The following is a 115,343-nucleotide window of genomic DNA, read 5'->3' as shown; positions in this document are numbered from 1 at the left end:
CTTTAAAAAATCGGAAAATCCGCACGCCATTATCGGCATTATGGGCCTGATCATTGCCCTGCTGGCGGCCAGCGTCCTGTTTGATGGCGACCCGTTTGCCCGCATGGCAAACCCGCCCCTTGACGGCCAGGGGTTTGACCCGCAATCCCAGGATATCCTTGATATCTTTTATTCGCCGATCCTGCATGCAGGGCTGGCCGGATTATCCATTATTTTTGCCGCCACCATTGCGGCCCTGCCGCGTGCCCGCCTGCACCGGTCCTGGGCCGAAATGCTGCGCCCGTGGGCATTATTGTCCTGGACGTTGCTGGGTGCAGCCATGATGATCAGCGCCTATCGCGCCTATGCTGAACAAAGCTGGGGCAACTGGTGGTACTGGGATGCATCGGAAAATGCCGTGCTGTTGCCGTGGTTGCTGGCAACTGCGTTTTTACATTGCCTGGCCGTGCTGGAAAAAACCGAAGCCTTAAAACCCTGGACCGCCCTGTTGGCCCTGTCGGCCTTTGGTGCGGGCTGGTTTGGTACTTTTCTCGCCCGCTCCGACCTGCTTGGCCCGCTTCCGGCCTCACTTCGCGCCAGTGGCGATAATGCGGTTTTACTGATCGGCTTTTGTCTGCTTTTTGCCGGGGCCTATTACCTGTTTTCGCGTGCTGCCGGTTATTTGCGCGAAAATGCCGATTTCACCCTGGTGTCGCGCGAAAGTGCGATGTTCATCAACAGCGTGCTGCTGGCCGTTGCCGCTGCCATTGTCATGATTGGCACCGTTTATCCGCTGTTTTTGCGCTGGCTGGGCGGTACCATCATTACCGTTGGCCCGCCGTTTTTTGTTCAGGCCCTGATGCCGGTTACCCTTGCCATGCTGCTGTTGATGGGCCTGTCGCCGACGCTGCGCTGGCGGGTTGACGGGGCGGCATCGGTTGGGCGGCGCATGAAACTGGCGCTGATTTTATCCATTATCGTTACCCTGTTTGTCTGGATGCGCCATATTGATGCGCCGCCTTTGCCTTTGCTGGGCATTGGTCTGGCCGCATGGGTGGTAACCGCAGCCCTGGGTGATTTATGGGAAAAACTGTGGCGTCACCGCGACCACGGCGAAAGCAAATACCGCAATGTTAAAATGCTGGGGCCGCGTTATCTGGGCATGTCACTGGCCCATATTGGCATGGCGCTGCTAATTGCCGGGGGTTCTGCCAGCAGTCTGTGGGAAGAACAGGCTGTTTTATCCGCCCGCACCGGGCAAAGCATCGAAATCGGCCCGTATAATTTGCAATATGAAGGCGTTTCGTTGCTGCCAGGCGAAAATTTTGCCACCCGCAAAGCCAAATTCATTGTTTATCGCAATGCACAGCCGGTTAGCGAGCTTTACCCTGAAGTCCGCTATTATCCGATCCGCGGTGTTGAAACCAAGGAATCGGCGATCTGGCATGGCCGCGATGGCGATTTGCATGTGTCGATCGGGGATCGTGCCGAAGATAGCGGCCGCATTGTCGATGTCCGCTTTTTACCCATGATGCCGTGGGTCTGGGCGGGCATGCTGCTTATCCTGTTAGGCGGGGTCATCAATATGCTTACCCGCATGATCCTGCTTTTTAAGAAGAACGGAGTACCCGCCCCATGAGGTTCTGGATCGCTGTCATACCGCTGGTGTTGTTTGCAGCATTGGCCGGGATATTTCTGACCAATATCGGCAAGGACCAGTCCGTCATTCCTTCCGCCCTGATCGGCAAGCCCGCCCCCGAATTTTCCCTGCCGCCCCTTCCGGGCCGTGACAAGGGCATTTCACGTGCCGATCTCACGCAGGGCCATGTTTCGGTGGTGAATGTGTTTGCATCCTGGTGCGTGCCGTGCCGGGCCGAACACCCCATGATCAAACGCCTTGCAGCCGAAGCCGGCGTTCCGGTCTATGGCCTTAATTACAAGGAAAAAGACCCCCAAGACGGTGTAAACTGGCTTGATGAACTGGGTGATCCCTATACCGCTGTCGGTATGGATATTTCCGGGCGTACCGGCATTGATTTTGGGGTTTACGGCGTTCCTGAAACCTTCATCATCGATGGCGATGGCAAAATTGCCTATAAACAGGTTGGTCCTATTGATGCCGAAACACTGGAAAAAGTGCTTCTGCCCAAAATCAGGGAGTTGAAAAAAGGATGATGCGCCTCTTTCGCCCAAACAGGTCGATCTGGCTGGCCATGCTGGCAGTTGTGGTGACCCTGTCCTTTTATGCCCGCCCGGCCTTTGCGGTAAACCCCGATGAAATGCTGTCGGACCCGGTGCTGGAACAGCGTGCGCGCACGATCAGCGAGGAATTGCGCTGTCTGGTGTGCCAAAACCAGTCGATTGACGATTCCGATGCCGACCTGGCCCATGATTTACGGGTATTGGTGCGCGAACGCCTTCTGGCGGGTGACAGCAACCAGCAAGCCATTGATTATATCGTCGCGCGCTATGGCGACTATGTGTTGCTAAACCCGCCACTTAAACCCGATACCTATATTCTGTGGGCCAGCCCGTTTATTTTGCTTATTCTGGCCGCCCTTGCTGTTGTCGGTTTTTACCGCCGCAAAAAACGCGATGGCCGCACAACACCTGCAAACCTGACCGATCAGGAACGCAAACGCCTTGACGAAATTCTAAGTCCTTCGGGGGAATAAGCCACTAATGACCGGCATAAAAGACAGCCCGGCCCGCCTGGCCAAATATAACAAGGTCACACCATGATCTGGTGGAGCATTGCCGGGCTTTCCTTCCTGTCCTTTGTAACCGTGTTTTTCACGGCCTTTTGGCGTGGGCAACAGGGCGACACAGCGTCCTTGCCCGCCGGGCAATCGCACAGGGCCCCTACCCCGGAAGCCATCGCCAAACCCAAATACCAGATTGGCGATGTCGTCGATGATGATGACGAAGACGACCTTGATGATGATTTTGACTATATCGAATATCGCAGTGCGCAAACGCGTCACAGTGATGGCACCGTCATTTCGCACACCGACACCGTGGCTATGGGTGAAGCCTCACCCCCACCCTTGTCGTCGTCAACGTCATCACCACAGGCATTAACGCCAGCGGTTCCGAACAGCGGCCAAAATGCCCAAAAAATCATGATATCGGCTGTCATGGCGGCAATTCCGGTGGTTGCGGCCTTTGGCATTTATATGTGGCAGGGACACCCCGATATGCCCGCCCGTCCCTATGCGGAGCGGGCCAGTGAACGCAATATCGCCGCCGCAGCAGCGGCATCCGCCGACCCGGACGACCCGGCGGCCCAAACCGACAAACAAATCCGCCGCCTGTTAGGGCAAATTGTGATTTCGCTGGAATCCAACCCGCGCAATTTGCAAGGGTGGCTGGTTTTGGCCCGTGGGTCCTTACGATTAGGTGACATCGAACGCGCGGTTGCGGCCTATCGCCGGGCCTATGCGCTGTCAGGGCAAAATCCGTTGCTGGCAATTGAATATGCCGATACCCGCATCACCGCCCAGGGCGGCCAGATCGACGAAATATCGCGCAATCTGGTCCTTCATGCGCTAGGCCAAATGCCCAATCACCGGCTTAGCCGTTATTATTACGGCATCATGCTGGAACAACAGGGGCATTTAACGCAATCGCTGCATGTCCTGCGCGACCTGATCCACGATCTGCCCGCGGACGCCCCGCTAAGCGCATCTACCGCCGCCGAAATTGCATCACTGGAAGCACAGCTTGAAGCCAGTGAAAACGCCAAGAACAGCGCTGCCAGCAACGACAATTAGACGCAACACGCCCAAACGGGTCATATTAAAGGAAAAGCGCTTTAGGCATTTAGCCAGTTCACGATGAACAATGCCAACAGAACAATCCCGACCATCAGGCCAAGCGTCCCAATGACCGAAACAACCCGCAAAAGCAGTGGCAATCTTGCCAGCTCGGCCAGATCGGCACGGTTTTGATCATTCGCAGCATGCCCTGACGTTTGTTGCGATGACGGCCTGGGCCCTGTAGATGGACCATTGGCACGCGCCCCTGTTGCAACGTCACTTTCGCCATTCCCCCCGGAATCCCCCCCGCCATCGACGTCTGCTGACGCACTCCGTTTGGCTTCGTTCTGGCGTACTTTTTCCGTTTGCATATGCCCGTCAAACCGGCGCAGGGCTTCCTCGCCGCTCATGGGGGGCATGGAAATACGATCAAGGATCGTTCCCTCTGCCAACGGTGACGCCGCGGGTTTAGACGGTGGCGATGGCTTTGAGGCAGGGTTTTTATCGGGATGCGCTGGCTTCAATTAAACGAACCTGACAGGCGTTAGGGTTTGATCCGGTTCACGACTATCTTGCGCCCGGTATCCAACATATGGCGCAAAAAGATCAAAACCGTCATCGGGCAGTTTATCGCCAATGACGGTTTTAAGGGATCGATATTTTTAAATGTCCTGTCGCCGGGCCAACCAACATTTGCCACGCCCCTATAAACTCGCGACAGTCATGTAAGCAGACCTGCTACTGAACAGCCGCCAGCCCGTCGGCATCCTGCGATTGATAAACAGGCCATTTACCTGCGGCCAGACGATCCAGTGACGGGCGATCCTGCCCTAAACGAGACCGGTACATCCACAGATTTGCCATCACCCGCTCAATGAACAGGCGGGTTTCACGCGACGGAATGCTTTCGATAAAGTATAGCGGGTCTTCGTTGTCTTTCAGTGCCTTTTGCCAGCGGCCCAAATTACCGATACCGCCATTATAAGCCGCCATCAGCTGTAAAAAGCCGTTATCAACACCGTTCTGATCCAGCAAATGCCCTACATATTTCTGACCCAGGCCAATATTGACTTCCGGTTCATACAGTTCTTTGCGTTTGGCCCCGCGATAACGGGTATTGCCAATATAACTGGCCGTTGCGGGCATTAACTGCATCAAACCACGTGCGCCAACATGGCTACGTGCTTCGGCGTTAAAGCCCGATTCCTGGCGCATCAACGCATAAATCAGGGCACGATCAACGTTATAGCCCCCTTCCGGCACCCATGACGGCACCGGATACAGGGCATTCACAATCACTTCGCCAGTTTTTTGTGCGATGTAATTGCCAAGGCGCATGGTCAGGGCAGCAAAGGATTCGGTATCGGCCAGCGCCAAAACCGCCCGGCGCAGGCTGGGGTCGCTGGAAATAGCAGCTTTGCGCATTTCACGTTCAGCATCATGGCGTTTGCCAATTTGCAACATGGCCAGGGCGCGGCGCCCATGCGGGTCAAGCCGCAATTTATTGGCGCGATCCTGCGTCAGGCTCAGGCTGTCCCAGTCAAAAACATCATCGCGGCCAAGGGCACGCAGGGCCAACAACCCGTAAAACGAACGCGGATATTTGGCCGCCCGGTTCAACAATTTATCAGCACGGTCAAACTTGCCTTCAGCCAGATCAATACGTGCAGCCCAGAAAGCACCGGCTGACCTGGTCCAGCTTGACGCATACTGGTTGGTTGAAACATCGTCAAACTGCTGATGGGCTTCGTCAAACTTGTTCAGGCGCCATGCCGTCAAACCAGCCACCCACAAGGCCTCGGGCAAATATTTGCCCGACCGTTTTGCCGCCTTCGCCGCATGTTTCAAGGCAAGATCAGGCTTGCCAAAATAATAATAACCCGATGCAATCGAGGCGCGCGCCTGGTCCTGCTCATAGGCATCAAACAGACTCCGGGCTTCGCCGCTATCAAGCACTTCCAGTGCGCCTGTGGGCCAGCCCGAGCGAATGCGCGAATGAATACGACGCTTTAAAACCGAAACCCGGCTGCGCTGGGCGGCAGACAATTTTTTGGTCGATTTGTGATAATAGGGGCGGATATCTTCGTAATCGTAACCAGCTCCCTTAAGATACGACCCGACAGGGCGCTTGGGCTTGGCAGCGGACCCGCGACGTGACATCGCCAGATCATAAATACGGTCCGCTTCGGGAAGATCGGCATATTTCGCCAGCCAGTCGCGCAGTTCGGAAAACCGCGAACGATATGCCGTCGGATGCAAATAGCGCTGGGCCATGACATGGCCCATCAGCACATCGTCAGACAGGCGCGATATCAGGTTGTCCGCATCTTTCCAGCGGCCATCCTTTTGCACCTTGAAAATCTGGCGATAAAGTTCTGCATCCCGGCTTGAAAGGACACTGGGAATTTTAACCGCGTCGGAATCAGTCGACTCGTCAAGGCCAGAACTGCCAAGCGCAGCCTGTTCCTGTGCGGCATGAACCACTTTTGGACCTGCCACACAAAGAGTAGCCAGTGCCAAAACGGTAATGCTGCGCCTGATCCGCGTGGTTAAACGCGAAATGAACAATGTACGTGCTTCGATCAAAACCTGTCTTTTCCCCAAACAGACCCCGGTGTAAACGCGGTTTTTCTAACCCGAAGCAGTTTGTCGTCGCAACCTGTGTAAGCGGATTCCCCGTCTTTGAGCTGGCATATATACCAGCAATTCGCCCCTCAACGAAGCATTTTTATCCTGTAATCAGGAAGTTGCCCACCGCCCGGCCCCAAATGCATATCTGCCCTGTCCACGCAGAAACTGGCGGAAATTCTGGTTATTTTCCAAAAATAATTTCAAATTTCCGCCTAACCATCCCCGTCACCATCACAAAACCCGCCGCACTTGCCCGCCAGAACCGGCAAAGGAAATGCGCGCTGTTTTAAGATGAACCGGCACAACAGCGCAGGCAAAAATCGTTAAACACCCCACCCGGTATTTGCAAAATAGTCACAAAATACCGCGGCAACAGCGCATAACCGCACGGGCATCAGCTAGAAGCCGAACGCCATTTTTTAACGATCCCGCGCAAATCCTGCCACGCGATCCTTTTTTGTTCGGGTGTTTTTAACAAATAGGATGGATGGAACATTGCTGTTACGTCCGCCTGAAGCGAATCGGAAAACGACATTTCATGCCAGTTTCCGCGCAACCGGGTAATGCCTTTATCCTGTTCCATCAAAATTTTGGCAGCACTGCCCCCCAGACATACGACAATACGAGGGCCAATGATTTCAATATGACGGCGCACAAAGGGTTCACAAACCATCAGTTCATCGGCGGTAGGCTGGCGGTTTCCCGGTGGTCGCCACGGTAAAATATTGGTCAGATATGCCGTTTCGCGCGACAGACCGATCGACCGCAACATGGCATCAAGCAACTTTCCCGCAGCCCCGGCAAAAGGAATGCCCTGCCGGTCTTCATCAGCATCAGGGGCCTCGCCCACCAGCATGATTTCAGCATCCGCCGCGCCGCTGCCAAAAACGGTATTGCTGGCCGATTTTTTAAGCGCACAGCCCTCGAATGCCAGTAAAGCCGCCTGTAATTCTTCCAGAGTGGTGGCGTCAGACGCGGCCTTTTGCGCCGAAATGCGCGCTTCCTGTGGCGCATCGGATAGAACAAAACCGCCAATGGCCGCAGGCGGCATCGCCCCTCCACCACCCGGAGTCGCACCGCCGCCGCCGGGCGCACCTGCCCGCGCGGCATTGCCCCCCTTCATACCAAAGGTGCCCCGCCCGCCTGGTGCGGTTTGCGGGGCCGTTGCCTGCCGCGACAGGCTTTCAGACGCCCGAAACCGGTCCAACGGCTCGTCGGCAATGGCTTCGTCTACGCCCATTTCATATTGCCAGATCAGGGCTTGCAGGGCATCCAGGCTATTTACATCAAAATTTGTTATTGGTTTGCTCATCTACACAAATAAGGCGTATGTTGCAGTGCAGCCTGTAAAACAGGTTGCGTCACTCGGAATGACTTTAACGATTTTACGCCACTTGTGCCATATACAAACAGGCGTCAAATCGGTATAGCTTTACCGATTAACACCAGGATGAAACTCGGGGCTTGGGCGAGACCCTGATCGTGACGAAAAAGCCGCAGCACAAAAGGCATTAAAGCCAACCTGCGACAAAGGAGAGAGACGAGATGGAACGGGAATCCATGGAATTTGACGTGGTGGTCGTTGGCGCAGGCGTATCTGGCCTCGCAGCTGCCATCCGCCTGATGCAACTCGCCCAGGAGCAGGAAAAGGAAATCACGGTTTGCGTGGTGGAAAAAGGCTCCGAAGTTGGCGCGCATACCTTGTCCGGCGCGGTGGTAGAACCACGCGCCCTGAATGAACTTTTCCCCGACTGGCAGGAACGCGGCGCACCCTTAAATGTGCCCGCCACCACAGACCAGTTCCTGATGTTAAGCGAAACCGGCGCCAGACAGTTGCCGACCCCGCCGCAAATGCACAATAAGGGCAACTATATTGTCAGCCTGGGCAATGTGTGCCGCTGGCTGGGTGAACAGGCCGAAGCCATGGGGATTGAAGTTTACCCCGGTTTTGCCGCCGCCGAAGTTCTGTTTGATGATGCCGGTTCTGTGCGCGGCATTGCCACGGGCGATATGGGCATTTTACGCGATGGCAGCCAGGGCCCGAATTACGAACCGGGCATGGAACTGCACGCCAAATACACCTTCTTTGCCGAAGGCTGCCGGGGGTCGTTGTCCGAACTGCTGATTAAAAAGTTCGATCTGCGCGAAAAATCCGATCCGCAAACCTATGGCATTGGCATCAAGGAATTGTGGGAAGTGGACCCGGCCGTTCATGAAGAAGGCAAAATCCAGCATACTGTCGGCTGGCCGCTGGATTCAAAAACCTATGGCGGATCGTTCCTGTACCATCTTGATAACAACCAGGTATCGGTCGGATTCGTAATTGGGCTGGATTACGAAAACCCGCATCTTAGCCCGTTCGAGGAATTTCAGCGGTTTAAAACCCATCCGGAAATTCGCAAGATTTTTGAAAATGGCCGTCGCATTTCATATGGCGCGCGCGCCCTTAACGAAGGCGGGTTTCAATCCCTGCCCGATCTGGTCTTTCCCGGTGGCTGCATCATCGGCTGTTCGGCAGGCTTTATGAATGTGCCCAAAATCAAAGGGTCACACACGGCAATGAAAACCGGCATGCTCGCCGCCGAAGCCGCCTTTGACCAACTGATCAGCGACGCACCTTCTCCGGTGCTTGATGCTTATCCGACCGCCGTTGAAAACAGCTGGATCTATCCCGAACTTTATAAAGTTCGCAACATTCGCCCCAGCTTTGCCAAATGGGGGTTTTGGGGCGGCATGGCGTATAGCGCGGTTGATACCTATATTTTTGGCGGCAAGGCCCCGTGGACCTTTAAAAACCATGCCGATCATACCTGCCTGAAACCGGCGGCCGACATGCCCAAAATCACCTACCCCAAACCCGATGGCAAAATCAGCTTTGACCGGCTTTCTTCGGTGTTTTTATCCAATACCAACCATGAAGAAGACCAGCCGGTGCATCTGACCTTAAAGGACGCCAGCGTGCCGGTGGACGTGAACCTTGCCAAATATGCCGGGCCGGAAGCCCGCTATTGCCCGGCAGGGGTTTATGAATTTGTTGCCGACGAGGAAAAAGGCGGCCAACGCCTGCAAATCAATGCGCAAAACTGCGTTCATTGCAAAACCTGCGACATCAAGGACCCGACACAAAACATTGTCTGGGTGGTGCCGCAGGGCGGCGGTGGCCCAAACTACCCCAATATGTAACCAGCCTGATATATAACGGCGTGTTATATGCTGGCCAGGACTGTTCAGGCCGCCATGATCCCCATCATGGCGGCCTGTTGCCTTGTCGGGGCTGATTTGCCCGGTAAAATTTCAAAATTCACACGGTTTTTTGTCTTTTTCCTTGTTTGAATGCCGTGCTGCGCGTTCAATAGCCGCCCTTTTGGTTGTGCGGTGGAATGTCAGATGAAAATTGCGATTGTGACACTGGATGGTTTCAACGAAATCGACAGCTTTGTCGCCCTGTCCATTCTGGGGCGGGTCAAGGCCGATGGCTGGTCGGTGCAAATCACATCGCCGGAAAAATCCGTTACCTCGATGAACGGGGTTACAGTCACGGCACAACAATCGCTTTCTTTTGCCAATGATGCCGATGTTGTTTTGTTTGGCAGTGGCACACGCACCCGCGACCATATTGATGATGCCGACCTGATCAGCCAGTTTGCGCTGGACCCGGCCCGGCAGTTAATTGGCGCGCAATGTTCCGGGGCCCTGTTTTTGCACCGCCTGGGTATTTTGCCCGCCACCGCCACCACCGATGCCAAAACCCGCCCGCTTCTGGCAAAAACCGGCTGCCTGGTTGAGGACAAACCCCTCATCGCCCAGGGCAATATCGTTACCAGCGGTGGCTGCCTGTCATCGCAATATCTGGCGGGCTGGGTTATTGCGCGCGCCCTTGGCCTTGAACAGGCCCTGACAATTCTGGAATATGTCGCCCCCAGCGGGCAGAAATCGACCTTCGTGAAGGCCGCGTCTGACATTATCAAACCACAGCTTAATGTTCCGACCCAACCGGCCCTTTATTGCTAGGCGTCCAATTCACCCTTATCGCACAAAATATTGCCCGGTTGCGCAGGCCTGATCGCGCAAGATCGCACGGGATCGCGGTGATGTGATGAAATGCCGCCCCCAAACCGGGCAAATGCTTTGCCTTATATTGGCCGAATAGGTAGGGTATCGAAATGCCCTCGAACGGATGAGACTTGCCGTTTGATCAATACGGTTTTACACCGCGACCAAAAACGAAACGCAGGAAAAATTCTTGAAGCGCAATCTGTTACATCTTCTGGTCCCGGTAACGGCCCTTGCCCTTTCTGCCTGTGGCACAGTCGGTCAAAATGCCCTTAACCAGCCGTTCGATTATCCGCAAAGCGACGGTTTCGCTGGCAATTATCTGGCAGGCAAAGTGGCGCAAAGCAACAATGCCACCGATCAGGCCGCGCAATATTTGCTCCGCGCCCAGCAACTTGAACCTGACAATGACGATCTGCGCCGCCGGGCTTTTTTAGCCCTGATATCGGATGGCCGCATTTCCGACACCGAAACCATCGCCCGCCAGCTGATCATTGATCAACCCCAGGACCTGTTTGCTGTTCTGGCCGTGGTGGATGCCGATATTCGCAACGAAAATTACGAAGCTGCCCTTAAAACCATAAATACCCTGCCCGATCGCGGTTTGAACTCGTTGATCCGGCCGCTTGCCCGGGCATGGCTGTTTACCGCGCTAGACCGCAAGGCCGATGCCCTTGCCGCCCTGGACCATTTGCAGGGCAACGGCACCCTTGCCCCGCTATCAGAATATCATCGTGGCCTGGTGCTGGATTATTTTGGTGATTTGAACGGGGCCGAACGCGCCCTTGCCAGCGCCTATGGCGACCCGGCCGACGCACCACTGCGTGCCGCCGAGGCATTGGGTGCGATTTACGAACGCAAGGGCCAAACCCAAAAGGCCGAACTGCTTTATCAAAGCTATATGGACCGCCATCCGCAATCGCTGGCGATGCCCTATCATCTTGAACGCTTAAAAAAGGGCGAACCGCCGATCAGCACCGCGTTAACACCGGCATCGGGGCTGGCCGAAGGATATCTCGATATCGCGACCTTGCTAAGCCAGGAAAACGCTGTGGATCCGGCATTGTTGATGGCGCGCTATTCGCTGTCGTTACGCCCGGGCGATGCGGTAACCAAATTGCTGGTTGGCGAGGTAATGGAAATTCAAAAACGCTGGCCCGAAGCGATTGCGATTTATAAATCCATCCCGCTGGATTCCCCGCATAGCTGGAACGCGCGTTTGCGCGAAGCCTCCAGCCTGACCGAAATTGACCAAAACGACGAAGCCATTGCGATTTTGCGCAAAATGGTTAACGAACGCCGGGATCGCGCCGATGCGCTGATTCAGCTGGGCGATGTTTTACGCGCAACCAAAAAATTCGGCCAATCTGCCGATGCCTATAGCGACGCGATTAACCGTTTGGGTGGCGCCCAAAATGTCGGCTGGCGGTTGCTGTATCGCCGCGGTATCGCCTACGAGCAAGACGGCCAGTGGCCCAAGGCCGAGCAGGACTTCCTTCTTGCCCTCGAAATGGAACCTGACCAGCCCTATGTCCTGAATTATCTGGGGTATAGCTGGGTTGATATGGGGATGCATTTTGACAAGGCGCAGGAAATGCTCAAACGCGCCATCGAACTTAAGCCCGATGACGGCTTTATTGTCGATAGTCTGGGCTGGGTCTATTACAAACTTGGCCAATATGATGCCGCCGTTGCCGAACTTGAACATGCGGTATCGCTGATCCCCGATGATCCGACGGTAAATGACCATTTAGGCGATGCCTATTATCAGATTGGCCGCCTCCACGAAGCCGAATTTCAATGGCGTCGGGCGTTATCGTTTGAGCCGACACCGGAACTGCGCAAAGACGTCATGGAAAAGCTGAACGGTAAAAAACCGGCAACCGGCACGTCGGCAACCAATTAATTAACCCGTAAAAATGGGCAGGGGCGATGGAAACCCAGTTGATCGAACCGGCACAGGCCAAGATTAACCTTTTCCTGCATGTAACCGGCAAACGCGAGGATGGCTATCATACCCTTGATAGCCTGGTTTGCTTTGCCGATTATGGTGATGTCCTGCGCGCACGTTTGCGCGATGACGCCACCCTGACACTGGCGATTACCGGCCCCATGGCCGACGCCCTGGAAGATCGCAGCCCCAAAGACAACCTTGTCATGCGGGCTGCGACATTGTTGCAGGAAAAATACGGCATTGCGCAGGGTGCCGAACTGATTTTGGAAAAAAACCTGCCCGTGGCATCAGGCATTGGCGGTGGCTCGGCGGATGCGGCGGCGGCCTTGCGGGTTTTGTGCAAGCTATGGGGCATTGATGCCCCCCCTGCCGATCTGGCCGATATCGCCCTGTCACTTGGCGCCGATGTGCCAGTGTGCTTAACCGGCGGCACGGTTTTGATGCAGGGCATTGGCGAGGAAATAACACCCCTGCCGCCCCTGCCCGGCTTTTCGCTGGTGCTGGTCAATCCTGGCAAGGCCGTATCGACCCCGGCCATTTTTGCCGCCCGCGATGGCGACTTTACCGATGCCGGGTCATGGGCCACCGACGCCAGCTTTGCCGATGTTACCTCGCTTGCCACCGCGCTTCGCGATTGCCGCAATGATTTAACCCTGCCTGCGGTCACGCTGCTGCCCGAAATTTGCGACGTGCTTGATGCCCTGGCGCGCGCCGATGGCTGCCTGCTCGCCCGCATGTCAGGCAGCGGGGCCACCTGTTTTGGCCTGTACCCCGATGCACAACTGGCCGACACGGCCGCCACCACCATCGCCGGGGCCAACCCCGATTGGTGGGTGCAGGCGTGCAAAATTGTCGGCACCACGGCAACATAAGGCCGACACACGCCATTGGCGCAGCCATAAATCGCTGAAAACGCCGCAAAAACAAAAAAATGCCGCTGTGACAAAAAAGGATCAAAATAGAGGGTTGCACTTGGCGGAATAGGACGCTATTTTCCGCGCCACACACGCTGATGGGGCGTGGCCAAGTGGTAAGGCATCGGTTTTTGGTATCGTGTACCGTAGGTTCGAATCCTACCGCCCCAGCCAAGACAAACCCCTTCGAGGTTCGCCCTCGAAGGGGTTTTCTTTTGCCTGAAATACGGCCTCCGGCCCCGCAGATCGCAAACAAGCCAGACAACCTGATAAATCCGACACGCCCGGCAAGCCCGGACCACCCGCGCCTTAACCAGGCCGAAAACAGGTATTTATGCGGCTGACAGATTGCCAAAAGATCGCTTTGCGTTATGGTGCTTTCTCAAACATTTAACGTGCCCAAGTTGCAGGGGAAATACCGGTTTCATGTCTCAGTTGACACTTCAAGAACTTGAATCACACCTGTGGGGGACAGCGAACATTCTTCGTGGGTCCATCGATTCAGGTGATTTCAAGCATTACATCTTTGGTCTTCTGTTCTATCGCCGTCTTTGCGATGTCTGGGAAGAAGAATACGAGCGTAAGCTGGAGCAATATGCCGACAAGGAACTGGCCGCCGACCCCGACGAACACCGCTTTCACATCCCCGAAGGTCATTTCTGGAAGGATGTCCGTCAACACACCACCAACATTGGTGAACACCTGAACGCGGCCTTCCATGCCATTGAAGACGCCAACCACCGCCTGCGTGGGGTTTTTCAGGATGTGGATTTTAACAACAAGCAACGCTTCCCCGACGCCACCCTTGAACGCCTGCTTCAGCACTTTGAAAAGCACCGCTTTCGCAATGCCGATGTCGAGGCCGATGTCCTTGGCAACGCCTATGAATATCTGATTGCCCAGTTTGCCGATGACGCAGGCAAAAAAGGCGGCGAGTTCTATACCCCCAAAATGGTCGTGCGGCTGATTGTCGAATGCCTCAAGCCCGATGAAGGCATGTCGGTTTATGACCCCACCTGTGGCTCTGGCGGGATGTTGCTGGAATGCTTCCACCATCTTGAACGCCAGGGCAAGAACCCGCGCTCCCTGTCGCTCTATGGTCAGGAAAAAAATCTCAATACATGGGCAATCTGCGCCATGAACCTGTTCCTGCACGACATTGACGACGCCTTTGTCGAACGCGGCGATACCCTGCTGGACCCCAAGCATCTGGTGGGTGATGGCACAAAAGCGATTCGCACCTTTGACCGCGTGCTGGCCAACCCGCCATTCTCGCTAAAGGAATGGGGCTATGATACTTGGTCCACCGGGGACAAATTCGGGCGCGATACCTATGGCTGCCCGCCAAAATCCTATGGCGACCTGGCCTTTGTCCAGCACATGCTCGCCAGCCTCAAGGAAGACGGCATGTTGGGTGTGGTCCTGCCGCACGGCATTCTGTTCCGGGGCGGGGCAGAGGGCAAAATCCGCAAAGGACTTCTGGAAGACGACCTGATTGACGCGGTGATCGGACTGGGACCGAACCTGTTTTATGGTGCGGGTATTCCGGCCTGTATCCTGATCATTCGCAAAAACAAACCCGCAGAGCGCAAGGGCAAGGTTCTGGTGATCAATGGATCTCAGGAACTCGTCGAAGGCAAGGCGCAGAACCACCTCTCAGATGCCAATGTGAAGCGTTTCGCCGATGCGTTCACTGATTTCAAGGACGAAGACAGGTTCGCCCGTGTGGTGGGTTTGGATGAAATCCGCGACAACGACCATAACCTCAACATCTCGCGCTATGTCAGCACGGATGAAGACGAGGACGAGATCGATGTGGCAGTAGAAGTCGTTAAACTGAATGCCCTGCGCCAGCAGCGCGATGAAGCCGAAGCCAGGATGATGGGTTTCCTGAAGGAGCTCGGCTATGACGCTTGAAGTTCCTGAAGGTTGGAAAAACGAATCAATCAAAAATTTATTTGCGGATGATTTCCCAGGGTTTTGGGGCGCCCCCCCAGAGAGACAAAGTAATGTTTTAGTGCTCAGAGCAACCAACTTTGCAAAAGATGGAACAATAGAATACGAAACCGCTGCTTCTAGAAGCTTTTCCGAAAAAAAACTTATTCAGAAAGGCCTCAAATATGATGACATATTGCTGGAGAGGTCAGGTGGCAGTGCAGCTCAGCCTGTCGGTAGAGTGCGGCTTTTTAGGAAAGGAAAAGGGTATTCTGCATCAAACTTCATGCAGATCATTCGCATTAATGTGGATGTTGCTTGCCCTGTATTTTCCCATTTCTTGTTGGATTGGCTATATCGCTCAGGTAAGACCGTTCCGCTACAAAAGGCCACAACAGGAATAAGAAACTTAGATTATACCGCATACAAAGAAATCTCGTTTCTCCTACCCCCACTGCCCGAACAGAAGAAAATCGCGGAAGTTCTGAGCAGCGTGGATGAGGCCATTGCCGCGACCAAAGCCGTCATTGACCAAACCAAACAGGTCAAAAAAGGACTGCTTCAAACCCTCCTCACCAAAGGCATCGGCCACACCAAGTTCAAACAAACCGAACTGGGGGAGATTCCTGAGATTTGGGAGGTCTGCTCTGTTGAAGGAGTAATCACTTCAATCGACTCTGGCTGGTCACCAAACTGCGAAAAAGTTCCTGCGCCATTAGGTGATTGGGGTGTGTTGAAAACCTCATCAGTGCATTGGGACGGCTTCTTTGAGGATGAGAATAAAAAACTGCCTAATTCACTGGAACCGCGCCCCAACATTCAAGTTCAAGCTGGTGACGTACTAATAACACGCGCAGGACCAGCAGAACGAACTGGCGTGGTAGCATATGTAAGGGCTGTTCGTGAGCGGCTGATGCTATCGGACAAGCTCATTAGGTTGAAAGCGAATCTCGATTTGATATCTGGTGAGTATCTCTCCCTGATTCTTTCTTCACCAATGGGGCAGCAACAATTGTTTAGAAAAAAGTCGGGTATGGCTTTGTCTCAAACAAATATTTCCCAAAAAATACTGAAGGAAACACTTGTCGCCGTTCCACCACTCTCAGAACAGAACGAAATTGTTGCCGCTTTAGACGCTTCCCTATCTGCACATGAAAAAAGCAATTTAAAGCTGAACCAGCTTCTGATCCTGAAATCTGGCCTCATGTCTGACCTTCTCACCGGGCGCAAACGGGTGGAGGTTTGATTGATGGGCAGTGAATGGCAACTGGCGGAAAAGCCAACGATCCAAGCCCTGAGAAATATGGGCTATCGCTTCGTAAAGAAGGCGGAACACGAAGCCCTGCGTGATGGCGAAAACCAGGTTCTGTTTCGCCCGCATCTGGTCGATGCCATTAAACGTTTGAATGGCTTGTCGGACGAAGATGCCCAAGCCGCCTATGTCGAACTGGTCAGCAAGAACGACAATGAAGAATGGCTGGGAATCTTGCGCGGGAACTATAGCCGCAAGGTGCAGGGTCAGGCGGAACACAAGACCATCAAACTGATTGATTTCCTGAACCCGGAAAACAACCATTTTGCCGTGACCAACCAGCTTTATGTGAAGGCGGAAAAGTCGCGTATTCCTGATATCGTGGTTTATATCAACGGCATCCCGGTGGTGGTGATCGAGGCCAAGTCACCGATCAACGCCAAAGACAAGACCGGCGAGGCATTTGATCAGATCAAACAGTATGAACGCGATATTCCAAGGCTGTTCTTTTCCAACTGTTTCAACATCCTGACCGATGGCACCAATTGCCTGTATGGCACCACTGGAAGCCCGTCCAAATTCTATGGCTCGTGGGGTGATCCGTGGCCGCGTTCGGAGAAAGACTTCTCCAATGAACTTGATAAGGGTCTTTGGAGCCTGTTGGAACCTGCGCGCCTGTTGGACCTGATCGCCCATTTCATCGTGTTTGAAAAAGCCGATGTCGGGAAGATCAAGAAGATGTGCCGTTATCAGCAGTTCCGCGCGGTCAACAAGATCGTCAACCGTGTTGTGGACGGCAAACACCGCAAGGGGCTGGTTTGGCATACGCAGGGGTCTGGCAAGTCGCTCACCATGGTCTTTGCCGCCTTGAAGCTGAAAACACATCTGACCGAAGCATCGCCGGAACTGGCAAATCCCAACCTGATGGTTCTAACAGATCGCATTGATCTGGATGATCAGATCAGCGGCACCTTCCAGGCCTGTGGATTGCCAAACCCGGTCCGTGTTGAATCCGTTGCCGACCTTCATAAACTTATTGGTAGCGGCATTGACGGCATCACGGCCTTGTCCACGATCTTCAAATTTCAAGGGTCCAAGTCGCCCGTTGCCAATTCCCGCAACTGGATTGTGATGGTGGATGAATGCCACCGCACACAGGAAAAGGACCTTGGCGCGTATCTTCGTGCAACCCTGCCTGAAGCGCGGTTCTTTGGCTTTACCGGCACGCCGATTAAAAAATCCGACAAGGACACCTATAAGAACTTTGGCGTTGTTGGCGAAGGTTATCTCGACAAATACGGCATTGATGATGCTGCGGCCGATGGGGCCACCATTCCGATCTATTACACCGGGCGCAAGACCGACTGGCACATTGATGACGCCAAGATCGACATTCTGTTTGACCAATGGTTTGCCGATCTGCCTGATGACAAGCTTGAAGAACTCAAGAAACGGGGTGTGACTTTTGCCGATCTGGTAAAGCATCCCAGACGCATTGATCTTATTGCCTATGACATCTGGACGCATTTTAAGGAATACGCAGCTCCGGACGGGTTCAAAGCCCAGATCGTGGCCATAGATCGCGAAGCGGTGATTCTTTACAAACGCGCCTTGGACAGGGTGATTGCTGAGGGTTTAATCAAGCAGGGCATGTCCGCCGAGGATGCCCACAAGGCAGCCGCCCTAAAATCCGCCTGTGTTTATTCACGCTCGCAAGAAGACGACAAGCCATCCGAAGATGACCATATTGCCGATCTGCGCAAAGGATTGATGGCGCATTACCTTGACCGCGATGCAGAGACATCCGTCAAACAGGCATTTGGCAAGAAGGGGGAAATCCCCGACTTCCTGATTGTATGTGACAAGCTGTTAACGGGCTTTGATGCACCGATTGAATCGGTGATGTACCTTGATAAACCGCTTAAGGAACATACCCTTCTTCAGGCGATTGCACGGACCAACCGTGTGGCGGATGCCAATAAGAAAAACGGTCTGATCGTGGATTATATCGGGGTGTCTCAGAACCTTGATGAGGCTCTTTCGTCCTATCGGTCCGATGATGTGCAGAATGCGATGGTAGACTTGGACAATCTTCGCTCTCAGCTCAAAGCAGCCCATGCCGCCGTCATGAAGATGATGAAGGGATTGAAGCGCGGTACGCCCGATTTAAAGACGGAATATGACGCCTTTGTCGCAATCCTGAAAACGGAAGATCAGTGGTTTGCCTATCGCACTGTGGGCCGTGAATTTATTTCCATCTACGCGGCACTCAGCCCCGACAAGTCCGTTCTGGACTACACCAAAGATCTGAAATGGGTCGCAAGCTTCCTTCGGTACGCCACACAGGTGTTTGAGAAGAAAGAAGCATTTGATCAGAAAGAATACAGCAAGAAAATCCGCGAAATGCTCGAAGAGCATCTTGATGCCACGGGATTGAGCGTAACCGTGAAACTTCGGTCGATCACGGACCCTGACTTCTGGCAGGATTTTGACATGGACGGCAAACCGGAAAGCGACCTTAAAACGGCGGCAATCCGCAAGGGGACGGAACTCCGTAAAACCGTCTACGAAAAGCTCGACGAAAATCCACATCAGTATGGTAAATTTTCCCAACGCCTGAAGGAGTTGCTGGAAAAAATGGACGGCGCACAGTTGTCTTGGGCAGATAAGCTTAGAATGGCCGAGGACCTTGCCAAGGACCTGGATGCGGAATCCAAGGCCCATGAAGGCACGGATATGTCGCCAGATGCATACGGCATCATGAAGGTGATCGAAACCTATCAGCCAGCGGGCATTTCATCTGATGACCTGGCTGAAATAGCTGTATTATTTGAAGGTATATACGCGGCAACGCCCCCCATGTGGCATGAAAAAAGCGAGCTTAGAAAGACCCTTCGTCAACAGGTTCGCCAGAAGCTTCACGAAATGGGCTTTGGAAGCCTGAAGCTTGTATCTGAGGAAGTCGAGGAATTTGCGCTGAAGGCCTTTGCGAAGTGACAACCATGTTAACCCTGACAATCGGCAACACCAAAATTCCTTATGAGTTAAAGCGCATTGGCACTTGCGAGAAAGCAAGGATCACCGTGACGCCGGAACGGGTGGAAGTGGTTGTTCCCCCCACGGCAACGGACGAGCAGATTAACAAGGCCGTTCATAGACGTCGGGAATGGATTTTTGACCAGACCCGCAAGATGCGGGAAACAACAAACAGATCGCCCTCAATTTCAAGGTTTGTCAGCGGGGCAAAGATACCGTTTCGGGGCCGCATGACGCGGCTGAAAGTTGGCTCAACAGACGACACGTTGGTCCATGTTTCGTACCGCAATGGTCTGTATATCGAATACCCGACGTCTGCCTCGCCGCACTCACAGGACATGCTGATTGAAGATGCTTTGCGGTTATGGCTCAAGAAACGGTTGCGACAGGATGTCAAAGACTTCATGCGTCGCTATGGGCCAAAAAATGACCTGAAGCCAAAATCATACCGCATCAAGGACCAAAAACACCTGTGGGGCAGTTGTGGCAATGACAGGATTATCAATATCAACTGGCATCTGATCTTCGCCCCCAAAACGGTGCTGGAATACGCAGTGGTTCATGAGCTTTGCCACCTTCGTCACCGCAACCACGACAAGCCTTTCTGGAACTTGGTCGGATCAATAATACCAGACTACCGGGCTCGAAAGGCTTGGCTTGATCAGAATGAACACTTGTTGGCGATTAACAGGGTTGAGACAAGCTGAACACGATTGGAACTTCATGGATACCCCAGGTTCCAAATCTCCGACTTAAGAAGTTACAGAATACAAAAGTGGCGCGTCACTGCGCCAACGATCGGCATTTGACGCTGTTGATAGATATCCAGATCCCAGCCAAATTCTGCCCAAAAAACCTGAGCGGATATCGTTATATTTACCCTGAGCAGAATCCCCCGGCCAGTGCCTCCGTCACTCACATCCGAGTTCCCTATCAAGATCACTGAGAAAAAGCTCAACGTCAGGGCTTGCATATAAGCGGATCGCCATTGCCCGCATTCGCGAGGCGTTTTTGGGCTTCCAGCGCCGCTTGTATGAATAAGCCATAGTGCAAGAATGGGGGACGACGCGATGAGCCGACCAATCTGGGGCATACATATAGCAAGCGAACACGGGACCGAGCCTGTTGATCGAATAGTTCTCCAAACCTTCCCTGGTTCGTCCAATACCTGTCGGTAGATGAACGTGCCTTAGGGATTAGGGAAGGCGCGTCCATCAAACAGCGACAATTTAATGATCCATCGCCCGGCGCAAATCGCGAACGGCTCTGGCGTCGGTGGCAACGCGGCCTTCTTCGCCCGGCAATGCCGCCCGCTTGCACGATGCATGTAATTGCGATGTGCCGGTTTTGGCACGCAGGGTGCTGGCATTGGCAGCCGTCACACCACTGCCCGGCAAAATGATAATCCGTTCGCCCGCACGCGCGATAAAATCGGCAATCAGGGTGCAGCCTTCCTCGGCGGTGTTTTTTTGGCCCGATGTCAAAATACGGTCAAACCCCAGTTCAACTGCCGTTTCAAGTGCTGCAAACGGGTCCGGTGTGATATCAAAGGCCCGGTGCAGTGTTTTTGCCATGCCCCCCGCCGCGTCACACAGCAAACGCAAGGCATCCCCGTCAAGACTGCCGTCATCCTTGCTGGCCCCGAAAACAACACCTTGCGCCCCGGCATCGCGGGCCAGGGCAATTTCGCGGGTCATGGTTTCAATTTCCCCGTCGCTATAAACAAAATTACCCGGACGCGGACGGATCATAACGAAACAGGGCACCGCAATATCACCGATGCGGGCCAGGGCGCCCGGCGTTGGCGTTAGCCCGCCCACCGCCAGGGCTGAGCAATATTCGATACGATCCGCGCCATTTTCGGCGGCGATCAACGCATCATCAAAACTTTCAACACAAACTTCCAGCGTCATATGGCTGATGCGGGTCATGGGTGGCCTCCTTTAGGTCAGACACGGCAAAATCAAAGATCATGTAACAAGGCAGCCCCGCGCAGGCCACCATCGGCAAAAAAGCGCCCCGGCACCACCAGCGCATGGTCGTAGCGCCCTAAAACACTGGCCCGCACAGCCGCATCAATGCGCGCAATCAGGCCATGTTCAGCAGCAAGGCCCCCACCCACCGGGATAATATCGGGGTCCAGCACATTAACCATCAGGCGCAATTGCCCGGCAACAAGGTCGACAAAGACATCAATGGTTTTAAGGGCAGCGCTGTTGCCCGCCCGCCATGCCGCTGTAATATCCTGGCTGGAAAGATCACGCCCGTGCAAGGCCGCATGAAGCCGTTCAAGCCCGCGCGCCGCCCCCCACGGGTCAAGGCAGGCCGCCCCGCCACAGCCGCACTGGCGGGCCTTTATGCCGTGGCGCATCAACGGGCCGGAAATATCATTGCCATGCCCCCATTCACCGCGAATGCCGCTGCGCCCGCCAATAAACTGCCCATCAACAACAATACCGCCGCCAACCCCGGTACCAAGAATAATGGCAAATACCGTGCGGTTGCTTTCACCCGCCCCTTGCCGGGCTTCAGCCAGGGCAAAACAGTCGGCATCGTTTTCCACCCGTACCGGGCGGTGCAAGGCATCGCTTAACCCTGCGGCAATCGGCCAACCCTTGATCGGGGGCACATTTGCCGAAATCACCGCCCCGCTTTCCGGGTCCAGCCCCCCGGCAAAACTGATGCCAACCGGGGCCAGGGCCGCAACCGCACCAGATGATGACGCATCGCCCGATCCACTGCCATGCCCGGCAAATTTCCGGTCTGCATCAACAACCAGATCGCGGATCGCGGCAATAAAACTGTCGCGGTCCTCCAGCGGGGTTGCAACCTTTTGCCGGTGCAAAATGGTGCCGTCATGATCAAAAACACCAAACTCTATTTTCGTGCCGCCAATATCGAATGCGTATTTCATTGAACCTTGCCTTGCGATCCCATAATTTCGCCCTTCACACTATGCCTTATCCGGGGGAGCAGACTCTGTCTGACCAAAATACCGCCCGCCTTCGCAAAAACCGCCTGCCCACCTTGCAGGATGTTGCCAACCGTGCCGGTGTGTCGCTGTCGGCGGCATCGCGTGCGCTGTCGCGTGATCAAAAGCCGGTGGCGGCCGAAAAACGCGAACGCGTGCTGGCGGCGGCCCGCGAACTGGGCTATAGCGCCAACCCGCTGGCTCAGGGCTTGTCCACCCGGCAAACCGGGCTGGTCAGTATTATTGTCAATCATATCGGCGATCTTAGTGACCTGGATTTGTTTGATATCCTGATTGGCCGATTGCAGGATGTCGGCAAGCAGGCATCAATTGTGAGGTTGGGATCGGTAAAGAGTGCGCGGGACTTTTTGCGGGGCAGCATCAGCTATCATGTTGACGCCGCCCTTATCTTTTCCGATTTTATTGGTCCAAGGCAAGCCCGGGATTTTTTTCGTACCAATCATGTCATCATGTTAAATGGTCGGCAAGACAGCCAAAGCCTTTCGGTCCAGCCCGATGACGCCCCGGGAATTCACCAGGCGGTTGAAAATGCCGCCCGCCATCAGGTTGAAACCGCAACGCTGATTACGGGGCGCGAAAGCTCTGAACTTGAAAAGCAGCGCATTGCTTTTTACCGCACTGCACTGGCCCGACACGGCATTCTCGTCAGCACCCAATTGCATGGCGATTATTCCTATGCATCTGGCGTTGCCGCCGCCCGCCAGATTGACCCGCGCCATTATACCGACGCCATTTTTTGCACATCCGATGCCATGGCAATGGGGGTTCTCGATGTTTTGCGCGACCGCGAAGAGGGTATTATTCCGGGCCGCATTCGCCTCTACGGGTTTGATAACCTGTCACTGACCGACCTTCACAGCTACCCAATATCGTCCATCGGCTTTGACAAGCGCGATTATGTCGAACAACTGGTATCGCTGCTGATTGATCCGGCCCGCGCGCGCAAGGGACCGCGCCATTTGGGCGTTCCCACCCGGTTTTATGGCCGCGAGACAGGGTAAAGTGATGACGCCGCCCGAACGCTAAAACGCCGCCCCGAAGGACGGCGTCATCGGCATGGCACACCTTACCAAAGCGGGTTCAGCGTTGGCGGGTTGGCATCTTCGCCCCACCATTTTTTATAGCTGGTTTCGTAGTCACCTGACGAAATATAGTCAGACACAAACATGTCCATCCAGCGCAGAAATTCCGGGTCGCCCTTGCGCACCCCAATCGCAATCGGATCGTTGGAGAACAACCCCTTCATGGTAACCAGATTATCTTCCTGTGCAGCCAGATAATCGACCAGCGAGCTATCCTCGATCCCGGCATCAACCCGGCGTTGCTTTAACAGCAACACGCCATCGGGCGCGAAATTATCGGTGTAAACCATTTCGGCATCCGGCACCCGGCGCTTGATAAAACTTTCACCGGTGGAGCCCCGACCGACGACAATTTTATGCCCCGCCAGATCATCAAGCGATTTGATGCCCGAGTCTTTTTGCACAACAACCCGCAAACCGGCCCGGTTATAGGGAATGGTAAAATCAATCGACTTGGCCCGTTCCAGCGTCGCCGACAGGTTGCCAATCACGGCGTCCAACTGGTCTGATAACAGCATCGACACACGGGCATCGCCGCTCACATCGGTATATTCAATTTTCACACCCAGCTTTTCCGCCAGCCGTTTGGCCAGATCAACATCATAGCCCGCCGGGTTGTTTTCAGCATCGCGAAAGCCAATCGGCTCGCCGCCCAGCGATACCCCCACCCGGATCACACCGCGATCCTTGATGTCTTCCAGCTTGCCCGCCATCGCATGGGACATGCTTCCGGCAATCGCTGCGAGCGCCATCACGCCTGCCAGCACAAATCCTTTTAACCGCATTTTGAAGCCTCCTGTTTTTTATAAAACTTAGACCCGGTTCCCATGAAATTGGCCTATGGGGACCGGGTTAGGCGCGACGGCGCCGCGCGGCCTGTGCCGCGAAAGGCAAGGGCTTTTGCAAAGCCCGCCCGCCGATTGAGGGGGGCTTTGATCGATTTCGATCAAAGCCCTTTGGTCTTAGTCCGCGAGCGTTTCCGCTTCTCGTTTTTCCGGTTTGGTCAGGGTTTCGTCCCAGTACCAGTATCGAATGGTTTCGCGGCAGCGAAAATTCACCACCTTGTGGCGACCTTGCGCATCCAGGGCATGAATAACCACCCCGTCAAGATAGCCGGTTTCAAGGTCACGCAATTCATCGACAGCAATTTTCAGGGCATCCTCCAGCGAATAGCCCAGCTTCATCGCCAGAACGATGGTGCGGCAGGTGCCGGCCCGCATCGTCATTTCGCCGGTATGGGTGCAAGCCGCCGCCCCATAGCGGCTATCGGCATAAAAACCGGCTCCGACAATCGGGCTGTCGCCCAACCGGCCGGGATATTTCCAGGCCCAGCCCGATGTGCTGGTGGCGGCATGAATGCCCTTATGGGAATCAATGGTTAAAAACACGCTGGTATCGCGCACTTTTTCCGGGTCGGTAATGGCACTGTTTAACGGGGCCAACGGCATATCGGGGAATTTGGCCTGTTCTTCAGGGCTTAACATCCGCGCCAGTTTATCCCACCATACCTTTTTGGAATCGGGGTATAGCGTGGGCTGCGCGGTGAAACCGCTTTCACTTGCGAACCTGCAAGCCCCCTCGCCGACCAGCATTTCATGGTTAAGGTCCGTCATCACCCGGCGCGCCACCGATACGGCATGCACCACCCCGCGCAACGCGCCAACTGCCCCGGTGCGGCGCGTGGTGCCATCCATCACCCCGGCGTCAAATTCCATTTCGCCAATCAGGTTGGGCCAGCCGCCATAACCAACACTGCGCACCTTGGGGTCTTCTTCCACCCGGTTCAGGGCTGTTTCCAGGGCATCCAGCCCGTGACGGCCGGATTTTAAAATATCCACCGCCTGCTCTATCCCGGCACTGGCTTCGGAATTGGCAACAATGATCATGGGTCGCTCGTCCTTCTTTATTATTGTTATTTACTTGTTATTTGTTGCGCATCTTGGCCAAAAAGCGCGCAATGCGTTCATCGCCATAACCGCCATCTTCGGCAAAAAAACGGTCTGTCGGCATGTCGGCGCGCACGACGCCATCATCGAGAAAAACGATGCGCGATGATATTTCACGGGCAAAGGCAATTTCATGGGTAACAAAAATCATGGTGGTGCCACTGCGCGCCAGGGCGGCCAGCACATCAAGCACTTCGCCCGTCATTTCCGGGTCCAGGGCTGATGTCACCTCGTCTAGCAGCAAATAACGCGGCTGCATGGCAAGTGCGCGGCAAATGCCAATCCGCTGTTTCTGCCCGCCCGAAAGCTGACCGGGATAGGCATCCGCGCGGTCTGCCAGCCCCACCTGTTTCAGCAGCGCATAGGCTTCGGCTTCCACCTCGGCCTTTTTGCGGCCCAGCACATCCATCGGCGCCAGTGTGATATTGTCCAGCACCGATAAATGCGGATAGAGGTTGAAATGCTGAAACACGGTGGCGCACCGCTTGCGGATTTCACGCAATTCGCGGGGCTTTGACACATCCAGCCCGTCAATTAAAAGCGACCCGCCATTCAGCCCGGCCAACCCGTTCATGCAGCGCATCAGCGTGCTTTTGCCCGACCCGCTAGCCCCCAGGATCGACACCACTTCGCCCGGCGCAATGCTCAGGCTAACGCCTTTCAGAACCTCGGTATCGCCGAATTTTTTGTGCAGATTGTCTATTTCAATCACGATAAACGCATTCCTTATAATCCGGCCCAGTCCATGTGGCGGCGCAAACGGGTTTCAAGGCGACCACCAGCAGCCGCCAGCAGGCGCGACAGGATGAAATAGGTCACGCCAATGATGGTCCAGACGATAAAGGGCTGCCAGGTACGCTGGTTCAAAATCTGGCCGACCTTGGTCAAATCGATCACGCCAATGGCGGAAATCAGCGATGTCACCTGCAACTGGTTTACCGCCAGCCCGATCAGGGCGGGCATCGCCACCACCAATGCCTGCGGGGCGATGATTTTGCGCAAAATGCTGCGTTCGGAATGACCAAAGCTGCGTGCAGCCTCCAGCTGTCCACGATCAATGGCATCGATGGCGGAAATGGCGATGACGGCGATAAAGGCCGCTGTATTGCCCGTCAGGGTAAAAATCGCGGCTTCGGCCGGGGTGATATTGACCTGCAATAAAACCGGCACGCCAAAAAACACCAAAAACAGTTGCACCAGCACCGGCGAATTTTTCAAAAACTCGCTGATCACCAGCAAAACCGGGGCCACCACCGGCACCTTGTAAACCCGGCACAACGCAATGAAGATGCCAATAACGGTGCCCAAAATCATCGAGGCGGCAAAAACACCAACCGAAACACCCAGCCCCTGCGCCCACAATATCGGGTCGTGCCAGTTAAAGCCCTGATTGCGCATTATTCAGCCCCCCGCATGAAACGGTTTAACCGCCGGTGCCACAGATTAATCAGCAGCGACAGCAGATAGGTCAGCACGCAATAAAACAGCAGCAGAAAGAAATAGACCTCGAACGGGCGGAAGGTATCGGACGCGACGATCTTGGCATTGCCGGTCAGCTCGTTGAGCGTGATGGTCGATAATATCGAGGTCGTCAGCACCAGATTGATGAAAACCGAGCCTAGCGGACGCAGTGACACCCGCAACGCGATGGGCAGAATGATCCGGCGATAGATTTTAAACCGCGACAGCCCGGAAACCTCGGCCGCCTCGATCACGCCGGTATCGACATTTTCAATACCCGACCGCAACACATCGGCGGCATAGGCCCCCACCGCAATCGACAGCGCCATGGTACCGGTGGTGAAGGCATCGATATAAACGCCAATTTCCGGCAGGCCGAAATAAAAGAAAAACACCTGCACGATGAAGGGAATATTGCGAAACAGCCCGATATAGCCCCGTGCCGCCTTGCGCAAAAAGGGCCGGCGCGACACCGCCCCAAAGGCGACAATCACCCCGATCAAAAAACTGCCGACAATGGACAAGGCACTGACCGACGCGGTCACCAAAAACCCGTCCCAAAACATGCCCAGATACCCTGATATCGCCGAAAAGTTCATTTTATAATTTGTAACCTTATGATTTTGCTCATTTTTATCATGAAAGCGCTTTCACTTTAGCACATTCAAAACCGTGAGCAAACAAAAAGGCGGCCCTTACCAAAGCCCCGCCGCCCATACCGTTCCCAATTTTGCGATGGCATCAACACCCCTGCCTTGTATAGTTGTCACACGCGGCAAAAAATGGGGGAGCACAAATGTCTGATCCGCAAACGGAAGAAAGCCCGAATAGCTCCCTGACTGCCGACGCGATCATCGACAAACTGGCACAGTCCGGATTTCTGTCTGACTTGCTGGCAGACCGCGAGGTAAAGGCAGCATTACTTGATGAAATACGTGAATTGGGGTTTCGCCCCCCTTTGCACTACATCGTTTTGCGCCTGATCACCGCCATTGTTTCAAAATCAGAATCATTCCTGGGTGATGCAATTTCATCCCGGCTGCAAGCCTTTATTGCCAAAGTCCCGGCTCTGACAGGGCTGCTAGACCGACTGACCACGATCCAGCATGGCAGGGAAACCAAAGACGCCCTAAGAACCAGTATCCTTGGTGCCATAAAAGATGGCAGACCAATTGATATTAGCGCCATCGAAATTAACGATACCACCCCCATCGAAACCATGCTGGCCCTGTATAATATCCAGGGATTCGAAAGAGTTCTGAGCGGTCTTGATGAACAGACAGACACCCTGATCCAGACCTTCCAGAAAGAAATTGATCAGCTTTTTCACAACATGTTTTCGCCGGAGCTTAGATGGCCCAAACCACGGCGAGAGCTCGGATCTTTTGATCGCATCAAATACAACTCAAACCTTAACGAGCTATATGGACGCGAAAAAGAAATTGAGCTTCTGACCAATTTCACAGGTGACATCTCGATTTGCGGACCTGAATTTAATTTCCGCTGGATGCTGCTCACCGGGGATGGCGGCACAGGAAAAACCCGGCTCGCCTTTGATTTTACCACAGAAGAGCTAGACCGAAATATCTGGAAGGCAGGCAAGCTCCATCTCCATGATCTCGAAAAGTTTCGCAATCCGGAAAAATGGCGTCCTCGTCAACCAACCTTCATTGTGATTGATTATGTCAGTGGACAGGCTGAAAAAACGGGCGACCTCTTACGCATATTTGCGAACAATGCTGCGCATTATGACTTTCCAGTCCGAGTTTTATTACTGGAACGCAAGGTCGACAAAAGCTGGCTAGCAAAAATGCTGCCCGAAAACGGCGATAAACCGATGGTGATGGACCATGTCTTCGGGCATGAAGATGAAAACGGATGCACCATCCCACCCGTAGACGAAACAGCCATTACCGACATGATGCGGGAACGCTTTATCAAAGCCGGGCAAACACCCCCAGACGACACCCTTCTTCTGGCAGCAGCGCAAAAGGTGGATACCAGACCACATGACGCCAACCTGCCCCGCCCGCTTTTTGCCCTTGCCACGGCAGAGGCAATGATCGCCGAAGCCGAAAAAGCACCAGAATCACAACCTGATTTTGCAAAAATCACTGCCCTGCTTAGTCAGGAAGACGTCCTTACCAAAATGCTGGATCGAGAAGAACAGACCCGCTGGCAACACGCCGCGCCCGATGATGGCGGCGGCACCCTAACCCGCTACAAACTCGCCTTGGCACTGGCAACACTTACACAAGGGTTCGACCTTAATGACCTCGACACAAAACAAGAGGATTATGGCCCCCTTGCCCGCCACCTGCCCGATCCGCCCCCTGATCACCATCAAGGGCTAATCAGCGCCTTTGGCGGCAGCGGAACATTCCTGCCGCCCCTTGAGCCCGATATTATGGGGGAGTTTTTTCTGGCCGAAACCCTGCTGAACGATATTCCCAATCACAGGCACCGTTTCCTGAACGCAGCCTTGGCAAAGGGATATACAGCATCGCTGATCATCCTTTTGCGTCTGCAACAAGATTTCCCGGCGAAAATCGCCGCTATTAATATACCGGCAGCAATGCGTGCCAGCCAAACCGAAACAGTTGCCTTCTCCTACGCGTGGATGGCACCAAATTGGGTCAACCAATGCTATGCATCGCATGATCCCGACGCGGCGGATACTTTCATGCAATCAATTAAACAGCTTGTCACGCAATTCAACGACAACCCGAAAATCGCACTGCACGAGACCATGGCCGCCGTCAACATCTGCTACCATGCTGGTGAAAAAGGCGACTGGGAACGGGTCGACGCGATGTTGGCCCGACTGGATGTACTCCGCAGACAATTCAGCGACAACCCGGAAATCGCCCTGCATGAGGCCATGGCCGTCGCCAATATCAGCAACCATGCCGGTCAAAAAGGTGACTGGGAACGGATCGACGCGGTGTTGTCCAGACTGAACGCACTCCGCAAACGATTCAACGACGATCCAGAAATCGCGCTGGTCGAGGCCAAGGCCGCCATCAATATCAGCAAGCATGCCGGTGAAAAAGACGAATGGGAACGGGTCGACGCAATGTTGGCGCAACTGGACGCACTCCGCAGCCAATTCAACAACAACCCCGAAATCGCGCTGGTCGAGGCCAATGCCGCCGTCAATATCAGCAGCGATGCCGGTAACAAAGGTGACTGGAAACGGGTCGATACGATGTTGGCGAGACTGGACATACTCCGCAGACAATTCAACAACAATCCGGAAATCGCACTGTGCAAAGCCAAGGCCGCCGTCAATATCAGCATCCATGCCAGTGAAAAAGACGACTGGCAACGGGTCGACGCAATGTTGGCGCGACTGGACGCACTCCGCAGCCAATTCAACAACAATCCAGAAATAGCTCTGGAAGAGGCCAAGGCCGCCTGCAATATTAGCACCTATGCTGATAAACAAGGCGACTGGCAACGGGTCGACGCAATGTTGGCGCGACTGGACGCACTCCGCAGCCAATTCAACGACAATACAGAAATCGCTCTGGAAGAGGCCAAGGCCGCCTGCAATATCAGCGACCATGCCGGTCAAAAAAGCGACTGGCAACGGGTCGACGCGATGGTGGCCCGACTGGACGTGCTCCGCAGACAATTCAACGACAATACAGAAATAGCGATGGCAGCGGCCAATGCCGCTTTCAATATCAGCCTCCATGCCGGTCAAAAAGACGACTGGCAACGGGTCGACACGATTTTGGCCCGACTGGATGCACTCCGCAGACAATTCCACGAAAATCCCGAAATCGCGCTGGCAGCGGCCAAGGCCGCCGTCAATATCAGCGACCATGCCGGTCAAAAAGGCGACTGGCAACGGGTCGACGCGATGGTGGCCCGACTGGACGCACTCCGTAGACAATTCAACGACAACCCGGAAATCGCGTTGCAAGAGGCCATGACCGCCGTCAATATCAGCATCCATGCCGGTAACAAAGGTGACTGGGAACGGGTCGACGTGATGTTACAGCGGTTGATCGCAATCGCGGATACTTTCAACGATAAGTTGGCGCTTGGCAAAATGAATGGCCAGCCCTTCACGCTGGGCGACGCCATCAATAATGTAACAGGGATGCTCGGCAACAAATCCTGACCATACCGCACCATAAAAAAAACGGCGCCTGCCATCAGACAGACGCCGTTTGAAAGTGTGGTATCGGATCACAGCGCCAACGCCGCGAGATCAGGCGCGCAGGTGATCCACCAGCGTATCGTATTCCGGCATTTTGCCGACCGGGCCAAGGGCGGTGACGGTCGGTTTGCCCGATATCAGGGCTTCGCCAGCTGCGCGAACCTTGTTCAAATCAACCGCTTCGATCTTTTCGATGATTTCGGGAATGGTTTGCGGGCCGCCATGCACCTGAATTTGCCGGGCGAGCGTTTCGCAGCGCGCCGAATTGCTTTCCATGCCCATCACGACCATGGCCTTAAGCTGGGCACGGGCGCGATTGACTTCTTCTTCGGTCAAATCGACGGTGGCGCGTTTTAGCTCGTCGCACATCACCGGCATCAGTTCGGGCAGGTCATCCGGCCCGGTGCCGGCATAGATCGAGAACAGGCCGCCATCGACATAATGCGACGAGAAGCTGTAAACCGAATAAACCAGCCCGCGTTTTTCGCGGATTTCCTGAAACAGGCGCGAGGACATGCCGCCGCCCAGAAGGGTGTTAAACACCTGCACGTCATAGAAACTGTCATCGGCATAAGGCACCGTGGGTAGGCCAAAAATGACGTGGGCCTGTTCAAGGTCGCGATGTTCGATGCGCTGGCCGCCTTCATAACGCAGCGTTTCCATATCGTGGTCTTCGTGGGTCGGAAGATCGGTGAATTTTGATGAAACCATATCGACGATTTCATTGTGGTTCACATTGCCCGAGGCCGAAAACACCATGCGTTTGGCACTATAGCGCCGCGACATGAAATCAAACAGGTCATCGCGCGTCAGGCTGGAAACATTTTCAGGGGTGCCAAGAATAGAGCGGCCCAGCGCCTGATTTGGCAGGGCGGTTTCCTGAAAATAATCAAACACGATATCGTCAGGCGTATCAATTGCCTGACCGATTTCCTGCAAGATCACCTGGCGTTCGCGTTCCAGCTCTTTTTCATCAAGGGTGGAATTTTGCAAAATATCGGCGATCACATCAATCGCCAGCGCCTGGTCTTCGTGAAGCACCTTGCAATAATAGGCGGTATTTTCGCGCGAGGTATAGGCATTCATCTGCCCGCCCACCGCTTCGATTTCTTCGGAAATTTGCAGCGCAGTGCGTTTGCGCGTGCCTTTAAATGCCATGTGTTCAAGCATATGGGAAATGCCGTTAATTTCGGGCGTCTCGTTACGCGCCCCGACATCGACCCATGCACCCAAAGCCACAGACTGCACATGTTCCAGGCGGTCCGTGGCGACAATCATGCCATTGTCAAGCTCCGTCAGCTCGACTGTCATTCAGATATTCTCCTGTTTCATATCAAGGTCCAACGATCCGATCACTGCCATCAATCAGGCCGCACGCCGGTTTTTACGAACATGCGCCATCAGGGCATCGGCATCGTTGGTCATGGGTTCAAGTTTCTCTGGTCGGTCATATAGGTCGGACAGGCGTTCGGGCAAGTCCGGGTAAATGCCCGATGCCTGTTTAACCGCATCGGGGAACTTGGCCGGGTGTGCGGTTGCCAGGGCAATCATCGGCACCGAAGCGTCACGGTTGCATGCCCGCCCGGCGGCAATGCCAATCACGGAATGCGGGTCTACCAGTTCACCGGTTTTTTGATACACATCGAGAATGGCAGCACGGGTCTGGTCATCATCCATGCGATAGCCATCAAAAAGTTCGCGGGCTTTGTCAAAGCGGCCCTGCGACATTTCCATAAGGCCGGTTTTGCGAAATTCGGTCATCAGTTGGGCAATTGCGGCACCGTCGCGGTCATACAAATCAAACAGCAACCGTTCAAAATTGCTGCTGACCTGAATATCCATCGACGGGCTGATGGTGGGGTTAACCCCGTCCATTTTCATCACGCCATTATTGAAAAACCGTGCGAGAATGTCGTTGGAATTGGACCCAACAACAAACTGTTTGATCGGCAGGCCCATTTGCAGGGCCGCATACCCGGCATAGACATTGCCAAAATTGCCCGAGGGTACGGAGAAAGAAACCTCGCGGTCCGGCGCACCCAACTGGACACCGGCCCAGAAATAATAGGCGATCTGGCACATGATGCGCGCCCAGTTGATGGAATTAACCGCAGAGAGGCCAATTTCATCGCGGAAGGCATGGTCGTTAAACAGGGCTTTGACAAGATCCTGACAATCATCAAACGAGCCATCCACCGCGAGGTTATGGACGTTATCGGCGATCACGGTGGTCATCTGGCGGCGTTGCACTTCGGACACGCGCCCGGCAGGATGCAGAATGAAAATATCCACATTATCGCGGTCGCGGCAGGCTTCAATCGCGGCAGAGCCGGTATCGCCCGAGGTTGCCCCGACAATGGTCACGCGCTCGCCACGCTGTGCGAGAACATGGTCAAACAAACGCCCCACCACCTGAAGCGCGTAATCCTTAAACGCCAAAGTCGGGCCGTGGAACAGTTCCATCACCCAGTCATTGGCACCAAGCTGTTTAAGCGGCGCAACGGCGGTGTGATTAAACCCGGCATAGGTTTCATCAAGGATGGTTTTCAGCGCAGTATCATCGACGGTTCCGGCAACAAACGGTTTGATCACCGCAAAGGCCACTTCGGCATATGTCATGCTGCGAAATGACCTGATATCCTCGGCAGTGAATTGCGGCCAGGTTTCGGGCACATAAAGGCCACCATCGCGGGCCAGACCGGCCAACAGAACGTCGTCGAATTGCAAAACGGGGGCGGTTCCCCGCGTGCTGATATAACGCACTTTAAAGCTCCTGATACAAACAAACAGTCATCAGGCAACGGGACGCGCCACAAACACCCGCGGCAGCATCACCATTTCCACAGAATATCGAGTTAGTGCGGACTTACCCCGCCATAGTCAAGGATGAATAGCGGGCAGGTGCCCTGCATTGGCAAAAACACGCCCGATCACCGCAAATAACCGCCCGGCACCGACATTACGCCCGTGAAACATACCGAAAACGGCTTAATCCTCGAACGGAATGCCATGTTTGCGCAAAAGCGCCTCAAGTTTGACCGAACGCCGGGTGATTTGCCGGTAGTTTGACAGCAGAATACGCAAAATGGCACGAATGAAACGGTCGGATTCGTTGAGTTTATATTCAAACTGACGCCGGGAAATGGCGATAACCACGGTACGGTCCCGCGCCCGGGCCGAGGCCATGCGCGGGGCATCGTCGATCAGCGATAGTTCGCCAAACAGGCCCCCGGGTTCGATATGCCCTAAAACCACATCTTCGCCACTGCCGGAGGTTTTATAAATCTCGACCGAGCCTTCCTGCACCACATAGGCGGCACCACCTGGTTTTCCCTCGCGGAAAATGATTTGTCCCGCCGCAAAGACCTGACGGTCCATTACCTTTGATGCCATTTGCCTGTCTGGTCCTGTGCGATTTAGTGTAAGTCAGTTTTTGATGTCAGATTTAGGCCTGCCCGCTGGAAACTCTATCGTTTATCCCGACAAAGGACCAGCGGGCAGACCCGGCGTTATAATAATTTAACCGCCGTAACGATTTTGCAAATGGGCCATGAACGCCTTTGTTTGCAAAGGCGCGCCGGTGGCAGCACCCAGAATTTCATCCGTTGTGGCGCTGGAGCCTTTTTCATGCACATTGGCGCGAAGCCATGTCATCAGCGGGGCAAAATTGCCAATGGCAAGCTGTTCCATGACATCGGGCACAGCGGTGCGAATTGCGGCAAACAACTGGGCCGCCGCCATCGCGCCCATAGTGTAGGTGGGGAAATACCCCCAGGCGCCTGACGGCCAGTGAATATCCTGCAGGCACCCATTACCGTCATTAGGCGGGGTAATGCCCAAAAGCGATTGCATCATATCGTTCCAGGCACCAGGCAAATCGGCCAGTTTCATGTTGCCTTCGATCAGGGCACGTTCCAGGCGATAGCGCAAAATCACATGCGACGGATAAGTAACCTCATCAGCATCGACCCGGATCAGGCCCGGCTCCACCCGTGTATAAAGACGATAAAGGTTTTCCGGCTCCCATGCCGGGCCATTGCCATTAAACGCCTTTTTAAACAGCGGGGCCGCATAGGTCAGAAATTCCTGCGAGCGGCTGGCCTGCATTTCAATCAACAAAGACTGGCTTTCATGCATGCTCATGCCGCGCGCCTTGCCCACCGGCTGCATCCGCCAGTTTTCGGGCAGGCCGCGTTCATACATGGCGTGGCCGGTTTCGTGCATCACGCCCATGATGGCGCTGGTAAAATCGGCTTCGTTATAACGCGTGGTCAGGCGCACATCATCGGCGGTGCCGCCACAAAACGGATGGTGGGAAATATCCAGTCGGCCATGGTCAAAATCAAACCCGACCGCCTTCATCAGGTCCAGCCCGATAGCGTTCTGGGTCGCAATCGGAAACGGACCTTCGGGCGTTAAGGCCGCAGGTTCGGCTTTCTGGCGTTCGATTACGCTGGCAGTAAAGTCGGGCAGGAAAGATTCAAGATCGGCAAACAGGCCATCAATCCGCTCGCAGCGCATGGATGGATCATATTGATCAAGCAGGGCATCATACACCGAACAGCCCAGGGCTTCGGCCTTGGCGGTGCCGGCTTCAATCGAGAGGTCCAGCACGGTTTGTAATTTGGGCAACAGGGCGGCGAAATCGTTTTCGGCGCGTGCGGTGCGCCATGCCACCTCGCACGCGGTGGAGGCGCGCGAAATCGCCTCGACCAGGTCGCCGGGCACGGCATTGCCATGCACCCATTCGCGTTTCATTTCATGAAGGTTGGCGCGTTGCCAGTCCGTCAGGGTTTCGCCTTCGGCCTCGGCCAGAAGGTCCGCCAGGGCGGCATCCTTGATCAGCTCGTTGGACATGACATCAAGGGTGGCCAACTGTTCGGAACGCGATTCTGCCGCACCATCGGGCATCATGGTGGCCATGTCCCAATGCAGCATCCCGCCAATATCCGCCAGAATGTTCATACGACGAAAACGGTTTTCAAGCGCAAGATAGGCTTTGGTCATAGGGGCTCCGCAGCGTTGGGGACATAAACAGAAATGATCCGGAAAATCATGAAATCACACCACGTTTCCCCCGCCCGCAGGCACCAAGGAACGCCGGTAATTCACAATTACCCTGAAAACTAGTCTGCCAATGGCCCCGGCTGCAAGTTCAATCCACTTTGGGCGGTTCCGGGCGGCGATGATAAACGATAAAAATAACAACCAGTGCAACCGCAAGGCAAAACCACGTAATGGCATATTGCAAATGGTTGTTAGGCAGGGTCACCCGCGCCTGTCCGCCCTTGGGCAATCCACCGGGGTTTGGCGTGGCGTCGGCTTCCAGGTAATAGGGGCTGGCAAGGTCGCCGCCTGCTTCTTCGGCCATATGTTGCGGATCAACATAAAACCACTGGTTTTTCACCGGGTCGTTTTCGGGCTGGGCCCAATGACGGGGCCGGGCGACCTGCAAGACGCCAGTCACATCAACCTGGCCTGAAACCTCGCCTTCCAGGCGGGTGGCGGGGTCGCGTTTGTCGTCGGGTACCCAGCCGCGATTAACCAGAATGATGCGGCCATCGGCCTGTTCAAGCGGTGTGATCACCTGATAACCCACACTGCCCTGCATGGTGCGCGCCATTAAATACATTTCCTGATCATGCAGAAAACGGCCATGGGCCTTTACGGCGCGAAACGACAGGGCGGGGTCGATTTTGGTAACATCAACAGGAAAATCGATGGGCGGCAGGCTGGCCTGGGCTTCGCGTTCGGCGATCAGGTTTTCTTTCCAGAATAACCGTTCCACCTGCCAGCCACATAATACCAGCAAAATCAGCAATGCCAGGCCGGCAGAAATCGATAGTGCGACGGTGGGCCGCGTTTTAAGAAGCGCCATAAAGGGCCTATTCCTGTTCTGTGGTCGACCGGTGACGGTATTGCAAGGCAACCATCACCCCTTTTAGCGGCCGCAACAGCAAAAGGGTAACCCCGATCACGGTGGGAAACCACATGACCACATGCAGCCACAAAGGCGGTTGGTACGTTAATTCCACCCATAAGGCAAGGGGCACCACCAAAAAGCCGAGGATGAAAATAATGAAAATCGCGGGGCCGTCACCGGCATCGTGACCGCGCAAATCAAGCCCGCAGACATCGCACTGTTCGCGCACCACAAGAAAGCCCGAAAACAGCTTTCCCCCACCGCAGCGCGGACACTTGCAGGCAAGGCCGGTACGAATGGGGGAAAGGGGTGGATAATAATCCAGGGTCATCAGGTTTTTAAAACCTTTGGGTTGGCATTGTCATTTTCGGACACAGAGTGAGGGGGGCGTTATGCCCCGCCCCAGATATAGACCGAGAAGAACAGGAACAGCCACACCACGTCAACGAAGTGCCAGTACCATGCAGCAGCTTCGAGGCCAAAGTGATGGTCCGGTTTGAAATCGCCGCGGTTGGCGCGATAAAGGCAAACCGCCAGAAACACCGTGCCGACAAAAACGTGGAAGCCGTGGAAACCTGTCGCCATATAGAAGGTTGACGGGTAAATGCCATCATCAAAGGCAAAGGCCGCATGATGGTATTCGTAGGCCTGGCAGGATAAAAACGCGATGCCCAGCAAAACGGTAATCGCCAGCCCCTGCACCATATGTTTTTTATTGCCTTCAAGGCAGGCATGGTGCGCCCAGGTCAGCGTGCAGCCCGACAACAGCAGGATCAGGGTATTGATAAAGGGCAGATCCCAGGGATCAAGCACTTCAATACCAGCAGGCGGCCACTGGGTTACAGACGGGTTAAAGTCCAGAAGGGCGCTTTGGAAAAAAGCCCAGAAAAACGCAACAAAGAACATGACCTCGGATGCGATGAACAGCGACATGCCATACCGCAGGCCGATTTGCACTACCGGGTTATGATAGATGCGCGATTCCTGAACAACATCGCTCCACCAGCGGAACATCACAAACAGGATACCGGCAATGCCAATGGCAGCCAGCCAGAAATCGGTCAGCATCCGATCCGAATGCATGAAATAAACCATGCCACCGGTAAACAAGCCTGCCGAAAGTGCGGCCACCATCGGCCACGGGCTTGGGTCTACCAGATGGAACGGATGTTTCTGAGCGTGATCACTCATTCCTCGCCCCCCTCAGTCCTTGAATAAATTAAGTGTCAAACTACGCATTCCCGAACGCTGTCCCATTTGGGTCAGCCTCCGTTCTCACCCGATCTGTCGGCTGCCTGGGCCGCCGTTTTCACGGCGTAAAAGGCAAACGACAGTTTAATTTCGCTCAAATCCTGTAATGCCGGATCATCCGCAATCGCCGGATCAACAAAAAAGCTGATCGGCATATCCACATTCTGGCCCGGCGACAGGCGCTGCTCATCAAAACAAAAACATGCCAGCTTGTTTACATAGCGGCCTGCTTCAACCGGGCTCACGCTATAGGCGGCTTCACCGGTTACAACCTTGTCCGACTTATTGCGGGCGGCATAAAATGCCATCCTGTTTTCTCCCAGCGGCACCGTCATCGACGCCTGCTCGGGGGCAAATTCCCAATCCATTGACGGATCCGACGTTCCGTCAAAGGACACTGTAATCGTTCGCGCCTGCACATCCGTGCCAGTTGTCGCACTTACCCGGGTTATTCCGCCAGGGCCGGCCAACGCGAGCCCGGCAGCACCGGCTGGACTTTCGTGCATCGCACCCGCGCCATCCGCAAACAGGCCGGGTGCCGATGCCACCTTGAAGCCGATAAACCCACCCACCAGAATAGCCGCGGCACAAAAGATCCATCCCCCGATCTTTCTGCGATTTTCCTGGTTTTTGCGTTTCCGGCGCGTCATTTTTCAGCCGCTCATCTTCAGGATGGTGATCACGAAAAACAAAACGGCCAGGCCGGTCAATATTCCCAGAAGAACCCAGTTTTTACGCCGGCGACTGGCATAAAAAGCAGCAAGTTCTTCGTCAGTCATTTTCGGTTGTTCGGTCATACGATGAAACTTTCAAGCCAGATATCGGCAACCATCGCGCCAAACAACACAAACAGGTACAAAATCGAATAGCCAAACATTTTTTGCGGTGCCTTTTCCTCGGCATTGCGCAAAACACGCCAGGCATGACGCAAAAACCACAGGCCGGTCAGGCCCGCCGTAACGGCATAAAACACGCCAAGCAAACCGGTAAAATAGGGCACCAAAGTCACAGGCAACAACAGGATGGTGTAAACCAGCATTTGCTTTTTGGTCGCAACATCACCCGCCACCACCGGCATCATCGGCACGCCAACCTTGGCATAATCGCCACAGCGAAACAGTGCCAAAGCCCAGAAATGCGGCGGCGTCCACATGAAGATGATCATGAACAGCGCGACCGAATTAAGGTCTATGCCACCCGTTACAGCAGCCCAGCCGATCATGGGCGGAAAAGCCCCGGCAGCACCACCAATAACAATGTTTTGCGGCGTGCGGCGTTTCAGCCACATGGTATAAACAAAGACATAAAACCCGATCGACACCGCCAGCAGAACCGCCGCCACCAGATTAATGGCAACGGCCATGACAGTGACCGATACAATCGACAGGAAAATTCCCAGCGACAGGGCTTCATCCGCCGGAACACGCCCGGCCGGAATGGGCCGGTTCATGGTCCGTTTCATGTGAATGTCAATGTCGCGATCATACCACATGTTAATCGAGGCAGCAGCGCCACTGGCAACAGCAATGCAGCCAATGGCAACCAGGGCCAGAAACGGGTGCAGATGGCCAGGCGCAATCAGCAGGCCAACGGCACCGGTAAATACAACAAGCGTCATGACACCGGGTTTAAGCAGCGTAAAATAATCACGCACGGTCGAAACCGGAATGCTTGGAACGGTATCAAGGGTCAGTGTCTGATCAAGTGCGGTCTTGCTCATGACAGGTGCGGTCTTCTTTCTGGCTTTGGTGGTTGTCTTTCGCCGGGAAATTCCGGCGAAAGACAAAAGATCGCATGGTTACTTGATGCGCGGCAGTTCATCAAAAGTATGGAACGGCGGCGGCGAGCTGACAGTCCATTCCAGAGTATCAGCATATTCGCCATACGGGTTTGCGGCGGCTTTCTTACCACGAATAAAGGCGTGTGCCACCACACCGAGGAAGAAAATAGTTGCTGCAAACGAGATATACGCACCATAGGACGAAACAAGGTTCCACCCAGCAAACGCATCAGGATAGTCGGCATACCGACGCGGCATACCGGCAAGCCCCAGGAAGTGTTGCGGGAAGAAGGTCAGGTTCACGCCGATGAAAAACAGCCAGAAGTGAATCTTGCCACCAAGATCGGAAATCTCGTACCCGGTCATTTTGCCGAACCAGTAATAGAAACCGGCAAAGATCGAGAACACAGCGCCCAGCGACAGCACATAGTGGAAATGCGCCACCACGAAATAGGTATCGTGCAACGGCAGATCCATGCCGGAGTTCGCCAGAATAACCCCTGTCACACCGCCGACGGTGAACAGGAAGATAAAGCCGATCGCCCACAGCATGGGCGCGCGCAAACTGATAGAACCGCCCCACATGGTGGCAATCCACGAGAAAATCTTAACCCCGGTTGGCACCGCAATCACCATCGTTGCCGCGGTGAAATAGGCACGGGTGTCAACATCCAGGCCAACGGTATACATGTGGTGCGCCCACACGATAAAGCCGACAACACCAATGGCAACCATCGCATAAGCCATGCCGAGATACCCGAAAATCGGCTTGCGCGAGAAGGTGGAAATGATGTGGCTGATGATGCCAAAGCCCGGCAAAATCATGATGTAAACTTCGGGATGACCAAAGAACCAGAACAGGTGCTGATACAGGATCGGATCCCCGCCCCCAGCCGGATCAAAGAACGAGGTGCCAAAGTTACGGTCGGTCAGCAGCATGGTGATGGCACCACCCAGAACCGGAACCGCCAGCAAAAGCAGGAAGGCAGTAACCAGCATCGACCAGGCAAAAAGCGGCATTTTATGCAGGGTCATGCCCGGCGCACGCATGTTGCAGATCGTGGTGATAAAGTTGACCGCGCCCAAAATCGAGCTGGCACCGGCAAGGTGAAGCGCGAAAATGGCCATGTCCACCGATGCCCCCGGATGCCCCAGCACACTTGAAAGCGGCGGATAAACCGTCCAGCCTGTACCGGCCCCCGTGCCGACAGCGGCCGAAAGCAGCAGCAAAAAGAATGCCGGAACCAGCAACCAGAACGAAATATTGTTCAGGCGCGGAAAGGCCATGTCAGGTGCGCCAATCATGATCGGCACGAACCAGTTGCCAAATCCGCCAATCATGGCGGGCATGACAACAAAGAACACCATGATCATGCCGTGTGCGGTCACAAGCACGTTAAAAAACTGGTGATCTTCGATAATCTGGGTTCCGGGATGTGCCAGTTCCATACGGAACCACACCGAAAACGCCCCGCCGATCAAACCGGCCACCAGCGAGAAAATCAGATATAACGATCCGATATCCTTGTGGTTGGTCGACAAGAACCAGCGGCTGAAAAAACCGGGCGTATGATCGTGGTCGTGATCATGCGCATGTGTATCAGCGTGAGCCATTAAACTCTCCCTCACTCGGCCGAGGCAACTGAAACAGCGTTCGGCAAGGTTGCCGATGCAAACTGTTCCTGAGCCGTCTTGACCCAATCTGCGTATTCTTCCTTGGTCACGGCTTTAACCGCAATCGGCATATAGGCGTGATTGACACCACACAGTTCCGAACACTGACCATAGAACATCGTTCCGGCATATTCGGCCGGAATGCGGGTCCAGGTTTCGTTAAGACGACCCGGAACAGCATCGAGTTTAATGAACAGTGACGGCATCGCCCAGCTATGAATCACATCTTCGGATGTCATGATCAGGCGAATATCGGTATCGACCGGCAGAACAACGGGATTATCCACATCCAGAAGGCGTTTTTTGCCTTCGGCAACGGCCGCATCCTCATCGAGCATCAGCGAATCAAAGGTGAAATCGCCGTTGTCGGGATATTCATAGGTCCAGTACCACTGCTTGCCGATGATTTTTAGCGTCATGTCGGCATCTTCGACATGATCTGCGTAATACAGCAAACGGAAAGACGGGATGGCAATGATCAGCAAAATCAGGACCGGCACCACCGTCCATGCCACTTCAAGCAAGGTATGATGGGTGGTCTTTGATGGCTTCGGATTGCGCTTGTGGCTGAAACGAAACAGCACATAAAGCAGCAACGCCAGCACGATAACAACTACCGCTGTCATCAGCCAAACCAGCAAGATGAAAAAATTATGGCCCTCAACCGCCACTGGCGAAACTGCGTCCTGAAGACCCAGTTGCCATGGCTCGGGCTGGCCCACTGCGGCAATCGCAGATGAATCCAGTCCTGTCAGAACTGCCAATCCCAGCAAAAAAATGGGAAACAGCATCTTGATCGACATGCGAATCTGCCCCCTCGCATTACAACTCAAGGCATTATGCCATTTTCGGCAAGGCCGAACAGCGCGACACATTCCGATCGGGAAGGCCCGATCGCTCCCCGAAAATGACCCGCCATGACATTGGACCGCGGATCGGTCCCGACATTAAAACGACAAACTAATTAGCTAACACTAATTCTATTATCCTGACATGCCAAGCATATCGGTATGCGTGGCAAATAGCTTATCTTTTTAACCTGTTCCACAAAAAACCTTGCTGCGCTGCACAAATTAATTTTGTGTTTCCTCATAGGGTTTTAGCTGATTTCAGTATTTTTCCAAAACTAAACCTATGGATCAAAAGGAATATTCCCCTTATAGCAACCCAACCACAACGCCCGCAACGCCATATCGCCCTGCGGTAGCCAAAGGCAACAAAGCTATGTGCGCGCGGCGTGCATCGCGATGCAACCTGAAAATTTTGCTGAAATATTTCAATTCACCCCAAGCGCGTTCGATCGCGTCGCAACCTGTGATCCACATAATTTGGTATGGTTTTGCCGGAATTGGTGCAAAAGCGTCGCGAATCGTCCGGCAACTTTTCAATCCTGTCGGCAAAACACAGTGTCATATCGGGCAAAACCCGCTTTCAACCGGTTTCAACCGACAGATTTTCTTGCACCGCATATCAAGTCGCCCGCCCCATCCATGCCCGCCCTATCCCAGGAAATGCCCGCCCCGGCCCCTATCTGGTTTCATCGATAATTCTGTTTTTATTGCCCCTATGGCCCCAAGGGTAAGGAAAGAACGGCATAAACCGGTATCTTGCCGGAAAATCGGGCCTTGATCGGGTAATTACAGCCGCTTTGCAAAGGTATACCCTCAACCGGCCGGATCATTTTGGCGGCAGGTGCAAGAACAGTATAAGGCTATATTCTTCTGTCTAAGCGGCCAAATCGGTATTTTTTGCAAAATTTACTCGCAGTGATCCCTTTACTTGTCGCCAGCTTTCCCCATTATCAAAGCATGGCAAGCGGTACGGAACGGTTGGCAACAGCCGGGGGCCGAAATTTGCAGGCGCGCTCGCAATGACATACCGGGAAACTTTAGCACCCGGCGCTCAGGTATAGTGTAGTATAATACAAGACAGATTTTCGTTATTGAGGTTTGCCTATGGCTCGTCAAAATCAAAAGAAGCTGTTCACTGCCGAAATGCGGTTGTTAAACAAGCTGGAACATATGAGCGACATCGTATCGCTGCCCGAACCGGCGAATTACGGTGAAGGACAGGCACAGGCACCTGATTTGTCGTCCCTGCATAATGCGATCGAAGATTTGAAGCTGGAGCTTCTGTCCGACATCAAAATCATGATTGACGAGCAGCGCAAGCTGGTTCAGACGCCCGAAGAACAGGGCGATGCCCGTAACGAATTGCGGATGCTGAAAACCGAAATTCGCGCGCTGGCCAATTCAATTCAGGAAACCAAAAAAGAAATCGCCGCCCTTTATTCGGCACCGGACGATTCCAGCGGCACGCGCCTGAACATTGTGAAGGGCGAGCTTGACTCGATTGTTGAAGCCACCGAGGAAGCCACGGCCAACATCCTGGAAAATGTCGAAAATATCGATACCGTTGCCCATAATATTCGCTCCTCCGCGACCGATGATTATGTACAGGGCCTGGCCGATGATATTGTTGAACTGGTTGTTAAGGTGTTTGAATCCTGTAACTTCCAGGACCTGACCGGGCAGCGCATTACCAAAGTCGTCAATACCATGAAATATATCGAGGAACGCGTGAACCGCGTGATCGAGATCTGGGGCGATGAAGACTTTGACGAATTTGACCTGCCGCCAGATCCCAAAGGCATGGATAACCTTGATAAAACCGTTACCCGTGCCCCGCAAAATCAGGAAAAGAACAACCAGAACGAAATCGACCAGATTTTCTCGCAAGACGAAATCGACGCTTTGTTCGACTAGGCCGTATCTCTTGCAAAACAAAACAAGGCAGCGATCCCGCTCGCGGGCGCTGCCTTTTTATTGCCCGCCTCCTCCCTGCTCTGCCCCGCGCCGTAAACCATGATTGTGCGTAACAAGGCAGGCAAGGCAACACGCCAACGGCAAACTGGCGAGATTTGCTGTCATGTCCTGCCCCGTCCCGTCCTCTCAATCCAAGCGTCCTTCCGCCCTCTCCCTCCTGCCTGTTGCGCCGTTTTTCACCCCTTCCGGCCACAAAAGGCACGAGAATCTGGATCAGCAAGGCCGCCAATATTAACAATACAAGGCAAATGGCTTAGGCTTTATCTGTATTGCAAAGGAGCCTGCACACATGTCGCCCCCGGCCCTGCCTGCCGCATTATCTGAAACATTTGAGCGTTATTCGACAGATGTGAGCCGGCGTCTGCTTCAGATACGCAGCCTGATTTTTAACACGGCAGCCAACACACCAGACGTTGGCGTATTGACGGAGACACTGAAATGGGGCGAAGCAGCCTATCTAACCGCGGCAAGCGGTAGCGGCACAACCATCCGCCTGGGCACCCCCAAATCCGCGCCCGATTGTTGTGCGGTCTTTGTAAATTGCCAAACCACCCTGATCAGCGATTTCCGCAGCCATTTTGCCGATGACTTCATATTTGAAGGCAACCGCGCGCTGATTATTCCGGCCAAGGCGCCCCTGCCCGAAGGGCCGCTTGTTTTATGCCTGCGTGCAGCCCTGACCTATCACCTGCACAAAAAACAAAAGGCAAAAGCAGCGATGATCAAGGCTTAAGGGCCAAGAAACACGGGCCCATTACCGTTACAGGCCCAATTGCGCGAATATTCGCTCTATGCCCGCTTGAACGACCAATCAGGTAACGTCAGGCTTTCGGGTCGGCGTCATTAGGCTCCTGCGCGGTTATGGGTGATGGCGGCAGTTTTTTCACCAAGGCATCAACCGACGCCGGATTGGTCAGGATCGCACCGGCAATAACACCAAAAAGATGTTCCGCCCGCGGGGCCAATGCCGGTTGATCGCCCAGCCAACCCAGCGCACTGATCAGGGCAAACAGATCCGTGCCATCCATATCAGTACGGGCCAGCTTAGCCGCCTGTGCACGAACAAGAAGCTGTGTTCCTGCCGCACGCAGAGCAACACAGGACGTATGCAAGGCTGAATCCGGCTCGGCAATTGCTGCAACCATCAGGGCGATAACTCCGCTGTAATTTTGCGTCACCGCCACGATTTCTTTTAACCAGATCACAAGAGCCTGTGCGCAATCATCTGCCGTTTCAAGATCACGTGCCCTTATGGTCAATTCATCAAACCGTGCACGAAGCAAGGCTTCAAACAAGGCTTCGCGGGTGGGAAAGTGCCGATACAGCGTACCAAGACCAACACCGGCCTTCCGGGCAATTTCGCGCAATGAAACCTCGGCGCCCTGCGCCATCACCACATCACGGGCAATGACAAGCAGGTGGTCATAATTCTTTTGAGCGTCCGCGCGCATCTATCCTCCTTGATAAACGGAACACTGATCCGTTTATATGGAGCAGCGCTCCGATTAGGAGTATCATAGATACAGGACAAGGAAAAGATATGACATCAACCATGATGAAGGCGGTTCGCCAACACGCGTTTGGCGGACCAGAGGTGCTGCAATACGAGGACGCACCGATGCCGGAATTAAACGCAGGCGAAGTGCTTGTGCGGGTTCACGCTGTGGGCCTTAACCCGCCGGACTGGTATCTGCGCGACGGTTATAAAATGCTCCCGGAGGAATGGCGCCCCGAGGTTACCTTTCCTGTCATTTTGGGAACCGATATATCGGGCGTGGTTACTGCAATTGCCAATGACGTGACGGATTTCGCAATTGGCGATGCCGTTTACGCGATGGTGCGCTTCCCTGACGGCCTGGCCGGGGGCAGCAAGGCCTATGCCGAATATGTCAGCGTGCCCACGTCGGAACTTGCAATCAAACCTGCCGGGATTGATCATGCCCACGCCGCTGGCGCGCCCATGTCATTGCTGACTGCATGGCAGTTCCTGATTGATTTGGGCCACACCGCGCCAAACCCGTTGCAGGCCACACCCCACCAGCCCGTACCACTTAAGGGCAAAACCGTGCTTGTAAACGGGGCGGCCGGAGGTGTGGGGCATTTTGCGGTGCAAATTGCAAAACTGAAAGGAGCGCATGTGATCGCCGTGGCGTCGGGCAGGCACGAAGCCCTTTTGCGCGACCTTGGGGCCGATGAATTTATCGACTACACCAAAACCCCGCCCGAAGAGGTTGCCCGTAACATGGACCTCGTTATTGATGCCCTTGGTGGCCCTACCACAGGCCGGTTTCTGGCAACACTAAAACGCGGCGGTGCCTTGTTTCCGATCTTCCCGTTAGGCTTTTCCGGCGAAAAAGAAGCCGAAAAGCTGGGCATTACCGTTTCGACCACCCAGGTCCGTTCAAGCGGGGCGCAGCTAGCCGAAGTCGCACATTTGCTAGATAGCGGGGAGATCCGGGTGGTTCTTGACAGCACCTTTGCACTTGCTGATGCCAGCAAGGCACATGAACGCGCCGCCAAAGACCACATTCAGGGCAAAATTGTCCTTACCGTCGATTAGAACCAAAACCCCAAACGGCGCAAACCAGCAGCGAGGACGATGATGATTATTGTTTCGGGGCATATCGACATTGCCCCAGCGGATGTGAGCGCGTTCCTGGCGGATATTGAAAAAATCAATCCCGGCAATAAGCCCGATAGTGGCTGCCTTTCCTATGCCGTTGCAATAATCGCCCCGGATATTGCGCGCCTGCTGATCGCCGAACGCTGGCAGGACCAGCCATCGTTAAGCGCACATTTGGCCCGCAAGGAAACATTGGCCTTTATTGGCAAATGGTCGGACAGGATGCAGGGGGACGTTTTGAAATATGATGCCACGAATGAACGCCCGTTAATGGCATAGACCCAAAGAGACCATTATGACAACGTAGCGTTTTCCGACTTTATCCCGCCAGTAAAACCCGCGAAAAACTGGGTACCTTAAACAAAAGACGGCCCTGTGATATGGCCGTCTTTTGTCGTAATCGTGTGATCGGCAAAGTATAGCGGAGCGGTTTGGATCACGCGGCCAAAGACGCCAGCTTTCCATCGGATGAACGATCCATTCGCCAGCTGATCAGGGCCAGAACCAGCCCGCCTGCCGTAATCGCGGCGGCCACCAAAGGCACCCCGGCGAGGCCCGGCCCGTGGTCAATGGCAACACCCCCAAGCCACGCACCGCCAGCATTGCCAAGGTTAAAGGCCGCAATGTTAATGGAAGATGCCAGGCTTGGCGCGCCTTCTGCCTTGGCAAGAACCCGCATTTGCAACGGGGGCACGGTTGAAAATGCCGCCGCCCCCAACACACCAACTGTGATAATGGTGAAAATCTGATTATCAAGTGCATAGGTCAGCACCACCAGAACGACCGATAAAAACACCAGCGACCCGATCAGGGTGACCATTAACCGGCGGTCTGCCAGCCGCCCGCCATACAGATTGCCAATAAACAGCCCCACCCCGAATAACAACAAAATCGGCGACACGGCCGCATCGGAAAAACCGGCAATTTCGGTTAATAACGGGGCGATATAGGTAAAGGCGGCAAATACCCCGCCAAAGCCCAGCACTGTAATCGCCAGCCCCAGCAATACCTGCGGGCGCAATAGGGCCGTCATTTCGGCGGTAACATTGATGGTGGTGTGTTTTTTATCGCGCGGCACCAGAAAGGCTGTTGCGATCAGGGCCAAAACCCCAATCACGGTGACGGCTTCGAACGTGGCGCGCCAGCCATATATTTGCCCCAGCCAGGTGCCAAACGGAACACCCAGCACATTGGCAACGGTTAGGCCGGTAAACATAATGGCAATGGCCGATGCCTTTTTTTCCCTGGCGACAAGGTCGGTTGCGACCACCGCACCAATGCCGAAAAACGCCCCGTGGGCAAAGGCAGCAATAATGCGCGCCATCATTAACGTGGCATAATCAGGCGCAATAGCGCACAGAAAATTACCGATGATAAAAACCGCCATCAAAAACAGCAGCACATTTTTTCGCCGCCATCTGCCGGTAAATATGGTCAGAACCGGGGCACCAACAACCACGCCAAGGGCATAGCCGGTAACAAGAAGCCCGCTACTGGACAGGGACACATCAAGATCGCGTGCCACATCAAGCAGCAGGCCCATAATGACGAATTCCGTCATGCCGATGCCAAAGGCACCGGCGGCAAGCGCATAGATTGCTAAGGGCATAACAAAGCCTTTTGGTTAATACTTTACATGGCCTGCACTATGGCTTTTCTGCTTTGATGTGACTATAATTCAACAATTATAATTAGTTTGGAATTTTATTCTCAAATGTTGCCAAACCGCTCGGGCGAAATGGAAGTGTTTTTACGGGTTGCCGATGCAGGCAGTTTTTCGGCCGCGGCGCGGCGATTGCAACTTACCCCGTCGGCGGTGGCAAAGCTGATTGCGCGGCTGGAAGAACGGCTGGGCGCACAGTTATTTGTGCGATCCACCCGTAATTTAAAATTAACCCGCGAAGGCCATGCCTATTATCACGACGCCAGCCGCATACTGGAAGATATCAGCACGCTTGAAGCCAGGCTGGCCCATGACAGCGCCACCCCGCGCGGCGCCATTCGCGTTAATGCCACAATTCCATTTGGCAACCATGTGCTGGTGCCGGTACTGGGTAGGTTTCTGGAAAAATACCCTGAAGTATCGATTGATTTAAGCCTGACCGATGATGTGATTGATATTCTAGATGAGCGCGCCGACATTGCCATTCGTAGCGGGGCCTTGCGCGATTCACGCCTGCTGGCACGCAAACTGGGGGTAAGCCGCCGGGTGGTTATTGCGGCACCATCCTATATTGAACGCCACGGTCGCCCGCAAACCCCGGCAGAGCTTGAAAAGCATAATTGCCTGAATTTCAATTTCCGCCGTGCGCAAGACCAATGGGCGTTACCCCAGACCGAAGGTGACGGTAACGGGGGCCAAAACGACGACCCCGGCGCGCGAACCGGCAATTTGCAGGTTAATAACGGTGAAACCATGCGCCAGCTTGCCCTGGCCGGCATTGGTATTGGTCGGCTGGCCCTGTTTCATGTTGGCAGGGATATCGCCGAAGGCCGACTGGAAATATTGCTGGACGCAGGCATCGAACCCGAATTTGAACAGATCCATGCTGTTTTTGTCGGCCAGCGGCAAATGCCATTGCGGATGCGGGTTTTTCTCGATTATCTGGCAAAAAACATCAACATCGAATAGGGCGCACCTGGCACATCGCAGCATCAAAGCCGTTAATTATTGCCGTCGCCCCGCCCGTTAAGGCCCGATACAACATCCTCAACAATTGCCTGCAAGTCTTCTTTCGCAACACCATCGCGCGCCTGAATAGAGATGCCTTGCAAAATGGCCGATACATAACGGGCAAGACGGTGCGCCTCATCACCATTTTTGGTAAAAGGCCGAAGCGCATTGGCGACAGACTCCCGCAATACCTCGCGCCGGGCTGCGGCATCCAGGGCAAGCGAATGAAGGTTGGGGTGGCACGCAACCATACCGCTTGAAATCATACATCCCCGCGGACGGGCCGGATCAGTCACAGCACGAACAGCCCCTTCAAGCAATTTTCGCACGGCTTCAGCCGTGGAACTCGCGTTTGCGACAGACGCAAAATCAAGCGAACCGTATTTTTCCTCGTAGCGCTTGACCGCCTCCTGATAAAGGCCGGCCTTGTTGCCAAAAGCCGCATACAGGCTTGGCGGTGCAACACCGATGACTTTGGTCAGATCCCCAACCGACACACCTTCATAGCCATGCTGCCAAAACAGCTGCATCGCCGTTTCGATGGCCTGTTCACGGTCAAAGCTCCAGGGGCGGCCGCCATGTGATTTTTCATCAGGTTTCATAGCGATCAATAAACAACACTTGACGCACAAAGTCAATCATGTTGATTAATGATCACTAAACAACATGAGAAAGATGATGCACAATTTACGAAAAACATTCATTTCAACAGCCGCTATTCTGTTTGCCATTGCCATTGGAACAGCCGCTTATGCGCCATCCGGCCATGCCGCGCCGACAGAAACGGCGAAAACCGACACCCGAAAAAATGAGGATGCCCGCGACCATTTCGAGGTGCGGTCCAGCGACGGAACAACATTGGCTGTCACAGCACAGGGAGCCGTTGATGCCCCGGAAATCCTGTTGATACACGGACTGCGACAAAGCCATCTTAGTTGGGCAAAACAACTAAGCGACCCAACATTAAAAGGCTTTCGAATCGTAACATTTGATTTGCGCGGACATGGCGATTCGGACAAACCCGCCGCACTTGCCGCATATTCAGATGCCGATAAATGGGCAGACGATGTGAATGCCGTCATCAGGAGCGCAAAACTGCGTCGCCCCGTTCTGGTCGGCTGGTCGCTTGGCGGGTATGTCGCAGGTGCCTATTTGCGTAAATATGGCGGCACGCATATTGCCGGGATTAATCTGGTGGACGCCGTAACGAATATGTCGCCCGACCTTTTCACCAGTGAAGCACTTGGTTTTGCCAAATCAACAACGTCGCACAACCTGGCAACACGGGCTGCTGCCACGGCCGATTTTCTTTTCACATGCTTTTATCAGGCACCAACACCATCAGCACTGCAGCAAATGATGGTCATTAACGGTATGACATCCCGCGCCGTCTATGAAGGGTTCCTTCAAACCAAAACCACGAACCTGGAACCCTTTTTTGCGGCTTATAACGGCCCGGTTTTGTTGTCGCACGGGATCCATGACCGGCTGGTAAAGGTTGCGATGTCCGAACGGATCAAATCCATACATGCCAATAGCCGCCTGTCCGTGTTTGACAATAGCGGCCATAGCCCGTTTTACGAAGAACCGGCACGTTTTAACGAAGAACTGGCGGATTTTGTAAAAGAAGCCACGGCAAAGTGACCTTGCGATAAAGGCGCGCCGCCATCACGCGGCGCCCTTTTTTTCATTGTACCGATTATTGGCGAATATTCAGGCGTGGCCGGCTTCGCCCGATAACAATTCGGGGGCAAAACCCAGCTTGGCAAAGGCGCGCTGCCATTTGTCTTCGCAATCGGTACCAAACAGCAATTCCGCATCGGCATCGACATGCAACCAGCCATTGGCGCGAATTTCGGTTTCAAGCTGCCCGCTGCGCCATCCGGCATAGCCAAGGGCAAGAATGCTGTTATGCGGGCCTTTGTTCAGGGCGATATTTTCAAGAATATCGACCGTGGCAGTTACCGAAACATCCCGGTCGACCTGCAAGGTGGCATCGTTGTGGAAATCGTTGGAATGCAGGACAAACCCCCGGCCCGATTCAACCGGCCCGCCAAAATGCACCTGAATATCGGCAATGGTTGAAGCCGGGCGGACGATGCCCAATTGTTCGAGCAATTCGGGAAAGGTGATGGAATCGATCAAGCGGTTCACGACAATGCCCATGGCCCCGTCTTCATTATGGGCGCACAGATAAACAACACTTTGGGCAAAGCGCGGATCACGCATGCCTGGCATCGCAACCAATAGCTTGCCCGATAGATATTCTCCGTCGCTGCCTGCATATGCCATTTGCGCACCATCCTCATTCACTGAAACTCAAGACTACCCTGTTCTCACGGGTCAAGCCAAGCATGGTCTTAAAATAATCACCCGGACCTGTTCTTAATCAATCCGTTGTTTTTTTCATATGGGTATAATTGGCAAAGCAAACCAGACCGTTTTTTTAAAGCCCCGATAGTGCTAACGCCGCAGTAACATGTTCGTGGCTTGCATTGAGCCATTCATCGTCGTACCCCTGCCTCGCTGACCAATTTTCCGGGAATCCGTGCCGTGACCAAGCGTATTTTTGCCCTGCTTATGTTGATAATGCTGCCGCATCTGGCGCAGGCTGCACCGGCAGAAAGCGCCTGGCAGGACGAGGATTTTGCCTCTGTTCGCATTATCAGTGCGCGCAACGGTGTCAAGGATGTTCACAGCCTGCGGCTGGGGCTGGAATTTGCCCTGCAACCACACTGGAAAGTATATTGGCGCAGCGCCGGGGATGCCGGGTTTCCGCCGAAAATTGACTGGACAGGGTCAGAAAATGTTAATGCTGGCGCAGAAAACATGCTGTGGCCCGCACCAATGCGATTTTCCATTTTCGGACTGGAAACCTTTGGTTATGAAAACCGGGTTATTTTCCCCGTCGACATTCCGGTTCTTGACCCGTCCCAGCCGGTAAAGCTGCATTTATCGGTTGATTATCTGGCATGTAGCGACATTTGCGTACCCGCCACTGCTGTGTTGAACCTCACCCTGCCAGCCAGTTCGGGCGACATTTCCAACCACGCCCACGAGATTGAAAAATTTGCTGCCAAAGTACCGCTAACGGGTGGCAACCTGCCGATGGGCGTTGCCAGCATTTGGGAAACAGGCGATAGCAAAGCCAGTTATCTTGATATCGCGCTGCGCGATGTTCCCGATGACAGCACCCCCGATATTCTGGTGGAAGGTAAACCAGCCGACAGTTTTGGCGCACCACAACCAACCGGAGAGATGCTTGATGGCGCACCGGTTTACCGCCTGGCGATCCATAACAATGCCAAAGCCGACAGCTTTGACGGACAAAACCTGACCGTAACCATTTTGGCCGGGGCGCTGGCGGTTGAACAACCTGTTCGGGTCGGCAGTGCGCCGGAAAGTGGCATGGTGGCCGCCAACGACCTTTCAGGCGGCAACACGCCGCCGAAACAGGCCATGACAACCAGCCCCCATGGCACCGCCTGGTGGATTATTGGCGGGCTGGCATTACTGGGCGGTTTGATTTTAAATGTGATGCCCTGTGTATTGCCGGTTTTATCACTTAAGGTGATGGGGGCTATTCAGCTGGGGGCGCAAAACCGGGCCAGCACCCGGCGTGGTTTTTTTGCCAGTGCGCTTGGCATTCTGGTGTCGTTCTGGATTATTGCCGGGGCGTTAGGCATTCTGAAACTGGCAGGTGGGTCCATTGGCTGGGGCATTCAGTTTCAGCAACCCCTGTTTTTAACGGTTATGACCATTGTTGTCGTACTGTTTGCCTGCAATATGTTTGGCTTGTTTGAAATCAGTGCGAACCGCTTAAACAACCTTGCCAATGACGCCATCGACCATCATCAGGCCCCGCAAGGTCAGGCGCCTGGTGCCAGGGAAGGTATGGGCGGGCATTTTCTGACCGGGATGTTTGCAACCCTGCTGGCAACCCCCTGTTCCGCCCCGTTTTTGGGAACGGCGGTTGGCTTTGCCCTTGCCGGGTCCATCTTTGATATTTTCTGGATTTTCACCCTGCTGGGCATCGGCTTTGCCCTGCCCTATCTGTTAATTGCGGCACGGCCCGAAATTGCCCGCCTGTTGCCCAAACCGGGCCGCTGGATGGTTGTGGTTAAATTTGTGCTGGGGCTGGCACTTCTGGGCACCGCGATCTGGCTGCTTGGCGTGCTGGCCGGGCAAATTGGTACCAACGGGGCCATTGCCGTTGGCCTTGGCCTGGCGCTTACCAGCGGGTTGATCTGGTGGCGCCATAAAACCACCCGTCTCAAACGCAAACCGTTACTGGCGGGCTTTGCCACCCTTGCCGTGCTTGTCGCCCTGTTTGCGCCGGGCTTTTCCAAACCACCCGCAAACAGCACACGTAACACGGCATCACACACAGGGGACGACGCGGCATTGCCATGGCAGCCCTTTGCCCCCGAAACCATCGCCCGTGATGTAGCCGATGGGAAAACAGTGCTGGTCGACATTACCGCCGACTGGTGTGTGACCTGTCAGGTCAATAAACGGCTGGTGATTGATACGGATGATGTGCGCGCAGTACTTGGCGGTGAAAATATTGTGTTAATGCAGGGCGACTGGACCCGCCCCGACCCGGCGATTGCCGCCTTTTTGGCGAAATATGACCGTTATGGCATTCCGTTTAACGCGGTATTTGGCCCCAATGCACCTGACGGTGTTTTACTGTCCGAATTGCTTAGCAAGGATCAGGTTATTTCTGGCATTGCCACCGCCAGCGGGGCAAACGGCCTTGCAAAAGACTGATCGCCACCACACCTGACGGGAAGCTGCTGGCACTGAATGATTTTTTAAGTCATTCTAGCAAGCTGTAATGCATAATCTGCCGGGCCACCTTACACCGGTAATCCATGCCCGCATCCAATGCGGCATATAAAACGGAGAAACGCCATGACCATCGCCGAAGGCGCAACATTGCCTGACGTCGTATTGCACCGTGCCACTGCGGATGGCCCCGAAGCCGTCCAGAGCAAGGATTTGTTTGCCGGTCGCAAGGTTGTTCTTTTTGCTGTTCCTGGTGCCTTCACCCCGACCTGCTCGATCAAACATCTGCCCGGTTTCATCAACAAGGCCGACGAGATCAAAGCCAAGGGTGTGGATGAAATTTTCTGTCTTGCCAGCAATGATGCCTTTGTCATGCAGGCCTGGGCCAAATCGGAAAATGTTGGCGAAGCCATTACCATGCTGGCCGATGGCGATTTGAATTTTACCAATGGCACCGGCCTGAAACTGGACTTGCGCGGCAAGGGTCTGGGCGAACGCGCCAACCGCTATGCCATGGTTATTGAGGACAACAAGGTTACCCACCTTGCTGTTGAAGAACCGGGCGCATTTGATGTTTCCAGCGCGGAATCGGTTTTGGCGGCACTTTAACCCCCCGTCCTAACGGGCAGCATGATCGATCTGAAATGTTTGTCCGTGTCATAAACAAAAACAGGCCGAACCGCATAAACGGGGTTCGGCCTGTTTTGTAATTACCCGGCACATGGTGCCATTTGCCCATGCCACGTGACCGTCGGCACATTCGCCTGCAAACCGGATGATCAATTTTAATATCCCGGATGGGGTGTTTATCGCGGTAACATTACCGGGATCGCATCCTGACGGCTGTCGAATTCGCATTCAAATACCGGTTTGATGCTACGTGCGAGAAAATGAACGACCCCGTCGCGATATTCATCCTTGATCGGCGACCAGCTGATATAAACACCGCCGCGCCCGTCATATTCGCGAATGTCGCGGTCTTCGCGCAATTCCCGAAAAACAAAACCAAGATCCCCGGCATTACCGGCTAAAAGCCAGCCCGGCTTAACGCCGCCATGCCACACCAGATAAACGCCGCCAACACCATCGACTTTCAATTCGCTAATGTCGTCAATCATATACAGGCGAAAATAATCGCCGCGCGGCCCTGCGCGCCATTTGATGTCCTGCGCTTTGGCCTGTGTTGCATTTGTTTTGGTTGTTGACCAAAATGCCATATTTCCAGTCCTCCAGAACCTCCGGGACGGGAAACGCCCTCCCGGATGCTCGCTTCAAATCCTTCGGCACGGTAAACCGCCGGTCCGGCGGTGAATACCCATAAAGACAGTTTTACAATGCGATTGCATTATATATCTACCCTTACGAAGGGTATGCCTTTTCGGGATGTTGGTATTCACGCGCGAAAATTAAAGGTTCAATCGAACAATTTATCAATATCGTCCTGACTAATCCCCTCGCCTTCCATTTGCGGACCATTCAAAAGATCGGCATCTTCGTGTTTGACCTCGTCTTCTTCCTCTTCGGACATTGGCAGGTCGGCAAAGGCATCCTCGCCCCAGATCAGAATCATGTTGTGAACGCGTTTTTCAACAAATTCCAGGGTGTTAACCACCTTGTTGATGCGCTGGCCGGTAATATCCTGAAAATTACAGGATTCAAAAATCTTGGTAACGATAAAGGCAATCTGTTCCACATGATCGGCGACAAAATCGCTGGTGGCAGAATTTTTTAATGTCATCGCCAGATCGTCGATCTGTTCGGCCGATTCGAGAATGGTGTGGGTCGCCATCTCGGTATCCTTGACGATAGCATCAAGTTCGCTGGCCGCTGTTACCAGCCGGTCATCCGGGGCTTTGGGGTGGCGCAGGGCGGCAATCTGGATTTTCGCCCTGTGAATATGTTCGTTCATTTCCTGAATCTGGCCACGGATCAGTTCCAGGTCGTCGCGGTCAGGTTCGCTGGCCCCTGGCCGATTGGAATGCGACGGGCGGCTTGAAACCGGCTCGGGCAAGATATCTAGCGGTTCGTCATTGGCCGCAACAGATTGCGGCGTAGTTTCGCCGCCTGCATCATCAGCCGCGGCAGTGGCAGCAACAGACGCGCCCTGGGCAATTGCATTGCGCAGCTGGGCCATTTCAGCCCGCATGGCGCGAATTTCATCCAGGATCAGCTGATTATCGCTACCAGCGGCCGCAGATGGTGCTGGTGAAACAGATGGCGAAGGTGCCGGCAGTTCACCGGCCCCCATGCCGGTTTCAAGTGTCGGATCAAAAAAGGAATCCGACCAGTCTTCGACCACAGCTCCCTGACGTTCTCGCAAACGTCGTTCAGCTGTAAAAATCTTCTGCACGGGACGCGTCATAACAGTCTCTTACCTCCGCCACGGGCTATATGCCCTGGTCTCCCAATCACGCATTTCCAGCCCCGCTTTCCCAAAACAGCGCGGCGATCGCAAATGCATTCAGATTATAAGGGGCCAGATTGCGACGAGTCCAACGGCTTTCAAGATCAAGCCCTTGAAAAAGAACACCCCGGCCATAGGACCGGGGTGCAAAAAATCGCAGCGCAGCATTGCAGATCAAGCGTTTGCCGGGCTCCAGCGCAATACTGGCTTACGTGCAGCGGCTGTTTCATCCAGTCGCCGACGCGGGGTTAAATAGGGTGCATTTTTGAAGAATTCCGAATCTCCGGCCTCTGCCTTGGCAACCAACGACAAAACTGCATCGCAGAACTGGTCAATCGATTCTTTGGTTTCGGTCTCGGTCGGTTCGATCAAAAGCGCCCCGTGAACGACCAGCGGGAAATACATGGTCATCGGGTGGAAGCCTTCATCAATGATCGCCTTGGCAAGATCCAGCGTCGAAACACCGGTGCCTTTGAGGAAATCATCATCAAACAGGGCTTCGTGCATGCAATAGCCGGGATAAGCGACGCTGAGTTTGGTTTTAAGGCGTGCCAGCAAATAGTTGGCATTCAAAACCGCATCGCCCGACGCCTGACGCAACCCGTCGGCCCCGTGGCTTTTCATATAGGACAATGCGCGCACGAACATCCCCATCTGGCCATGAAAACCCTTCAGGCGGCCAAACGGTTTTTTGCCGTCCTGTTCATCGGCGGTTTCCACCAGATGAAAGCCGTTTTCGGTTTTAACCACATAGGGGATCGGTGCGAACGGTGCCAATGCCTCGGAAAACACAACCGGCCCGGAACCCGGACCACCGCCGCCATGCGGGGTGGAAAAGGTTTTGTGCAGGTTGATATGCATGGCATCAACGCCCAGATCCGCCGGGCGCACCCGACCGACAATGGCGTTAAAGTTCGCGCCATCGCAGTAGAAATACCCCCCTGCGGCATGGACCAGATCGGCGATTTTGCGCACATCACGTTCGAACAACCCGCAGGTATTGGGGTTGGTCAGCATGATGCCAGCCACATCGTCGCCCAGCTTGGCTTCAAATGCCGCCAGATCAACCCGTCCGTCGGCAGTGGCGGGGATCGAATCCACCGTAAAGCCACAGGCAGCCGCCGTTGCCGGGTTGGTGCCATGGGCCGATTCGGGCACCAGCACCCGACGGCGGTTTTCACCGCGCGCATCCAGGGCGGCACGAATCGCCATCATGCCGCACAACTCGCCCTGCGCACCCGACGCGGGCGACATGGCAACAGCGGGCATCCCGGTTAGAACCAGCAACCAGTGCGCGCACTGATCCATCAGTTCTAACGCCCCCTGAACGGTGCTTTCGGGCTGCATCGGGTGCAAATCGGCAATGCCGGGCAACCGGGCAACCTTTTCGTTCAGGCGCGGGTTATGTTTCATGGTGCAGGACCCCAGCGGGAAGAAACCGGAATCAATACCGAAATTCTTCTGGCTCAGGCGGGTAAAGTGACGCACCACTTGCGGTTCGGACAGGCCGGGAAGGCCGATTTCGCTGTTTTCATCACGGGCGAGGCCGCCAAGGCGGCTTTTAACCGGTGCCGGGTCAGGCAGGTCAACCCCGGAACGTCCAGCTTCACCCTGTTCAAAAATCAGCTTTTCTTCAAGGACAAGGCCACGATTGCCGGTATGGGTCTGAAACGTCATGCCAGCACCTCCTTAAGGGCCGCCGCAAGGGCTGCGATGTCTTCGTCGGTATTGGTTTCGGTCGCTGCGACCAACATGAACGCGCCCAGATCATCGCGATTGGGATACAGACGCGACAACGGAACCCCGCCCATGATGCCACGGGCAACAAGGGCTTCGACCACCTCAGCTGCCGGTTTGCTCAGCTTGACGGTAAATTCGTTAAAGAAGCTGTCATTAACAACTTCAACACCAGCAACACCCTCAAGCGCGTCGGCGGTTTTAACCGCGCGTTCGTGGTTAATGGCAGCCAGCTTGCGATAGCCGTCTTCACCCAGCAAGCTCATATGCACCGTAAAGGCCAGCGAACACAGGCCCGAATTGGTACAAATGTTCGAGGTCGCCTTTTCCCGGCGAATATGCTGTTCGCGGGTCGAAAGGGTCAGCACGAAACCGCGCTTGCCATCCTGATCGACGGTTTCACCGCACAGGCGGCCCGGCATTTGGCGGACAAGTTTACTGGTGGTGGCAAACAAACCCACATATGGCCCGCCATAGCCCAGTGCATTACCAATCGACTGGCCTTCGCCGCAAACAATGTCGGCCCCAAAACTGCCCGGCGATTTGATCGCGCCAAAGGCAACGGCCTCGGTAAACACGACGACCAAAAGCGCACCCTTGGCGTGGCAGGCTTCGGCCAGTTTGGTGTGGTCATCAAGACGCCCGAAAACATCCGGGTACTGCACCACAACACAGGCGGTCTGATCGTCGATCAGATCGTCAAGTTCATCGGCAGTTGCCTGATGTTCCGGGTGGCCATCGCGACCGGCAACCTGGGTATCGCTATATTGGCAATAGGTTTCGGTCACTTCGCGGTAATGCGGATGCAAACCACCCGACAAAACCGCCTTTTTACGCCGGGTGGCGCGGCAAGCCATCAGCACCGCTTCGGCACAGGACGTTGCCCCGTCCCACATCGACGCATTGGCAACATCCATATTGGTGATGGAGGCGACCTGGGTTTGAAATTCAAACAGGTACTGCAAGGTGCCCTGGGCGATTTCGGGCTGATACGGGGTATAGGCCGTCAAGAACTCGCCGCGCTGAATGATATAATCCACCGTGGCAGGAACATGGTGCCGATAGGCCCCGGCACCCAGAAAACTGGGGGCCGATGCCGTACCCATGTTTTTTGCTGCCAGTTTGGCCATATCGCGTTCGACCTGCATTTCACCCAGATGGTGCGGCAGATCAACCGGTTCTTTAAGCAACGCACCTTCTGGTACATCGCAATACAGGTCATCGACCGAGCCGGCACCGATGGTTTCAAGCATCGAGGCCCGGTCTGCCTGGGTCAGCGGAAGATAGCGCATCAGTCCTCCAGACCTTCGACAAATGCCTTGTAACCGGCTTCGTCCATCAGATCGTCAAGCTGGGAGGCATCGGTGATCTTGATTTTAAAGAACCAGCCGTCATTTTCCGGCGATTCGTTAACCAAAGCCGGGTTGGCATCCAGCTCTTCGTTGGCTTCAACAATTTCGCCGTCAACCGGGGCATAAACGTCGCTGGCGGCCTTGACCGATTCAACAACAGCCGCATCGCCGTCCTTGGCCAGCTTTTTGCCAACTTCAGGCAGTTCAACATAAACGATATCGCCAAGGGCCTGCTGGGCATGGTCGGTAATGCCGACAGTTGCCACATCGCCGTCGATTTCAAGCCATTCATGTTCTTTGGAGAATTTTTTAGCCATTTTGATTTGTCCCTGCAAATTAGGTTGTCTGCTTAATTTTTGCTGCGTTTTAAACGCGATACGGCGCAATCAGCCGCGGAAATAACGATGCGGCGCAAAGGGTAACCCAACAATTTCCGCCGGGCGGGCCTTGCCACGAACCATCAGGTCCACCTTGGTGCCCGGCTCGGCAAATTCAATTGCGACATAGCCCATGGCAATCGGCGCATCGACGGTGGGGCCAAAGCCGCCACTGGTGATTTCGCCAATATCGTATCCATCCTTGTTAAGCACCATCGTATGTTCACGGGCGGGTGCCTTGCCTTCGGGTTTAATCCCGACGCGTTTACGGTCTGCCCCGTTGGCAAGCTGGTCGAGAATAATATCTGCGCCCAGAAAGCCACCTTCTTCGCGGCGACGCTTGTTGATAATCCAGTTCAAATCCCCTTCGACCGGGGTGGTCGTGGTATCGATATCGTTGCCATACAGGCACAGGCCGGCTTCCAGACGCAGCGAATCGCGTGCGCCAAGGCCAATGGCCTCGACCTCGTCTTCAGCCAGCAACAGACGGGCCAGCTTTTCGGCATCGGTATCAGGCACGGAAATTTCAAAGCCATCCTCGCCGGTATAACCCGAACGGGTGACAAAACAGGGAATACCGGCAATATCGATTTCAACAAAGGACATGAATTTAAGGCTGGCAACATCCGGGGCAAAACGCGCCAGAACGTTGGCGGCTTCCGGTCCCTGCAAGGCCATCAGGGCGCGGTCGCTCAGTTCCTGCAATTCCACGCCGTTATCAAGATTGGCGCGCATATGTACAATGTCGTCATCCTTGCAGGCAGCATTGATAACCAGAAACAGGCTATCGCCCGCATTGGTAATCATAAGGTCGTCAAGGATGGTGCCGTCATCATTGGTAAAGGCGGAATAACGGGTTCGGCCCGGTTTCAAAACGGCAATGTCGCCCGGCACCAGTTTTTCCAGTTCGGCAACGCGGTTTTCGCCCACCAGACGAACCTGGCCCATATGCGATACGTCAAACAACCCGGCCTTGGCACGGGTATGAAGATGTTCGCCCTTAACCCCTAACGGATATTGCACCGGCATGGCATAGCCTGCGAACGGCACCAGTTTGGCACCCAGTTCAACATGCAAATCATAAAGGGCTGTTTTATATAGATTTTCGGCTTGTTGGTCCGCCATCAGGCTCTCCGTGACAGTCATTGCGAAACATAGCCGACCACTGGCCAACCACATCCCCCTCTGTCTTGGAGCCTGAAAGAATCACCTTTTCCGGGGCAGGATTTGCACCGGATCGGGCTTACATCTTCGGCGAGGCGCACATGAAACACCCATGTCGCCTGCTTTCCAGAGTCCCATCTCCCCGCGGTCCATTATGCCTGAGAGTTTCCGGGGTGGTTGCTCCTTCGGCGTCCGCGTATCACTGTGAAACGATCGCGGAACTCTCCCACGGGGATCACTTGGGTATGGGCCCTTATACGGATAACAGTACGATTGCACCAGTCAAAACATTAGAAATGCGTCACCGGTCATCACAATTCACACACGTGCTGTCAGCCCTCAACCGCCGGTTACCTGGCGAAGCGGCGATTATAATCCAGCTGTTCATGGCTCAGCTGAAAACCCATGTAAATTTCATAATCCGGACCATAATTTACATCGGCCAGCGGCACATGCAGCGATACCTGTTCGTCGGTGTAACGCACACGATTGGCATCTTTGGGGAAGGTCAGATCAACATCGAAAACCGATTTCTGAACAAACTCCCCACCCGGATTTTTAAGGGCAACAAAATATTGTAAATGCTGCGAACGATCCGATGCGGCAGGCCCCATCCGGGCGGAAAATTCCGGGCTGATCAGAATATCAAGTTTCTTGTCTTCCAGATCATAGCTGCATTCGCCCTTATAACCTTCAAACCCGGCCTCAAAAATCACGTCGGTCAGATCGCGGCCTTTATCCTTGAACTGGGTCAGCTGGGCGGTATCCGTGGGCAGGAAGGTGCGCGGGCACGACGGAACAGGCGTTTCCCCGAACGGATCAGTGCCGCACGCAGCAAGGCCCGCAGCCATCAAAACCACACCAAGCGCACTTGCGCGCCGCAGATTGCATGCAATCGTCATCAAAGCCTCATTGATCAGACACGCCGAAGTGACCCGGCACCGGTTGTTGCGCGCAGTCTATGCTGTTGATCTGCCCGGCACAACCCGTTGCAGTGCACATTATGCAATGCACACCGGCCCGCCGCCCCGGGCAGATGGTAAAAACCTGACAAAGCCTGTGTAAAAAGCACAAACAGGTACCATAAACCGCGTCTTTGACGGCAATATATCAACGCGCCATCATTGCACCTTTGTCGCAGGCGCGTTATGTAACCGGAAATACCTGTTAACGTGATACCGGCACAAACCGGTATCCTTGCATTTTCGAGGCGGTGCCGATGCCCGACAAAGCGAACCTTCACATTCTGCTGGCCAACCCGCGCGGTTTTTGCGCCGGGGTGGACCGTGCCATTGAAATCGTTGAAAAGGCGCTGGTCAAATACGGTGCCCCGGTTTATGTGCGCCACGAAATTGTTCATAACAGATTTGTCGTGGATCGCCTGCGCGATATGGGCGCAGTATTTGTTGATGAACTTGATGCCGTGCCCGATGGTGTGCCGGTCATTTTTTCGGCCCATGGCGTGCCCAAATCGGTGCCGGAAAATGCCGATCAACGTGCCCTTCATTACCTCGATGCCACCTGCCCGCTGGTTTCCAAGGTTCACCGCGAGGCCGAACGCCACTTTGCCGAAGGCAAGCATATTTTGCTGATCGGCCATGCCGGGCACCCCGAGGTGGTAGGCACCATGGGCCAACTGCCCGAAGGCAGCATGACCCTGATTGAAACCGAAAACGATGCCCGAAATGTGCATGTTGCCGACCCGGAAAACATTGCCTTTGTCACCCAGACCACCCTGTCGCTGGATGACACAGCAAAAATGATCGCCATTTTGCAGGACCGTTTCCCGACCATTTCGGTGCCGAAAAAAGAAGATATCTGTTACGCCACCACCAACCGTCAGCACGCGGTAAAAATGATTGCCGAACGCGCAGATGCGATTTTGGTACTGGGGGCACCCAATTCGTCGAACTCCAACCGGCTGGTAGAAGTTGCCCGGCGCGAAGGCTGTGCCGTATCGGTTCTGGTTGAACGGGCGCACGATATTGATTGGGACAAACTGGAAAATATCAAAACCCTGGGCATTACCGCCGGCGCATCCGCCCCGGAAGTGCTGGTCGAGGAAGTGATTGATGCCTGCCGCGAACGTTATGAAGTCAGTGTTGAAACCATCACCCTGACCGACGAAAACGTCACCTTCAAACTTCCCCGCGAACTCGCAAGCTAAGGAAACGCCTGCCAATGGCCGTCTATACCGATGTGTCCGATGAAGATATCGCCCGTTTTGTGGCCGAATATGACATCGGCAAAGTCGTTTCGTTCAAAGGCATTGCCGAGGGCGTTGAAAACACCAATTTCCTGCTTCATACCGATCAGGCCCCGTTTATTTTAACCCTGTATGAAAAACGGGTTAACCCCGATGATCTGCCGTTTTTTCTGGGGCTGATGGACCATTTATCGTCCAAGGGGTTGAATTGCCCTACCCCGATCCATGGCACGGACGGGGTTGCCCTGCGCCGCCTGTGTGGCAGACCTGCTGCCATTACATCGTTTTTAAACGGTATGTCGGCACGCCGGGTGTTGCCCCATCACTGTGCCGGGCTGGGCGATGCGCTGGCAAAACTGCACCTTGCCGGGCAGGATTTTGACAATTACCGCCCCAATGCCCTGTCGGTAAAGGCGTGGCGCCCGCTATTTGGCAGTTGTGGTGCTGATGGTGCCGACGACGTAATGCCGGGCCTTTCCGAGCTGATCAGCAAGGAACTCGACTATCTTGAAGCCAACTGGCCTGCCAAACTGCCGGCCGGGGTTATTCATGCCGACCTGTTTACCGATAACGTGTTTTTCTTTTCCGGTCAGGGCGAGGTATCGGGACTGATTGATTTTTACTTCGCCTGCAACGATGTGCTGGCTTATGACGTGGCAATTTGCCTGAATGCCTGGTGTTTTGAACCCGACAACAGCTTTAATGTCACCAAGGCGCAAAACCTGTTGGCAAGTTACAACCGTACCCGCCCGCTTTCCGACGCCGAAATTGCCGCCCTGCCGGTTCTGGCGCGCGGATCGGCATTACGGTTTTTGCTTACCCGGTTATATGACTGGATCAACACACCGGCCGGGGCACTTGTGACCCCGAAAAACCCCCGCGAATATATAAACAAGCTGCGCTTTCATCAAAAGGTGGTCTCGGCCAGCGATTATGGCCTGGGAGACCGATAAAACCATGACGAAAGACGAAAAAGATACCGTCACCATTTTCACCGATGGTGCCTGCAGCGGTAACCCCGGTCCCGGTGGCTGGGGGGCGATTTTGCGGTTTCGCGGCGTGGAAAAGGAACTTTCAGGTGGCGACCCGGCCACCACCAATAACCGCATGGAAATGATGGCGGCCATTTCGGCGCTGGAAGCCATCAAACGCCCGTGTATCGTCGATATTTATACCGACAGTTCCTATGTGCGCGATGGCATTACCAAATGGGTCTTTGGCTGGCAAAAACGCGGCTGGAAAACGGCCGATAAAAAACCGGTTAAAAATGTGGAGTTGTGGCAGCGCCTGCTTGAAGCGGCCCGCCCGCACACGGTTGAATGGCACTGGGTCAAGGGGCATGCTGGCCACCCGGAAAATGAACGGTGCGATGAACTGGCCCGAATGGCCGTTCCCCGTTAAAGCCGCCACGAAATTTATTTGCGAAAATCAATTGTGAAAATCCGGCCGATTTCAACTATTTAAAATCGCACTTGGCATTTTTTTTGTTCGTATGATCAAATTATATGTCTAAAATCAATCTTGTGCTTCGCCGTATCGCCAGTATGCGATACAAGTTAAGTACGGGGATGAGTATAGGATACACATCCAGATGGGGGACAAAAACTGACCGAAAGATCAGGTCAGTCAGGAGGATGAATTGCCGCACGGGTCTCACGGCTTTTTGCAGCGAAAATCGCTTAGCAGCCGGCTGCTGTTTATTGCTCTGCCGCTGGTGGCCCTGTGTTGTCTTATCCTGTTCGTTATCTTTGGTTATGCCAGCTATATTGTGCTGCGTGACGATTTGAACGAAAAAATCGAACAAACCGCCGATATCAATGCCCGCGTTCTGGCGACACCCTTCTGGTATCTTGATGTTGATAACATCGAATCGGCGCTGAACGCCATGAGCCGCGACCGCGATATTGTTGCCGTGCGTGCCCTTGGCGCGGATGGCACCGAATTTGCCCGCACCGGGGCATCGCAGGGCGACCTTAACGATACATTACGTCTGTCGCGCCGGGTTTATTTTGAACGGAACAATGTCCGCCACGATGTGGGCGAGCTGGTTATTTACTTTACCGAAGAGCGCGTACGCGAACTTTTGTGGCGCCGAATTCTGATCGATCTGATCCTGTTTGGCCTGCTGATTGCCGTGGTGACCGCCAGCCTGCTGATCGCCAATCGCCGTTCGATCAAGGAACCCCTTTCACGGCTTTTGCATTCCATCCGCATGACCAAACATGGCCGCCTGCGGCGCCCGGTGGAATGGAACAGTGTTGATGAACTGGGCCTGCTGATTCGCGAATATAACGAAATGGTGGCCCTGCAAGGCCAGGCCCAGGAAGAAGCCCAGCGCAAACAGGCCCTGCTAGAAGCAACCCTTCATAATATCGGCCAGGGAATTTGCCTGTTTGATCAGGATTTGAACCTGATGGTGTGGAACGAACGCTATATCGAGCTTTTGAACCTGCCGCGCGATCTGGTGAAGGAAGGAACGCCCCTTTCCGATATTTTACGCTTTAACGGCGAACGCGGGGAATATGGCGAGGTCAGCATTCCCGCCCTGATTTCCGACCGGGTGGCGATTGCCCGGCGCCGCGAACCTTACCGCATGGAACGCACCCGCCCCAATGGCCGGGTTGTGCAGGTGGACCATAACCCGATGCCTGGTGGCGGTTACGTTGCCACCTATACCGACATTACCGAACGCAAACAAACCGAAGCCCGAATGCGCCACCTTGCCGTGCATGACGTGCTGACCAGCCTGCCCAACCGCACCCTGTTTTTGGACCGGTTGCGTCAGGCCCTGCTTTCAGCCCGGCGGTTTCAGCGTGGTCTGACGGTACTGTTTGTTGACCTGGACCGGTTCAAGGATATCAACGACCATTTCGGCCACGATGTGGGCGATTTGATGATACAGGAAATGGGGCAACGCCTGTCGCGCATCATTCGCGATTCAGATACCGCCGCGCGTTTGGGCGGGGATGAATTTGCCATCATCCAGACCGACGTTCAAAATATCGAAGACACCATTGTGCTGGCACAGCGCATTATTGACGAATTGGCCCAACCGTTTGACTGCCGGGGCATTCGCCTGCATTCAACCGCGTCAGTCGGCATTACCCTGTTCCCCGAAGATGGCGACAACCCCGAACAGCTGGTTAAAAACGCCGATATGGCGATGTATGCCGCCAAGGCCGAAGGCCGCAATAATTACCGGTTCTTCCTGCCCTCCATGCATGAGCGGGTCAAGGAACGTAAAACCATCGAGGAAGACCTGCGCAACGCGCTGGATTACAACCAGTTGGAACTGTTTTACCAGCCCAAGGTCGATTGCCAGACCGAACAGGTGGTTGGGGCCGAAGCCCTTGTGCGCTGGAACCACCCCGAACGCGGCCTGATTTTGCCCGGCGAGTTTATTTCAGTCGCCGAGGAATGCGGATTGATCAATCGCCTGGGGGCTTGGGTGCTACGCGAAGCTTGCAAACAAACGCAAATCTGGCGCGAAAACGGCATGCCCGATTTACGCATGGCAGTTAACCTGTCACCGGCACAGTTTCAGGATGCTGAACTGGTGCGCACCGTCACCCAGACGCTGCAAACAACCAAGTTGCCCCAAGGCACGCTGGAACTGGAAATTACCGAATCGATCCTGATGAACAACCCGGAAAAAGCCGTTTCCACCCTGAAGGAACTGAAAAAGCTGGGCGTTGGCATTTCGATTGACGATTTTGGCACAGGCTATTCATCGCTGAATTACCTCAAACGGTTCCCGGTTACCTCGATCAAAATTGATCGGTCCTTTGTTAACGACATCAATGTGGACCCTGACGACAAAGCTATTGTCGATGCCGTCATCGGCCTTGGGCACAGCCTGCATCTTGATGTGGTTGCCGAAGGTGTGGAAGAAATCGAACAGCTGAAATATTTGCAAGCCAAAGGCTGCGATTTTATTCAGGGCTTTTTGTTTTCCAAACCCCTGCCCGTCCCCGTTTTTGAAAAATGGGTTACGGAACGGGCCGCAAAATACAAAGCCGGTATCATTGATACCCAACCGGTTAACGGCGACGACTGATAAAGATGGTGTTTTGATAAACCGGCCTGTGTAAGCAGGGATGACATGGCAGCATCGCACTGCTTATCAGGCGTAAGACAAGCCAACCAACTGCCAAGTGCGGGACAGTGGCTGCCACCATTTCAAACATCAGGTTCCGGGTATAAAACATTCATGACCCCCGCACGGGCCAGATGAGGGTCGCAGATGCGCCTGTTCACCACACCAATGATCGTTCAGGTTCCGGGAAAAATTTCCCCGATCAGGCGTTCAAGCCGCTGTCGACCGTGAATTCGGCACCGGTAACCGTGCGCGCCTCGTCACTTGCCAACCAGGAAACCAAACCTGCGGTATCTTCGGAACGACTAAATTGCTTAATCGCCATGAAGCTGCGCATCGCGTCGCCGTTTTCACCATGTTCCGGGTTCATGTCGGTGTTGGTCGGCCCCGGATGCAACAAATTGACAGTAATGCCCCGCGCGCCCAAATCACGGGCGACCCCGCGGGTGAAACCGATCAGTGCTGATTTGGTCATGGAATAAAGACTGATACCAGGAAATGGAACCTTGTGTGCAAGGCTGCTGCCGGTGGTGATGATGCGCCCGCCATCGGGCATATGTTTCAGGGCAGCCTGAACCGCGACAAACACCCCGCGGATATTGACGTCAACAATACGATCAAACGATTCAAGTGTTTCATCCTCGATAGAGCCGCCACTTAGTATGCCAGCATTGTTAACCAGTATATCAATCTTTCCGAACGTTTTTGCCACTTCCTCGATCGCGGCGCGTACCGCCTCCGGGTCACGGTTGTCGGCCTTAATCGCAAGGGCCTCGCCCCCGGCTGCCTTGATTTCGGTAACAACTTCGGCGGCCTTGTCAGCTGCATTACCATAAGTGATGGCAACCGCAGCCCCGTCACGAGCCAGGCGTTTTGCGATGGCGGCACCGATGCCCCGGCTGCCGCCGGTTACCAATGCCATTTTACCGTTGAGTTGGGTCATTTCTGGAAACTCCAATAATTTTGTAATGCTCACTACAAAAACAAATGCGCCCCTTGCAATCATTCGTCAAGCCATTTATTTATCGGTCATTACATAATTCATGAAATGCGAGGTTTTTCTCAATGGCCGAACGTGGACGCCCCCGGAACTTTGACCGGGATACTGCGCTGGAGCAGGCAATGGTGATTTTCTGGGCCAAAGGATATGAAAGCACGTCTATCTCGGATTTAACGACGGCAATGAATATGAAGCCACCAAGCCTGTATGCTGCCTTTGGTGACAAGCAATCGCTGTTTGAAGAAGTGGTGGAGCGTTACAATAGCCAATATGGCGCAAGACTTTGGGGCGATATGGAACGCTTTCACCACCCAAAGGACGCGACACAGCATGTTCTGACCACAACGGCATGCCTTTACACCCAAGATGACACGCCACATGGATGCATGGTGGTACTCGCCGCACCACAGGCGGTTTCAAACCATGCAAATATCAATCAGGCCCTGCGTGATCTGCGCCGTCTCACTATCGGCAACCTGAAGAAACTATATGCCAAAGCGCAACATGACGGCCTTATCCCGCCCGATGCAAATATCGATAATATGGCAAACTATTATACGACGGTGCAGTATGGCATGTCGATCCAGGCACGTGACGGTGCGACGCGCCATGAACTGATCGCCGTTGCTAACGCGGCAATGGCGACGTGGCCTAGCCTGATCAGCCCTTCACCGGTCGCATCCTGAAACCGCAATCCACCGCAATCAATAGATGCTGGTTTGGCCCGCGTCAGGCGCGCCTTCAACATTACGCGGGGCCGGATACTCAGATAATTTGCGATCCACCAGATCGACAATTTCAGAAATCACCCGGACCAGTTGGTAATCCTTGGGCGTATAAACCGCCGATACGCCCATCTGACGCAAAACAAGTATATCTGAATTGGGAATGATACCGCCAACAACAACAGGGATATGCCCCGCCCCATGCGCCCGTAAACCATTTACAACTTCACGAACCAGCGCCACATGCGAGCCAGACAGAATCGAAAGGCCGATCACATGGGCACCTTCGTCAATGGCGTTACGCACCAGTTTATCAGGCGTCCAGCGAATGCCGTCATAAAGGACTTCGATTCCGGCATCCCCCGCCTTGACCGCGATTTGTTCAGCCCCGTTGGAATGCCCATCCAGCCCCGGCTTTCCGACCAGCATTTTCATCCGCTCGCCAAGCTTTTCGGAAATTTCAGCCACACGACTGCGCAGTTTTTTGATGTTGTCCTCCTCGCCTGTCACAATCATGGATGTGACCCCGGTTGGTGCACGATATTCGCCAAAGACTTGACGGAGGGTTTCGGACCATTCCCCGGTCGTAACCCCGGCGTGGGCACATGCGATGGAACTTTCCATGATGTTGCGATTTTCGCGTGCGGCAGCTTCAAGACCGGCAAGGCTTTTGGCAATGGCGGCCTGATCACGGCCGGAACGCCATCCTTTCAGTTTTTCAATCTGCTCGTGTTCGACCATGTCATCGACCATCATGATCGACTGAATACCATCTGCGGTTAACGGCGAGGGTTCGGTTTCAACAAAAGCATTTACCCCAATAATGCGGGTTACATCGTTTTCAATATCGGACAAACGCTGTGCATTGGACTTCACCAGTTCGCCCTTCATATAGCCGCTATCCACCGCCGCAATCGCCCCGCCCATGGCATCTATTTTCGCCAGTTCGGCCAATGCGCCCTGTTTTAACGTTGCCACCTTGCGCTCTATCGCCGGGTTGCCATCAAACAGGTCTTCATATTCCAGAAGGTCGGTTTCATAGGCCATGATCTGTTGCAGGCGCAACGACCATTGCTGATCCCACGGGCGCGGCAACCCCAGCGCCTCGTTCCAGGCCGGAAGCTGCACGGCGCGCGCCCGGGCGTTTTTCGACAACACCACCGACAGCATTTCAATCAAAATCCGGTATACATTGTTTTCAGGTTGCTGTTCGGTCAGCCCCAGTGAATTCACCTGTACGCCATAACGAAACCGGCGGAATTTTTCATCGCTAATGCCATAACGGGTTTGGGTAATTTCATCCCATAGCTCGCAAAACGCCCGCATTTTGCAAATTTCAGTGACAAAACGAATACCGGCATTCACAAAAAACGAAATTCGCCCTACCACCTGGCCAAATTCGTCCTCTGGCACCTGGCCCGAGCTGCGCACGGCATCCAGCACGGCAATGGCGGTTGCCAGGGCAAAGGCCAGTTCCTGTTCCGGCGTCGCCCCGGCTTCCTGCAAGTGATAGGAACACACATTCATCGGGTTCCATTTGGGCACCTCGCGATAGGTAAAGGCCGCCACATCGGTGATCAGTTTCAAACTGGGGGCGGGCGGGAAAATATAAGTCCCGCGCGAAAGATATTCCTTGATGATGTCGTTTTGCGTCGTGCCCTGCAAATCGGCGCGCTTTACGCCCTGCTTTTCCGCCACCGCGATATACAACGCCAGCAACCATGCCGCCGGGGCGTTGATGGTCATGGATGTATTCATTTTATCCAGCGGGATACCCTCAAACAGGGTTTCCATATCGCCCAGATGCGATACCGGAACCCCCACCTTGCCGACCTCGCCGCGCGCCAGCACATGGTCGGAATCATATCCGGTCTGGGTGGGCAAATCGAACGCCACCGACAGGCCGGTTTGCCCCTTGGCCAGGTTTTGCCGATACAGCGCATTTGATGCCTGAGCCGAACTGTGCCCGGCATAGGTGCGAATCAGCCACGGCCGGTCGCGTTCCGGCGATGTTGCAGTGCGTGTGCGATCTGATGACATGGCGACCTCGCGTACATTTGTTGCTTAAACGCTTTCCGATTATTTCGTCAAAACGTTCTTAAATTACCCACTAGACAAGTTATGGGTAATTATATAACAATTTGTGCAACGCGATAAAAGCGAAATTACGCAATGCAGTGAAACCAAAGCGTTAGATGCCATTACCATCGGGGAATCGGAAAACTTACGCCTTCCCCAAGCCGACAAGTCGTTATTCCGTGCCGCACGCGGCCCGAAAAAGGAGTGAAGGCCATGAACACCGCCGCTGAGATTATTTCGTACCGGGGCGGACCGGACGTCAAAGACCTTTATGACATTGGCGAAATTCCGCCGCTGGGCCATGTGCCAAAACAGATGTATGCCTGGGCCATTCGCCGCGAACGGCATGGCGAACCCGATACCGCAATGCAATGCGAAGTGGTTGATGTTCCGGTTCTCGACTCGCACGAGGTTCTGGTGCTGGTGATGGCGGCCGGGGTCAATTACAACGGCGTGTGGGCGGCCCTTGGCAAACCGATTTCGGTATTTGATGTCCATAGCGAACCGTTCCACATTGCCGGTTCCGACGCGTCGGGCATTGTCTGGGCGGTGGGGTCCAAGGTCACCCGCTGGAAAGTGGGTGATGAAGTGGTCATTCACTGTAATCAGGATGATGGCGACGACGAGGAATGCAATGGCGGCGACCCGATGTTATCGCCGACCCAGCGCATTTGGGGTTATGAAACGCCCGATGGCTCCTTTGCCCAGTTTACCAATGTGCAATCGCAACAATTAATGCCACGCCCCAAACACCTGACATGGGAAGAAAGTGCGTGTTATACGCTGACACTGGCAACGGCCTATCGCATGTTGTTTGGGCATCGCCCGCATATTTTGCGGCCCGGCCATAACGTGCTGGTATGGGGGGCATCGGGTGGTTTGGGGTCAATGGCGATCCAGCTGATTACCACCGCCGGGGCCAATGCCATTGGCGTTATTTCCGATGAAAGCAAACGCGAATTTGTGCTGGGTCTGGGGGCCAAAGCCGTCATCAACCGCAAGGATTTTGATTGCTGGGGCCAGCTTCCCACCGTGAATGGCCCGGAATTTGGTGCCTACATGAAAGAAGTGCGCAAATTTGGCAAGGCGATCTGGGATATTACCGGCAAGGGCGTGGATGTCGACATTGTGTTTGAACATCCGGGCGAGCAAACCTTCCCCGTATCGTGCAATGTGGTCAAACGCGGCGGCATGGTGGTGTTTTGCGCCGGCACCACCGGCTTTAACCTGACATTCGATGCCCGTTTTGTCTGGATGCGGCAAAAACGCATTCAGGGCAGCCACTTTGCCAACCTCAAACAGGCGGCACAGGCCAACAAACTGGTGATCGAACGCCGGATCGACCCTAGCATGTCAGATGTATTTTCGTGGGAAGATATACCGCGTGCCCACATGAAAATGATGCGCAACGAACACAAGCCCGGCAACATGGCGGTGCTGGTTCAGGCCAAACGACCGGGTATGCGCACCCTTGAAGACGCAGTCGAAGGATAAATCCCACATGGCAGGCGATGATGGTTTGGTTCCCTCGACACGCATCCCTTGCCACTTTCGACTGTGACCGGCGCGATCCTGCCCGAACCTCGCCCGTTACGGGCAGGATCACGTCCCGGTTTTCATTTATAAATATCTTTGCGCCTTAAAGCGGGCGTCGCATCATATTGGCCCCGATAATACCGAAATACCGCCACTTGCACGACCAACGCCTTACCATGATGTGTGCCGCAAGGTGCCGCCTGACAGGATAAAGCCATGAATGCCATGACAGAAAACACCCTGATCGCCAACCTGACATCCCTGTGTGACGGTGCCCTTTCCGCCCTGAACCCGCTTTATGATGCCACGCGTGATGCCATCAGTGCCACCATTTGCCCGGATGGCAAACTTGATGCCGACCAAATGGAAAAACACCAGTTTTCCGCCCACGGCTTTGCCTGGTTTGCCACCTATGTTAACGCGCTGCGCCAAATGCGCGCATGGGCAGGCAGGCTGGAACAACAGGACAAATTCGGGCGGTTGGAACAACTGATTTTGCAGGCGGCCTTTGGCGAATATCTGGCCCAGATTTCAGGTGGCATTGCCATGTCGCAAGGTGAAATCATTCGCCTTGGCGCATTGGGCACGCCCCCCGAAGCCATTGCCGGATTTAACGCCGACATATCGGTGCAAACACTGATCGCGCAGGGCAATGTTGATGCCACACGCCGCGCCATTGCCGACGAAATCGGCGACAGCCTGGCAAGCGGCCAGTTTGGCAATGGCGGGCTGGAAGACGACACCCTTGATATGGTGCGCGACCAGTTTCGTCGCTTTGTTGAGGAAAAAGTCAGCCCGTATGCGCACGGTTGGCACGAACGCGATGAATTAATTCCGATTGAAATTATCAATGAAATGGCCGAACTGGGCGTGTTTGGCCTGACCATTCCCGAAGAGTTTGGTGGCCTTGGCATGGGTAAAACCGCCATGTGCGTGGTGACCGAGGAGCTTTCGCGCGGCTATATCGGAGTGGGGTCGCTCGGTACACGGTCCGAAATTGCCGCCGAACTGATCCGCCTTGGCGGCACCGATGCGCAAAAGAACCATTACCTGCCCAAGCTGGCATCGGGCGAAATTTTGCCCACTGCTGTGTTTACCGAACCCAATAACGGGTCTGATCTGGCAAATTTGCGCACCCGTGCGATAAAAGAGGGCGACTGTTACAGCGTTTCGGGCAACAAAACATGGATCACCCACGCCGCCCGATCCGATTTGATGACATTGATGACACGTACCAACCCCGATCAGGCCGGGTATCGCGGCCTGTCGATGTTGCTGGCCGAAAAACCACGTGGCACCGATGAAAACCCGTTTCCCGCCGAGGGCATGAGTGGCGGCGAGATCGAGGTTTTGGGCTATCGCGGCATGAAGGAATATGAGCTGGGCTTTGACGGTTTTCGTGTGCCAGCCGAAAACCTGTTGGGCGGGGTGGAAGGCCAGGGTTTTAAACAATTAATGGCAACGTTTGAATCCGCCCGCATCCAAACCGCAGCCCGTGCGGTTGGCGTGGCACAAAATGCGCTGGAAATTGGCATGCGCTATGCCCAGGAACGCATCCAGTTTGGCAAACCGCTTTATGCCTTTCCGCGTGTGTACGGCAAAATCGCCTGGATGGTGGTGGAAACCATGATTGCCCGCCAGCTGACCTATTTTTCCGCCATTGAAAAAGACCAGGACATTCGCTGCGACATCGAAGCGGGCATGGCAAAATTGCTCGGCGCCCGCGTGGCATGGTCAAATGCGGATAATGCCCTGCAAATTCATGGCGGTAATGGCTATGCCACCGAATACCAAATCAGCCGGGTTTTGTGTGACGCACGCATATTAAACATTTTTGAAGGGGCGGCCGAAATACAGGCACAGGTCGTAACCCGAGGGCTTTTGGGGCGCTAAAATTCGCCCCGTACCGAACCGGGGCCAACTGGCCCAGCCTTGCGGGTGTCAGCGTGCTGGCACCCGTTTTTTTGCCCCTCAACCTAAAGTACAATATGACATCCCCCCCCATATAGAGATAGGCTTCATGACAACAAAATGAATTATCGGGAAAAACCTGATAAATCCAAAGGAGACGTCCCATGGATATTCGCCAGGCAGCCCCGGGTGCTGCATCCCTGACCCATGCCCGTGCCGCATTTGATGCCATATCCCCGCATCTTGGCGAAATCGCCAGGGATTTTATTGCGCGCCTTGCGCCCCCCTCGCCGCCCGATGCTGCGCAAAAAGCAACCGAAATGGCACAATACTGGCAGGAATTGCTAAGTGCGAGCGGCCCCGAAACCATTACCCGCGACCTTGGCAAAAACCCGATTTCGGGCATGGCCCCGTTACCGACCACAACCGCCATTGTCACGGCCTATGAAAATGCCGTTGCCAATGCCCTGCGCCATGTGACATCGCACCTTCGTGGCAGCAAGGCGCAAATGTGTGCCGATGCCATTCGCACCACATTTTATACCGATATGGGCGCGGTTTTAGGCCGTCAGATGCAACAGACAGGGTCTGGTAACACGGCGCGATCCGGCAGTGAAATACAGGCGATTTCGGAAATTATTGAACGCGAAACCGATAATATCATTTCCGAAGTCGGCTTTCAGGCCGGGCGCATGAATGATGTTTCCCAAGTCATGGAAACCGATTCACGGGAATTGTCAAAGCTGGTCGAACGCATTACCGAAACCACGGCCATTGCCAGCGGCAATGTAAATACTGTTGCATCGGCAACCGAGGAATTGCAGGCATCCAGCCAGGAAATTGCCCAGCGCATTCACCAAACCAGCGATATTGCCGGGCAGGCCGTGATCCGGGTTGAGGAAACCACCGGCACCATGGCAAGCCTGTCAAGCACGGCTGGTGAAATTGGCAAGGTGGTTGATATTGTCAAACGCATTTCCGACCAGACCAAAATGCTCGCACTCAATGCCACCATCGAGGCCGCACGGGCCGGTGACGCCGGCAAGGGGTTTGCCGTGGTTGCCAACGAGGTGAAAAACCTTGCCACCCAAACCGAAAAAGCCATTTCCGATATCAATGCACAAATTCAGGCCATTCAACAGGCAACATCAAGTGCGGTTGGTGCCATAGAAGGCATTGGCGGCGCGATTGATGAAGTCAGCCGTCTTTCCAGTGATATTTCCGTATCGGTGGAACAGCAAACCGCCGCCATTAATGAAATTTCGGGCAGCGCACAGGAAGTATCAACCCATATGGCCGGCATTGCCGAAGATATCGGCCTGGCACACAGCAAAGCGCAGAATGCACGGGATACATCGGAAAATCTGCGCGGGCTGGCCACCAACATTCGCCGTGATGTCAGCGAAATGGACCAGCGTTTCAGGGCTGTGCTGCGCACCACAAACACCGGTGATGGCACCGGCAATGGTACCAAAAACAAGGCAGGCCGGCGGGTGCCGATTGCCGTTGATATTATGGTGGATTTTGGCAAAGGCGACAGCCGCACCGGCGTTACCGCCGATATGTCAACCGCAGGCCTTCTTGCCCGGATCGAGGCCCGCGAATCCGATGCCGGAAAACCCGTTTCCATCACACTGGATGGCGACACCCGCCTGCACGGCACCTTAAAGGCGGTTTCAAGCCTGGGGTCGCATATCCAGTTTGACCAGCTTACGGCAGAAGCCCACAAGGTCATCGACGATATGCTGGTTAAAACCCGCGCCCATGACAAAAAAATTGCCGAACTGGGCAAACCGCTGGCACAGCAGCTTGGCAAACTGTTTGACGATGCAGTGCGCCGGGGTGAACTTAAAATCGATGATTTGATGAAACCGCGTTATCAACTGATCGAGGGCACGGACCCCAAACAGTTTACCACCGCATTCCTGAAATTCACCGACACCCATTTTGCCCCCTTGCAGGAAGGCACATTGGGCAAGGATTCGCATATTGTGTTTGTGGCATCGGTTGACCAGAACGGGTATTTGCCGACCCACAATAAAGTTTTCAGCCAACCCCAACGCCCCAACGACCCGGTATGGAACATGGGCAATGCCCGTAACCGCCGCATTTTTGATGATCGCGCCGGATTAATGGCCGCACGCAACACCAAACCGGTATTGCTGCAAACCTATTTCCGCGACATGGGCGACAAGGTTGTCTTTATGAAGGAATGCGATGTGCCGATTATGGTAAATGGCAAACATTGGGGCAATTTACGCATAGGTTATCGCGCCTGAACCAGGCAAAGGCGACATAAACCCCGCTGGCAGCAAAGCGATAAAACCTTGCTGCCAGCGAAAAATATAACAGTATCCCAAGGGTATTGCGGCCTTATCGGAATTCAAAAAGTTCCTGATGGAAACGGGTGGCAGGCAGGCCGTGCCCGGTAAGGTCCCGATACAGGGCAGTGCCAAAGTTGCGCGGCCCGCAAAACCAGAAACTGGCTGTTTTCCAATCTGTTACATCGTTGCGCAACCTGGCACCGGTTAACAGATCATCGCGGCCATCAAGGATAATATGCAGATTAACCCCCGCCTGCTGCGCCAGCATTTTTAACCGGAACGACAGTTCTTCATCCTCGACCGGAACAGAATGATAAAGATCGATGTTCTGGCGTTCAGAGGCGGGCAGGTCTGCCAGTTCCTTTAACCGGGCCAAAAAAGGTGTAATGCCAATGCCGCCACTAACCCAGACCTGCCGTGTTCCAGCGGCATCAAAGGTAAATGCCCCATAGGGGCCTTCGATGCGGGCGGCGCGGCCAACCTGCAAATGCCGGGGTAACTTGCGGGTATAATCACCCAGTGCCTTTACCAACATCTTAAGGTGGCGGTCACTGGCATCCCAGGACGATGCAATGGTAAAAGGATGCGCGCCTTCCTGTTCATCAAAGGTGACAAAGGCAAACTGGCCGGCCTTATGCCCGTGCCAGCCCTGATCGAGCTTTAACGTTATTTCCAGCGACTTAATGGCGGGAAATGATTCGGTTTTTTCCACTGTTGCCATCACAGTTGATTTGCGACCCACCCGATTGGTCAAAACCAGAACGGCACTGTATGCCCCGGCCCCCAGAAAAATTGCCAACAGCACCCCGACAGGGCCTGCCCAGTCATCAAAATTGAACAGAACCAGCGCATGAAACACCAGTGCCAGATAGGCAAAGGCAATAAATTTATGGGTTTTGGCAAACCAGCGATAGGGAACCAGTTTGACCAGGGCAATCACCATCAGGGCCGCCGCGATATAAAAGCTCCATTCGCCAATGCTTTCGGCCAGATGGCGTTGCGACATCAGGAATTTCTGCAACATGCCCCAACCTTCCTGTGAAGGGCGCGGCGGGCGATTGACATTTAACAGCCCCAGGCCCTTAAGCCATTTTGGCCCCTCTACCCACAACCAGTGGGTTACCGCCATAACCAGCGCGGCAATACCCAGCCATTTGTGCAAACGATATGTTTTATCAAGCCCGCCCAGCACGGGTTCAAGCCATTTGGGCCGGGTCGCCAAAATCATGATCAGGCTCATCAGGGAAATTGCCATCAGCCCGGTAAGTTGCAAAACCTGATTGCGCACCAGAATAACATTATCCTGCGCCCAGAAATCAGGATGTTCCACCACCCACAGGCCGGAAACTCCCAGCAGGAAGATACAGAAAATCCATTTTATGTTTCGCATGATATTGTCCTTTGCGCATCCATGGCCAAGCCATCGGGGCCTTTGCCCACAAGCCGGTTAAACCACACTGCGGTCGCAGAACTATGCCAAAACAACGGAAATTTGTACTAAAATGTAACAGCTAACCTTCTGATTTTGCGAATGTTATTCAGACACATCCCAGTCCAGGTATGTAAGTATCGGTTTCCCCTGGATATTCAAACGAAAACCGGAAAGGGCGGTTTTTCTGAACCATATGAAAAGGGCCGCTATAACCCCCTTAGCTATCGATCAATCTGGCTAACATCTATCAGGTCAACGTCACGTCGCAGGGTGCGCTTATAGGCAATCAGTTGCCGGCGCGCCATTAACGGAATCGTGCATCCTGCATAGATTCGCTGTTCGGCGGCAGCATAATCAATATCAAGGACACCCCAATCCCCGGTCATGCCATCCTGAATACGGGGATGGTCATCGCTGCCAATTTCAATTTTTACGCCATCATAAACAAATTGCGCATAGGTCAGATCCCAGCCTGCTTCACGCTGGCGAAGGGCGGGTTTGCGAATATAAGCACCTAGTGCATCAACCAGCGGCCAGAAATGCGCGTCGGGCACAAACAGGTCAATATCATTTAAGGGGCGCGACCCGCCATAAGCCCGCACAGCCAGCCCACCGCAATAAAGCCGCGGGGCCCTGGCATGGTGAAGTTTGCTTTCAATCCATTCCAGCGCTTTCATCGGGCCCCCGCGGCTTTTTAGGTGATCGTTATTTCTAATTGTGCGACGCCAGAATCCGCTGGGCAATTTCACTTTCAAGCTCGGCAGGGTAATCCCAAAAGCCGGGTTTGAATGGTGCCGCCCCGCCCGATGCCAGCCAGTCGATCCCGCGCAACAAAATAGCCGAAAACGGATCAAACAGATCCTTGCCCGACCCGCCCATGCCCGGCGCAAGGTTAAGCAGGCTGCCGCGGTTAAGCAGATAAACCTGTTTGTCATCGCTCAGATCAAAGCGTTCGATATGGCGACGCATCCGGGTTTTTGGCAGGGTATCAAGCCAGGCAACATCAATTTCGGTGTTGGAATGGCCAACATTGACCAAAACGGCCCCGCGCCGCACCTGTTTAAGCTGTATTTTGCCCAATATGCCCGACAGGCCGGTTGCCGTTACAATGATGGCATTGTTTTTAAGGCCGGTTTCCAGGTCCACCACGGCGCACCCGTGATGCTGGGCTTCGAGCGCGCGAACCGGGTCGCGTTCGGCAACCGAAACCACAGCCCCCAGGTTACGTGCCCGCTCGGCCACACCACGCCCGACCGGGCCAAAACCAATCACGAGAACCGTGCGGCCATACAAGGCCAACCCGGTAACATTGGAAAAAACCGGCCACATTTCCTGTGCAACATGGTGGCGGTTATGGAGGCGATCCTTGATGGCGATATCGTTCCAGTTAAAAACCGGAAAATTCAAATCCAGCTTTTCCACCCGGTGAACACCGGTTGTGGTGGCTTCAAGGGCACCATCCACCTTATGGCCTTTTTTAACAAATGCCTCGATCAATTCCCCACCCATATCGGCAATAATATCGGCTGGTTCGTTCGATAAAATATCAATGCTTTTGGCGTATTCATCGGGTGTCATGCCGGAAAAGGCATGAACCTCGACCCCGTTTTGCGCCAGATAGGCAGCGGCAGCATCGTCGGTGCTGTCAGGGTTACAGGCCCCGACCTTTACCCGTGCGCCCGCCTGGACAAACGGCAACAGGGTAGGAATGGTGTCTTCCAGAACATGCTGAAAACTGACGATGGTTTTGCCCTGCAAATCGCGCCGGGCAACATATTTGCCATAGGCGGCGGTCACCGGGCAAATCACCTGGCGCCAGGCCAGGGTTTCGTCGGTAATGTGTGCTGCCAGCGCGGCATCCTTGATACGACTATTCATGGTGTGGGGCCCATTTTGCAAAATGTGATCCGAAACTGGCCATCAGGACAGTGATCTGACTGCCTTGGTAATCGGTTCGATCCAAAATGAAAAGCACCCAGCACAATGCCATAAAAAATACCCCTGCCCCGGGGCTTAACAACCGCACAGAACAGGGGCACACAACCCGTTGCAACGACCACTGATTGCAGACTAGTTTCTATTTACACTGAAAATATTGGTCAGCGCCCGGCTCGACAGCCCATAGGTCTGGCGGATTTCCTCGCGGTTCATACCCTTGCTGTAGTCACCCATAATCAGCGCCCGACGAATGGATTCAGACACGCCCCACGGGGAAGGTATTTCCACATATCCACTGCTGCTTGACAGGTTTAAAATACGCTCATGCAACTTTTGCGAGATATTTAAATCCATTTTGCGGGCCAGATCAGCGCGATCATTACGCAGATAAATTTTACGTCCCCCGTGGCAATACACAAACTCAAGTGCCTCGCGAAAGCCAAAATCCTCGATCAGTTCAGCGACCAGCCATGGCAGTGAAGCCATTATTAATCCACGGTTTTCTTCAAACAAATGTTCCAGTGTCGCGAAGGCTTCGTGATCATAGATCGGGAACCCTTTAAAAATTTGACGTTCCATAGTTCTGCCCCTGGTTACAGTTTCCATCTGTCTTACCTTGTGGTGATTTAAGGTTTAATATCAGTGGAATCATACCCGTTATGCGCGTAATACTTTTAACGTACTCCTAACGGCGAGCAGAAAGCTCAGTCACAACAAAATTTCAGGAGAACAAAATGGATTATACCCTCACCCTTAATGTTGACCCCACGGACCTGAACATCATCAATGGTGCGCAGCAGAAAATCGCCCTGGCAAAACCGGTGGGCAATTCGTCCGTCAGCGTGATCTGGGTGGCTTTTGACCCGTTTGAAAGCAATTCCATTCAGTGGTCGGAAGAATACTGGCTTTATGCTTCGACCGCATCGACGGGCACCAACGGCGAAAAAATCACCAAGTTGTCCGAAGTTCAGCCTGGCCCGTCAATGACCGGCTCCATTTACACCTTTGGCGATAGTGCGACCTTTGGGCAGCCGGTTAAAAGTGCAGATGTGGCATCGGGCACCTTTGCCGCACAGAACGACATGTCCTATGGCAAATACCCCTGCCTGACCTTTGGTCTGTCGCAGACAGCACAGGTCAACCAGAAAATCGAAGAACGCAAGCCGATTTCGGCCAATTCGGTTCTGGCCACCCAGCAGATCCAGGTTACCCCTTACACCCACGTCTATATCTGGCTTGAAGGGCATTTCGAAAGCTCGACCATCATCACCGATGTTACCGGTAAACAGTCGGTGGCCAAATTCGGTGGCGGGGTCAACGAAATCGCCATGACCTATGACGGCAAAAGCGGCCTGTTCCATCAATAATCGTCGTCCCTAACCCGGCCCGGCCTTTGCGCCATACGGGGGCAGCCTCCCTTGCCCCCGTATGGCAGAAAAAAGGAAAACAGCCGTGCAAAACAAATTTTGCACCTTCAGGTGGCTCTCCCCGCCCATCATTTTCGCAATGGCAATGTTTTTAACCATGACAATGGCGTTTGCGCGCCCGGCATCGGCCCGCATTAACTGCACAACTTTAACGCGCCTTGCGACCGTCGATCACATCGACATTAATCAACGTCATGTTTTTTGTGGTGAAATTGGCCGTTACGGGGCTGTTGGTTTTCACTCGCAACCAGATGGCGAAACACCGGATACGGTTAAATTCGATGCCTATAGCAGTGCGCTGGTCATATCACACCCGGATCACGGACAATGGCACACCAACGGAATATACGAATTAAACAATTTTCTGGTCAGCGACGGTATCGATCAGCTTAACAAAGCCAGATCAACCATGTTTCCCGACCATTGCACGATGAACAATGTGCTTGATGCCATCGCGCACGCCGCCCGGCACAATAACATGTCTGGCCCCACCTGCCTGACAACCCAAAACCGGCAATTTGAAATCAGGCTGTTCTGGTTATATGCCAATCCCACCGGGTGGTATGTCAACACCGCCTATCCTCGCCTTTAAACCAGCCCGCCAAAACACTCAAACCCCGCCCGGACAAACACGAGCAAATAAAAACAACGGAAGTCTGCGCCATTTGCGCGGGCTTCCTTTTGCTGTTTGTGATGTTTTACCGCCGGATTTTATGATGGTTGACAGGGAAAAACGGATTTTTTTCAACTTCGTTACAGCAAAACTTGCCCTGACGGGCAGATTGACGCAGCATACCGGCCCCTGATCCTTGCCGATGCGATCAGGGCGGTTCACAATCGGGTTCTCAAATGCCTGTGAGCCAGTCTGGTGCCTTGCTGAAACCTGGTGCCAGATTACATATCGGGCGGGTTCTAACGGAGACGATAAATGGCTGCGTTTTTGCAAATCGGTGTTTTGCTGGCGATGGCGGCGGTAGGCATCATTCTGGTGCTGGGCATTATTACGATGGCCCGGGGCAAAAGTGCGCGGACATCCAACAAACTGATGCAATGGCGCATTATTGCGCAGGCAGGCGCGATTTTGTTGCTGTTGATTTTATCTGTCATGGCGATGGGTCACCACTAGATTAGCCCCCACAGCGAACGCCAGCCCGGATCAACGCCAATTCGGATAATACCGGGCCATTCGGTCATCAAACAGGAAACGAACACGCAAAACATGGTTCAGCTGACACGCATTTACACCAAATCAGGCGACAAGGGCAAAACCGCCCTTGGCAACGGCAAACGGGTTGCCAAAAGCGACATTCGCGTTGAAGCCTATGGCACGGTGGATGAAACAAATGCCGTCATCGGTGTTGCCCGGCTGCACAGCGCCGATGCGCCCGGGATTGATGCCATGCTGGCGCGTATTCAAAATGATCTGTTTGATCTGGGGGCAGATTTATGCACGCCGGGCGATGGCACCGATGACACAGGCGACTATCCGGCCTTGCGCATAGTCGAAAGCCAGGTAACCCGGCTGGAAAACGAAATTGACGCCATCAATGCCGATCTTAACCCGCTAAAATCCTTTATCCTGCCCGGTGGCACAGCGTTGGCCGCCCAGTTGCACGTTGCGCGCACCGTTTCGCGCCGCGCCGAACGGCAAATGGTTGAACTGGCCGCACAGGAAAACATCAACCCGCAGGCCATACGTTATATCAACCGCCTGTCGGACCATATGTTTGTGCTGTCGCGCCATGCCAATAATGGCGGCAAGGACGATATTTTATGGCAACCGGGCCTGACCCGCGATGCCGCCAAAGACGATACAAAATAGAATTAGGTTTCAGAAAGGCGTAATTCAGATTGCCAGCCTTCCTGAAAATATTGTTTTTGATCCCGGTTATTCCGGTTGCCGGGGTCAAATTTTCAGTAAAGAAGTTGTCGTTAACGTTAACCTCTTTACGTAAATTGACAAGCCTGCATGTGCCGATTATTGTGCATCGCAGGGAAAACAGTAACACCGGGTGTATCAAGCCGTTAAAAGGGTGATGCATCCATTGGTTAGACAACAAAAACGAACAGGTCTGTCATGAAGGTTCTTGTCGCCGTTAAGCGCGTTGTGGATTACAACGTCAAGATCCGAGTCAAACAGGACCAGTCCGGCGTTGAATTAAACAACGTCAAGATGTCCATGAACCCGTTTGACGAAATTGCCGTTGAAGAAGCCGTCCGCCTGAAGGAAGCCGGCAGTGCCACCGAAGTGGTCGCTGTATCCCTTGGGGTGAAACAATCGCAGGAAACCCTGCGCACGGCCCTTGCCATGGGTGCAGATCGCGCCATTCTGGTAGAAAGCGACGATGAATTGCAGCCGCTGGCGGTTGCCAAGCTGCTAAAGGAAGTGGTGGCAAAAGAAGCCCCCGATCTGGTTATTCTGGGTAAACAGGCGATTGACGATGACGCCAACCAGACCGGTCAGATGCTGGCGGCATTGCTGGGCTGGCCGCAGGGTACGTTTGCATCCAAGGTCGTAATTGCCGATGGCAAAATGGATGTCACCCGTGAAGTTGATGGCGGCCTTGAGACCATCAAGCTGGACCTTCCGGCGATTGTGACCACCGATTTGCGCCTGAACGAACCGCGCTATGCATCGCTTCCCAATATCATGAAGGCCAAGAAAAAGCCGCTTGATACCCTGTCGCCTGCCGACCTTGGGGTCGATACCGCACCGCGCCTGAAAACCCTGAAAGTGACCGAACCGGCATCACGCAAGGCGGGCATCAAGGTTGCGGATGTCGCCGAACTGGTCGACAAACTTCGTAACGAAGCCAAAGTAATTTAAGCAGGGGCAGGTCATATGAGCATTCTAGTTATTGCCGAACACGACAATACCGAATTAAAGGGCGCAACCCTTTGCACCATCGCCGCTGCCAAAAAGATTGGCGGTGACATTACCGTACTGGTTGCCGGTGAAAACTGTGCCGCCGTTGCCGATGCCGCCGCCAAAGCCGATGGCGTTGCCAGGGTTTTGCTGGCTGACAATGCCGTTTACGGCCATGCACTGGCTGAAAACCTGGCCGGTCTGGTGATTGAACTTGCGGGCGATTACAGCCACATCCTGGCTGCATCCTCGACCACGGGCAAAAACTTTATGCCCCGCGTTGCGGCCCTAAAGGATGTCGCGCAAATTTCCGACATCGTTGATGTTGAAAGTGCCGATACCTTTGTGCGCCCGATTTATGCCGGGAACGCCTTGGCAACTGTTCAGTCTTCCGACAACCTGAAAATAATTACAGTGCGGACCACGGGTTTTGACCCGGTTGCAGCTGAAGGTGGATCGGCCAGTGTTGAAACCGTTGCGACGGCATCGGATTTTGGTAAATCCAGCTTTGTCGGACAGGAATTGACCGAGTCGGAACGCCCGGAACTGGCGGCAGCGTCGGTTGTGATCTCTGGCGGGCGCGGCATGGGGTCGGGGGAAAACTTCCACCTGATCGAACCGATTGCCGACAAACTGGGTGCCGCCATTGGCGCATCACGCGCAGCAGTTGATGCAGGGTACGCCCCGAACGACTGGCAGGTGGGTCAGACTGGCAAAGTTGTTGCACCGCAGCTATACATTGCGGTAGGCATTTCAGGTGCTATTCAGCACCTTGCCGGCATGAAGGACAGTAAGGTCATTGTTGCGATCAACAAGGACGAAGACGCACCGATCTTTTCGGTTGCCGATTACGGACTTGTTGCGGACCTGTTCGAGGCCCTTCCCGCATTGGCGAGTGAACTCGACAAATAGTCAGATCCTTTTTGGATAGGGATTAAGTGGGGAAACATGGCTTCATTGGATGATATCAAAACAATCGGCGTCATTGGTGCCGGTCAGATGGGCAACGGAATTGCCCACGTGATCGCACTGGCCGGTTATGACGTCCGTCTTCTTGACGTATCGGAACAGGCACTTGAAAAGGCGCTGGTTCAGATTGGCAAGAACCTGGACCGCCAGCTTAAAAAAGAGATGATTTCGCAAGCAGAGAAAGACGAAGCGTTGTCCCGGATTACCACCGGGGTAGAATATACGTTTTTGTCTGACTGCAATCTTGTCATCGAAGCGGCGACGGAAAACGAAGAAGTCAAAAAGCAGATCTTCAAATCGTTGTGCCCGGTTCTGGGTGAAGAAGCCATTATTGCGACCAACACCTCGTCCATTTCGGTGACGCGCCTGGCATCCTACACCGACCGGCCGTCAAAGTTCATGGGCATGCATTTCATGAACCCGGTGCCGTTAATGAAACTGGTTGAACTGATCCGTGGCATCGCCACCGATGAGACAACCTATCGCACCATTCATGAATTGACGAAAAAACTGGGCAAGGACACGGCAAGCGCCGAAGATTTCCCGGCCTTTATCGTCAATCGCATCTTGCTGCCCATGATCAACGAAGCGGTCTATACCCTGTATGAGGGTGTGGGCAATGTGCAGTCGATCGATACCGCCCTGCGGTTAGGTGCCAATCACCCGATGGGCCCGCTGCAACTGGCCGACTTTATTGGTCTCGATACCTGCCTGTCGATCATGCATGTTCTGCATGATGGCCTGGCCGATACCAAATATCGTCCGTGCCCGCTTCTGGTCAAATATGTCGAAGCCGGCTGGCTTGGCCGCAAGGTTGGCCGCGGCTTTTACGACTATTCGGGCGATGAACCGGTACCAACCCGCTAAACCGGTTGCCAAATCAATTTTCAAGCCATCACCTTCGGGTGGTGGCTTTTTTTGTATTTCGGCAACCTTTCGTCGCAAACACAAAAAATTCGCAATCAAATCAGTTGATCTTATCGCCTGAATTTGTACTCCTGTAGGTAATAAAATTAACGGGAGGCGTTGCGATGTTTATGGGAATTGATGTTGGCACATCAGCGGTAAAAGCCCTGCTGATGGATGACACATCGGCAATTGTCGCCGAAGCCGACATTGCCCTGTCGCTTAGCAATCCTCACCCGTATTGGAGCGAACAAAACCCGGCCGACTGGTGGGAAGCCACCCTGCAGGCAATTGACCTGATCATGGCAAACAATGCCCGGGCATTATCGCAGGTCCGTGCCATTGGGCTTTCAGGGCAAATGCATGGCGCCGTGGTGCTGGGCGAGGACGACACCCCGCTACGCCCGGCCATTTTATGGAATGACGGCCGCGCCAAGGCCGAATGCGACGACCTCGAATCCGCGCTTCCCGGCCTTGCCCTGCGCGCCGGTGTGGTCGCCATGCCCGGTATGACGGCACCCAAAATCATGTGGCTGCGCAAACACGAACCCGATGTGTTTGAGGCGATTCGCACCATCATGCTGCCCAAGGATTATATCCGCCTGCATTTGTGCGGCGAAAAGGCGACTGAAATGTCTGATGCCGCCGGGACATTATGGTTAGACGAGGAAGCACGCGCCTGGAACCCCGATGCCATTGCCGCCACCGGCCTTAACGCCGATCAACTACCGCCGCTCTTTGAAGGAAGCGATGCCACAGGCACGCTGCGCCCCGATTTGGCCGCGCGCTGGGGCATGACTAAAAATGTTGTCATTGCGGGTGGCGGCGGCGATGCCGCCACCGGGGGCATGGGGGCCGGGGCCGTTACCCACGGGGCGGGTTTTATTTCGCTTGGCACGTCATCACAACTTTTTGTCGCATCTGATCGCTATCGCCCGAAACCGGAACTGCTGCTGCACAGCTTTGCCCATGCGGTGCCCGATCGCTGGTTTCAAATGGCCGTTTTGCTCAACGGGGCCAGTTGCCTGGCGTGGGTGGCAAAAATGCTGGGCGAAACCAACATTTCAGACCTGTTGGCACGAACCGAGGCACAACATAAAAAACCGTCTGATCTGATGTTTTTGCCCTATCTGAGTGGCGAACGTACACCGCATAACAACCCCTATGCACGCGGGGTGTTTTTTGGCCTGGGCACCAACACCACCCGCGAACATATGGTGCAGGCGGTGCTGGAGGGCGTAGCCTTTGCCCTGGCCGATGCGCAATCGTGCCTGCATGCCGCTGGAACACATTGCGAATTACCCGGCGTCATTGGCGGCGGCGCACGCAGCCTTTACTGGACACAAATGATAGCCGATATCATGGGCACCCCGCTGGCACGCTATCAGGGCGGGGCCAAAGGCCCGGCATTTGGCGCAGCAAGGCTGGCACGCCTGGCAGCGAAGGATGGCACCATCGAGGATGTTTGCACGCCCCCCGTCATCGAAAATGTTTTAAAACCCGATGCGCACCGACACGAACAATACCTGCCCCGCATGGCCAAGTTTCGCCGCCTGTATGATGCGCTGGCCAACGAATTTCAGGATCACTAGAAACTGAGGCTGATCAGTATCAAAGCATAAACATCCAGCCCCGGTCAGACAGACGACGGGGTGATCCCGGTTTTGGCATTATCAAGCGGTGCCAGGCCAAGCCGCTTGCGGCCAGCGGCCAGTATCTCGTCAGAAAATTGCGGATCATCGGCGATGCGGGCCATAATGACCGAGCCGATCAGGGTGGCAACATTGGCAATCGCCACCTCACGGTCATCGGCTGCATCAGCATCCACGTTACCATCAATTCCGGGCTGAATATTTTCCCCGCCGGATTTTGGCCGGGCCATTTGCCCAACAAAATGATGCAAATTGTGGGTTAAATCGCGCCGCAAACCTTCATTGCCGCGCACCAGTTCCGTACCAAGTGACGAGAACACGCAAGAGTGATCAACATGGTCGCGATGCCGGCGGCTGAGATACAAATCTGAAAAATCCTGTGCTGAAATGCCGTCATCGACCAACAGGTCATTTGGCACTCCCAGGGAGGCCTGCACCAGATCATCCTTTGATTTGAAATGGTTATAAAACCCGCCATGAGTCATTCCGGCGGCCTTCATCACATCATTTACCGAAACCCCGGAAATACCATGCTGTCGAAACAGGCAGGCTGCGGCGGCCAGAATACGGCGACGATTGGCGTCTACCTGGCTTTGCGACAGCTTCATGAAAACCTCCTGTTGACTCTAATAATGTTAGTCATCATCATAAGGAAATATACATGAACAGGCAAGGGCGATGCCCTGCAAAAATCCGGAGAATTTCCTATGTCGCAGTCAAATAAAAGTACGGTTGCCATTACCGGTGCGTCCACCGGCATCGGTGCCACCTATGCCGACCGTTTTGCCAACCGTGGCCATGATTTGCTGATTATTGCCCGCAACGAACAACGCCTTAATGCCCTGGCAGAACGCCTGCGGGTCGAAACCGGTGTAAAGGTCGATATTCTTGTTGCCGATTTGACCGATGCTGCGGACCTTGCAAAAGTTGAAGACCAGCTTGCCAGCCTGCCCAATCTTGGCATTCTGGTGAACAATGCCGGTATGGCGGCCCATGGCGGTTTCACGGATGCGACGTCTTTAGAAATCCGCAACCTGATTACGTTAAATGTAACAGCCTTAAGCCAGCTTAGTGCTGCCGTTATTCCGCGTTTTGTTGAAAACAAAGCCGGGGCAATTATCAATATCGCGTCCGTCGTCGGGCTGGCCCCGGAATTACCGCTGGGCTATTACGGGGCAACCAAATCCTTTGTTATCGCCCTGTCGCACGCAATGAATATTGAACTGGCTGCAACCGGTGTGCATGTTCAGGCCGTGTTGCCCGCCGCCACCCGTACCGAAATATGGGAACGTTCAGGCCGCAATGTTAACGACCTTGATGGCGTGATGGAGGTGAACGAACTGGTTGATGCCGCCCTTGCCGGTTTTGACAAAGGCGAAACCATCACCATTCCCCCCCTGCACGACGAAAATTTATGGCTGACCCTGGAAGATGCCCGCAAGGCAATGCTGCCGCATTTGCTTAACGGGCAAGCCGCACCACGTTATCAGGCGTAAACCCATCCCTGCCCTTTGATAAAAACCAGCACCGGTCCTGTATTGCCTGCCATTACACATGGCGGGCAACAAGGGGCCGGTGCTTGCAATTCACAGATAAACCAGATCCGGCCGGTTCATTGGCCCGCGCGCAACAGGCACGCGATACCGAGCGCCAATCAGTCGTTTGTCAGATCGGTGAAATACTTGATAATCGCCGGATCGGCCCACGGTGCCACCCCTTCGACATAGCCAATCACATTGCCATCTTTACCGATCAGAATGCTGGTTGGCAGGCCGCGCACCTTGAACGAGCGTGCAAGCGCGCCTTTGGGGTCAAGGGCAACATCAAGGTTATGAATATCGTTTTCGTCGAAAAACGCCTGCACATCCTTGGCACCGCCGCGATCCTGGCTAATCGCAATCACGCGAAACGGTTTATCGGCCATTTTATCGGCCAGATCGTTCAGATCAGGCATTTCGCGCACGCACGGCGCACACCATGTCGCCCATAAATTGACCAGCATCACCGTGCCCTTGAACCCTTTCAGGTCATGGATATTGCCGTTTTCGTCGCTAAATTCGGTTTTATCGGGCAGTGGCCCGGCATGTGTTGCGGTATCAAGTTTGGAAAGTTGATCAGGGACAGCCACATTGGCAAAGGCAGGGCTTGCATAAATGGCGGATATGGCGACAATCACGCCAAGTTTTATATATTGAAGCAGCGCCTTCACAACACACACCTTTCAGACCAAAGCGAAAACAACATGACCGACCAGACTTCTGCCAACCCGAAAAACGCCAACGCCTTGTGGGGCGGTCGCTTTGAAGCAGGCCCTTCCGCAATCATGGAAGAAATCAATGCCTCGATCGGGTTTGATAAACGCCTGTATGCCCAGGACATTCAGGGATCAAAGGCCCATTGTGCCATGTTGGTCAAACAAAACATTATTCCGGCTGAGGATGGCGAGAAAATCATCGAAGGTCTAGACCGCATTCTTCAAGAAATCGAGAGCGGCCATTTCGTGTTTTCGACCGCCCTTGAAGATATTCACATGAATGTCGAAAGCCGCCTGCGCGACCTGATCGGCCCGGCAGCAGGCCGCCTGCATACCGGCCGGTCGCGAAATGACCAGGTTGCCACCGATTTCAAACTGTGGGTGCGTGACGTTGCCTTGAATGACCTTGAAGCAGGCCTTGCCGGGTTGCAGGAAGCCCTGATTGGTCAGGCAGAAAAAAACATCGATACCGTGATGCCGGGCTTTACCCATTTGCAGGCGGCCCAGCCGGTAACATTTGGCCACCATATGCTGGCCTATGTTGAAATGTTTGGCCGCGACCGCTCTCGCGTTGCCGACTGCAAGGTTCGAATGAACGAAAACCCGCTGGGCTCTGCCGCCCTTGCCGGTACGCCCTACCCGATTGACCGGCACCTGACATCGGAAACGATGGGGTTTGACCGCCCGGCAGCCAATTCGCTCGATGCCGTGTCGGACCGTGATTTTGCGCTGGAATATCTCAATGTGGCCTCCATTACCGCCATGCATCTGTCGCGCCTGGCCGAGGAAATGGTGATCTGGTGTTCGGCCCAGTTCAAATTTGTTGGCATGTCCGATAAATTTTCGACCGGTTCATCGATCATGCCGCAAAAACGCAACCCCGATGCCGCCGAGCTGATCCGTTCGAAAATTGGCCGGATTGTGGGCTGCTATAATTCGCTGATGCTGTCGATGAAAGGCCTGCCGCTGGCCTATTCCAAGGACATGCAGGAAGACAAGGAACCGGTTTTCTTTGCCCATGACCATTTGGGCCTGTGCGTTGCGGCCATGACCGGCATGGTCGCCGATATGAAGGTCTTTGCCGATAACATGCGCAAGGCTGCCGGGGCCGGTTACATCACCGCAACCGACCTTGCCGACTGGCTGGTGACCGAACTGGGCATGCCGTTCCGCGATGCACACCATGTCGTTGGGGCAACTGTGAAACTGGCCGAAACCATGGGCTGCGACCTGGACCAGTTGCCGCTGGAAGAACTGCAGAAAATCGAGCCGAAAATCACCAGCGCGGTTTTTGATGTGTTGACCGTGGAAGCATCGGTTGCCGCCCGCAAAAGTTTTGGTGGCACGGCCCCGGAACGTGTTCGCGAATCCGTTGCCGCGGCAAAGGAAAGGTTTTTGAAATGAAAAATCACACGATAACCCGCCATGGCACGCGTGCGCTGATCTTGGCGCTGGCAGTGACCATGGGCCTGGCCGTTGCCGCCTGTGGCAAAAAAGGCCCGCCTGTACCGCCAACAGATGCTGGCAAAGATTACCCGCGGAGCTATCCCAGCCAATGAACCATTTTGAGTATGTTGATGGTGTTCTGAACGCCGAAGGCGTTTCGATACCGGAACTGGCCGACCAGGTCGGCACCCCGTTTTATTGCTATTCCACCGCAACCCTGGAACGCCATTACAAGGTGTATGCCAGCGCGTTTGACGGGCTGGATGCCACGGTTTGTTATGCACTGAAGGCCAATTCAAACCAGGCCGTGATCAGGACCCTTGCCAAATTGGGGGCCGGGGCCGACGTGGTTTCGGTGGGGGAAATGCGCCGTGCCCTTCGCGCGGGCGTCGCTCCGTCAAAGGTTATTTTTTCGGGCGTGGGCAAGGCCGATGCCGAAATGCGCGAAGCACTGGATGCCGACATTGCGCAAATCAATGTCGAATCGATCCCTGAACTGATCGAACTGAACCGCGTTGCCCTGGATATGGGCAAAAAGGCCCGCATTGCATTGCGCATCAACCCGCATGTCGATGCCAAAACCCACGAAAAAATCGCCACGGGCAAGGCCGAAAACAAATTCGGCATCGACTGGACCCGCGCGATTGAGGTTTACCGCGATGCCGCCAAAATGGATGGTATCGAAATTACCGGTATTGCCATGCATATCGGTTCGCAATTGACCGACCTGACCCCGTTCCGCGAGGCCTTCACCCGCCTGGCTGGCATGGTCGAGGAATTGCGGACATATGGTATCGATATTAAAAACCTCGACCTTGGCGGCGGGCTTGGCATTGCCTATCAGGGCGAAACACCGCCCCTGCCCGAGGCCTATGGCCAGATGGTGCGTGAAACGGTGGGGCACCTTGGTTGCCACATCACCCTGGAACCGGGCCGTTTGATTGTGGGCAATGCCGGTATCCTTGTTTCGCGCGTCATGTATATCAAAGACGGCGAAGCCAAACGCTTTGCCATACTTGATGCCGCCATGAACGATTTGATCCGTCCGACATTGTATAACGCCTATCACGAAATCATTGCCGTTAATGAAGCAGGCGATGATGACAAAATGGCGTTGATGGACGTGGTTGGCCCGATTTGCGAAACCGGCGATACCTTTGGCAAAGACCGCAAACTGCCCGATAACCTGCAACCGGGGGATCTTGTTGCGATCTGTTCGGCCGGGGCATATGGCGCGGTCATGTCGTCGACCTATAACACCCGTGCGCTGACCCCCGAAGTTCTGGTTAGCGGCGATAAATTCGCCGTTATCCGCGAACGCCAGTCCATTGATGAATTGATCGGACTGGACAAAATTCCGGGCTGGCTGGATTAATTTCACCGCATTGCGGGGAGTTGCCCCAAAACGGCCCTTGGGCCAATATCGAACAGGGTCGCGCGCGTCGCGGCCCTTTTTTTGTCCCTGATCACGCGGTCTTTGCTTGACCTTAAGCATTGCACGTCCAAACTGATAACAAGATCCACCACAGGGCCGTTTGCGTGAATATGTTGGTCACATCCGCCCGGCTGGAACGTCGGCTAAAAATCGCCAGTCTTGTTTTGACGTGGGAACGGGTGTGGCCACGCCTGATCCCCGTTTTGGCGATTATTGCCAGTTTCGTTGGCCTGGCCCTGACCGGCGTTATTAACCAGTTACCACCGATCGTTCATTTATGCCTGTTGGGGCTTGCGATTATCGGGCTGGGTGTTTTTGGTGTTTTTGCATGGCGCGCCCTTAAATCCCCCCCCGCCATTCAGGTCATGGCGCGGATAGAGGCCGAAAACAACCTGCACCACACCCCCCTGCAAAGCCAGACCGATGGCATTGCCGCATCGGACGACGCCCTGACAACCTATTTGTGGCAACGCCAGCTGCGCGCCAACGAAACCAAAACCGGCCATTTGCACCTGCCACGTCCCCGCCCGATACTGGCCAGGCACGACCCGTTCGGGCTGGCCGTGATACCGGTATTGCTGCTTTTCGTTGGTGTGATGGTGGCACATGGCAAATATGGCGACCGCCTTTCAACAGCACTGGCCCCGCTTAGCCGGTTAAGCGGGGCTGCTTTTTCCACCAGTTTGTGGGTAACACCCCCTGCCTATACCGGCAAAATCCCCCGTGTTATTAACCCTGGACATGAAGGTGCCATCACCTATTTTACCGCGTCAAATAATGGGCTGGGCGCCACAGCCCCAAACGAAGGTAACGGGCGAACCAGTGCCACATGGAATGGCAGCAACAGTGTTTTAACCCGACCTGATCTCGGATCAGAAACACCTGGCGCGGACAAATCAGGGCAAAATACAAACGAAACGGCAGGGCGTGATGACACCAGTAGCGACGCCAGCGATGAAAACCAGCCGGTGCAGTTACGTGTTCCGGCAGGCACCATTCTGGCAGGCAGCATCACCAGTGCATGGCAACCCACCCTGATCGCCCCTGATGGCCACAAACGGCCGCTTGGAAACAGCGAAAACAACAGTTATTCCGTTTCAACATTGCTGGACCAGCCCGGCGAATGGAACATTACGGTCTGGGGTACAAGCCGGTTGCGAATGCAGGTTGATATTGTTGCCGATATTCCGCCGGTTCTGGCTTTTGTTGCGCCCCCCACAACCACAAAACGCGATCATGTCCGCCTGGATTACATTGCAAATGACGATTACGGCATTCGCACGCTAAACCTAATGATCAGCCCGCGCCTTGAAGCCACTGCGGCTTCGGTCTATGGCAAAATCGAGCCTATTACCATCAACCTGACCGGTGGGACCGACGGATCATCTGCTAAAAATCAGCGCGATAGTTACGCAGAAAACGGTCCGGTTAACGGTGGCGATGATGGTAACACACCAGAAACAACACCGGATAGTGCAACCAACGATGCACCCGTATCCGTTAACAACCTGCATGGGCCTTATTTTTTGAATCTGGTTGCGCATGCCTGGGCCGGGTTGCCGGTAAACCTGCAACTTGTCGCCACCGATAATTTCGGCCAAACCGCCAAAAGCGAAATACAGTCGCTGGTATTGCCCGAACGGGAATTCACCCATCCGGTTGCTCGCAAGCTGATTGATATTCGTAAACTTTTACTGCGCTATCCCGACCAGGCACGCGACCTGCGCAACAGCCTGTACCCGGTGTTAAACGCGCCCCAGGCATATGGCGGCGATATCGGGGTCTTTCTGGGCCTTTCGGTGGCAACAGCACGGTTATCGGCCCACCTTGACGATATTGCCTATCACCAGAATGTCGGCGATCTTTTGTGGCACATTGCCGAGGAAATTGAACGTGGCCATTATGGCCTGGCCGAACGCAACCTGATCGAAGCCGAAGAAAAACTACTGGATGCCCTGTCAAACCCGGACATCGGCGAACAGGAAATTTCCGACCTGATCGAACGTTATCGTCAGGCCTTAAACGAATATATGGCCGCACTGGCGCAAAAAGATGCCCCGATGCGCCCGGAAAATGCGCCGCACGGCCAGATGATTGAACAACAGGACCTCTCACGCGTCATTGACCAGATCGGGGCGCTGATGCGGTCGGGGGCACGCAACGAAGCCCGCGACCTGATCGACCAGTTGCGCCAGCTGGTTGAAAACATGCAGGTCAGCAGCGACGGCAAAGGACAGGACATCACACAACCCCTTCGTCAGATGCTCGATGGTATGCGTGACCTTGCCCGACGCCAGCAGGAATTAATGGACCAGGCGAACCAGCGCAGCAATGACGCGCCCAGCAGCCAGGACCGTGCACAAACCCAACAGCAATTATCCGACGATGCCGGTTCCCTTACCAACAATAACGCCTTTGACCGTTTCGGGGATAGCAGCGGCCTGAAAAGTGCAATTGATGCCATGAAACGCGCCTCTGACGCCCTTGCCCATGGTCGCCAGCATGAAGCCCTGCAACAGCAACAAAACGCCCTGCAAAGCCTGCGTGAAGGTATTGGCGCCCTGGGCCAGGCGCTTGAAGGGCTAAGCAAAATGATGCCCATGTTTGATGAACTGGGCCAGCCGGGCCAGCGTGACCCGCTGGGACGGCCGGTGGACGGCGAAAATGGCACCCATATTCCCAATGCCGATACACTCAATAAAACCTGGCAAATATTACAGGAACTGCGCCGGCGCTCCAGCGAACCGGGCCGACCGGTACTTGAACATGACTATATCGACCGGTTGCTAAAACGGTTCTAACAACCATTGGCCAAGCACCTGGTAACATCCGCCTGCCCCACATATCGACAACCACGCATGCCAACGGGGCAGGAAACCTGCGCGTTACGGCACACTGCGACAAGATGCAATGCCTTCAATAGCTGATATGCCCGCGATACGGTGTAGCAGTGCCCGACATTCGCAACACCCCGCCCCTCTGCACCAGTGACCGATGCCATTACCGGCCAATTACCCGATAAATTTTTGCAAACCGCGATCCCGCCCGGGTAACCATTATACTCTGACGTTACAGCCCTAGATACGCCGCCAAACAAAACGGGCAGCACCCGCTGGTACTGCCCGTTTCACAATTCTTTCAGGCGGCATTATCACCCGGTGATAATGCCTTAAGGCTCAACGGCTTCACGCGGGTCAAGGAAGGTTACCTGAAGGCGCGTGGCTGTCGGGTTTGGTTTGCGGATTTTGGTTTCCACGTTCAATGTCTTACCTACCGGCAAAACCTGTTCCTGAATGGGCATCCCGGGTTCAACCTGTGCCGCCTGCTGATCATAAATCAACGGAACTTTTTTGCGCTGAACCACCCGGTCAAGCGGATCAAGAAGTTCGATCAGCAAATAGGGCAGCGAACGGTCAACCTTACTGATATTAACGATTTCAGCGCGCACCACCAAAACATCCACGCCGTCTTCTTCTTCACGGGTCGGCGGCATTTCCTTAATATCAAGACCTTCGCCAACATGGGGCACATCCAGGCCAACCATGTCATACATTTTGGCGATCGGCGGCCAGGCGTTGATCAAGGCATCCTTGGCAAAATAGGCGCCGGCACCAATCCCGATGATGATCAGCAAAAACAGGATCCAGCCGACAATGCCCTTTTTCGATTTGGGCGCCGGGTCGTCATTTCTATTGAGCTGACGCGGAAAGGGTGGCGGATCGGGAATACGGTCCGCACCTTCAAAACCGGCATCGACATCGCCGTCATACTGGCCCGCACCAAAATCCCCCCCAGCGGCCCCATCGCGGGCAAAGGGGGGTGGTGTCATTTCCTCGTCACCGGCAGATGAAACCGGCGCGGGCGCAGGCGCAGCCGGCGCAGCAGGTTTCGCCCCCGGAGGGTCCTGATGCCAACTGTTACCGCAACTTTTACAGCGTACAGTTCTGCCTTTCGGTCCGATAGACTCGGCCTTTACAGAATATTTTTTAGAGCAGTCTGGGCAAGTTATGATCATTGCAAACCTGGCATAAAGCTGTCAGCAGCTCGAATTCCGAACCTAGGGTCAGGACCCATTGAATACAGGAAAAACGGTCGACGGACACCCCCCGCTTTTCGCCGCTTCATACTATATGTAAATAGCGCCGATTTAACAGACTGTTAAGCAAAGATAACAGAAGCTGGATAAAGCAGCGTATAAACTGCGTTCAAGATCACATACCAATGCCATAAAACACACCCTTGATTGATAATTTTTTATGTTAAAACAGTGCCATGCCCGGTAACGCCATGCGCACATTTGCATATCCACGCATTTTTAAGGCATTTTCAGGTATAAGCCGGTCTGTGGCGTCGTTTGGCGGCAGATCATGCCCAAACGCACCACCGCCCACAACGCAGTCAGGAGGACGCAGGTGAACGATGTCGTCAGTTTTCGCAATGTCGGGGTCCGTTATGAATCGGGACCGGAAGTTCTGCGTGAACTGAACTTTTCCCTGACACGCGGCAGTTTTCACTTTTTAACCGGGGCATCCGGGGCTGGCAAATCCACCCTGATGCGTCTGCTTTATCTGGCATTACGACAGACACGCGGCGAAATCAGCATTTTTGGCCGCGACAACATTCGCATCCCGCGCGATGAATTACCGGCAATACGACGTAAAATTGGCGTCGTCTTTCAGGATTTCCGCCTGATCAACCATCTATCGACCTTTGAAAACGTAGCTTTACCCTTGCGCGTGGCCGGGGTTGAAGATTTGCAAATTCGCAAAAACGTGACCGAATTGCTTGAATGGGTCGGCCTCGGCGATCAGATCAACGCCATCCCGTCGCGGCTTTCGGGCGGGCAACAGCAACGTGTGGCCATTGCCCGTGCTGTCATCAGCCGCCCGGCCCTGTTGCTGGCCGACGAACCAACCGGCAATGTCGATGACCGTATTGCCATGCGCCTTTTATACCTGTTCGAGGAACTGAACAAACTGGGCACCACCGTGTTGATCGCCACCCATAACCGCCACCTGATAAGGCGGTTCGGACATAAACACTGGCTGCTCGAAGGTGGCACCATTCACGACCTTGACCACCGGCCCCAGGCGTAACAGCGACCACACCGCAAAACACCAAGACAAAAAGCAGGAAATACCCAGGCATTATGGCATTCCGTTCCCGTCCCTCGCATTTGCCGCTTGAAAACGACTCCTCAAGCAGGTTCCTGCCCAGCATCGTGGCGCTGATGGTGGCGTTGCTGACATTTTCGATTGTCGGCCTTGCTGTATTGCACGATACCGTTGGTCGCTGGGCCACCCAGATTGACGGCAGCCTGACCATTCAGGTGCCCCCAACGGGCCTGTCGCAACTCGAACCAAAACAACGCGAAGCGGCCCTGGAAGAACGGGTTCAAACAATTATTGCCGCTGTTTCAGGCCAACCCGGTGTTGCCCGCATAGCCGAACTTAGCCCCGATAAAATGGTTGAACTGCTTGAACCGTGGCTTGGCCCCAATGAAATGATCAGCGATCTTCCCATACCGCGCATCATTGAAATTACCCCGTCATCGGGCTTTGATTTTAATGTGCTTGAAGCAACAGTTTCCAGAACCGCGCCAGAAGCCGTCCTCGACGATCACCGGATCTGGCTGGAACGGATCAGCGATGTCGCCGTGTCGGTTGAAATGGCGCTGCTTGCGCTGATTGGTGTTTTGTTTGCCGCCACCACGTTATCGGTATTTTTCGCTACCCGCTCCGGCCTGTCCATTCATAAATCGATCATTGAATTACTGCATCTGATTGGCGCACCTGATGGTTATATTGCCGGTCAATTTGCCCGCCACACCATGCGACTGGCCTTTTTGGGCAGCCTGATCGGCATTGCCATTGCCTTGCCGGTATCGCTTTTGATTGGTTATCTGGGGTTACGTGCGGGCTGGCAAATTCCGGCCACCCTGCATTTGCCGCTGTTTTTTATTCTGGTGCTGATCGTTCCTGTTGCCATTTCGTCGGTGGCATGGTTAACGGCAAAGCGCACCGTCCTGAAGGTGTTACGGCGGATGTTATAACCACAACATTGATTTTATGTTGTTTTATCTCTTACACTTTGCCCGCTCACCCTGCCTGCACCGGTAGACAACCCCACCTTGAATGTGCGTAATGTATGCGTCATTTGCGAAATCGATATTGACGCGCTTTGCGATATGTAATGGGAGACCAACGATGCGCCTGCGCCCCGGCGCCACCAAAGGCATCCCGGAATGAAGAGAACCCGAACAGCCCCACGCTCGGTCCAGAACCGGCGGCGGTCGCGCCGTGTGCGTTTCCTCATTTCCACCTTGATCATGCTGGCACTGGTATGGGGTGCCGGTTTTTTCTGGTATGTGGGTCAAATCCCCGATCATGTTCCTGACCCCTATCAAAAAACCGATGCAATTGTTGTGTTAACCGGTGGCAGCGAACGGCTAAGCGAAGGCCGACGCCTGCTTAACCGCCACCTGGCTCAAAAACTGTTTATTTCGGGGGTTTATCGCGGCGTCGAGGTTGATGAACTTCTAAGTGCGGGCCACGCCGACCCCGACCTGGTTGCCTGCTGTATTGTTTTGGGGCATATCGCCGAGAACACACGGGGCAATGCCATTGAAACCGCCACATGGGTTTACAAACAAGGCTATCACAGCCTGCGCATCGTCACGGCCAACTACCATATGCCGCGCTCGCTGCTGGAATTTCACAACCTGATGCCTGATGTCGAAATTGTCGCGCATCCCGTGTTCCCAGAAAATGTCAAAGTAAACGACTGGTGGCGCTGGCCGGGCAGTGCGGCGCTTATTTCAAGCGAATATAACAAATATCTGTTTGCGGCCTTTCGCAACAAGGTGCTGGAATGGTTTCCATCCACACGGCAGAGCCTGCCGCCGGTTCCCGACGAAATACCCGACAATAACGAATTGTCGGCGGCGAACCCGTTAAATGCGGTTAGCGGCGAAACACAGCCTCAAAAGCAGTCCTATATGCAGCCGGGCAATCGCAATGCGAATACCGATGCCTCCGTCGTCATTGTCGGCCCGCAGGGATAAGAACGAAACGCACGGGGCAGGCAAAACCGCAGGTGGGCATTACATGTGAAGCATTTATTTCACATTGCCCCCAAAACCCCCTAAAAGACCAGAACGCAATGAATTTGGTTTGAAGGACGTAAAGATGAGCACAATTCGTGCCCTGATTTTCAACATCCTGTTTTTTGGCGGCACAGCTGTCGAATGCCTGGTGCTGTGGCCGTTTTTGTTTTTTGGCCCCAAATTTGCCCAAAAAACCGGTCGTTTCTGGTGTATGTGGGTGCAGTGGCTGTTGAAAATTACGGTCAAGCTGGAACCCCGCATTGTCGGCGGCCAGTATTTGCCCGACGGACCGTGCATTCTGGTATCCAAACACCAGTCCGCATGGGAAACACTGACCTTTCATACCCTGTTGCATGATCCGGCCTATATCCTGAAAAAGGAATTGATCGATATTCCGGTCTTTGGCCTGTTTTTAAAATATTCAGGGCAAATCCCGGTGGATCGCTCTGCCGGTGGATCGGCCCTTAAGGACATGATCAAGGGGGTTGATTCCGGGTTGAAACGCGGTGCGCGCGTGGTAATTTTCCCCGAAGGAACCCGCACCCCGCCCGGATCGGATCGCCCTTATCATCCCGGTGTTTATGCCCTTTACCGGGCCTTCCCCGATGTCCCCATGATCCCGGTTGCCCTTAATTCCGGCATGTTCTGGGGCCGGGCAAAATTTATGAAATATAGCGGCAAGGTGACGCTGGAATATTTGCCGCCGATGGAACCGGGGCTGGATCGCAAAACATTTATGCGTGAAATTAAATCCCGCATCGATGACCGTACGCGCGAACTGGAAAAAATCGCCCAAATCGAATTTGATCTGCCAGCACCGCCCCCCACACCGGGTATTACCGATACAGATGCCGACGCCAATGCTCCCCAAACCACGACATAGGCGGGTTTAGGCGGCACTGTCGCGCTTCGATCATTCCCGTTTGGGTGTCTTCATCAAGAACGGGGCTAAAACATAAAGGCCGGTCAGAATTTCTGACCGGCCTTTTGCATGGAATTTGATGGCTCTGCCAGCGTAAAAATCAGGCCGTTTTAGTCGGCGCCGGTTTGGGGACACGCCGGGTGGCCCGCCAAATCCCCACGGCAATCAGGGCGATACCACCCAAATGATATAAATGCAGTTCTTCACCGAGAAAAATAATGGCCAGCACACTGGCAAAGGCGGGCATCAAATACAGAAACACACCGGCATTGGCTGCCCCCACCATGCCGACCCCCCGGTTCCAGAACAAATAGCCCAAAAAGGCCGGTCCGGCACCGATATAGGCAATTTTGATCATGTCGGGCCAGGCCGGGTCCAACCGGGTAAAATACGGGTCACCATTGACCAGAATGCTCCACAGATAAATCGGCGTCAGATAAACCAGCCCGACCACGATGGAGGCGAAAATCAGACTAAACGGGTGAATGCCCCGTGGTGCATATTTCAGCAGCATCGAATAAACCGCCCAGATCATTGCCGAAATAAGGGCGAACAAATCGCCGGAAACAAAATTCATTTCCAGAAAAACATTAATGTCGCCCTTGGCAATGATCACCGCAGTTCCCAAACCGGCAATCAGAACGCCCACCCATTGGGTCATGCGAGGTTTGTCTGCCGTCAATAACGCTGCAAACAGCAACACCCAGATTGGCGTTGTCGCATTCAAAAGGCCTGTATTAACCGCCGTGGTGTTATATGCCGCCAGATAGATGGCAATGGTGAACATGAATGTCCCGGTGGTGCCGATCCAGAATATCGGCTTCCAACCCTGTCTGATCAGCGGCCAGTCACGGCGGAACTTGCCCATACAAACCGGCAGCAACAATAAAAGGGCGACAACCCAGCGCCAGAAAGCCAGTGCCGCCAGTGGCACCGATGCATTCACCCCGCGCGCCACCACATGGTTGGACCCCCACATCAACGCGCAGGCGATGAGGAGCATATAGGCAATCACGGGAACGGCCTGTGTTTTACCCGCCGTTGAATTTGCCTGAGACATCAAGTTCCCCCCGAACCTGCCCCAAACCCGCACAGATATATGCCGGGGCAAGGTTCATTATTTGTTGGGCCGGGTTAAATCCCTGCACCCATATTTAATTGTCCATATTCGCGACGCACCAGATCCATCAGATCATGCAAGGGCGGATCAACAATGCCCATCTGATCAAGGTGGCAAACCGTATTTTCAAGATATTCCAGATTAGGGCCGACATTACCATAGGCTGCGGTAATAATTTCAGCCGCCTCGCGCATCGGCAGGTTGCCCGCATATTGCGGGTGTGCCGGGTCGGCCACATAGGTATGGGCAATAACGTGGCGGCCATCGGCCAGTTCCACATCAACATCGGCCGGAATATAGGTATTGGTTACCAGTTCGCGTTCATCAAGATAGGCCTTCACCATCGGCCAGTTTTCCGGTTTGACACGAAAGGCCATGCCGTGGCATTGCCCCCCGGCCGACAGGCCCAGAACCAGACCCGGATTTTCCGGGGTGCCGCGATAATGATGCGAATAGATGCAAAAGGATCGATGATAATCGCGCAAAAGCGCCTGGGCACGTTCCTCACAGGTGAAACCGGGCCGCCACAACAGCGAACCATAGCCAAACACCCATTTATCATCGTGGCCCGACTCGCCCGTCATTCACATCCTCCTGATTTTGGCCTGTCTGTCTATTTTGCTGGCTTGGTCTGGCCCCGACCCTAACGTTTCGACATCACCATTGCCACCCCAAGGGCGGCAACACCAAACCCGACAAAGCCCAAAACACCAATCTGTTCATCAAACAGCACCCAGGCAAAAAAGGCGGCCGTGGGCGGCACCAGATAAAACATGCTGGCCACCCGGGTCGCTTCGCCCTGTTTGATCAGCACCATCAACAGCATGATCGCCCCGATTGAAAGCACCAGCACCAGCCACACCATCACCAGGACAAAATCCAGCGTCCAGTCAACATGTCGGGTTTCAAACGAAAAAGCCGCAATCGCAACAACGGCACTGGCGGCACTATATTGAATAACCGTACCGCTGCGCAAATCCATGCCGGTGCAAAACCGTTTTTGATACAGCGTCCCTGCCGTCATCCCCAACAACGCGCCCACGGCCAGCAACACACCCACAACGGTAATTCCGGAACCATTGCCGATTTTAGGGCCAAGCACCAGCCCCACACCAACCAGCCCCAAAGCCAGCCCCAGCCATTGCCGTGCTGTAACGCGTTCGCCCAGCAACGCCCCAACCACCGATGCGGTTAACACCGGCTGCATGCCGACAATCAGGGCCGACAGCCCCGCTGGCAAACCATGGTTAATAGCAGCAAAGACCCCACCCAGATAAATGCCATGTACCAGCATCCCGGCCACGGCAATATGCAGGGTTTCAGCCAGGGTTTTGGGCCAGCGCGCACGCAGCAGCCACACCACCGGCAACATAATGGCAATCACCACCAGAAACCGGATCAGCAGAAAGGTAAACGGCTCGGCATAAGGCAGGCCAAATTTGGCACCAACAAACCCCGTGCTCCACAAAAACACAAACACAAACGGCATGAACCGGGCAAAGGCCGGATGGCTCGATATGTTTTGTACGGGCATTTGCGGGGTTCCTTGCAGGCGAGACCGTTGCAAGCACGGCCTTTTTGCTGCCAAACGGCATTAATCGTGGAAAAAGACCCGCCGAAACAAGCGGCCCCGTTTAAGGTAAGCATCAACCTTCAAGGGCCGTTGACACCGGCCGGGTCTTTTCAATTCAGGTTACTCAGGCGTCCGTTGGCGGTTGGGGCTTTTTGCTTTTGCCACTTTCATCGGACTTGCGGTCTTCGCCCTCGGCCGAGAAATTGGTAAAATACTGGCCGGCATCGACAATGCCCCGACGAATTTCACGGGTACGCGAAAACAGATCAAACAGCTTGTCGCCCTCGCCCCAGCGAATGGCACGTTGCAGGGCCATCAGATCTTCCTGAAAACGGCCTAAAACTTCCAGCACGGCTTCCCGGTTGTTTAAAAACACATCGCGCCACATGGTCGGGTCGGACGCGGCAATACGGGTAAAGTCGCGAAACCCGGTGGCTGAAAACTTGATCACTTCCTGGCGCATTGCGTCTTCAAGGTCGGTTGCCGTGCCAACAATGGTATACGCGATCAAATGGGGCAAATGCGATGTAATGCCCAAAACACGGTCATGATGGTTGGCATCCATGCATTCCACCCGCATCCCGCAGGCTTCCCACAGCGCCTGAACCCTGGCATTGGCCTCATCGGGCACGCCGGGGATAGGGGTTAAAATGCACCAGCGCCCTTCAAACAGTTCGGGAAAGCCCGCATCGGGGCCGGAATGTTCGGTCCCGGCCAGCGGATGGCCGGGGACGAAATGCACCCCTTCGCCCAGATGCGGGGCAATATCGCGAATAACCGCCTGTTTAACCGAGCCAACATCGGAAACAATGCAGCCCGGTTTAAGGTGGCCTTCAAGCTGTTGGCCGATGGTTTCGTTAATGCCCACCGGCACGCACAGCATCACCAGGTCCGCGTCTTTGACCGCGCTTTCGATGTCGCAATAGGCGTAATTGGCAATGCCCAGTTCCAGAACCCGGTCACGGGTGGCTTCGGAACGCACGGCACAGCTAATGGAACCTGCCAGGCCGTCGCGGATCATGCGGCGCGCCATCGAGGAACCAATAAGGCCCATGCCAATGAATGCAACTTTGTCAAACAGCGGGGTCGTCGATACGGAACTGGTCATTTTAATTCGCTATAAAATCTTTGATTGTTTGCAGACATATCTGCATTTCTTCTTGTGTGCCGATGGAAATACGCAACATTTGCGGCAAACCATACGCGCCGATTTTGCGCGGGATCACCCCACGGGCCATCATGAATTCGTTGGCGGCATCGGCGTTTTTGCCTTCCTCTGCCGGGAATTCAACCATGACAAAATTGCCATAGGACGGATGGGCCTTAAGATCGGCCAGTTTGTTGATTTCCTCGCGGAACCATTCCCGCGTTTCCGAGTTATGGCGCACACAGGCATCGACGAAATCGTCATCCTCAAGGGCGGCAACACCGGCTTCCTGTGAGGGCAAACCGACATTGAACGGGTTGCGCAGGCGTTGCAGCACATCGGCGACGGCAGGCGGTGCATAACACCAGCCCAAACGAATACCGCCCAGACCGTAAATTTTGGAAAAGGTGCGTGTCATGACGGTATTGTCACCCTTTGCCACCAGTTCGGCCCCGGCGGTATAATCTTCCTGCCCGGTCATGAATTCGGCATAGGCGGCATCCACTACCAGCAAAATGTCTTCGCGCAGGCCCTCACGCAGGCGTGCAACCTCGGCCGAGGTAATATAAGTCCCGGTCGGGTTATTGGGGTTGGCAACAAAAACGATTTTGGTTTTATCGGTGACGGCGGCCAGGATCGAGTCAACGCTGGCTGTCATGTTGGTTTCAGCCGCGGTAACCGGGACCGCCCCCACACCCTTGGCGGCAATCGGATACATCAGGAAGCCATGCTGTGAATACAGCACTTCGTCGCCCGGCCCGGCATAAGCCCGGATCAAAAGCGTGATCAGTTCGTCTGATCCAGCACCGCATACGATCTGATCAAATTCCAGGTCGTATTTTTCAGCCAGTTTGGCGCGCAAAAGGTCACACCCGCCATCGGGATATCGATGCAGTTTGGTTGCCGATTTTTGCAGGGCTTCGATGGCCCTGGGGCTGGGGCCAAGCGCGCCTTCGTTTGACGAAAGCTTGATCACACGGGCAGCACCCGCACTGCTGGATTTACCACCAACATAGGGGGCAATATCAAGAATACCGGGACGGGGGGTGGGCGCAGTCATAACAGGAAACTCCCTGGGGGTATGTTCGTATGTTCGTTTACATTTCGTCAGCGGGGATCGGCACGCCATAAGCACCCAATACCCGCACGTCACCGCATTTCAAACCATGGTCCAAAAGGGTGCGTCGAAAATTTTCGCCCTGATTACAAAGGAATCCGGCAACATCAACAAGGACAAAACCATGATTTTCAGTTGTTGGCGTAAAAACGCCAAGGATTGCCGAACCGGGGCTGGCTTTGGCAAAATCTTTGCGCAAGGTGGCCTCGTCACCGGGCTGATCAACCTTTACGACAAACAGGGTGCGGTCATCCCCGCTTTCCTCAAGCTCGATTGCCGCAAGAACAAACCCTTCGGTATCTTCACCACGGCCCACCGGGCGCCCGCCAAAAGGCAGTTTTGACACCACCCTGACCGCACTGTCAGCTGAAATCAGCGGCCACCACGAATGGCCTTCCCCCGCAACCGGGGCCGGAAAGACACCCACGGCGGCCCGACCATCTTCCAGCGCATGAATGGCTTCAAGCTGGCTGTCAAATTCGACAATTTCGTTTAAGCAGCCAAAATTAAGCCTGGCCAGTTCCCAGCAATCTTGCCCGTCGGCATCCCGGCACAGCGCCACCGTATAGGGCGCTTCCAGGCGGGTGCCCGCCGCAATCAGTTCCCGCCATATCTGGATAAGGGCGGTTTTGGGAAAGGCCCCTTCGTGGCGGCGCACCAATGTGCGCATGATGCGGGCTTCGCGCGCCGGGCGATAGGGCACATGTACCTTGCTGCCCGCTGCAATTTGCCGGTCCTTAAACGCACCAACGGCCTGCACCACGCGGGTACGGCGAATGATCAGGGCCTGCATCGCCTGATCGATCTCGTCGATTTCAGCCCGCAGCCCGTTAAGGTCAAGATTTGCCAAATTTTCGTCGTTTTGCGCCATGATCCACTCTTTTGCCAAACGGCGCTCAGTTTTAGGGAACTACCCGGCATTTGCAAAGAAAAGATTGACTAAAAGCATGCCTGTTCCTAACTGGAACGAACAAAAAAGGCTGGCGCAGCGTTTGGCGCGCCTGACATTGCCCGTGCAAAGGAATAAAACGTCCATGTCCCATACCGCCCCGCTTTCGCGCCGCGCCCTGCCGGGCCATCAGATTGTACTGGGCGAGACCGACAAGCTGCGCCTTGATAGCGGTGTTGATTTTGGTCCGTTCACGCTGGCCTATCAAACCTATGGCGCGCTGAATGCCGATAAATCCAATGCGGTGCTGGTGTGTCACGCCCTGACCGGCGACCAATATGTCGCCGATGATGTTCACCCCATTACCGGCAAGGAAGGCTGGTGGCGCGCCATTGTTGGCCCCGGCAAAATCATTGATACCGAAAAATATTTTGTGATTTGCACCAACGTGATTGGCGGCTGCCTGGGCAGCACCGGCCCCAAGGAAACCAACCCGGAAACCGGCAAACCCTGGGGGCTGGATTTTCCCGTGATCACGGTTGGCGATATGGTGCGTGCCCAAACCATGCTGATCGACCATATGGGCATCGACAGCCTGTTTGCCGTTATCGGCGGGTCCATGGGTGGCATGCAGGTGCTGGAATGGTGCAAAAGCTATCCGGAGCGCGTCTTTGCCGCCGCACCGATTGCCACGTCCTATCGCCATTCCGCACAAAATATCGCCTTCCACGAAGTGGGCCGCCAGGCCGTGATGGCCGACCCCGACTGGTGCGGGGGAAATTACCTGCTGGAAGGCAAAAAACCTGCCCGTGGTTTGGCCGTGGCACGCATGACCGCGCATATCACCTATTTGTCCGAACCGGCACTGCATCGCAAATTTGGCCGCAAGCTGCAAAATCGTGGTGGCATTACCTATAGCTTTGATCACGATTTTCAGGTCGAAAGCTATTTACGCCATCAGGGTAAATCGTTTGTCGACCGGTTTGATGCCAACAGTTACCTTTATATCACCCGCGCGATGGATTATTTCGACCTGTCAGTGGAATTTGACGGGCGCCTGGCCGAGGCCTTTCGCGGGTCAAACACCCGGTTCTGCGTGATTTCGTTTTCATCGGACTGGTGCTTTACCACCGCCGAAAGCCGCCGTTTGGCACATGCCCTGAATGCGGCATCGTGCAATGTCAGTTGTGTGGAAATTGAAAGCGATAAGGGCCACGATGCCTTTTTGCTCGACGAACCCGATTTCCACATGGTTCTAAGCGGCTTTATCGAGGGGGCCGCCGAAGCGCGCGGATTGAATTAAGACCATGACACAAACCTTAAACCAGACAGCCACCACAAATGGCACCACCCCGTCCGACCGCATTCGTGTTGATTTGCAACTGATTGCCGACATGGTGGAACCTGGAACGCGTGTGCTTGATATTGGCTGTGGTGACGGCGAATTACTGGGCTATTTGAAGCGCACCAAAAAGGTTGATGGCCGCGGGCTGGAACTTTCAAACGAAGGGGTGCGCAATTGTGTGGCACAGGGCCTGCCCGTGATGCAGGGCGATGCCGACCGTGATTTGCACGATTACCCCAACGATGCCTTTGATTATGCGATTTTAAGCCAGACCCTTCAGGCCACTAACCGCCCGCGCGAAGTGCTGGCCGAATTGTTGCGCATTGGCCGCAAGGCGATTGTATCCTTCCCCAATTTCGGGCATTGGCGCGCCCGGTTTGATTTGATGTTTCATGGCCGGATGCCACAAAACCCCAACCTGCCAATCATGTGGTACGAAACACCCAACATCCATTTTTGCACCGTGCGCGACTTTGTTGCCATGTGTAAGGATATGGACCTGATCATTGAACGATCCATGGTGCTAAATGAAAGCGGATCAAAGGTCAGCCTGGGCAGCCATTCAAACCTGGCCAATTTTTTTGGCAATCAGGCTTTGTTCATGCTGAGCAAGAAGAAGGGATAATCCCCCGTCTTTTCGCAGGCCATTCGTCACAAAACCCCTGATGCACCGTCACCCCTGATCGCCGCGCAATCAGGGGACGCAGGATGAATTTTTACCGGGTTAAAAAAGAATGTTCGCGGGGGTGTATCCTTGCGATGCTGGCCTTGCTGGCGGGCTGTGCGCAAAAGGCCGATGCGCTTAAATTATCGGCCCATCAGTTTAGCGTTGAAGCCCAACAGGCCATTTCGGCCCTGGATGATGCCCGCACCGCGCAGTTCAGTGCGCCCGTGCGCAGCCTTGATGCCCAACAGGCCATTTTCAGTGCCAATCTGGCGCAATTTACCGGCACGCTAACCGCCGATAACCTGCCGATATTGATCAACCCTGACGCCATTACAATTGACCCGGCGGAAAACGCCCGCTGGCAGGGCGAAATGGCAAATCTGCGCAATCAATATCAGAGTTTCGCCGCCATTTTTACTGACATCGGTGCAGACGACATTTTTGGGGCAGGCACCATCAAGGCATCGGCACCGCTGTTGCAAAAACTGCGGACCCAGCTGGCATCTCTGGCGCAAACGCTGGGCACATCGCCGCCGGCATTTCTGGTGCGCCGCGACGCGCTGATTGCCCGCATCAACCAAATCCACAGTGACACATCAATTTCCGCGACGGACCGATCCAGCCAGGTCAAGGACTGGTGGCAGCAATGGCAAACCCTGGCCGGGGATGAAAAAACCACATGGCAAAATGCCATGCGTCATTTTATCACCGCAAGCCAACTGGGCAGCAAATTGCAAACCCAGATTGAAAATTATGATAAAATTACATCGCAAACCATGTTGACCGGCATTGACAAAGGTTTGCGCCTTGTTGCGCAGAACCGCAATTTAAGCGAAAGCCAGATCAAACAAAAAGCAGGCACCATGATTGATGATCTGGCCAAACAGGCCCGGCCCTGACCGTGTTTAGGGCCCCTTTAGATAAAGTCGTAAAGCAAATTAACGGAGACCCCGATGTCAGATGTATCTAACCTGATCAGTGCTGCGATGAAGACATTTATCGCCCTTGATACACAATACGAGACGGCAGATATTAATCAAAAGGTTGCCCTTGCCGCCAGCCGCAATCGGGCTGCCAATGCGCTTACCAAATTAAAGGACAACCAAATATCGCAAGACATAACGGTTAACCCCGCCGACATTGCACAGATGAATGCCCTTGCCGCCAAAGTACAAAATGGTGCGGCTTTGCAAACCGGATTGCTGGAATTTCTCGATATCGTCAAAAACTACGTGCAGGTTTAGAACCCGCCCCGGCAAAAAGCAGGGCAGCACAAGGCAGCACGGCAATTATTGGCCGCTTTCCCAGCGCCCAAGGTCATCTTCATCGCTGGATTTGGCGGCAACCCATTTTTCACCATCATCGGTTTCTTCGCGTTTCCAGAACGGGGCGCGGCTTTTTAAAAAATCCATGATGAAATCGCAGGCTTCAAATGCTGCGCGGCGATGGGCTGACAGGGTAATCACCAGCACAATGCGATCCCCCGCCAGCAGGCGGCCGAACCGGTGGATAATGCGCACACCATCCAGCGGCCAGCGTTCTGTTGCCTCATTGGCAATTTTTTCAAGCTGGCGTTCGGTCATGCCCGGGTAATGTTCCAGCGTCATGGCGCTGACATTCTCTGATCCGGCGATGTCACGCACCAAGCCAACAAAACTGACGGCAGCCCCAATATCGGTCCTGCCATCGGTCAGGGCCGCAAGCTCGGAACCGAGGTCGAAATCGTTTTGTTGAACCGTAATACGCGCCATAGTCGCCTCGCAAAAATCGATCAGTCGAGATGCTTAAGCCCGGTGCGCAGATAGATATATCCCGTCTGCACCGTCACAATACCGGCAATCCACAGCAAGATATCGCCAATCAGAACCGACGGGATCATATCGGGTGACGCATCACCAACCAGCAAAAAGCCAATCGCCAGGATTTGGGCTGTGGTTTTCCATTTGGCAAGAACCGTCACCGGCAGCGGCACCTTAAGCTCGGCAAGATGTTCGCGCAGGCCCGACACCATAATTTCGCGACACATAATAATCACGGCAGGCAAAACAGCCAGACCGGAAATACGGCCAAACGCCACCATCATCATCAGGGCGGCTGCGACCAGAAGCTTATCGGCAATCGGATCAAGGAAGCGGCCCAGCGGAGAAACCACATTCATGCTGCGCGCAAGATAGCCGTCAAAAAAGTCCGTTACCCCAGCAAAGGCAAACAGAGCAAACCCGAGCCAGTTCCCCACCGGTCCGTCGATATAAAACGATAACACCAATGCCGGGATCACAATGATGCGCGACAAAGTCAGCAGATTGGGAATCTGGTTTTTCATTTACGGGCCTGTATACGGGTATTTGGGGCATTTAATTTGGTGACATGCGTCGCCTGGCAGGGCCAAACGACCCCAAGACGCCCAATTAGTAAAGGCTTGCGCTTACAACCACAAGGGCCGTGTTGATTTGCCATAAAACGAAAACACGGCCCTTGTAGCGATAGGCAAATTTAGTCGTTATTTGCCGCCTGTTCTGCGGCGCGATCTGCCTTCCCACGCCCGATACTAAGGATCTGATACAGAATAATCGCAGCCAGCGTTGCAGTGCCGATTCCACCAATCGCAAAACCGCCGATGCTGACGGTGAAATTCCCGGCCCCGAAAATCAGGGTGATGCCAACCGTAAACAGATTGCGCGGATCGGAAAAATCAACCCGGTTATCCACCCACAAACGGACCATTGCCGCCGCAATCAGGCCAAACACCGCAACCCCAAGCCCGCCAAGTACCGGCCCTGGAATTGTGTGCAGCAACGCGCCAAATTTGGGCGAGAAACCCAGCAAAATGGCAATCACGGCTGCAATCACGAAGATCAGGGTCGAAAACACGCGGGTTACAGCCATAACCCCCATATTTTCAACATAGGTCGTCACACCCGTACCACCGCCGGAGCCAGCCAGCATCGTTGCCAGACCATCGCCAATAAAACCACGGCCAATATAACGGTCCATGTTTTGTTTGGTCATGCCGCCAATGGCCTTGATATGACCCAGATTTTCCGCGACCAGAATAAACGCCACCGGTGCAATCATCACCATGGCCGAGCTTTCAAAACGCGGCGCAACAAAATTGGGCATGCCAAACCACGGCGCTTGCGACAATGCGCTAAAATCAATGGCGGGCATCAGGCCAAAACCGTTACCAAGGATCAAAACCAGCACATAGCCCAAAAGAATACCGGCCAGAATCGACACACGGCGCACCGCAATCGGCGCATAAACCGACACCAAAGCCACCGATAACAGCGTCAGAAGCGCGACCAGCATATGGATGCCATCCCCGGAAATGCCGCTGATCCCAACCGGTGCCAGATTAAGACCAATGGCCGCCCCAACCGCCCCGGTCACCGCCGGCGGCATCAGTTTTTCGACCCAGCCGGTCCCCGTTGCCATCACGATCACGCCAATCAGCACATACAGCGCGCCAGCAGCAATAATACCGCCCAGCGCCCCGCCAATATCGGGATTGACGCCAGACCCGGCATAGCCGGTAGCAGCAATGACCACCGAGATAAAGGCAAAGGACGATCCCAGATAGCTTGGTACACGCCCGGCAGTGCAGATAAAGAAAATCAGCGTGCCGATACCGGAAAACAGGATTGCCAGATTGGGGTCAAACCCCATCAGCAACGGACCGAGAATGGTGGAACCTGACATCGCCACAAGATGTTGCAACCCCATCGGAAACATTGTTCCCCACGGCAGGCGTTCATCAGGCAGCACGGTAGAAGACCGGGTCAAAGACCAGGAAGGAAAATAGCGCATCTTTGGTAAGCCAATTTTTATGGACGTTTCGCGCGAAGGTGCCCTGCCATAACAGCAAGACGCACCGGGTATCGCGCCCCTTACCGGAAAAAGCAAGGTGATATAAGGTGATGCAGGGCGATAACGGGCGATCCCCGATGATGTTCGGTGATGCAGAAGGTATTTTTACCATTGCCGGGTCGTTGGCTGAACCAGCAGCCGCCTTTACTGGAATCGCAATCACATAAACGGTGTGATCCGATAAAATTGCGGGAAAAAAACCAAACAATTTGAATTTCCAAACCTGGGAAAGACCGTTCTGGCGTTACCCCGATTCCGAACCACAAGGCCAGGCAAGCTGGTAGCCTTGCCCGCAGAAAAGGCCGAAATAAGGGCCAAATGCCATTGTGCGCGCCGCGTTAAAAACGGGAATGGAATGCTGAATACTTTTGCCGATCTGTTTTATCGTTCTGTTTTGGGAACGCACAGTTGCCACATTACCGGCTATGCCCTGCCCGCTCCGATCGTTAAGTTAGCTTCATACAGCAAGCCAATGTAACGAAACGAAGGAGGCTGCCCTTGAAAATCCATAGGAATGCAATGTGATATCGCCGTGGCGGTGTGTGCCCATTATGCCGCCCTGGTAAAACTTCCCGACATTGCCTCTTCCCTAAACGTTTTCTCTTTTCCTTTTTGTCGTGGTCAACTTCCCCCCCCGACCCCGTGACCACGGCAGATTTAGCGGCCCCCTTTCCCCAAGGGGGCCGTTTTTCTTTGCGCGCAAACAACACAGTTTCTGTGTGCAGTGCGTTAAAGCGCAAAATGATCAAATTTTTTTTCCCGTTTTTCTTAATCCGCACTGCGCCTTTAGGCGAATTGGTTCCTTTCTGTGCAACGCAGAATTGGTAGGACCTATTGACTCACCATTTAATTTCAGCATTATTCATCCTACCAATAACAATTAAAATATCTGCGCTATTGCGCTGATATCATTAGGGCGGAAACTATCCCTGAACCATAACAGGGATAAGGAAATGCAATGAAAACAGCTGACCCCGCATGGCGTTCCGGCGCATCGGTTGCATGTGACAAAATTGGCCGCGCCATTGTTTCAGGCCGATTTGCCGAACATTCGCGTTTACCCAAAGAGGCCGAACTTGCCGCCGAATTTGCCGTTTCGCGCAACACCTTGCGCGAAGCAATGAAGGCCCTGGCCGCCAAGTCACTGATCGAAATTGCGCCGCGCCGTGGCACGCTGGTTTTACCGCGGTCACGCTGGAATATACTGGACCGCGATGTGGCCGAATGGGCGGCGCAAATTTTTATCAACGACCCCGGCTTCATGAATGAATTGCTGGCTTTTCGCCGCCTTCTCGAACCTGCCGCCGCCGAGGCCGCCGCCCTTCACGCCACCCCGGACGAGGCCGCTGACATCCAGGCTGCCTATGTTGAAATGGCCCGCGCGGTCGAAATAGACGACCTGGAAACCTGGGTAAATGTAGATATCGAATTTCACAAGGCTGTGTTTCGTGCTTCGCACAACCGGTTCATTCAGTCCGTGGCAGATTCCGTTATTCACGCCCTGCGCACCAGCTTTTTAGCCGTTAGCAACCAGCCCAGCAGTTATGCCCAGAATTTGCAAAACCACAAAATTCTGGCCGATGCCATTGAACATAAAGATTCCGAAGCGGCCAAACAAACCGCGGAAAAACTGATCGAAACAACCGCCAA

At 54.3% G+C, this 115,343-nt stretch carries 103 protein-coding genes, 1 tRNA gene and 2 riboswitches (2 of these 106 cut by a window edge); of the genes, 53 read left to right on the top strand and 51 right to left on the bottom strand.

What is annotated here, in order from left to right; all coding sequences use genetic code 11:
- The 4 genes from THS27_RS00790 to THS27_RS00775 form a co-directional block, all read left to right on the top strand.
- Positions 1–1,618: the 3' portion of a heme lyase CcmF/NrfE family subunit gene (locus THS27_RS00790; protein ID WP_085587104.1), read on the top strand. 476 nt of this gene lie to the left of the window's left edge; only the last 1,618 of its 2,094 coding nucleotides appear in the window; the start codon falls outside the window, past its left edge; it ends in the stop codon at positions 1,616–1,618.
- The gene (locus THS27_RS00785; RefSeq protein WP_085587103.1) at positions 1,615–2,154 is read left to right on the top strand and encodes a DsbE family thiol:disulfide interchange protein; all 540 of its coding nucleotides are present in this window, start codon (positions 1,615–1,617) and stop codon (positions 2,152–2,154) included. Before THS27_RS00790 ends, THS27_RS00785 begins: the two co-directional genes overlap by 4 nt.
- Positions 2,151–2,654: a cytochrome c-type biogenesis protein gene (locus tag THS27_RS00780; RefSeq protein WP_085587102.1), complete on the top strand. Its 504-nt coding sequence runs from the start codon at positions 2,151–2,153 to the stop codon at positions 2,652–2,654. Before THS27_RS00785 ends, THS27_RS00780 begins: the two co-directional genes overlap by 4 nt.
- Before the next feature lie 63 nt (positions 2,655–2,717).
- Positions 2,718–3,752 carry a tetratricopeptide repeat protein gene (locus tag THS27_RS00775; RefSeq protein WP_139835430.1) on the top strand — a complete coding sequence of 345 codons (1,035 nt, stop codon included), beginning with the start codon at positions 2,718–2,720 and terminating at the stop codon, positions 3,750–3,752.
- Positions 3,753–3,793: 41 nt separating this feature from the next.
- On the opposite strand, the gene THS27_RS00770 is transcribed toward THS27_RS00775, so the two are convergent.
- From THS27_RS00770 to THS27_RS00760, 3 genes are all read right to left on the bottom strand, one after another.
- Positions 3,794–4,189 carry a hypothetical protein gene (locus tag THS27_RS00770; protein ID WP_139835429.1) on the bottom strand — a complete coding sequence of 132 codons (396 nt, stop codon included), beginning with the start codon at positions 4,187–4,189 and terminating at the stop codon, positions 3,794–3,796.
- Positions 4,190–4,475: 286 nt separating this feature from the next.
- Positions 4,476–6,323, bottom strand: a complete 1,848-nt coding sequence (locus tag THS27_RS00765; RefSeq protein WP_085587255.1) for a lytic transglycosylase domain-containing protein — start codon at positions 6,321–6,323, stop codon at positions 4,476–4,478.
- A gap of 439 nt (positions 6,324–6,762) precedes the next feature.
- Positions 6,763–7,680, bottom strand: coding sequence for a uracil-DNA glycosylase family protein (locus THS27_RS00760; protein WP_085587100.1), 918 nt, complete (start codon positions 7,678–7,680; stop codon positions 6,763–6,765).
- Positions 7,681–7,913: 233 nt separating this feature from the next.
- On the opposite strand from THS27_RS00760, the gene THS27_RS00755 reads away from it, so the two are divergent.
- From THS27_RS00755 to THS27_RS00715, 9 genes are all read left to right on the top strand, one after another.
- Positions 7,914–9,551: an electron transfer flavoprotein-ubiquinone oxidoreductase gene (locus tag THS27_RS00755; RefSeq protein ID WP_085587099.1), complete on the top strand. Its 1,638-nt coding sequence runs from the start codon at positions 7,914–7,916 to the stop codon at positions 9,549–9,551.
- A gap of 204 nt (positions 9,552–9,755) precedes the next feature.
- Positions 9,756–10,379 carry a DJ-1/PfpI family protein gene (locus THS27_RS00750; RefSeq protein WP_085587098.1) on the top strand — a complete coding sequence of 208 codons (624 nt, stop codon included), beginning with the start codon at positions 9,756–9,758 and terminating at the stop codon, positions 10,377–10,379.
- Between the two features lie 232 nt (positions 10,380–10,611).
- The gene (locus tag THS27_RS00745) at positions 10,612–12,327 is read left to right on the top strand and encodes a tetratricopeptide repeat protein (RefSeq protein ID WP_085587097.1); all 1,716 of its coding nucleotides are present in this window, start codon (positions 10,612–10,614) and stop codon (positions 12,325–12,327) included.
- Between the two features lie 26 nt (positions 12,328–12,353).
- A complete protein-coding gene (locus THS27_RS00740) occupies positions 12,354–13,247 on the top strand; it encodes a 4-(cytidine 5'-diphospho)-2-C-methyl-D-erythritol kinase (RefSeq protein ID WP_085587096.1) in 894 nt (297 codons plus the stop codon).
- 141 nt (positions 13,248–13,388) lie between these two features.
- Positions 13,389–13,463: transfer RNA gene (locus THS27_RS00735), tRNA-Gln, on the top strand.
- A 252-nt stretch (positions 13,464–13,715) separates the two neighbouring features.
- Positions 13,716–15,206, top strand: coding sequence for a type I restriction-modification system subunit M (locus THS27_RS00730; protein WP_085587095.1), 1,491 nt, complete (start codon positions 13,716–13,718; stop codon positions 15,204–15,206).
- Positions 15,196–16,470: a restriction endonuclease subunit S gene (locus THS27_RS00725; protein ID WP_085587094.1), complete on the top strand. Its 1,275-nt coding sequence runs from the start codon at positions 15,196–15,198 to the stop codon at positions 16,468–16,470. Before THS27_RS00730 ends, THS27_RS00725 begins: the two co-directional genes overlap by 11 nt.
- Positions 16,471–16,473: 3 nt before the next feature.
- The gene (locus tag THS27_RS00720) at positions 16,474–19,473 is read left to right on the top strand and encodes a type I restriction endonuclease subunit R (RefSeq protein WP_085587093.1); all 3,000 of its coding nucleotides are present in this window, start codon (positions 16,474–16,476) and stop codon (positions 19,471–19,473) included.
- 5 nt (positions 19,474–19,478) lie between these two features.
- Positions 19,479–20,219: a M48 family metallopeptidase gene (locus THS27_RS00715; protein WP_085587092.1), complete on the top strand. Its 741-nt coding sequence runs from the start codon at positions 19,479–19,481 to the stop codon at positions 20,217–20,219.
- 522 nt (positions 20,220–20,741) lie between these two features.
- Here the strand turns inward: THS27_RS00715 and THS27_RS00705 are convergent.
- Positions 20,742–21,443 (bottom strand): copper homeostasis protein CutC, encoded by a 702-nt coding sequence (locus THS27_RS00705; RefSeq protein WP_085587090.1) that lies wholly within the window; start codon positions 21,441–21,443, stop codon positions 20,742–20,744.
- 32 nt (positions 21,444–21,475) lie between these two features.
- The gene (locus THS27_RS00700; RefSeq protein ID WP_085587089.1) at positions 21,476–22,426 is read right to left on the bottom strand and encodes an ROK family protein; all 951 of its coding nucleotides are present in this window, start codon (positions 22,424–22,426) and stop codon (positions 21,476–21,478) included.
- Here THS27_RS00700 and THS27_RS00695 point away from each other — a divergent pair.
- Entirely contained in the window at positions 22,414–23,505 is a 1,092-nt protein-coding gene (locus THS27_RS00695; RefSeq protein ID WP_139835428.1) for a LacI family DNA-binding transcriptional regulator, read from the top strand. The genes THS27_RS00700 and THS27_RS00695 overlap by 13 nt on opposite strands.
- 65 nt (positions 23,506–23,570) lie before the next feature.
- Here the strand turns inward: THS27_RS00695 and THS27_RS00690 are convergent, their stop codons facing one another.
- The 5 genes from THS27_RS00690 to THS27_RS00670 all read right to left on the bottom strand — a co-directional run bounded on the left by THS27_RS00690 (position 23,571) and on the right by THS27_RS00670 (position 27,592).
- Positions 23,571–24,371 (bottom strand): transporter substrate-binding domain-containing protein, encoded by an 801-nt coding sequence (locus tag THS27_RS00690; RefSeq protein WP_085587088.1) that lies wholly within the window; start codon positions 24,369–24,371, stop codon positions 23,571–23,573.
- Between the two features lie 177 nt (positions 24,372–24,548).
- Positions 24,549–25,472, bottom strand: a complete 924-nt coding sequence (locus tag THS27_RS00685) for a N(4)-(beta-N-acetylglucosaminyl)-L-asparaginase (RefSeq protein WP_085587087.1) — start codon at positions 25,470–25,472, stop codon at positions 24,549–24,551.
- 37 nt (positions 25,473–25,509) lie between these two features.
- Positions 25,510–26,244: an amino acid ABC transporter ATP-binding protein gene (locus THS27_RS00680; protein WP_085587086.1), complete on the bottom strand. Its 735-nt coding sequence runs from the start codon at positions 26,242–26,244 to the stop codon at positions 25,510–25,512.
- Positions 26,245–26,258: 14 nt separating this feature from the next.
- Positions 26,259–26,930 carry an amino acid ABC transporter permease gene (locus tag THS27_RS00675; RefSeq protein ID WP_085587085.1) on the bottom strand — a complete coding sequence of 224 codons (672 nt, stop codon included), beginning with the start codon at positions 26,928–26,930 and terminating at the stop codon, positions 26,259–26,261.
- Positions 26,930–27,592: an amino acid ABC transporter permease gene (locus THS27_RS00670; protein ID WP_085587084.1), complete on the bottom strand. Its 663-nt coding sequence runs from the start codon at positions 27,590–27,592 to the stop codon at positions 26,930–26,932. The genes THS27_RS00675 and THS27_RS00670 overlap by 1 nt, the downstream gene beginning before the upstream one ends.
- Positions 27,593–27,789: 197 nt before the next feature.
- Here THS27_RS00670 and THS27_RS00665 point away from each other — a divergent pair, with 197 nt between their 5' ends.
- Positions 27,790–31,125: an ATP-binding protein gene (locus tag THS27_RS00665; RefSeq protein WP_085587083.1), complete on the top strand. Its 3,336-nt coding sequence runs from the start codon at positions 27,790–27,792 to the stop codon at positions 31,123–31,125.
- A gap of 90 nt (positions 31,126–31,215) precedes the next feature.
- On the opposite strand, the gene THS27_RS00660 is transcribed toward THS27_RS00665, so the two are convergent.
- The 12 genes from THS27_RS00660 to coxB form a co-directional block, all read right to left on the bottom strand.
- Positions 31,216–32,475, bottom strand: a complete 1,260-nt coding sequence (locus THS27_RS00660) for a pitrilysin family protein (RefSeq protein WP_085587082.1) — start codon at positions 32,473–32,475, stop codon at positions 31,216–31,218.
- Between the two features lie 54 nt (positions 32,476–32,529).
- Positions 32,530–33,927: a threonine synthase gene (gene thrC / locus THS27_RS00655; protein ID WP_085587081.1), complete on the bottom strand. Its 1,398-nt coding sequence runs from the start codon at positions 33,925–33,927 to the stop codon at positions 32,530–32,532.
- Positions 33,928–34,152: 225 nt separating this feature from the next.
- A complete protein-coding gene (locus THS27_RS00650; protein ID WP_085587080.1) occupies positions 34,153–34,557 on the bottom strand; it encodes a cyclic nucleotide-binding domain-containing protein in 405 nt (134 codons plus the stop codon).
- Positions 34,558–34,683: 126 nt separating this feature from the next.
- Positions 34,684–36,171, bottom strand: coding sequence for a carboxypeptidase M32 (locus tag THS27_RS00645; protein ID WP_085587079.1), 1,488 nt, complete (start codon positions 36,169–36,171; stop codon positions 34,684–34,686).
- A 148-nt stretch (positions 36,172–36,319) separates the two neighbouring features.
- Positions 36,320–37,042: an SURF1 family protein gene (locus THS27_RS00640; protein ID WP_085587078.1), complete on the bottom strand. Its 723-nt coding sequence runs from the start codon at positions 37,040–37,042 to the stop codon at positions 36,320–36,322.
- A 7-nt stretch (positions 37,043–37,049) separates the two neighbouring features.
- A complete protein-coding gene (locus THS27_RS00635) occupies positions 37,050–37,418 on the bottom strand; it encodes a DUF983 domain-containing protein (protein WP_085587077.1) in 369 nt (122 codons plus the stop codon).
- Between the two features lie 59 nt (positions 37,419–37,477).
- The gene (locus tag THS27_RS00630; RefSeq protein WP_085587076.1) at positions 37,478–38,278 is read right to left on the bottom strand and encodes a cytochrome c oxidase subunit 3; all 801 of its coding nucleotides are present in this window, start codon (positions 38,276–38,278) and stop codon (positions 37,478–37,480) included.
- 71 nt (positions 38,279–38,349) lie between these two features.
- Complete coding sequence (locus THS27_RS00625; protein ID WP_085587075.1) at positions 38,350–38,988, bottom strand: cytochrome c oxidase assembly protein; 639 nt, start codon at positions 38,986–38,988, stop codon at positions 38,350–38,352.
- Between the two features lie 3 nt (positions 38,989–38,991).
- A complete protein-coding gene (locus THS27_RS26830) occupies positions 38,992–39,135 on the bottom strand; it encodes a hypothetical protein (RefSeq protein WP_168184787.1) in 144 nt (47 codons plus the stop codon).
- A complete protein-coding gene (locus tag THS27_RS00620; protein ID WP_085587074.1) occupies positions 39,132–40,058 on the bottom strand; it encodes a heme o synthase in 927 nt (308 codons plus the stop codon). The genes THS27_RS26830 and THS27_RS00620 overlap by 4 nt, the downstream gene beginning before the upstream one ends.
- A 78-nt stretch (positions 40,059–40,136) precedes the next feature.
- The gene (gene ctaD, locus THS27_RS00615; protein WP_085587073.1) at positions 40,137–41,732 is read right to left on the bottom strand and encodes a cytochrome c oxidase subunit I; all 1,596 of its coding nucleotides are present in this window, start codon (positions 41,730–41,732) and stop codon (positions 40,137–40,139) included.
- Positions 41,733–41,743: 11 nt separating this feature from the next.
- Positions 41,744–42,595, bottom strand: coding sequence for a cytochrome c oxidase subunit II (coxB, locus tag THS27_RS00610; protein ID WP_085587072.1), 852 nt, complete (start codon positions 42,593–42,595; stop codon positions 41,744–41,746).
- 1,152 nt (positions 42,596–43,747) lie between these two features.
- Here coxB and THS27_RS00600 point away from each other — a divergent pair.
- Together THS27_RS00600 and THS27_RS00595 are read left to right on the top strand one after the other, a co-directional pair.
- Positions 43,748–44,557: a protein phosphatase CheZ gene (locus THS27_RS00600; protein ID WP_085587070.1), complete on the top strand. Its 810-nt coding sequence runs from the start codon at positions 43,748–43,750 to the stop codon at positions 44,555–44,557.
- A gap of 349 nt (positions 44,558–44,906) precedes the next feature.
- The gene (locus tag THS27_RS00595) at positions 44,907–45,350 is read left to right on the top strand and encodes a DUF1801 domain-containing protein (RefSeq protein ID WP_139835427.1); all 444 of its coding nucleotides are present in this window, start codon (positions 44,907–44,909) and stop codon (positions 45,348–45,350) included.
- A gap of 88 nt (positions 45,351–45,438) precedes the next feature.
- Here THS27_RS00595 and THS27_RS00590 read toward each other — a convergent pair whose 3' ends face one another.
- Entirely contained in the window at positions 45,439–46,068 is a 630-nt protein-coding gene (locus tag THS27_RS00590; RefSeq protein ID WP_085587069.1) for a TetR/AcrR family transcriptional regulator, read from the bottom strand.
- An 89-nt stretch (positions 46,069–46,157) separates the two neighbouring features.
- Here THS27_RS00590 and THS27_RS00585 point away from each other — a divergent pair, with 89 nt between their 5' ends.
- Together THS27_RS00585 and THS27_RS00580 are read left to right on the top strand one after the other, a co-directional pair.
- On the top strand, positions 46,158–47,177 hold the full coding sequence (locus THS27_RS00585) for an NADP-dependent oxidoreductase (protein WP_085587068.1): 1,020 nt from the start codon (positions 46,158–46,160) through the stop codon (positions 47,175–47,177).
- A gap of 39 nt (positions 47,178–47,216) precedes the next feature.
- Positions 47,217–47,519, top strand: a complete 303-nt coding sequence (locus THS27_RS00580; RefSeq protein ID WP_210402790.1) for a putative quinol monooxygenase — start codon at positions 47,217–47,219, stop codon at positions 47,517–47,519.
- A 157-nt stretch (positions 47,520–47,676) separates the two neighbouring features.
- On the opposite strand, the gene THS27_RS00575 is transcribed toward THS27_RS00580, so the two are convergent.
- Positions 47,677–48,849: an MFS transporter gene (locus THS27_RS00575; protein WP_085587067.1), complete on the bottom strand. Its 1,173-nt coding sequence runs from the start codon at positions 48,847–48,849 to the stop codon at positions 47,677–47,679.
- Positions 48,850–48,954: 105 nt separating this feature from the next.
- Here THS27_RS00575 and THS27_RS00570 point away from each other — a divergent pair, with 105 nt between their 5' ends.
- Complete coding sequence (locus THS27_RS00570; protein WP_085587066.1) at positions 48,955–49,872, top strand: LysR family transcriptional regulator; 918 nt, start codon at positions 48,955–48,957, stop codon at positions 49,870–49,872.
- A 32-nt stretch (positions 49,873–49,904) separates the two neighbouring features.
- On the opposite strand, the gene THS27_RS00565 is transcribed toward THS27_RS00570, so the two are convergent.
- Positions 49,905–50,516 carry a TetR/AcrR family transcriptional regulator gene (locus THS27_RS00565; RefSeq protein WP_085587065.1) on the bottom strand — a complete coding sequence of 204 codons (612 nt, stop codon included), beginning with the start codon at positions 50,514–50,516 and terminating at the stop codon, positions 49,905–49,907.
- Between the two features lie 64 nt (positions 50,517–50,580).
- On the opposite strand from THS27_RS00565, the gene THS27_RS00560 reads away from it, so the two are divergent.
- Positions 50,581–51,558 carry an alpha/beta fold hydrolase gene (locus THS27_RS00560; RefSeq protein WP_210402788.1) on the top strand — a complete coding sequence of 326 codons (978 nt, stop codon included), beginning with the start codon at positions 50,581–50,583 and terminating at the stop codon, positions 51,556–51,558.
- Between the two features lie 69 nt (positions 51,559–51,627).
- On the opposite strand, the gene THS27_RS00555 is transcribed toward THS27_RS00560, so the two are convergent.
- On the bottom strand, positions 51,628–52,206 hold the full coding sequence (locus THS27_RS00555) for a YqgE/AlgH family protein (protein WP_085587063.1): 579 nt from the start codon (positions 52,204–52,206) through the stop codon (positions 51,628–51,630).
- 261 nt (positions 52,207–52,467) lie between these two features.
- Here THS27_RS00555 and THS27_RS00550 point away from each other — a divergent pair, with 261 nt between their 5' ends.
- Positions 52,468–54,687 carry a protein-disulfide reductase DsbD gene (locus THS27_RS00550; protein WP_246832782.1) on the top strand — a complete coding sequence of 740 codons (2,220 nt, stop codon included), beginning with the start codon at positions 52,468–52,470 and terminating at the stop codon, positions 54,685–54,687.
- A 144-nt stretch (positions 54,688–54,831) separates the two neighbouring features.
- Positions 54,832–55,314, top strand: coding sequence for a peroxiredoxin (locus tag THS27_RS00545; RefSeq protein WP_085587062.1), 483 nt, complete (start codon positions 54,832–54,834; stop codon positions 55,312–55,314).
- Positions 55,315–55,511: 197 nt separating this feature from the next.
- On the opposite strand, the gene THS27_RS00540 is transcribed toward THS27_RS00545, so the two are convergent.
- The 7 genes from THS27_RS00540 to THS27_RS00510 form a co-directional block, all read right to left on the bottom strand.
- On the bottom strand, positions 55,512–55,922 hold the full coding sequence (locus tag THS27_RS00540; RefSeq protein ID WP_246832781.1) for a DUF4089 domain-containing protein: 411 nt from the start codon (positions 55,920–55,922) through the stop codon (positions 55,512–55,514).
- Between the two features lie 197 nt (positions 55,923–56,119).
- A complete protein-coding gene (locus THS27_RS00535) occupies positions 56,120–57,067 on the bottom strand; it encodes a protein phosphatase CheZ (protein WP_085587061.1) in 948 nt (315 codons plus the stop codon).
- A gap of 216 nt (positions 57,068–57,283) precedes the next feature.
- A complete protein-coding gene (gcvPB, locus tag THS27_RS00530; RefSeq protein WP_085587060.1) occupies positions 57,284–58,786 on the bottom strand; it encodes an aminomethyl-transferring glycine dehydrogenase subunit GcvPB in 1,503 nt (500 codons plus the stop codon).
- Positions 58,783–60,138: an aminomethyl-transferring glycine dehydrogenase subunit GcvPA gene (gene gcvPA / locus THS27_RS00525; protein WP_085587059.1), complete on the bottom strand. Its 1,356-nt coding sequence runs from the start codon at positions 60,136–60,138 to the stop codon at positions 58,783–58,785. Before gcvPA ends, gcvPB begins: the two co-directional genes overlap by 4 nt.
- Positions 60,138–60,515 (bottom strand): glycine cleavage system protein GcvH, encoded by a 378-nt coding sequence (gcvH, locus tag THS27_RS00520; RefSeq protein ID WP_085587058.1) that lies wholly within the window; start codon positions 60,513–60,515, stop codon positions 60,138–60,140. The genes gcvPA and gcvH overlap by 1 nt, the downstream gene beginning before the upstream one ends.
- A gap of 69 nt (positions 60,516–60,584) precedes the next feature.
- Positions 60,585–61,700 carry a glycine cleavage system aminomethyltransferase GcvT gene (gene gcvT / locus THS27_RS00515; RefSeq protein WP_085587057.1) on the bottom strand — a complete coding sequence of 372 codons (1,116 nt, stop codon included), beginning with the start codon at positions 61,698–61,700 and terminating at the stop codon, positions 60,585–60,587.
- Between the two features lie 58 nt (positions 61,701–61,758).
- Positions 61,759–61,871: riboswitch (glycine riboswitch) on the bottom strand.
- A 3-nt stretch (positions 61,872–61,874) separates the two neighbouring features.
- A riboswitch (glycine riboswitch) is annotated at positions 61,875–61,978 on the bottom strand.
- Positions 61,979–62,089: 111 nt separating this feature from the next.
- Positions 62,090–62,641, bottom strand: coding sequence for a hypothetical protein (locus tag THS27_RS00510; RefSeq protein WP_085587056.1), 552 nt, complete (start codon positions 62,639–62,641; stop codon positions 62,090–62,092).
- 317 nt (positions 62,642–62,958) lie between these two features.
- Between THS27_RS00510 and ispH the strand changes: the two genes are divergently transcribed.
- The 4 genes from ispH (at position 62,959) to THS27_RS00490 (ending at position 68,002) form a co-directional block, all read left to right on the top strand.
- The gene (gene ispH / locus THS27_RS00505) at positions 62,959–63,906 is read left to right on the top strand and encodes a 4-hydroxy-3-methylbut-2-enyl diphosphate reductase (protein WP_085587055.1); all 948 of its coding nucleotides are present in this window, start codon (positions 62,959–62,961) and stop codon (positions 63,904–63,906) included.
- 14 nt (positions 63,907–63,920) lie between these two features.
- Positions 63,921–64,898: a homoserine kinase gene (locus THS27_RS00500; RefSeq protein ID WP_085587054.1), complete on the top strand. Its 978-nt coding sequence runs from the start codon at positions 63,921–63,923 to the stop codon at positions 64,896–64,898.
- Between the two features lie 4 nt (positions 64,899–64,902).
- Entirely contained in the window at positions 64,903–65,346 is a 444-nt protein-coding gene (gene rnhA / locus THS27_RS00495) for a ribonuclease HI (RefSeq protein ID WP_085587249.1), read from the top strand.
- A 238-nt stretch (positions 65,347–65,584) separates the two neighbouring features.
- Positions 65,585–68,002: a bifunctional diguanylate cyclase/phosphodiesterase gene (locus tag THS27_RS00490; protein WP_246832780.1), complete on the top strand. Its 2,418-nt coding sequence runs from the start codon at positions 65,585–65,587 to the stop codon at positions 68,000–68,002.
- A gap of 241 nt (positions 68,003–68,243) precedes the next feature.
- Here THS27_RS00490 and THS27_RS00485 read toward each other — a convergent pair whose 3' ends face one another.
- Entirely contained in the window at positions 68,244–68,984 is a 741-nt protein-coding gene (locus THS27_RS00485) for a 3-oxoacyl-ACP reductase family protein (protein WP_085587247.1), read from the bottom strand.
- A 122-nt stretch (positions 68,985–69,106) separates the two neighbouring features.
- On the opposite strand from THS27_RS00485, the gene THS27_RS00480 reads away from it, so the two are divergent.
- Positions 69,107–69,727: a TetR/AcrR family transcriptional regulator gene (locus THS27_RS00480; protein ID WP_085587053.1), complete on the top strand. Its 621-nt coding sequence runs from the start codon at positions 69,107–69,109 to the stop codon at positions 69,725–69,727.
- A gap of 18 nt (positions 69,728–69,745) precedes the next feature.
- Here THS27_RS00480 and THS27_RS00475 read toward each other — a convergent pair whose 3' ends face one another.
- Positions 69,746–71,806: a protein meaA gene (locus THS27_RS00475; RefSeq protein WP_085587052.1), complete on the bottom strand. Its 2,061-nt coding sequence runs from the start codon at positions 71,804–71,806 to the stop codon at positions 69,746–69,748.
- A 252-nt stretch (positions 71,807–72,058) separates the two neighbouring features.
- On the opposite strand from THS27_RS00475, the gene ccrA reads away from it, so the two are divergent.
- From ccrA to THS27_RS00460, 3 genes are all read left to right on the top strand, one after another.
- The gene (gene ccrA, locus THS27_RS00470; RefSeq protein ID WP_085587051.1) at positions 72,059–73,339 is read left to right on the top strand and encodes a crotonyl-CoA carboxylase/reductase; all 1,281 of its coding nucleotides are present in this window, start codon (positions 72,059–72,061) and stop codon (positions 73,337–73,339) included.
- A gap of 258 nt (positions 73,340–73,597) precedes the next feature.
- A complete protein-coding gene (locus THS27_RS00465) occupies positions 73,598–75,274 on the top strand; it encodes an acyl-CoA dehydrogenase family protein (RefSeq protein ID WP_371454847.1) in 1,677 nt (558 codons plus the stop codon).
- A gap of 182 nt (positions 75,275–75,456) precedes the next feature.
- Positions 75,457–77,571, top strand: a complete 2,115-nt coding sequence (locus THS27_RS00460) for a methyl-accepting chemotaxis protein (RefSeq protein WP_085587050.1) — start codon at positions 75,457–75,459, stop codon at positions 77,569–77,571.
- Between the two features lie 94 nt (positions 77,572–77,665).
- On the opposite strand, the gene THS27_RS00455 is transcribed toward THS27_RS00460, so the two are convergent.
- From THS27_RS00455 to THS27_RS00440, 4 genes are all read right to left on the bottom strand, one after another.
- Entirely contained in the window at positions 77,666–79,006 is a 1,341-nt protein-coding gene (locus THS27_RS00455) for a ferric reductase-like transmembrane domain-containing protein (protein WP_085587049.1), read from the bottom strand.
- Positions 79,007–79,269: 263 nt separating this feature from the next.
- Positions 79,270–79,725: a hypothetical protein gene (locus THS27_RS00450; protein ID WP_085587048.1), complete on the bottom strand. Its 456-nt coding sequence runs from the start codon at positions 79,723–79,725 to the stop codon at positions 79,270–79,272.
- A 34-nt stretch (positions 79,726–79,759) separates the two neighbouring features.
- Entirely contained in the window at positions 79,760–80,926 is a 1,167-nt protein-coding gene (locus THS27_RS00445) for an adenosylhomocysteinase (RefSeq protein ID WP_085587047.1), read from the bottom strand.
- Positions 80,927–81,118: 192 nt separating this feature from the next.
- Positions 81,119–81,565, bottom strand: a complete 447-nt coding sequence (locus THS27_RS00440; protein WP_085587046.1) for a hypothetical protein — start codon at positions 81,563–81,565, stop codon at positions 81,119–81,121.
- Between the two features lie 155 nt (positions 81,566–81,720).
- Between THS27_RS00440 and THS27_RS00435 the strand changes: the two genes are divergently transcribed.
- From THS27_RS00435 to xylB, 8 genes are all read left to right on the top strand, one after another.
- On the top strand, positions 81,721–82,353 hold the full coding sequence (locus THS27_RS00435) for a hypothetical protein (RefSeq protein WP_085587045.1): 633 nt from the start codon (positions 81,721–81,723) through the stop codon (positions 82,351–82,353).
- Between the two features lie 85 nt (positions 82,354–82,438).
- A complete protein-coding gene (locus THS27_RS00430) occupies positions 82,439–83,005 on the top strand; it encodes an EndoU domain-containing protein (RefSeq protein ID WP_168184789.1) in 567 nt (188 codons plus the stop codon).
- A gap of 336 nt (positions 83,006–83,341) precedes the next feature.
- Positions 83,342–83,539: a twin transmembrane helix small protein gene (locus THS27_RS00425; protein ID WP_085587043.1), complete on the top strand. Its 198-nt coding sequence runs from the start codon at positions 83,342–83,344 to the stop codon at positions 83,537–83,539.
- Between the two features lie 93 nt (positions 83,540–83,632).
- A complete protein-coding gene (locus THS27_RS00420) occupies positions 83,633–84,235 on the top strand; it encodes a cob(I)yrinic acid a,c-diamide adenosyltransferase (protein ID WP_085587042.1) in 603 nt (200 codons plus the stop codon).
- 255 nt (positions 84,236–84,490) lie between these two features.
- Positions 84,491–85,240: an electron transfer flavoprotein subunit beta/FixA family protein gene (locus THS27_RS00410; RefSeq protein WP_085587040.1), complete on the top strand. Its 750-nt coding sequence runs from the start codon at positions 84,491–84,493 to the stop codon at positions 85,238–85,240.
- A gap of 15 nt (positions 85,241–85,255) precedes the next feature.
- The gene (locus tag THS27_RS00405; protein WP_085587039.1) at positions 85,256–86,191 is read left to right on the top strand and encodes an electron transfer flavoprotein subunit alpha/FixB family protein; all 936 of its coding nucleotides are present in this window, start codon (positions 85,256–85,258) and stop codon (positions 86,189–86,191) included.
- 36 nt (positions 86,192–86,227) lie between these two features.
- Positions 86,228–87,115, top strand: a complete 888-nt coding sequence (locus tag THS27_RS00400; protein ID WP_085587038.1) for a 3-hydroxybutyryl-CoA dehydrogenase — start codon at positions 86,228–86,230, stop codon at positions 87,113–87,115.
- Positions 87,116–87,279: 164 nt separating this feature from the next.
- Positions 87,280–88,746 (top strand): xylulokinase, encoded by a 1,467-nt coding sequence (gene xylB, locus THS27_RS00395; RefSeq protein ID WP_085587037.1) that lies wholly within the window; start codon positions 87,280–87,282, stop codon positions 88,744–88,746.
- Between the two features lie 44 nt (positions 88,747–88,790).
- Here the strand turns inward: xylB and THS27_RS00390 are convergent, their stop codons facing one another.
- Positions 88,791–89,414 carry a TetR/AcrR family transcriptional regulator gene (locus tag THS27_RS00390; RefSeq protein WP_085587036.1) on the bottom strand — a complete coding sequence of 208 codons (624 nt, stop codon included), beginning with the start codon at positions 89,412–89,414 and terminating at the stop codon, positions 88,791–88,793.
- 99 nt (positions 89,415–89,513) lie between these two features.
- On the opposite strand from THS27_RS00390, the gene THS27_RS00385 reads away from it, so the two are divergent.
- Entirely contained in the window at positions 89,514–90,302 is a 789-nt protein-coding gene (locus THS27_RS00385) for an SDR family oxidoreductase (protein ID WP_085587035.1), read from the top strand.
- 158 nt (positions 90,303–90,460) lie between these two features.
- Here the strand turns inward: THS27_RS00385 and THS27_RS00380 are convergent, their stop codons facing one another.
- On the bottom strand, positions 90,461–91,015 hold the full coding sequence (locus THS27_RS00380) for a TlpA disulfide reductase family protein (protein WP_085587034.1): 555 nt from the start codon (positions 91,013–91,015) through the stop codon (positions 90,461–90,463).
- Between the two features lie 33 nt (positions 91,016–91,048).
- Between THS27_RS00380 and argH the strand changes: the two genes are divergently transcribed.
- From argH to THS27_RS00365, 4 genes are all read left to right on the top strand, one after another.
- Complete coding sequence (argH, locus tag THS27_RS00375; protein ID WP_085587033.1) at positions 91,049–92,464, top strand: argininosuccinate lyase; 1,416 nt, start codon at positions 91,049–91,051, stop codon at positions 92,462–92,464.
- Positions 92,461–92,619 carry a hypothetical protein gene (locus tag THS27_RS26825; RefSeq protein WP_168184786.1) on the top strand — a complete coding sequence of 53 codons (159 nt, stop codon included), beginning with the start codon at positions 92,461–92,463 and terminating at the stop codon, positions 92,617–92,619. Before argH ends, THS27_RS26825 begins: the two co-directional genes overlap by 4 nt.
- Positions 92,616–93,881, top strand: coding sequence for a diaminopimelate decarboxylase (gene lysA, locus THS27_RS00370; protein ID WP_085587032.1), 1,266 nt, complete (start codon positions 92,616–92,618; stop codon positions 93,879–93,881). The genes THS27_RS26825 and lysA overlap by 4 nt, the downstream gene beginning before the upstream one ends.
- A 170-nt stretch (positions 93,882–94,051) precedes the next feature.
- Positions 94,052–96,742 carry a DUF4175 domain-containing protein gene (locus THS27_RS00365; protein ID WP_085587031.1) on the top strand — a complete coding sequence of 897 codons (2,691 nt, stop codon included), beginning with the start codon at positions 94,052–94,054 and terminating at the stop codon, positions 96,740–96,742.
- A 368-nt stretch (positions 96,743–97,110) separates the two neighbouring features.
- On the opposite strand, the gene THS27_RS00360 is transcribed toward THS27_RS00365, so the two are convergent.
- Positions 97,111–97,956: a DUF3426 domain-containing protein gene (locus THS27_RS00360; protein WP_085587030.1), complete on the bottom strand. Its 846-nt coding sequence runs from the start codon at positions 97,954–97,956 to the stop codon at positions 97,111–97,113.
- 397 nt (positions 97,957–98,353) lie between these two features.
- On the opposite strand from THS27_RS00360, the gene ftsE reads away from it, so the two are divergent.
- From ftsE to THS27_RS00340, 4 genes are all read left to right on the top strand, one after another.
- Positions 98,354–99,037: a cell division ATP-binding protein FtsE gene (ftsE, locus tag THS27_RS00355; RefSeq protein WP_085587029.1), complete on the top strand. Its 684-nt coding sequence runs from the start codon at positions 98,354–98,356 to the stop codon at positions 99,035–99,037.
- Between the two features lie 53 nt (positions 99,038–99,090).
- Positions 99,091–99,993, top strand: a complete 903-nt coding sequence (locus THS27_RS00350; RefSeq protein WP_085587028.1) for an ABC transporter permease — start codon at positions 99,091–99,093, stop codon at positions 99,991–99,993.
- Between the two features lie 192 nt (positions 99,994–100,185).
- Positions 100,186–101,004 (top strand): YdcF family protein, encoded by an 819-nt coding sequence (locus THS27_RS00345; RefSeq protein ID WP_085587027.1) that lies wholly within the window; start codon positions 100,186–100,188, stop codon positions 101,002–101,004.
- 124 nt (positions 101,005–101,128) lie between these two features.
- Positions 101,129–101,929 (top strand): 1-acyl-sn-glycerol-3-phosphate acyltransferase, encoded by an 801-nt coding sequence (locus THS27_RS00340; RefSeq protein ID WP_085587026.1) that lies wholly within the window; start codon positions 101,129–101,131, stop codon positions 101,927–101,929.
- 139 nt (positions 101,930–102,068) lie between these two features.
- On the opposite strand, the gene THS27_RS00335 is transcribed toward THS27_RS00340, so the two are convergent.
- From THS27_RS00335 to THS27_RS00310, 6 genes are all read right to left on the bottom strand, one after another.
- A complete protein-coding gene (locus tag THS27_RS00335) occupies positions 102,069–103,028 on the bottom strand; it encodes a DMT family transporter (protein WP_085587025.1) in 960 nt (319 codons plus the stop codon).
- A gap of 74 nt (positions 103,029–103,102) precedes the next feature.
- Positions 103,103–103,672: a gamma-glutamylcyclotransferase gene (locus THS27_RS00330; RefSeq protein WP_085587024.1), complete on the bottom strand. Its 570-nt coding sequence runs from the start codon at positions 103,670–103,672 to the stop codon at positions 103,103–103,105.
- Positions 103,673–103,731: 59 nt separating this feature from the next.
- Positions 103,732–104,622: a DMT family transporter gene (locus tag THS27_RS00325; protein ID WP_085587023.1), complete on the bottom strand. Its 891-nt coding sequence runs from the start codon at positions 104,620–104,622 to the stop codon at positions 103,732–103,734.
- Positions 104,623–104,785: 163 nt separating this feature from the next.
- Complete coding sequence (locus THS27_RS00320) at positions 104,786–105,769, bottom strand: prephenate/arogenate dehydrogenase family protein (RefSeq protein ID WP_085587022.1); 984 nt, start codon at positions 105,767–105,769, stop codon at positions 104,786–104,788.
- Position 105,770: 1 nt separating this feature from the next.
- Positions 105,771–106,868, bottom strand: coding sequence for a histidinol-phosphate transaminase (gene hisC, locus THS27_RS00315; RefSeq protein WP_085587021.1), 1,098 nt, complete (start codon positions 106,866–106,868; stop codon positions 105,771–105,773).
- 37 nt (positions 106,869–106,905) lie between these two features.
- A complete protein-coding gene (locus THS27_RS00310; protein ID WP_085587020.1) occupies positions 106,906–107,796 on the bottom strand; it encodes a chorismate mutase in 891 nt (296 codons plus the stop codon).
- A gap of 163 nt (positions 107,797–107,959) precedes the next feature.
- On the opposite strand from THS27_RS00310, the gene THS27_RS00305 reads away from it, so the two are divergent.
- From THS27_RS00305 to THS27_RS00290, 4 genes are all read left to right on the top strand, one after another.
- Positions 107,960–109,117, top strand: a complete 1,158-nt coding sequence (locus THS27_RS00305; protein WP_085587019.1) for a homoserine O-acetyltransferase — start codon at positions 107,960–107,962, stop codon at positions 109,115–109,117.
- 4 nt (positions 109,118–109,121) lie between these two features.
- Complete coding sequence (gene metW / locus THS27_RS00300) at positions 109,122–109,784, top strand: methionine biosynthesis protein MetW (protein WP_085587018.1); 663 nt, start codon at positions 109,122–109,124, stop codon at positions 109,782–109,784.
- Between the two features lie 83 nt (positions 109,785–109,867).
- Positions 109,868–110,725 carry a hypothetical protein gene (locus tag THS27_RS00295; protein ID WP_085587017.1) on the top strand — a complete coding sequence of 286 codons (858 nt, stop codon included), beginning with the start codon at positions 109,868–109,870 and terminating at the stop codon, positions 110,723–110,725.
- Positions 110,726–110,779: 54 nt separating this feature from the next.
- On the top strand, positions 110,780–111,070 hold the full coding sequence (locus THS27_RS00290) for a hypothetical protein (protein WP_085587016.1): 291 nt from the start codon (positions 110,780–110,782) through the stop codon (positions 111,068–111,070).
- A gap of 45 nt (positions 111,071–111,115) precedes the next feature.
- Here the strand turns inward: THS27_RS00290 and THS27_RS00285 are convergent, their stop codons facing one another.
- The 3 genes from THS27_RS00285 to THS27_RS00275 all read right to left on the bottom strand — a co-directional run bounded on the left by THS27_RS00285 (position 111,116) and on the right by THS27_RS00275 (position 113,633).
- A complete protein-coding gene (locus tag THS27_RS00285) occupies positions 111,116–111,577 on the bottom strand; it encodes a molybdenum cofactor biosynthesis protein MoaE (protein WP_085587015.1) in 462 nt (153 codons plus the stop codon).
- Between the two features lie 20 nt (positions 111,578–111,597).
- Entirely contained in the window at positions 111,598–112,149 is a 552-nt protein-coding gene (gene pgsA / locus THS27_RS00280) for a CDP-diacylglycerol--glycerol-3-phosphate 3-phosphatidyltransferase (RefSeq protein WP_085587014.1), read from the bottom strand.
- Between the two features lie 170 nt (positions 112,150–112,319).
- The gene (locus THS27_RS00275; protein WP_085587013.1) at positions 112,320–113,633 is read right to left on the bottom strand and encodes a uracil-xanthine permease family protein; all 1,314 of its coding nucleotides are present in this window, start codon (positions 113,631–113,633) and stop codon (positions 112,320–112,322) included.
- 1,018 nt (positions 113,634–114,651) lie between these two features.
- Between THS27_RS00275 and THS27_RS00265 the strand changes: the two genes are divergently transcribed.
- A protein-coding gene (locus THS27_RS00265; protein WP_085587011.1) for a FadR/GntR family transcriptional regulator crosses the window boundary here: on the top strand, positions 114,652–115,343 show its 5' portion. It continues 25 nt past the right edge of the window; the window shows 692 of its 717 coding nt (coding positions 1–692); the start codon lies at positions 114,652–114,654; its stop codon lies beyond the right edge, outside the window.

It is taken from the genome of Thalassospira sp. MCCC 1A01428, assembly GCF_002115825.1.
Classification (GTDB): Bacteria; Pseudomonadota; Alphaproteobacteria; order Rhodospirillales; family Thalassospiraceae; genus Thalassospira.
Note: the sequence above shows the minus strand (reverse complement) of the source record. Positions and strands in the feature narration are given on the sequence as shown.

Coding starts and splice junctions, on each gene's coding strand:
- THS27_RS00325 (WP_085587023.1), bottom strand. CDS start 104,622: ATGCCCGTACAAAACATATCGAGCCATCCGGCCTTTGCCCGGTTCATG.
- pgsA (WP_085587014.1), bottom strand. CDS start 112,149: ATGAAAAACCAGATTCCCAATCTGCTGACTTTGTCGCGCATCATTGTG.
- THS27_RS00305 (WP_085587019.1), top strand. CDS start 107,960: ATGTCCCATACCGCCCCGCTTTCGCGCCGCGCCCTGCCGGGCCATCAG.
- THS27_RS00290 (WP_085587016.1), top strand. CDS start 110,780: ATGTCAGATGTATCTAACCTGATCAGTGCTGCGATGAAGACATTTATC.
- THS27_RS00535 (WP_085587061.1), bottom strand. CDS start 57,067: ATGACGCGTCCCGTGCAGAAGATTTTTACAGCTGAACGACGTTTGCGA.
- THS27_RS00335 (WP_085587025.1), bottom strand. CDS start 103,028: ATGTCTCAGGCAAATTCAACGGCGGGTAAAACACAGGCCGTTCCCGTG.
- THS27_RS00390 (WP_085587036.1), bottom strand. CDS start 89,414: ATGAAGCTGTCGCAAAGCCAGGTAGACGCCAATCGTCGCCGTATTCTG.
- THS27_RS00630 (WP_085587076.1), bottom strand. CDS start 38,278: ATGAGTGATCACGCTCAGAAACATCCGTTCCATCTGGTAGACCCAAGC.
- THS27_RS00540 (WP_246832781.1), bottom strand. CDS start 55,922: ATGGCATTTTGGTCAACAACCAAAACAAATGCAACACAGGCCAAAGCG.
- THS27_RS00760 (WP_085587100.1), bottom strand. CDS start 7,680: ATGAGCAAACCAATAACAAATTTTGATGTAAATAGCCTGGATGCCCTG.
- THS27_RS00465 (WP_371454847.1), top strand. CDS start 73,598: ATGAATGCCATGACAGAAAACACCCTGATCGCCAACCTGACATCCCTG.
- ctaD (WP_085587073.1), bottom strand. CDS start 41,732: ATGGCTCACGCTGATACACATGCGCATGATCACGACCACGATCATACG.
- THS27_RS00455 (WP_085587049.1), bottom strand. CDS start 79,006: ATGCGAAACATAAAATGGATTTTCTGTATCTTCCTGCTGGGAGTTTCC.
- THS27_RS00320 (WP_085587022.1), bottom strand. CDS start 105,769: ATGACCAGTTCCGTATCGACGACCCCGCTGTTTGACAAAGTTGCATTC.
- ispH (WP_085587055.1), top strand. CDS start 62,959: ATGCCCGACAAAGCGAACCTTCACATTCTGCTGGCCAACCCGCGCGGT.
- THS27_RS00275 (WP_085587013.1), bottom strand. CDS start 113,633: ATGCGCTATTTTCCTTCCTGGTCTTTGACCCGGTCTTCTACCGTGCTG.
- THS27_RS00595 (WP_139835427.1), top strand. CDS start 44,907: ATGTCGCCCCCGGCCCTGCCTGCCGCATTATCTGAAACATTTGAGCGT.
- THS27_RS00590 (WP_085587069.1), bottom strand. CDS start 46,068: ATGCGCGCGGACGCTCAAAAGAATTATGACCACCTGCTTGTCATTGCC.
- THS27_RS00620 (WP_085587074.1), bottom strand. CDS start 40,058: ATGAGCAAGACCGCACTTGATCAGACACTGACCCTTGATACCGTTCCA.
- THS27_RS00645 (WP_085587079.1), bottom strand. CDS start 36,171: ATGACCAAAGCCTATCTTGCGCTTGAAAACCGTTTTCGTCGTATGAAC.
- THS27_RS00785 (WP_085587103.1), top strand. CDS start 1,615: ATGAGGTTCTGGATCGCTGTCATACCGCTGGTGTTGTTTGCAGCATTG.
- THS27_RS00750 (WP_085587098.1), top strand. CDS start 9,756: ATGAAAATTGCGATTGTGACACTGGATGGTTTCAACGAAATCGACAGC.
- THS27_RS00715 (WP_085587092.1), top strand. CDS start 19,479: ATGTTAACCCTGACAATCGGCAACACCAAAATTCCTTATGAGTTAAAG.
- rnhA (WP_085587249.1), top strand. CDS start 64,903: ATGACGAAAGACGAAAAAGATACCGTCACCATTTTCACCGATGGTGCC.
- THS27_RS00780 (WP_085587102.1), top strand. CDS start 2,151: ATGATGCGCCTCTTTCGCCCAAACAGGTCGATCTGGCTGGCCATGCTG.
- THS27_RS00310 (WP_085587020.1), bottom strand. CDS start 107,796: ATGGCGCAAAACGACGAAAATTTGGCAAATCTTGACCTTAACGGGCTG.
- metW (WP_085587018.1), top strand. CDS start 109,122: ATGACACAAACCTTAAACCAGACAGCCACCACAAATGGCACCACCCCG.
- THS27_RS00570 (WP_085587066.1), top strand. CDS start 48,955: ATGTTGCCAAACCGCTCGGGCGAAATGGAAGTGTTTTTACGGGTTGCC.
- THS27_RS00295 (WP_085587017.1), top strand. CDS start 109,868: ATGAATTTTTACCGGGTTAAAAAAGAATGTTCGCGGGGGTGTATCCTT.
- THS27_RS00665 (WP_085587083.1), top strand. CDS start 27,790: ATGTCTGATCCGCAAACGGAAGAAAGCCCGAATAGCTCCCTGACTGCC.
- THS27_RS00585 (WP_085587068.1), top strand. CDS start 46,158: ATGACATCAACCATGATGAAGGCGGTTCGCCAACACGCGTTTGGCGGA.
- THS27_RS00775 (WP_139835430.1), top strand. CDS start 2,718: ATGATCTGGTGGAGCATTGCCGGGCTTTCCTTCCTGTCCTTTGTAACC.
- THS27_RS00555 (WP_085587063.1), bottom strand. CDS start 52,206: ATGGCATATGCAGGCAGCGACGGAGAATATCTATCGGGCAAGCTATTG.
- THS27_RS00350 (WP_085587028.1), top strand. CDS start 99,091: ATGGCATTCCGTTCCCGTCCCTCGCATTTGCCGCTTGAAAACGACTCC.
- gcvH (WP_085587058.1), bottom strand. CDS start 60,515: ATGGCTAAAAAATTCTCCAAAGAACATGAATGGCTTGAAATCGACGGC.
- THS27_RS00285 (WP_085587015.1), bottom strand. CDS start 111,577: ATGGCGCGTATTACGGTTCAACAAAACGATTTCGACCTCGGTTCCGAG.
- THS27_RS00545 (WP_085587062.1), top strand. CDS start 54,832: ATGACCATCGCCGAAGGCGCAACATTGCCTGACGTCGTATTGCACCGT.
- THS27_RS00685 (WP_085587087.1), bottom strand. CDS start 25,472: ATGATCATTGTTGCCAATTCCGAAGCCAGTGCCGGGATAGAGCAGGCG.
- gcvPA (WP_085587059.1), bottom strand. CDS start 60,138: ATGCGCTATCTTCCGCTGACCCAGGCAGACCGGGCCTCGATGCTTGAA.
- THS27_RS00695 (WP_139835428.1), top strand. CDS start 22,414: ATGCGTATTTCATTGAACCTTGCCTTGCGATCCCATAATTTCGCCCTT.
- THS27_RS00650 (WP_085587080.1), bottom strand. CDS start 34,557: ATGGCATCAAAGGTAATGGACCGTCAGGTCTTTGCGGCGGGACAAATC.
- THS27_RS00740 (WP_085587096.1), top strand. CDS start 12,354: ATGGAAACCCAGTTGATCGAACCGGCACAGGCCAAGATTAACCTTTTC.
- THS27_RS00660 (WP_085587082.1), bottom strand. CDS start 32,475: ATGACAGTCGAGCTGACGGAGCTTGACAATGGCATGATTGTCGCCACG.
- THS27_RS00435 (WP_085587045.1), top strand. CDS start 81,721: ATGGATTATACCCTCACCCTTAATGTTGACCCCACGGACCTGAACATC.
- THS27_RS00475 (WP_085587052.1), bottom strand. CDS start 71,806: ATGTCATCAGATCGCACACGCACTGCAACATCGCCGGAACGCGACCGG.
- THS27_RS00560 (WP_210402788.1), top strand. CDS start 50,581: ATGAGAAAGATGATGCACAATTTACGAAAAACATTCATTTCAACAGCC.
- THS27_RS00405 (WP_085587039.1), top strand. CDS start 85,256: ATGAGCATTCTAGTTATTGCCGAACACGACAATACCGAATTAAAGGGC.
- gcvPB (WP_085587060.1), bottom strand. CDS start 58,786: ATGACGTTTCAGACCCATACCGGCAATCGTGGCCTTGTCCTTGAAGAA.
- THS27_RS00440 (WP_085587046.1), bottom strand. CDS start 81,565: ATGGAACGTCAAATTTTTAAAGGGTTCCCGATCTATGATCACGAAGCC.
- THS27_RS26830 (WP_168184787.1), bottom strand. CDS start 39,135: ATGACCGAACAACCGAAAATGACTGACGAAGAACTTGCTGCTTTTTAT.
- THS27_RS00640 (WP_085587078.1), bottom strand. CDS start 37,042: ATGGCGCTTCTTAAAACGCGGCCCACCGTCGCACTATCGATTTCTGCC.
- THS27_RS00425 (WP_085587043.1), top strand. CDS start 83,342: ATGGCTGCGTTTTTGCAAATCGGTGTTTTGCTGGCGATGGCGGCGGTA.
- argH (WP_085587033.1), top strand. CDS start 91,049: ATGACCGACCAGACTTCTGCCAACCCGAAAAACGCCAACGCCTTGTGG.
- THS27_RS00420 (WP_085587042.1), top strand. CDS start 83,633: ATGGTTCAGCTGACACGCATTTACACCAAATCAGGCGACAAGGGCAAA.
- ccrA (WP_085587051.1), top strand. CDS start 72,059: ATGAACACCGCCGCTGAGATTATTTCGTACCGGGGCGGACCGGACGTC.
- THS27_RS00600 (WP_085587070.1), top strand. CDS start 43,748: ATGGCTCGTCAAAATCAAAAGAAGCTGTTCACTGCCGAAATGCGGTTG.
- THS27_RS00725 (WP_085587094.1), top strand. CDS start 15,196: ATGACGCTTGAAGTTCCTGAAGGTTGGAAAAACGAATCAATCAAAAAT.
- THS27_RS00705 (WP_085587090.1), bottom strand. CDS start 21,443: ATGACCCGCATCAGCCATATGACGCTGGAAGTTTGTGTTGAAAGTTTT.
- THS27_RS00445 (WP_085587047.1), bottom strand. CDS start 80,926: ATGAATAGTCGTATCAAGGATGCCGCGCTGGCAGCACACATTACCGAC.
- THS27_RS00625 (WP_085587075.1), bottom strand. CDS start 38,988: ATGACGCGCCGGAAACGCAAAAACCAGGAAAATCGCAGAAAGATCGGG.
- lysA (WP_085587032.1), top strand. CDS start 92,616: ATGAACCATTTTGAGTATGTTGATGGTGTTCTGAACGCCGAAGGCGTT.
- THS27_RS00510 (WP_085587056.1), bottom strand. CDS start 62,641: ATGACGATTGCATGCAATCTGCGGCGCGCAAGTGCGCTTGGTGTGGTT.
- THS27_RS00460 (WP_085587050.1), top strand. CDS start 75,457: ATGGATATTCGCCAGGCAGCCCCGGGTGCTGCATCCCTGACCCATGCC.
- coxB (WP_085587072.1), bottom strand. CDS start 42,595: ATGTCGATCAAGATGCTGTTTCCCATTTTTTTGCTGGGATTGGCAGTT.
- THS27_RS00385 (WP_085587035.1), top strand. CDS start 89,514: ATGTCGCAGTCAAATAAAAGTACGGTTGCCATTACCGGTGCGTCCACC.
- THS27_RS26825 (WP_168184786.1), top strand. CDS start 92,461: ATGAAAAATCACACGATAACCCGCCATGGCACGCGTGCGCTGATCTTG.
- THS27_RS00450 (WP_085587048.1), bottom strand. CDS start 79,725: ATGAAAGCGCTGGAATGGATTGAAAGCAAACTTCACCATGCCAGGGCC.
- THS27_RS00565 (WP_085587065.1), bottom strand. CDS start 50,516: ATGAAACCTGATGAAAAATCACATGGCGGCCGCCCCTGGAGCTTTGAC.
- THS27_RS00690 (WP_085587088.1), bottom strand. CDS start 24,371: ATGCGGTTAAAAGGATTTGTGCTGGCAGGCGTGATGGCGCTCGCAGCG.
- THS27_RS00400 (WP_085587038.1), top strand. CDS start 86,228: ATGGCTTCATTGGATGATATCAAAACAATCGGCGTCATTGGTGCCGGT.
- THS27_RS00670 (WP_085587084.1), bottom strand. CDS start 27,592: ATGAACTTTTCGGCGATATCAGGGTATCTGGGCATGTTTTGGGACGGG.
- THS27_RS00575 (WP_085587067.1), bottom strand. CDS start 48,849: ATGCCCTTAGCAATCTATGCGCTTGCCGCCGGTGCCTTTGGCATCGGC.
- THS27_RS00340 (WP_085587026.1), top strand. CDS start 101,129: ATGAGCACAATTCGTGCCCTGATTTTCAACATCCTGTTTTTTGGCGGC.
- THS27_RS00755 (WP_085587099.1), top strand. CDS start 7,914: ATGGAACGGGAATCCATGGAATTTGACGTGGTGGTCGTTGGCGCAGGC.
- xylB (WP_085587037.1), top strand. CDS start 87,280: ATGTTTATGGGAATTGATGTTGGCACATCAGCGGTAAAAGCCCTGCTG.
- THS27_RS00485 (WP_085587247.1), bottom strand. CDS start 68,984: ATGACCCAACTCAACGGTAAAATGGCATTGGTAACCGGCGGCAGCCGG.
- hisC (WP_085587021.1), bottom strand. CDS start 106,868: ATGACTGCGCCCACCCCCCGTCCCGGTATTCTTGATATTGCCCCCTAT.
- THS27_RS00580 (WP_210402790.1), top strand. CDS start 47,217: ATGATGATTATTGTTTCGGGGCATATCGACATTGCCCCAGCGGATGTG.
- THS27_RS00675 (WP_085587085.1), bottom strand. CDS start 26,930: ATGCGCAATCAGGGCTTTAACTGGCACGACCCGATATTGTGGGCGCAG.
- THS27_RS00365 (WP_085587031.1), top strand. CDS start 94,052: ATGTTGGTCACATCCGCCCGGCTGGAACGTCGGCTAAAAATCGCCAGT.
- THS27_RS00345 (WP_085587027.1), top strand. CDS start 100,186: ATGAAGAGAACCCGAACAGCCCCACGCTCGGTCCAGAACCGGCGGCGG.
- THS27_RS00360 (WP_085587030.1), bottom strand. CDS start 97,956: ATGATCATAACTTGCCCAGACTGCTCTAAAAAATATTCTGTAAAGGCC.
- THS27_RS00410 (WP_085587040.1), top strand. CDS start 84,491: ATGAAGGTTCTTGTCGCCGTTAAGCGCGTTGTGGATTACAACGTCAAG.
- THS27_RS00730 (WP_085587095.1), top strand. CDS start 13,716: ATGTCTCAGTTGACACTTCAAGAACTTGAATCACACCTGTGGGGGACA.
- THS27_RS00480 (WP_085587053.1), top strand. CDS start 69,107: ATGGCCGAACGTGGACGCCCCCGGAACTTTGACCGGGATACTGCGCTG.
- THS27_RS00635 (WP_085587077.1), bottom strand. CDS start 37,418: ATGACCCTGGATTATTATCCACCCCTTTCCCCCATTCGTACCGGCCTT.
- THS27_RS00700 (WP_085587089.1), bottom strand. CDS start 22,426: ATGAAATACGCATTCGATATTGGCGGCACGAAAATAGAGTTTGGTGTT.
- THS27_RS00330 (WP_085587024.1), bottom strand. CDS start 103,672: ATGACGGGCGAGTCGGGCCACGATGATAAATGGGTGTTTGGCTATGGT.
- THS27_RS00720 (WP_085587093.1), top strand. CDS start 16,474: ATGGGCAGTGAATGGCAACTGGCGGAAAAGCCAACGATCCAAGCCCTG.
- THS27_RS00500 (WP_085587054.1), top strand. CDS start 63,921: ATGGCCGTCTATACCGATGTGTCCGATGAAGATATCGCCCGTTTTGTG.
- gcvT (WP_085587057.1), bottom strand. CDS start 61,700: ATGGCGGACCAACAAGCCGAAAATCTATATAAAACAGCCCTTTATGAT.